We start from the raw sequence: 91,885 nt of genomic DNA, 5'->3' as shown, positions 1-91,885 counted from the left end.
ACCGGCAGGGCCTGGCCGGACAACGAGTCGACGCGCCGAGCGAAGCTCGCGGCGCGGACGGCTCGCGGGCGGGCCGCCGCCCACGGGCACACCAAGCAGCCCGGCCCCACACGCCAACGGGTGGAGCGCGGCGCGGAAGCTGAACAGATTGGCAGAGCGTGCCGCCAGCTAATCTCCAGTCGGGCAATACGGCAACAGGAACCGCCTACTCAACGAACCCTTATGGATGCCGAGTAATTGTGCGCCGGATAAGTCGTATGCGATGTGTCACTAGATTTAGCGATTACTTACCGGCCAATACCTATTTCGCTGGTCATATTTTGATGATGGCTGCGGGGCTGTTCTGATAATTGCTCAGAAATCTCTTGATGCTGCTGGAATGCGCTCACTGACCAAGAGTTCAGAGAGGTTGTTATATGGTCGTTATGCCCGGAATTTCAATGAAATACACCGTTGTAGTTGTGGTTCAGGTGATACCTGTTAAGCATGGTGGCAGCCACTACTCCTTTACTACCCTGGGACACAAGTCCTGTCCATTTTCAGTCAATTGAAGGAGAAGTCGATGTCTCGACTGCGTCCGTTTCGCGCCCGTGTGGGCGTTGCGGGTGCCGCCAGTCTGGCCGCTCTCTCGCTTCTCGTCACGTCGCTGACGCCCCTCGCCATGCGAGCCAGCGCCGCCGACGAAAGCGCACAATCGCCCGACCTAGCAACCTCTCAGGAAGCTGCCACGGCCTCGTCCGAGTCCGAGGCCGCCACCGCGCCCGCCGCCGATACCGATACAGCCGGTGCTGACGCCGCCGACGCCGGTGCCGAGGCTCCCGCCGCGGAGGTCGCGCCCGAAGACCAGCCGCGCACGCGCCGCGCACGCTCAACCTCCGCGAAGCCGGCAACCCTGGCAATGACGGTCACGAACGACAGTCCCACCCTTGCGATTCGCGACAAGCAGATCACGACGATCAACTACGCGTGTTCGTCGGTCACCACTCCCTGTGAAGGTGCTGCCATTGAGGTACTGCTTCCTGCGCCCGTTACCCCTGCCGGTACGGCTCTGACGGACAAGCTCTACACCGCCGTCGCAGTGACAGGCTCGACGGTCCTACGCACCGAACAAACTACCGTTGCGGGAAACCCGAGGATGAAGCGGCTTCTCTTCCCCCTGCGGCAGTCGATTCCTGCCGGCACTTCCGATCGCATCCAGATCACCTGGAACTACGACGGCAACGATGCGCCGAACAACTCGACGACCACCCAACAGGTGAACTTCACGGCTCTCAACGCGGACTCTCTCGAGGACTCGCAGACCACCAAGTGGACCGCGGACACCGATATTGCCATCGAGAAGAGCGGTCCGACAAACCCGAATAACTACCCTGCTGTCGGCGGCGAAACGACCTATAAGCTGCGTTACGGATACCAGCAGATCGACCAAACCAACCCCAACAAGGTCGGTATCCGCTGGAATGGATCCTCACAAAAGAATGGCGTCAACGCCACTGGCTTCGTGCAGGTCCAGGATATTAAGGTCGTCGATCCGCTTCCCGCGCAGGCGGAATTCGTTTCCGCCACTAATGGCGGCGTTTACGATGCCGGGACCCACACTGTTACCTGGTCCTACGACAAGTGGGCGTGGCAAAATCCCATCGAGTCCCTCGTTACCGTCAAGTACCCCGAAGGTTCGGTAACGACGGCCGACACCGTCTCGAATAAGGCCACCATCACAGCTGCAGTCCAGAACGACCCGACGACCATCCTCACCAAGAGCTCTGAAATCACACATGGTTTCGCAGTTCGTAAGCCTGCTGGTCGCGTCTCCAAAGTCGGTAACGACTGGCAGTACCAGGTACGCAAGGGCCTCACGCAATGGCGCCTCGGTGCCGCCAATACGGGTAATACGACGACGCATGTTCACTTCGATGACACGCTGCCGTGCACCTGGTCCACCCAGGATGCAAAGGCTGCAGGTGCCAGCTGCGACCAGCCGACCATGGTGAGTCCCTACCGCTTCAACATTTTCGGCAAATCTGGCTATGAAGACAAGGGTGGCTGGACTTTCGAATACTGGACCAACAAGGGTAACCACGTTGTCGCCAACTACACCGAGACGACTAACATCACCCTTCCCGATGGCGAATGGATCACCCGCTACACCATCGATAGCGACGTTGCTCCTCAGAACACTGCCAGCATCTGGTTCCAAGGCACGATTTCCTCGTCCCTTCCCAAGGAAGAGCCCTCGGACTTCGCCAGCCACTACAACCCGGTCGCGCCCCCTGAGAGATACTACAATTACGTAGCTTCTCCCGACTACGTCCGTTTCCAGAACTGCGCGAGTGGCACGTTGACGGATAAGGACACCGGCGCGGTCCTTGCTTCCAGTGATGACTTGTGCTCCTGGATGCGCGTCCGTGACGACTTCCCCAGCGTGGGAGTGGTGAAGGTCGTCAGGACTAACCCCGTGGTCGTTGGAAAGACGGTATCTTTCGGTGTCAACGGTTCTGTTCGCACGGCTGCCCAAGGCGGTACGCCCACACCTTTTACCATTGCAGATCTTCTTCCTGAAGGTTTCGACATCGATAATGCGTCTCAGGTCAACCTCATCGGCACTTCACCTCTGACCAACCCTGATGGAAGCAAGTACGACCTCAGCAAGGTCCAGATCGAGATCACGAAGAACTACAACGGTACCGGACGCACCCTGCTCCGCATGATTGTTCCCGACCCGGTCGAGGGAGCTTTGTACACGAGCTTCGACACGACTGTGACGAGCATTGCACCTGCTGGACAAACCGTGAACCAGGCAATGACATACATGCCCGGTGACGGCGCCAAGGACGTTGCTGTAGACAAGAGTCTGCGCAACACGAACTACTGCATGAGTGGGCGAGACAAAGACGCCTTCGATGTCAACGGCAATGGCTCCACTGAGGACTACCTGTGCTCGTCCAATGCGACATTCAACGTTGCAACCACCCCTGCAATGAACATCGCTAAGGAAGTCAAGGGTAACAAGGACGCAGACTTCGTCCCGGCCGGCCAGATTGCTGAGATCGACCCGGGTGCGGACGGCGCCTATCGCTTCACGATCTCCAACACCGGTAACGCCGCGCTGACGAATGTCGTGGCCTACGACATCCTGCCGCACCTGGGTGACGTCGGTGTGGGACCCGCCGCGTCCCAGGCCCGTGGCTCCTCGTGGCGGCCCCACCTGAACTCGACCAACTGGACCTTCCAGTCGATCAAGGAGAAGCCGGGTCAGGATCCCGTGGTGAGCGCCGTGCCTGCCTCGGACATCACGGTCGAGTACACGACCGTCGATAATCCTTGCCGAGGTGAAGTGATGAGCGTTGGCGGCGCAATGAACGATGGGCCCGCCGGTTGTACCCCCAATGCCTGGGGCGCCGCTCCTGCGGACCTGTCCACCATCACGGGCTTCCGGATCGTCATGAATCGCGATGTGGAAATTGGTGAGAAGATCCAGTTCGTCGCAACCATGACCTCTCCTGTCAACGCCAACCTCGTTGCGTGGAACTCCGTGGCCATGGCGGGCGGCACAATGGAGAACGGCAGGGTGTCCTACCTGCAGCCCAACGAGGCCCCCAAGGTCGGCATCAACGTCTCCACCGACGTGGAGGTCGCCAAGACCGTGTCGCGCGTCAAGATGAACGGCGATCAGCCCGTCAAGGACGCGAATGGGATCCCGGAAACGATCGAGTCGAGCGATCCGATCATGCCCGGTGATTACATGCTGTACTCGGTGACCCTGAATAACAAGGGTCCGGCTGTGGCCTCGGGCATGACCGTCAAGGATGTGCTCCCCGCAGGTGTCGATTTTGTCTCCGCGGAAACACGCCTGTGCCAGGACGGGGCAACGAACCCATGTGCCGGTGCAGTAAAGACGGATTCGCCCTTTGGTGAACTTTCCACCGACTGGGAAGCGATGACTTCCGGCGTCCTGAACACCAACCTGAGTGTCGGTGGCACCGAGACGCTCTATGTCCTGGTGAAGGTCTCCGATGGGGTCGAAGGCCAGACGATTACGAACACGGCGACCCTGGGTGACTACGATCAGAAGGATTCCAATCCGTCGAACAACACGTCCAGTGCTTCCTTCAAGGTCGGTGGCACCATTTCGGGCACCATCTACAACGACAAGGATGCGACCTGGTTCAACGATTCGCCCACCTTCGACAGCCCCTTCGAAGGCGTGACGGTTCGTCTGCTCGACGCCGACGGCAACCCGGTGAAGGACGCGTCCGGCGCGGACATCACCGCCAAGACCGATGCGAACGGCAACTACACCTTCACCCGTCTGCCGATGGGCTCGTACAAGGTCGAGGTCGTTGCGGGTGACGCGAAGGTTGACGGCGCGGACGTGAACCTGTTCGACTACAAGCAGACCTACGGTTACGGCTCGTCGACCAAGCGCAGCGAGGCCGGTAAGGGCAAGCTCGTCACGCCGAACCCGATCGAGCTGACGACTGCCGCCCCCAACGCCGCGAAGGTCGACTTCGCGTTCGTGAAGCCCGCCTCGGTGGGTAACTTCGTGTGGTTCGACGCGAACAAGAACGGTCTCCAGGACGCGGACGAGGCCGGTGTCCCTGGCGTCACCGTCACCCTGACGGACGGTGCGGGCAACCCGGTTATCGACCTGGACGGCAACCCGGTCAAGCCCGTGACCACGGACGCTAACGGCAAGTACGAGTTCACGAACCTCATGCCGAACGTCGATCGGATCGTTGCGAACGCGGGTGAAGAGAACTACAAGGTTGTCTTCACGGTTCCCGCCGGCTACTCCGCGACCAAGAGCTACGCGGCTGCGGATGGCGAGAAGGACTCCAACGGTGCCGAGAGCGACGTGACGCTCACCGAGGGTCAGAACGACGAGACCGTCGACTTCGGTCTCGTCGCCGACGGCACGATTGGTGACACCCTGTTCTGGGACGTCGACAACAACGGTGGCTCCGCGCCTTCGGGTGCGGACAAGCCGCTGGCCGGCGTGACCGTCACGCTGACCTACACGACCCCGGCGGGCGTGGAGAAGACGCTGACGACGGTCACGGACGCCGACGGACACTACTCGTTCAAGGACCTCGCCCCCGGCGATTACGTGGTCACGGTCGACAAGACCTCCCTGGCCACCGCCTGCCCCGAGTGCACCGCTCAGACTCACGCCCCGTCGGGCAACCTGACGGCCTCGGAGGGTCAGGAGCTCTCCCTCACCTCCAAGGTGACGCTGAGCCCCGGCGCGATGACGAACAACGACCAGGACTGGGCGTTCACCGGCGTCGCCAACACGGCAATCGCCAAGGCGATCGCGGACCCGACCGAGGTTCCGGCGGGTGGCTTCACCCCCGGCACGTCCGTCACCTACACGCTGACCGTCACGAACGAGGGTCCGAGCCCCGCCACCGGCGTCATCGCGCGCGATAAGCTCCCCTCCGGCGTGACCTTCGTGTCGGCCGAGGGCGATGGCACCTACGATGCCGCCTCCGGCAAGTGGGACCTGAGTTCAGAGGTGATCGAGAAGGACGCGACGCGCACCCTGCGCATCACCGTCACCATCGATGCTTCCGCCGCCGGCTCGGTTGTGACCAACACGGCCACGATCGAGAAGCAGGACCAGATCGGCGACAAGAAGCCGGACAACACCTCGTCCGCGGACCTGACCGCCGGCTACACGATCGCTGGCAAGCTCTACAACGATGCCAACGCCTCGTTTAGCTCCGATAACGGCGAGAACCCGTACGCGGGCGTGACTGTTGCCCTCCTCAAGAAGGACGGCAACCCCGTCCTCGACAAGGACGGCAACCCGGTCACGGCCGTCACGGATGCCGATGGCAAGTACTCCTTCCCCGGTCTGGCACTGGGCGAGTACACCGTCAGCGTCGTCGACCCGACCTCCGGTCCTCTGGCGGGCACCAAGCCCACCGAGGCCTACACCGGCCGCTACAAGACCACCGCGGACGTGACCATCGCCGAGGCCACCGGTTCGGTCATCGACGTGAACTTCGGTTTCGTCAAGCCTGCTTCGCTGGGTGACTACACCTGGATGGACGTGGGCCGCGATGGCATCCAGGATGCCGACGAACCGGCTCTGCCCGGCGTGACGGTTACCCTGACCTACGAGGACGGCTCCGCCGTGACCGATGCCTCGGGCAACGTCGTTACAGCGAAGACGAGCGACGCGAATGGCAAGTACTCCTTCGAGAACCTGCTGCCCGGCGGCTACAAGGTGTCCTTCCAGGCACCTGCAGGCTACGAGGCAACAACCTCGGATGCCGGAACCGACCGCGCTCTCGACTCCAACGGAGCTACGGCCTCGGTCACCCTGGCTCAGGGACAGACGGATGACACGATTGACTTCGGTGCTGTTGGTACCGGTGTGATTGGTGATCAGCTGTTCGTGGACGTGAACCAGAATGGTGGTAGTGGCCCGGATGCTGGTGACAAGGTGTTGCCGAATGTGAAGGTCACGCTCACGTGGACGGGTCCGGGTGGTATCACTCGCACGTATGAGACCACAACGGATGCGGATGGTAAGTACCGGTTCGAGAATCTGCTGCCGGGCGAGTACAAGGTGAGTGTTGACCCGCAGACTCTGCTGGCTGCCGAGCCCCTGCTCGATGTGCTCACGCACTCTCCGTCCGGTGACGTGGCGGCCAAGAAGGTCGTGTCCGCGGAGGCGAAGGCCGACAAGGATAAGCTGGCGCAGGCGTTCAAGCTCACCGCTAACCTGACTCTGACGGGTGAGAAGAACCAGAATCTTGATCAGGATTGGGGTTTTGGTATCTCGGCGGATACGGCGATCCGCAAGGCGATCACTACTCCGGATGAGCAGGCTCAGGAGTCCTTCGAGTTCACCCCGGGTCAGTCCGTGACCTACACGCTGACGCTGACCAATAACGGTCCGGGCGTGGCGACGGGAGTGAAGGCCTCTGACAAGCTCCCCGCTGGTGTTGTGTTCGTGTCCGCGCAGGGTGATGGCTCCTACGACTCGGCCACGGGTGTGTGGGATCTGTCCGATCTGACCCTGGCCAAGGGTGATGTCAAGACGATCACGATCACGGTTGCGATTACGGGTGAGGGCGCGGGCCAGCTGGTCACGAACGTTGCTCGTATTACTCACCAGGATCAGGCAGGCGATGACCCGACCAACAACGAGTCCTCGGCCTCGTTCAAGGGCGGATACAACCTGGGTGGCACGATTTACCGTGACTCGGATGCGTCCTACTCCAAGAGTGATTCTGAGCAGCGCTTTAAGGGCGTCACGGTCGCGCTGCTGGGCGAGGACGGAACCCCGGTGCTCGACGCCGAGGGGAAGCCCATGACCGCGACGACCGACGAGAACGGTGTCTACCAGTTCGTGGGCCTGGGTCGAGGCTCGTACCGTGTGGTGATCGTGGATCCCGATAAGGGTGATCTGGCGGGGCTGCTGCCCACGCAGGCCTACACCGGTCGGGGCACCACCCAGGCGTCGGTCACCATCTCTGACGCGTCGGTGCAGGGCGTGGACTTCGGTCTGGTTGCCCCCGCCAGCATCGGTGACCGCGTCTGGAACGACGTCAACGCCAATGGCACTGACGACGGCGAGCCCGGCATCGGAGGCGTGACCGTGATCCTCAAGGACGCCAGTGGCGTGGAGGTGGCTCGCACCACCACTGACGCTAACGGTAATTACCGTTTCACGGGCCTGATCCCGGGCACCTACACCGTCTCCATCGAGGTCCCGTCCGGCTATGCGGCTGCGACCACCTCGATGAGCGTGAGTGTGGGTGAAGGCGAGGAATACGTGGACGCGGACTTCCCGCTCACCCTGATCCCGGCCCCGACCCCCGCGGCGACGGTGGCAAAGGTCCTGGCTCGTACAGGTTCGGATGCGTCCGTGCTTGGTGGTATGGCGGCCATGGCTGCTATCGGCGGCATCCTCGCTCTGGCGGGCAAGCGCCGCCGCGAACGCCACGACGCCTAACAGGCACACGCCCCAACAAGGGGCCCACGCCCCACGGGGGTGACGCTCCACGGGGGTGACGCTCCAACAAGGTGAGGGGGCGCGAGACCAACACATGGTCCCGCGCCCCCTCCCTTGTCATTTCGCTCCCGACCGCTACCTCGCTCCCGACCGTCACCTCGCTCCCGACCCGGCTCCGACCCCGCAACTGAGCCCCGGCCTCGTCGATGAACGAACGACCGACAGCGCGTGTGGAACGCGCGGCGCGGGACGCAGATGAGGGTGGGAGCAACTAGGCTTGGAGGGTGACTACAGCTCTGTATCGCCGGTATCGCCCCGACACCTTTGACCAGGTGATCGGCCAGGAACACGTGACGGAGCCGCTCAAGGCGGCGCTGCGCGCGAATCGCGTGACGCACGCGTACCTGTTCTCCGGGCCGCGCGGATGCGGCAAGACCACGTCGGCGCGCATCCTCGCGCGCTGCCTGAACTGCGCGCAGGGCCCCACGGACACCCCGTGCGGCCGGTGCGAATCCTGCCGCGAGCTGGCCACCGGCGGCCCCGGCTCGCTCGATGTTGTCGAGATCGACGCGGCCTCGCACGGCGGCGTCGACGATGCGCGTGACCTGCGCGAGCGCGCCACCTTCGCGCCGGTGCGTGACCGCTACAAGATCTTCATCATCGACGAGGCCCACATGGTCACGAACCAGGGCTTCAATGCGCTGCTCAAGCTCGTCGAGGAGCCGCCCGAGCATGTCAAGTTTGTTTTCGCGACGACGGAACCCGAGCGCGTCATCGGCACGATCCGCTCGCGCACCCACCACTACCCGTTCCGCCTGGTGCCCCCGGATGTCCTCGGCCCGTACCTGACGACCCTGTGCGCCGAGGAGCACATCGGCGTGGGCGAGGGGGTTCTGACCCTCGTCATGCGCGCGGGCGGCGGCTCGGTGCGTGACACCCTGTCGGTGCTCGACCAGCTGATGGCCGGTGCGATCGACGGCCAGGTCAGCTACCAGACGGCGGTGGCGCTGCTCGGGTACACGGACTCCGCGCTGCTCGATCAGTCCGTCGATGCCCTCGCGGGCGGTGACGGCGCCGCGGCCTTCCGCGTCGTCGAGCGCATGGTCGAGTCCGGCCACGATCCGCGTCGCTTCGTCGAGGACCTCCTCCAACGTCTGCGTGACCTCCTCATCATCGCGGTGGCCGGCGACGGCGCGCGCGACGTCCTGGCCGATACCCCGCAGGACCAGTTCGAGCGCATGCAGCGACAGGCGCAGAACTGGGGTCCGCACGGCCTGTCCCGCGCCGCCGACCTGACCGACGAGGCCCTGCGCGCCATGACGGGCGCGACGTCGCCTCGCCTGCAGGTTGAGCTCCTCGTCGGCCGCATCCTCGTGCCCGCCCCCGCGCCCGCCCAGGCTCCCGTCCAGGGCACGGTCGGCATGACCGGTGGGGGAGCGCCGCGCGAGGCTTCCGCGCCGTCGTCCGAGGCTTCCTCGGGCCGTTTCGGCGCCCGCGAGGCTCGCGAGGCCCTGGCCCGCAAGAAGCAGGAGCGCGCCGAGGCCTCGTCCCCCGCTGCGCCCACGTCGTCTCCCACCCAGGCCCCGCAGGGCGTGCCCGCGTGGGGGAGTGGCCCCGACTGGTCAGCTCAGAAGCCGGCCGCTCAGAAGTCGGCGCCGGAGTCGAGCGCCGTTCCCGTGCAGGCTTCCGCACCCGTGCAGGGGTCCGTGCCCGTGCAGGCGGCACCGCAGGAGGCCCCGCACCGCGAGGCCGTCGAGCGACCTCACATCGATGCCACGCAGGAGCGCGCCCAGGCCGAGCCTCGTGCCGCTGCCCGCGCGCAGCAGCGCCCCGATTCTGCCGCGCCACAGCGTCCGGATACTAACGCTCGTGTCGAGGCCCCCGCCTCCGGCCGCGACGCCGACATGCTGCGCGGCCGCTGGAACGAGGTCGTCGAGCGCCTCTCCTCCATCAGCCGCGTCACGTGGTCCATGGTCGGCGGCAACGCGCAGCTGGGGGCCGTCGATGGCTCCCACGTGATCCTCCTCTTCCCGGTCGAGGCCATGGTCAATGCCTTCTCGCGCGGCCCCCGCGCGGCCGACGTCGAAAAGGCCATCAACGAGGTCACCGGCCTGAACCTCAGCGTGTCCGCGCAGGTCGGGCAGGCCTCGGGCGGCCCGGCGACGACCGGCCCGTCGGCGCAGGCCTCGCACCCCGGTGTCTCCCAGCGCCCCTCCCAGCGTCCGTCCCACGGAGGCTGGGTATCGGAGCCGCCCCCTTTTGATCAGGCCGCCGCGCAGGCGGCACCCGAACCCGAGCCGTGGCCCGAGGCCGCACCCGCCCCGCAGGCGCCCGCGCGCGCTCACGAGGAACACGTCGCGCAGGCGGCCCCCACGCCTGCTCCCGAGCCGGTTGACACCGGCTGGCCGGAGCCCGCGCGTGCACCCGAGCCCGCTCCCGAACCCGAACCCGAGGACGCCGGCTGGCCCGAGCCCGCGACGGTGACGCCGATCCGGCGTGAGCCCGTTGCTTCCGCGCCGACGTCGGCCTCTCAGGCACCCGTCCCGCAGCCCGACCCCGAGCGCCCCGCGCTGCCCGGGCGGGCTGCCCGAGCCCTCGCCGCCGCCTCCGCCGATGCGCCCGAGGGCGCTCCGGCCTCGTCCCCGAACGGCGAGGCGGCCCCGCGCAAGCACTCGTTCACGGTCTTCCGCTACCCGGGCGACCCGGAGCCGGGTGAGGAGAGTGCGCCAGAACCCGCGCAGCCCGCCACGGCCTCGGAACCCGTCTTCGACGATGCCCCCATCGCGCCCGCCGCGCACACGCCGTCGACCCCGACGGGCTGGGGAGACCCTGTGGTCATCCCCGGGGGAGCGTCCGTCAACTTCGACGACGGCACCGACTCGTGGACCCCGCCCGAGCCGGCCGCCCCCGCTGACACGACACCGATCGGTGCCGCGCCGAGCGCCCCCACGCAGGCCCCCGCCTGGCTGGCGGCGGCCCCCGAGCCCACGCATGCCTCGGATTCCGCGCCCAGATTCGGCAACTCGCAACCTCAGCGCGACGCCGCACAAGCGTCCGACGCGCCGCTGACCGGCCGCGCCGCCGCCGAGGCCGCACTGCGCGAGAAGGCCCAGCGCGAGGCCGCCGTCGCCTCGACCCGCACCCACGCGGCCGACGACGACAGTGCCAGCATTGACGATGAAAACATTGAAAACTCGCAGACGATCGGCCTGGCAGCGGTCCTGGAGATCCTCGGCGGACGCGTCATCGAAGAGAAGATGACCGAGGGAGGATACTGACATGTACGACGGCGCCCTGGCCGACCTCATCGACCAGTTTGGGCAGCTGCCCGGCATCGGCCCGAAGTCCGCGCAGCGCATGGCCATGCACGTCCTGGACGCGGAGCCCGAGGACGTCGCTCGCCTCGTTGACGCGATCAACGCCGTGCGCGGGCGCGTGCGCCACTGCGACATCTGCGGCAACCTCACGGAAGAGGACGAGTGCTCCATCTGCCGCGACGTGCGCCGCGACCCCAGCGCGATCTGCGTCGTGCAGGAGCCCAAGGACATCCAGGCGATCGAGGGCGCGCGCGTGTTCCGCGGGCGCTACCACGTCCTCGGCGGCGTCATCGACCCGATCCACGGGGTGGGGCCGGACCAGCTGAACATCGCCTCGCTCATGAGCCGCCTGGCCGACGGGACGGTCACCGAGGTCATCCTGGCGACCAACCCGAACGTCGAGGGCGAGGCGACGGCCGCCTACCTCGCGCGCATGCTCTCCACGATGGGGGTGGAGACCTCGCGCCTGGCGATGGGCCTGCCCATGGGCGGCGACCTGGAGTACGCGGACTCGGTGACGCTGGGGCGCGCGCTCGAGGGGCGCCGCCGCCTCTGAGCCGTCACCGACGAGGCCCGGGCCGCCTCGCGCTCTCGACGCGCAGGCGGGCGGTGACTCGTGTTGTGGTCGCGCGGGTGGGCGTGCGTCTGTGCCGGTACCCTCTGCGGCTGCGACCTGCGGCGTTTGTCGCCTCGTGGGCCGCGCGTCCCGCTGTCCGTGACGCACGTGTGACACAATCGTAGGGACCGCGCTGCGAGAAGACGAGGAGGCCATGATGGCGACCCAGGCGAGTTCAGGCGCGCCCCGAGTGCTGGTTGTTGATGACGAGGCGATGCTGGCGGACTTGCTGTCGCAGGCCCTGCGTCACGAGGGCTGGGAGACGGCCACGGCGAAGGACGGGCTGGACGCGCTGGCGAAGGCGACGAGCTTCCACCCGGACGTCGTGATCCTTGACGTGCAGATGCCGCGCATGGATGGCCTGGAGGCGCTGGAGCGCCTGCGCGCTCGCGACCCGGAGCTGCCGGTCCTCTTCCTCACCGCACGCGACGCGGTCGCGGACCGCGTGCAGGGCTTGCGCGCGGGAGCCGACGACTACGTGACGAAGCCTTTCGATCTGGACGAGGTGGCGGCCCGCGTAGAGGCGCTGCTGCGCCGCGCGGGACGCACCCAGCAGGCGGCGTCGACGGTGCTGCAGGTTGCAGATCTGACCCTCGATGTGGATTCTCACGATGTGCGTCGTGGCGGGGAAGAAATTACGTTAACGAACACTGAGTTCGAATTGCTCCGGTATCTCATGGAAAACGTTGGAATCGTGCTGTCGAAGCAAAAGATTCTGGACGCCGTGTGGAGCTACGATTTCGGTGGCCAGGTGAACGTTGTCGAGCTGTACATCTCGTATCTGCGCAAGAAGATCGACGCGGATCGTCCGGCCCTCATCCGCACGGTGCGCGGTGCCGGTTACATCATGCGGGAGCCGCAGTGACGCGGCGGCCTTCCCTGGCGGGGCGCCTCTCGCGCGCCTTGGCCGCGTGCGTGGCGCTCGCGCTCGTCGTCATGGTGGCGGCGTCCACGCTGGTCATGCGCTCCTGGATGCTCGGCAACACGGATTCCGAGCTGCATCGTCTCTCGCAGCGCGCGGGCGAGCACCTGGACGTTGAGGACGCTCCAGATAATGGGGTGGATGCGGACGATGATTTTGACGACGATTCTGACGATGCTGGTGCCCGCGCGGTCCCGCAGTCGGGCGGGCGGGTGCCTCGTCCCGGTGGGCCCGTCGTCCCCGGCGGACCCAAGGGGCCGGGGTTTGGCGGTTCCGGCATCGCCGAGGGCACCCTCCAGTACGTGAGCGAGGACGGCGAGGCGGCCGGTGCGGTCGTCTCCAACTTCTCGGTGACCTACCTGAATGAGCCTGCATTGGCGATCCTGGCCGCGGTGCCCACGGATGGCGCCCCGCACACTGTGCGTCTCAAAGATCTGGGCGCGTTCCGGGTGACCTCCCAGGTCGTGGGCGACAAGACCGTGCTTGTCGGCGTGCAGATGGATAGCGTCGATGATGTGGTCCTGATGCTCGTCGCGGTTGAGCTTGGTCTGTCCCTCATCGTCGCGATTGCGGCCGGGTTCGCGGGCCGGGCGTGGGTGCGCCGCGAGCTGCGCCCGCTCGGGGTGGTGCGCGCGGCCGCCGCAGACATCGCGAGCCGCGACCTCGCCGATAACGCCAACGACCTCACACGCGTCGGCGAGGAGGCCACCTCCGGCCCCGTCGAGGTCGCCGACGTCGCGGGCGCGCTCAACTCGATGATCGACGCAGTCGAGGACGGCATGGAACGTCGTGCCCGCAGCGAGGCGAAGCTGCGCCAGTTCGTCGCCGACGCCTCGCACGAGCTGCGCACGCCGCTCGCCTCCGTACAGGGGTACGCGCAGCTCGCCCGCCGCGACATTGACGAGGCCTCCCGCACCCAGGCGCTCGAGCGCATCTCCTCGGAGGGTGCGCGCATGGCCTCCCTCGTGGAGGAGATGCTGACGCTGGCGCGCCTGGACGGCAACCGGGCACTCAAACGGGACACTATCGACGTTATCCCGCTGATACTGGACGCCCTGTCAGACGCGCACGTGGTCGCCCCCGACCATGCGTGGGAGCTCGGCGAGGCCTCGGACATCCAGGTCCTGGGTGACGAGGCTGCCCTGCGCCAGATCCTCACGAACCTGCTCGCGAACGCCCGCGTGCACACGCCTGCGGGCACACGCGTCGTCGTCTCGCTGACCCGCAGCGACGACGAGGCCGTGGCCGCTTGCGTGCGCGCCCGCGGCTGCGCGAAGGGGCAGGGGAAAGCGGAGGGTGCCCCGGCCTCGTCGATGGTGAGGATCCGCGTCGCCGACGACGGTCCCGGCATCCCCGCTGAGATCCGCGACCGCGTCTTCGATCGTTTCGTGCGCGGCGACTCCTCGCGTACGCGCGACGGGCGCGGCTCCTCGGGCCTGGGAATGTCGATCGTCGAGTCGCTGGCGCGCGCAATGGGCGGGTCCGTGCGCCTCGCGGACGCCGACAGGGGGACCGTCATCGACGTGACATTGCCCGCCGCCTGAGCGCCCCCGCGCGCTGGCGACCGAGAGGGTGCTGACCAGGAGCGTTGCAATTCCGGGCCTCGTGCGTCCCTGTGTCCTGGGTCGCCCCGGCGCGTCCCATGTCACCTGCGCCCACATGCCGGTCGTTCCCGGCGCGATGCCTGGCGGGCCGTAGGATTGTTGTGGTGGCATGCGCCACCCGAAGGCGTGCGAATCGACACGTACCGATAGAAATGAGGCTCTAGTGGCACTGATCGTGCAAAAGTACGGCGGTTCTTCCGTCGCCGACACCGAAGCCATGAAGCGCGTCGCCCAGCGCATCGTGGACACGCACAACGCGGGACACCGCGTCGTTGTCGTCGTATCGGCGATGGGCGACACGACCGACGACCTGCTCGACTCGGCCGCAGCGCTCACCGACAACCCGCCCGAGCGCGAAATGGACATCCTCCTGTCGGCCGGCGAACGCATCTCGATGGCCCTCCTCGCGATGGCCGTCAACGAACTCGGCGTCGAAGCCCGCGCCTATACCGGCGCGCAGGCCGGCATCAAGACCGACAGCCACTTCGGTGCCGCCCAGATCGTCGGCATGGTGCCCGAGCGCGTCGCCCGCGCCATCAAGGACGGCCAGGTCGCCATCGTCGCCGGCTTCCAGGGCATCTCCAAGGACGACGACGTCACCACGCTAGGCCGCGGCGGCTCCGACACGACCGCCGTCGCCCTCGCCGCCGCCCTCCATGCCGACGTGTGCGAAATCTACACGGACGTCGACGGCCTCTTCTCCGCCGACCCGCGCATCGTCCCCAAGGCCCACCGCCTGCGTACCCTCACCCAGGAAGAAACCCTGGAAATGGCCGCGCACGGCGCCAAGATCCTCCACCTGCGTGCCGTCGAATTCGCGCGCCGCTACGGGGTCCCCCTGCACGTGCGCTCCTCGTTCTCCGAAAAGAACGGCACCTGGATCTCCGACTCCCCCGCAAACCCTGAACTCAAGGGCCTCGTGCCCGACGCAGCCCTGAAGTCTCCCGAGGAAAACGCCATGGAAAAGCCCGTCATCTCCGGTATCGCTCACGACCGCTCCCAGGACAAGATCACCGTCACCGACGTGCCGAACAGCCCCGGCGTCGCCGCCCGCGTCTTCGCCGTCGTCGCCGAAGTCGGCGCCAACATCGACATGATCGTTCAGAACCTGCCGATCTCCGACCCCACGAAGGCCAACATCACCTTCACCCTGCCCGAAGGTGACGCGCAGAAGGCCCTCGACGCCCTCGAGGCGCACCGCGACGAAATCGGCTTCAACGAGCTGCGCTACAACCCCAACATCGGCAAGCTCAGCCTCGTCGGCGTCGGCATGCGCACCAACCCCGGCGTCTCCGCGCGTCTCTTCTCCGCCCTGTCCGACGCGGGCATCAACATCGACCTGATCTCCACCTCCGAGATCCGCATCTCCGTCGTCACCCGCCTCGAAGACCTCGACCGCGCCGTGAAGGCCGTCCACACCGCGTTCGGCCTCGACGCCTCCGAAACCGAAGCCGTCGTCTACGGCGGCACCGGCCGCTGATCGTTCATCGACGAGGCCCGGGCTGCTTTCGCTGTTTCTGCACGGTTCCGGTGATCCCGGTTAGCGAGGCCGGCCTCGTCCCCATAGATTTCACCCAGCGTTCGCCCCGTCGTATGGGCGCGCGCACCAACAAAGGAGAACACCATGAGTGGTTTCAATGTCGCCGTCGTCGGCGCCACCGGCCAGGTCGGCCGAGTCATGCGCACCCTGCTGGAGGAGCGTCAGTTCCCGGTCGAGACGATTCGTTTCTTCTCGTCCGCGCGCTCGGCCGGCACGACCCTGCCCTGGAAGGGACAGGACATCGTCGTCGAGGACGTGGCGACGGCCGACTACTCGGGCATTGATATTGCCGTGTTCTCCGCGGGCGCCACCGCCTCGCGCGAGTACGCCCCCAAGTTCGCGGCCGCCGGCGCGGTCGTCGTCGACAACTCCTCCGCGTGGCGCAAGGACCCCGAGGTGCCGCTCGTCGTCTCCGAGGTCAACCCCGACGACGTCGACAACCGCCCCAAGGGTATTATCGCGAACCCCAACTGCACGACCATGGCCGCCATGCCCGTCCTCAAGCCCCTCGTGGACGCCGCGGGTGGTCTGACGCGTCTCTTCGTCTCCTCCTACCAGGCCGTCTCCGGCTCGGGCCGTGCGGGCGTCGCCGAGCTGACCGGCCAGATCGAGGCCGGTGCTGCGCAGGATCTCGCAGCTCTGGCCCTGGATGGTCGCGCCGTCACCCTGCCCGAGCCCGGCGTGTACGTCGCGCCCATCGCCTTCGACGTCGTGCCGCTCGCCGGCTCCATCGTCGACGACGGCTCCGAAGAGACCGACGAGGAGCAGAAGCTGCGCAACGAGTCGCGCCGCATCCTCCACATTCCCGACCTGGCCGTGTCCGGCACCTGCGTGCGCGTCCCCGTCTACACCGGCCACACCCTCACGATCCACGCCGAGTTCGCAGGCGACATCACGCCCGACCAGGCGCGCGCCCTGCTGGCAGACGCGCCCGGCGTGCGCGTCGTCGACGTCCCGACCCCGCTCGAGGCCGCCGGCCGCGACGAGGTCCTCGTGGGTCGCATCCGCCAGGATCAGGCGGTCGACGGCAAGCGTGGCCTCGTCCTGGTCGTGTCCGGCGACAACCTGCGCAAGGGCGCTGCCCTGAACGCGGTCCAGGTCGCCGAGGTGGTGGCTGCTCGGCTGCGCTGAGTGTTGCACTGACTGCGTGAACGCGCGGCGGCCCGGTGGGCTGCCGCGCGTTTGCGTTGCTCGTGGCGCCGCCTGACGTGCGGCCTTGCTCGTTGCCCCGACAGATCTCCGGCCGCCGCGCGGCCTGCCCGCCCGCTCGCCGTCCGCGCCGCGAGCTTCGCTCGGCGCGTCGACTCGTTGTCCGGCCAGGCCCCGCCGCCGCCCACCGGCACCGCGGCCAGGCCCGCTGGACTTTCCGGCGCCCTCCACACCAGTGGGGCCGGGTCTATGATCGGTGGCTCGGCGCGTCGACTCGTTGTCCGGCCAGGCCCCGCCGCCCACCAGCACTGCGGCCTGTCCCGCCGCCCCTTCCGGTGCTCTCCACTTCTGCCTAGGCAATTTCGCACGTAATTCCCCTGCGGGTACTTCAAATCATGAAGTAGCGTCGTTGCAATTGCAACGTTTCTGGGCGGTCTTCAAAAGTGACCGTAGGAAATTATGTGCGACTTTTGTTTAGTACTGGCCCTGCCGCCGCCTTCTGATCCTGCCGCGCCAATTTCGCATGCAATTCCCTTGTGGCTATTTCAAATTTTGAATTCATATCGTTGGGATTGTAACGTTTCTGGGCATGGTTGAAAGTTTAAGCAATCGAATTGCATGCGAAATTTTGGGAGGGGCGCGTTGGTGGGTGAGGTGGAGTGTTGGTGCGGGACTTTTTTCTCCCTGCTCGACCTGTTGGTGGTGGGAGCGGTATAAAGTTCTCCCTGCATGCTGAAAATGGGCCACAATGGGCGTTCTGGCGCGAGCGGGGAGAGTTTTGTACCGGTATCGCCTGCCAGGGGCGTGAGTGGGGAGAGTTTTGTACCGGCATCGGCCCCGCGTGCGGTACAAAGTTCTCCCTGCTCGACCTGTTGGTGGTGGGAGCGGTATAAAGTTCTCCCTGCATGCTGAAAATGGGCCACAATGGGCGTTTTGGCGCGAGCCGGGAGAGTTTTGTACCGGTATCGCCTGCCAGGGGCGTGAGTGGGGAGAGTTTTGTACCGGTTGGGCCTGCCGAAGTGTGTGCGGCAGGCCAGGCGTGCCTGTCGCGGAGGCATGACAAAACCGCCCGGCGCGCAGCCGGGCGGTGGTGGAGCGGGCGACGGGAATCGAACCCGCCTCTGAAGCTTGGGAAGCTTCCATTCTACCGATGAACTACGCCCGCAATTCATCGTCCCGAAGGAATCGACCCGTCGATCATATCGTTACGCCGGATGGGCGCGCAACCGGCACCGCTGGAGTTTGAAACGGGGTGCTTGGGGGCTGGGTGCTGGTGGAGTGTTGTGGCAGGTCTGGCGTGTGGATAGCCGCGCAACGGCTGCAAGCTGGTGTGGTTGGGGTATGGGGAGGCGAGGAACGGTAGCGGGTGTGTGGATAGCCGCGCAACTGGCGTCACTTGTCGGCTCAAGAAGGTAAAGCAATAGGCGCCGCCAGGTGCACGCCACTAGCGTCTGCCGTCCAGATCCGGTGTGCGCTCTCCCTCCAGATACACTGGGCTCGCCTGATTGATTGGAGTTCCTATGACTCGTCCCGTGGTGGCCGCCGCGATCGTTGATTCCCTGAGCGAGCCCACGATGCTGCTCGCCTGCTCGCGCGCCTACCCGCAGGAGCTGCGCGGCCAGTTCGAGCTGCCCGGCGGCAAGGTCGAGGACAATGAGGATCCAGTACACGCCCTCGAGCGCGAAATCGCCGAGGAGCTCGGCGCGCGCCTCACCATGGGTGAACGCGTGTGCCCCGAAGATGGCCAGTGGTGGCCGATCCTGGGCGGCCGCGTCATGGGCGTGTGGCTCGCCGAGGTCGCGGCTGGTTCGCCCGCCCCGCGCGTGGGTGCGTCGCACCTCGAGGCCCGGTGGGTGCCCCTCGCGGACCTCGCCGCGCTCCCCTGGATCGTCGCAGACTTCCCCATCGTCGAGGCCGTGGTCGCCCGCTGCGCTCGCTGAGGACGGGCAAGCGGCGTGCAGCCACAATTTGACGACACTAAGGGGAAAGATGTCAGAATAAGCGCATGCCGAAGATTATTGGGGAGTCCCTTGCCTCTCACCGCGAGCTGACTCGCGCGCGCCTGTTCGAGGCCCTGGGGTCGCTCATGGGCGAGCAGTCCTTCGAGTCGATCACGATGAGCCAGATTGCGGAGCGCGCGGGTGTTGGCCGCACGGCGGTTTACAACCACTTCGCGGATAAGGAGGTGCTCCTGCTCGCCTACATGCGCGAGGTGACGGGAGAGTTTGCGCGTGTGCTGACTCAGCGCCTCGAAGCCGAGCCGGATCCCCTGATGCGCCTGCGCATTTACATTCGTTCCCACCTGCAGATGATTGGCCGCTACCACGTGAAGGCTGGCATGGGTCTGCGCCGTCACATGTCCGGCCAGGGCGCCTCGCACCTGCATGATCATGCGGGTGTTGTGGGTGAGGTCCTCATCGGCATTCTTGACGAGGCCATGGAGCGTGGGCTGATCGCTCAGCAGAATACGCTCGGCGCGGTTCACCTGATTCACGCGACGCTGCAGGGGCAGCGTCTGCCGCAGGATCCGGAGCATCGCGAGTCCGCGCTGACGCTGGTGGAGACGTTCATTTTGCGAGGCTTGGGCGCCTCGGAGGAGAACGTGTGCCACGTCACGACCGCGGATCTTCCTTCCGGGGAATAGTGGGCGCGCCGCGTCCGTTGAATAAGACAGTTCACGCGTGGGCATCAAGCCTGCGCCTCGACCACCGTCGGGTTAGCCGGCGACAACAGGAGAATCATGGCTACCGTTACTCTCACGCAGGAGAACTTCGAGCAGAACGTGTCCGCCGGCGGCATCGTGCTGGTGGATTTCTGGGCGACTTGGTGCGGCCCGTGCCGCCAGTTCGGCCCGATCTTCGAGGAGGCCTCCGAGAAGTACCCGGACATCGTGTTCGGCAAGATTGACACGGATGACCAGCAGCAGCTGGCGATGGCCGCGCAGATTACGTCGATCCCGACCCTCATGGCGTTCCGCGATGGTATCGCGGTGTTCCGCCAGTCCGGCGCCCTGCCGCTGTCCGCGCTCGAGGATCTGATTTCGCAGATCCAGAACCTGGACATGGACGACGTGCGCAAGAAGATCGCCGAGTCCGAGCAGGCCTGAGCGACGCAACGTGGGGAGGGCCCCGAGGCATGATGCCTCGGGGCCCTTTCGTCTATCAGTGTGGGTGTCTGCGTTGCTCTCGCGCCAAAAACAGCCATAGACGCGCCAAATACAGCCACCCCCGCGCCACCCACGTATCACCCGCGTGCGCCGCTCACGCGCCGCTCACGCAGTGATCGCTCGCGGGAGGCGGCGCGTGATGAGTTCGTGGTCGGCGTGGTCGCCCACCATGAAGGAGTAGTCGCCAACGATTTCGAAGCCGTGGCGCGCGTAGAGGCGTTGCGCCCCGTAGTTTTCACTCCACACGCCGATCCACAGGGTGCGGGGCCCGTCGCGCTCGAGCCACTCGAGCGCCGTGTTGAGGAGGAGCGTGCCGCGGCCACCGCCTTGGTGCCCCTGCAGGATGTAGAGGCGCTGGACCTCGCCGTCGCCGGGCGCGACGTCGGGGTGGGGCAGGTGCGCGGGGGATGCGGTCACGTAGCCAATGGGGGCTTGTGAGACGGACGAGGCCGGGGCCTCGTCTCCGGGTTCGGGCGTGCCCGAGTGGTCGCCGGAGGAGAGCGTCGCCCCAGCCTCGTCAACTGGCTCGTCAAAGAGGAGCCATGTCGCGCGCTCGGGGTCGTTGAGCTCGGCGCGCAGGACGGTGGGGGAGTAGGCCTCGTCGAGGAAGGCCTCGAGGTCGGAGGGTGTGTAGAGGTGCTCGAAGGTCTGCGTGAAGCAGGTGCGTGAGAGGTGGGAGAGTGCCTCGGCGTCTGCGGGCGTGGCGCGGCGGATCATGGCAGCCTTTCGTCGGTTCGATCCCCATCGTAGGGCATGGAAGCACGCTGCCCAGCCACCGGAAAGCACCCTGAGAAAACCCCGAAAAGACGGGGAAACCTTGCTGCTTGAATGAGGCGCACCTTACAATTGAGCAACGCCGTTCATCGAAGGAGACGCACGTGGCACACAAGACCCGCACCGCGCAGGTGCTCGACGTTGTCAAGGTACTGGCCTGGGTAGTTATCGCTATCTCCTTGGTGAAGTTCGCGTTCTTCCCGGCCGCCCAGGAGGACGAGGGGACCGACGGGATGGACCCGGGCGGCAGCTTCGGGCAGATGACGACCGAGGTGGGCCGCGCCGACATCACGAACACCGTGAGCGTCACGGGAACGATCCAGGCGGACGAGCCGGTCGTCGCCCGAGCGACCCTGGACGGCGCCGTCGTGCGGACCTTCGTCAACGATGGCGACAAGGTATCCAAGGGCGACTCCCTCGTCCAGATCCGCAAGGAAATCCCCGGCGAAACCCGTCAGGTGACCGACGAGGAGGGCAACGTGAGCGTTGAGACCGCCGATCCGACGTACAAGTACGAGACGGTCGTGTCCCCCGGTGACGGGACGGTGTCGACGAGTGTGCTGGTCGGCCAGCAGTTCGCGATTGGCGACACGGTTGCGACCGTTGCCCCGGCGACGTTCTCCGCGGTCGCCTCCCTGAGCGCGGACCAGATGTACCGCCTGCAGGACGCGCCCTCGACGGCGACCGTCACCATCAAGAACGGTCCCGCGCCCTTCGAATGCTCGGGTGTCAAGCTGGTGAGTCCGACCGGCAAGCAGCAGGATCCGAAGACGAACGCCGGGTCCGATAACGGGGCCTCGTCCTCGACGGACCTGAAGGCCCGCTGCGCGATCCCCGCAGATCAGACAGTGTTCGCGGGCCTGCAGGTGACCCTCGAAATGACGGCCGGCTCGGCGACGGGCGTCCTCGCGGTGCCGATTTCCGCGGTCGAGGGGCGCTACCAGTCCGGCTACGTCTACCTGCCGACCTCCGACCCCACCAAGCCTGACAAGCGCGCCGTCACCCTGGGCATTACCGACGGCAAGATGGTTGAGGTCAAGGAGGGGCTGACCCAGGGCGAGGAGATCCTCGAGTTCACCCCGACCTCGAACAAGGACGATCAGGACGAGCAGGACGGTCCCTTGGGTGGTGCGGACTCCGGTCGGGCTGGCGGCGCGGGCGGCTCGAACGGCGGGGCGGGCGCGCAATGAGTCTCGTGTGCCTGCGGGACGTGACCCGCACGGTGACCCTGCCTGATGGGGAGGATCTGCACATTCTGCGCGGTGTCAATCTGGATGTCGCCGAGGGCGAGCACGTGTCCATTGTCGGTCGCTCGGGTACCGGCAAGTCCACGATGCTGAACATCATCGGCCTGTTGGATGCCCCGACCTCGGGCACGTACGAGCTGGACGGGGTGGATACGACGCGCCTGGGGGAGGGGCGCCGCGCGCGGATGCGCGGGGAAGACTTCGGCTTCGTGTTCCAGCAGTTCAACATCTTCTCGGCGCGCACGGCCGCCGAGAACGTCGAGGTTCCGCTCCTGTACGCGCCGGGCCCGCAGCTGTTGCGCAGGCGCTCGATCACGCTCGACATGCTGGAGCGCGTAGGGCTGGCCGATCGCGCCGACTCCTACCCGGGCGAGATGAGCGGCGGCGAGCAGCAGCGTATCGCCATCGCGCGCGCCCTCGTGCGCCGCCCGCGCGTGATCCTCGCCGACGAGCCGACGGGCGCCCTCGACCCGGACACGGGCCGCGTCGTCATGGCCCTCCTCGAGGAGGTCGCCCGCGAGTCCAACGCCGCGCTCATCGTTATTACGCACGACATGGCGGTGGCCGCTCGGGCCCAGCGCGCCTACGAGCTCTACGACGGTACGCTGCACGAGGTCGGGGATCCCGACGCTCTCACCCACCGCGTGGAGGCAGGACACTCGGGCGACGAGGCCGGGGCGCGCAATGCGATACCGGAACCCCCGCCGGTGCCCGCCGACGACGAAGCTACGGGGACCGACGAGGGTGTGCGGACTGATGAGGGTACGGGGACCCACGAGGACGAGCGGGCCTCGGACCCGGCGAGGCCGGAGGAGGGGGAGCAGTGAACGCTGTCAGCCAGATTCTGGGTGCGCTCATCGAGGCGTGGGGCGAGGTTAAAGTGCAGAAGGCGCGCGTCGTCCTCTCCCTCGTGGGCGTGGTTGCGGCCGTCGCTGCGATGACGATCGTGATTGCGCTCGGCGACCTGCTCCTGCAGTCCTCGCGCGAGTTGGCGGAGCTGTACGAGGGACGCTCGGTCACCCTGCGCCTGACCCCCGAAAGCTCTTCGGCCTCGCCGGAGGGGCCATCAGCGAACGGCCCGTACCAGGACGTCTCCGGGACGGGAGCCGATGCCTCGCCGAGCGGCGAGCAGACCGCGACGCGCCCCGACGAAAAGGACACGATCGGGGAGGCCATGGCCACCCTGGCCGAGAAGACGAACATCCACTACTGGTCGCGCTTTTCCAGCGGGGGCGGAGAGATCGTCGAAGCCCGCCAGGCCAGGGCTAGTGGACAATTCCGCGGCTATCCCCTGACGAAGATCGGCGACATGGTTGACGGCGTCGCGTTCCAGGGCGTGGACCCCTCCTACGCGGTCATCTACCGCACCCGCATGCTCGCGGGACGCTGGGTCGAGAGCAGCGACGCCGACCAGCGCCTGATTCCCGTCGTCATCTCGCAGACCCTGTGGGATCAGCTCGGGCGCGCCCCCATCGACCAGGTGCCGATCGTCCTGCACACGAGTGACGGCGTCGCGATGCGCGTCGTCGGCGTCACCAAGTCGAAGAGCTCCTACGACATGCCGACCGTGTTCGCGCACTACGACGCGGCGCGCGTGTCCTTCCCGCAGATGACCTCCCCGGCCATGATCGCGTGGGTGGGAACCGAGAACGCCGACCAGGCGCGCGAGACCCTGCCCCGCTCCCTGGCCTCGATCCTCGGCGAGGGCTGGAAGGTCTCTGTCTCGGGCGGCGAGCACGAGGACATCGGCGAGGAGCAGCTGGGCACGATCTCCAACGTCATCATGGTCATCGGCGGCATCATCGTGTTCCTGGGTGCCCTCGGCCTGCTGAACGTCGCCATCGTGACCGTGCGCCAGCGGGTGCGCGAGATCGGCATCCGCCGGGCCGTCGGCGCCTCTGCGGCGCGCGTCTTCTTCGCCGTCTTCATGGAGTCCGTCGTCGCGACCTTCGTCGCCGGCGTCATCGGCGTAGGAATCGCGATCGTGGTCGTGCGATTCCTTCCCCTCGAGGCCCTCGGCGTCACGCTCAGCGACACCCCGGCCTTCCCCGCCGGCGCGGCCATCGCGGGCGTTGCCATCTCCACGAGCATCGGTGCCCTGTGCGGGATCATCCCCGCGCTCGCGGCCGTGCGCGTCAAGCCGATCGACGCGATTCGCTACTGATTCATCGACGAGGCCGTGGCACCTTCCCGGGGCCGCGCGCGGTGGGCGTGGGTGCCCCGGCCTCGTGCTGAGGGTGTTACCGGGGGAGCGTGACGCGCTTCGTGTCCTCGTCGTAGACGATCATGCCGTCTTTGAGGAGGGCGCGGTACACGCGTGAGGGCTGGTAGCGGTCGCCGCCGTCGATGCGGGCTACGTCGAGGACCCGACGCTTGGTGAGGCCTTCCTTGCCTTCGAAGTGTGCGGTACGCAGGGCTTTCATGATGCGGCCGCGCGCCTGTCGGTCGGTGCCGACGTAGGGCTGGGGCGTGGGGCGCTTGTCGTCCTTCGGGTATCCGGCGGCGGCCCACGCGCAATTCGCGTGTATCGCGCACTCGTCGCACGAGGGACTCAGCTGGGTGCACACGAGGGCGCCGAATTCCATGAGCGACAAACTCACCTCGGCCGCGCGGTGCCCGTCTTCGGGCAATAATGCGTCGGCCCGCATTGTTTCCGCTTTTGAGGGCGTCGTGTGGGGAGGAAACTCTCGGCCGTCCAGAAATCTGACCAGCACGCGACGCACGTTCGTGTCCAGGACCGGCACGCGGATTCCGTGGCGGAAGGCGAGCAGCGCGGATGCGGTGTAGGTGCCGACGCCCGGCAGGAGGGTGAGTTCCTTCATGGTGAGTGGGACCTCGCCGTCATGCTTTTCGACGATCGCGGCCGCGCAGGCCTTGAGGCGCAGGGCGCGTGAGGGGTATCCGAGGTTTGCCCAGGCGACGATGATGTCTGCCGAGGATGCGGTGGCAAGATCGGCGGGGGTGGGCCAGCGTTCCATCCACTCAAGCCAGATTGGCTGGACCCGTGAGATGGGGGTCTGCTGGCTCATGATTTCAAAGACGAGGGTCCCCCAGTCGGAGACGCCCTGCGCGCGCATGGGCAGGTTGCGCTGATGTGCGGCGAACCAATGGGGCAGGTCGATCAGGAGTGATCGCGAGGCCTCGGCCGTCGGATTTGTGAACACCCAGTCAGTCTATGGAAGAAAGTCGCACTGCGACGAACGAAAGAAATTAACCTGTGATCCGTAACATAAAAAGGGGAGGATATTGTACAAAAAGCAAATGCTTCGGTAGTCTGACCGTGTTTTTAGAAAACGCCCCTATCCCAGGGGTCATCAACACATAGGAGACAACATGTCCGCTCCTCAGCAGCCTGGTTACAACGCTCCCGTCCAGGGCAAGTCCCGCATGGTCGCTGGCCTGCTCAACCTGCTCCTCGGCGGTATCGCCGCCGGCGACTTCTACCTCGGCCACATGAAGGTCGGCGCGATTCGCGTCGCCGCTCTGATTCTCGGCTACGTCCTCATGGTGATCGGTGGCACGTCGAATAGCGGTGCCCTGCTTGGCATCGGCTACCTGATCGTCCTCGTGGTTGGCATCGCGGGCCTCGCGTGCGCCATCATGACCTTCATGGGCAAGTGGATCTACGCGACGGACTCCAACGGCGTTCCCACCGTCTGAGCACCTGCGCTCCGCGCGTGATGCGCGCGTCAGACTACCCCGTGGGGCCCGGCTTGATGCCGGGCCCCACGCTTTTTCATTGGCGGAGCGTGCTCTCGAGGGTGAGAGTGATCGTTTGTGAGGTGAGGAACCACGGCGCTGCTTCGCGGCCTCCGGGATCAATCAGGGGCGTTTCGGGGTGGACGCGGCTCCCACATTGCTGCCTGTGCACGCTAGGCTATGTCAGTACGGCCGTTCGCGGCCCCCCACGACAACCGAAAGGCTCACCCATGACGACGCCCGACCCGCAGGCCACTCCCTTCTCCCCCGAGGATCCCGCGAAGGATGCCACCCCCGAGGTCCCCTCGGCCGACTTCTCGATTCCCGACGCTCCCGCGGTTGACGCTGCGGGCGAGATTCCCGCCCCCGAGGTTCCGGCATTCGACGCCGCCCCCGATACTGCTGCGGCCCCCGACGCGCCGTCCTTCCCCCAGGCCTCGGCCCCCTCCTTCGACGAGGCGACCGCGACGCCCGGCTCGACCACCTACGGCACCGCCTACGACGCTACCTCCGCCCAGGCGGGCCCCGATGCCGCCGCGAATCAGGCGCCCTACGGTGCACCCGAAGGTGCGCAGCCCGGATATGGTGCGCAGCCCGGATATGCTCAGCAGCCCGGTTTCGAGCAGGCCGCCTACGCCGCGGGCCAGCAGGCCTACGGCCAGCCCGGTTACGCACAGCCCGCGTACGGCCAGCCCGTCGTCGGTGCGCCCAAGCAGTGGATCGTCGCCGTGCTCCTGGCGTTCTTCCTGGGTGCCCTGGGTATCCACAACTTCTACCTCGGCTACACGGGCAAGGGCATCATCCAGCTGATTCTGACGATCACGGTGATCTGTGCGCCCGTTTCAGCCATCTGGGCGCTCATCGAGTTCATCATGATCCTCGCCCGCTCCGGTGACTACGCCACCGACGCTCAGGGCCAGCCCCTGCAGTGACCCCCTGAGGCTGTTGTCGCGGCGCTGAGTATGCGACAATCGAGTCATGCTGCTCAGTGACCGCGACATCAAAGCCTCCCTGGACTCCGGGCGTATCCAGCTCGACCCGATGGACCGCGACTTGGTTCAGCCGGCCAGTATTGACGTGCGCCTGGATCGCCTGTTCCGCCTCTTCGATAACCACCGCTACCCGGTGATCGACCCTGCGGCGGACCAGTCGGACCTCACTCACCTGGTCGACGTGGGCCCCGATCAGCCCTTTGTTCTGCACCCGGGCGAGTTCGTCCTGGGTGTCACCTACGAGCTGGTGACCCTCGGTGATGACATCGCGGCGCGCCTGGAGGGTAAGTCCTCGCTCGGCCGTCTCGGCCTGCTCACGCACTCGACGGCGGGCTTCATTGACCCCGGTTTCTCGGGCCACGTGACCCTCGAGCTGTCGAATACGGCGACGATGCCGATCCTGCTTTACCCCGGTATGAAGATCGGGCAGCTGTGCTTCTTCGACCTGTCCTCCCCGGCCGAGCACCCCTACGGCTCCAGCGGCCTCGGCTCTCATTACCAGGGCCAGCGCGGGCCGACTCCGTCGCGCACGCACGAGCGCTTCACGCGCACCCGCATCGAACGGTGATACCTGATGTCGGCTCTTCCTCCTCCACCGCCCTCTCGGCTTGAACGTATGCGCGCCGAGCGCGCCGAGCGTGCGGCTCGCGAGATGAGCTATCCGCCGGCACCGGACCCCGTCGAGCTGCCGGAGCCGCCCGCTCCCGAGCCTGCGGATCTTCAGGCACCGCCGCTGCCGGAGCCGCCCGCGCCCACGCCCGTCATGGGGGTCCCGCAGGCGACCACCGCCCCGCAGATCAGCGGTGTCCACGAGGCAGGGGTCGGTATCCCCCCGGTCGCGCCCTCCCCGACTCGCACGGGTGTCATTCAGGGCGTCGCGCTGCCCGGCATGACTCCGCGCGGCGAGCAGATCACCAACAGGGACGAGGCACCGCAGGCCTCGCCGGTGAGGCGTTCCCTGAAGGAACGCATGGCTGCTACCGCTCATTCCTTCGCGGACCCGACGCCGATGAGCGCGACGGATAACCCGCTCACGCAGACGAACGTCGGGTTGACGACGATGACCGCGACGGACGCGGCGTTCCAGATTGCCGCCGACGGTGAGGTCACGAGCGCCGAGGCGGCCGTCCCGATCGCCGCAGCCATCGAGGTGAGCGAGCCCGCAGGCGTCATCGACCTGGCGGACGCGCGCGCCCATCATCTCTTCCTCGTCTCTGAAGCGGTTGACCCCGCCGAACTCGAGGCCCTCGCGATTTCCATGTGGGACGAGGCTGGGTGGATCGCCCCGGGTCGCCTCCGCCTGTCCTCCGAGGCCGAGCTGGAGGGGCCGTGGACGCTCGACCAGCCGACGCGCGCCGAGCTGGGCACGCCGGCCTCGCTGACGAATGCGTGGGTCCTGCGCTGTCCGCAGGCGCACGCCCGCCAGCAGAATAACGGCGTCATGGGCGAGTGGGACAAGGCCTTCCCCGAGGGGGTGCCCACGGGCCTGGAGTACCGCGTGCTCGAGGCGCTGCGTCGCATGGCTCGCCGCCTCGCCGGTGGCCTGCGCATCGCGGGCAGCGGCTACGTCATGGTTCCCGACGCCGATTCGGCCGTGAATCTGACGGTTTATTCACCGCGCTGGATCAACCCTGAGGACCTGCTGTCCGCGATGCGCGAGCGCGCCGGGTTCGAACAGATGAAGGACGCGCGCGATATTGCGCCCGAGGCCCCCAAGCCTCCTCCGCTCACGCCCGCGCAGGTCGCGCAGATCGAGAAGCTCAAGGCCGAGCTGGGCCCGGTTCGCAAAGACATTGCGTCCAAGATCGCGAAGGCCCGCGAGGAGCTCGAAGCCCAGCGCGACCAGCCGCAGGTCGTCGACGGGTACGCTCTCATGAGCCCGATCGGGCACCGCTCCGACATGATGATCGAGGTCCACGCCGTGCCCACGCCTCCGCGCGTCCTGCGCTGGGAGCCGTGGACGGCCGGGGCCATCATCGAATACCAGGTGCGCTGGCTGCCCACGTCCGCTCCGACGCCCGGGGCGGGGGCGATGAGCCGCACCGCGCGCCTCGAGCGCCTGCGTTCCACGCAGGACGTGGAGAAGGCCGCCGGCATGATCGCGACCCTCGTGGGCGGCAACGTCGTCGACGAGGACGGCTTCCTCGTCGGCCTCGAAGAGATCTCCACGGAGGACGAGGAGTAGCCTGCCCTACTGACCGCGCTTGACGGACTCGAGCAGCATGACGGCCACGTCCCGCACCTCCGGGAGCTTCGCACCAGACGAGGCCGTGGCGGCGTCGTTGTTCGCGCCGCCCTGGTCGGCGTCGGAGGAGACGAAGCCGGCGGACGTGCCCGAGGCCGAGCCGAGCATCTGGGAGCAGAAGGGGCAGGCCGTCGCGACGACGTCCGCACCCGTGGACGCGGCCTCGACGATGCGGGCGTCCGCGATGCGGGTCCCGCGCGTCTCCTCGAACCAAGCGTGCGCGCCGCCCGCGCCGCAGCACATCGCGCGGTCGCGGTTGCGCGGCATCTCGACGAGCTCCACGTTTGGCAGGGAGCCCACGAGCTCGCGCGGCGGCTCATAGATCTTGTTGTGGCGGCCCAGGAAGCACGCGTCGTGGTAGGTGACCTTCAGGGACGAGGTCGTGGGGGCCACCGGCGTGAGCAGGCCGTCGCGCACGAGGCGGTTGAGGAGCTGCGTGTGGTGGACGACCTCGAAGTGGCCGCCGAGCTCCGGGTACTCGCCCGCGATCGTGTTGAAGCAGTGCGCGCAGGAGACGACGATCTTCTGGGGCTTGGCTTCTGTGAGCGTGTCGATCGCCTGGGCGGCCAGCATCTGGAAGAGCGCCTCGTTGCCGGCGCGGCGGGCCGGGTCGCCCGTGCAGGACTCGCCCGAGCCGAGGACCGCGAAGGACACGCCCGCCGTGTGCAGCAGCTCGGCGACGGCGGCGCTGGTCTTCTTCGCCGTGTCGTCGTAGGCGCCCGCGCAGCCCACCCAGAACAGGTAGTCGACCTGCGAGGCGTCCTCAATGTCCTCGCCGACGACGGGGATGTCGAAGTCGAGTTTCTTCGCCCAGTCCATGCGCTTGCGGGCGGGCTGGTTGTAGGGGTTCGCCTTGGATTCCATGCCGCGGAAGGCGCGGCCCAGCTCGCGGGGGAACGCGCCCTCCATGAGGACCTGGTGGCGGCGCAGGTCGAGGATGTGGTCGATGTGCTCGATGTCGACGGGGCACTGTTCGACGCAGGCGCCGCAGTTCGTGCAGTCCCACAGGACCTCTTCGGAGACGACCTCGGGGACCAGGGGAGCGGTGACCGCGGAAACGCCCTCGGGGCCGGTCGCGCCCGACAAGGACAGGGCGGAGACCAGGTCGAAGGAGTGCGGCGAGGCAGGCACGCCCTTGTCGAGCAGCACCTCGCCATCCTCGAGCTTCTGGTGACCCTCCTCCTGTTCGACGATCTGCACGTTGGAGGCGGACTCCATGTGGTCGCGCAGGCCCATGATGAGCAGCTTGGGGGAGAGGGGCTTCTGGGTGTTCCACGCGGGGCACAGCTCCTGGCAGCGACCGCACTCGGTACACGAGTACAGGTCTAGGCGCGCCTTCCACGAGAAGTCGTCGACCGTGCCCACGCCGAGAACCGTGTCCTCGGGGAGATCATCGAAGTCGTCCTCGCTGGTGACGGGCTTGCCGTCAATGAGCATGTGGTCAGCCGGTCCTAGGGACTTCGTACCGTCGGCGTTGCGGCGCGTGTACAGGTTGAGGATCGCGACGAAGCGGTGCCAGGCGACGCCCATGCCGGTCTGGATGCCGACGACCGTCAGCCAGGTCATGGAGGTGAGGACCTTGAGGGCGCTGACCAGCACGATCGCGTTTGCCAGCGAGGCGGCCGAGGAGGCGGCGGCGGCCGCGAAGAGCGCGCCGAGCCAGGCGGTGAGCGGGAAGTGCAGGGCGGTCGCGTGGGCCTCGAGGCCGGGCGTCACGCTGAAGAGCGCGTATTCGAGGCCGCGCAGGGCCACGACGCACGCGCACACGATGAGAATGACCCACTCGACGAAGAGCGCCTGCCAGCGGGTTGAGCCCAGGAAACGGGAGGCCAGGCCGCGCGGGGAGGAGTCGCGCGGGTGGGGCGTGGCCAGGGACGAGGGCGGGGTGCCTTCCGGGTCGGCCGCGGCGGCAGCGGCGTCGGGATCGTCGTTCGACAGGGCCGCCTCGGCGGCCGTACCGCGCCCGGCGCGCTGGCGCACGACCATCAGAAGGATGATGCCAACCAGGCCGCCCCATGCGAAGACCTCGGTGAGCCACTCCCACGGCGCGAAATGTCCGAGGAGAGGCAGCGTGAAGGTCTGGACGCGCAGCTGGGCGTACCCGGTGATCAGGGTGAGGAAGAGGATCGGGAAGGACACCATCACCAGCCAGTGGGCGGCCTTGATCCACGGGCGCCCCTTGAACTCGCGGTGGGTGAGGGCCGCGGAGATGACGCCCCAGAGGCGCTTGCCCACGGGGGTCAGGCGTCCAGGGTCGGGCGTGCCCGCGCAGATGGTGCGCCACATGTGTGTCAGGCCTCGCGCGAACGACAGGACGGCCACAGCGGTCACCAGCAGGGCGAGTCCCCACATGATGGCGCTCAGCGTCGGATTGGCCACGTTTCCTCCTCATGATTGCTCCACTCCATTGTGGCATCTTGACCCAGAGGAGACCGATTCTGCCTGGCAAAGCGTGCGCAATTACGCGCTGCGCGGTGGGGCTGGCCGAGCTTGCATGTGCTCGCCACAACGTGGATATATGCCACGAGGAGGGGAAAAGTATGGGAGAGTGAGAGCGTGCTTCCCGTCTCGCAGCCAGACATGACACTGTCCGACCAGGAACTCTTCGGAGACGATCACCCGCATGATCACTGCGGGGTCTTCGGAGTATGGGCCCCGGGCGAGGACGTTTCCCGCCTGACCTACTTCTCCCTCTATGCTCTGCAACACCGCGGCCAACAGAGCGCCGGTATTGCGACGTCGAATGGCAAGCAGATCCTTGTGTACAAGGATCAGGGCCTCGTGTCGCAGGTGTTCTCCGAGCAGTCCCTCCAGGGTCTGCGCGGCCACATCGCGCTGGGCCACGTCCGCTACGCGACGACCGGCGCCGACGTGTGGCGCAACGCCCAGCCGACGCTGGGCCCCACCCCGACGGGCACCCTCGCCCTGGCCCACAACGGCAACCTCACCAACACGGTCGAGCTGCGCGAGCTGGCCTCCGAGATCGCCGACGACGGCGAGGACTTCGAACGCGGCGCCTCCACCGACACCTCCCTCGTGACCGCGCTGTTGGGCATGGCCGACCGCATCCCCGGGCCGACTCCCTTCATCGCGTCCCCGTCCGTGACGCCCGGGCACACGAGCGCGGATGAGGCCGCCCCGGCCTCGTCGATGGACGACCTGGAGCCCGCGCCCCTCGTCGGCGCTGCCCTGAAGGTCCTGCCGCGCATCAAGGGCGCGTTCTCCCTGGTCTTCATGGACGAGCACACGCTGTACGCGGCGCGCGACCCGCACGGCTACCGCCCGCTTGTTCTCGGCCGCCTCGCCTCCGGGTGGGTCGTCGCCTCCGAGACCGCCGCCCTGGACCTGTGTGGCGCGACCTTCGTGCGCGAGGTCGAGCCCGGCGAGCTCATCTCGATCGACGCCTCGGGCGTGCACTCGCGCCGCTTCGCCGTGCGCCGCTCCAACACCTGCGTCTTCGAGTACGTGTACCTGGCCCGCCCCGACACGACGATCGGTGGGCGCCGCATCGTGGCCGCGCGCCACGAGATGGGTGCCGCCCTGGCGCGCGAGAACCCCATCGAGGCGGACCTCGTGATCCCCACGCCCGACTCGGGCACGCCCGCCGCGATCGGCTACGCGCAGGAGTCCGGCATCCCCTTCGCCCAGGGCCTGGTCAAGAACGCGTACGTGGGCCGAACCTTCATCCAGCCCACGCAGTCCCTGCGCCAGCTGGGCATCCGCCTCAAGCTCAACCCCCTGCGCGAGGTCATCGAAGGCAAGCGCCTGGTCGTCATCGACGACTCGATCGTGCGCGGTAACACGCAGCGCGCGCTGGTTAAGATGCTGCGCGAGGCCGGGGCCGCCGAGGTGCACGTGCGCATCTCGTCGCCGCCGGTGGTGTGGCCGTGCTTCTTCGGTATCGATTTCCCGACGCGCGCCGAGCTCATCGCCTCGTCCATGAGCGTCGAGCAGGTCCGCGACTCGATCGGTGCCGACTCCCTGGCGTACCTGTCGATCGACGGCATGGTTGCGGCCACCGGACAGGGCACGTCCCTGTGCATCGGCTGCTTCACGGGCGAATACCCCGAGACGATCCCCGCCGGGACGCCCGTGCCCGGAACCCCCGACGCTACCCCCTGCTAACCTCCACGCCCGCGACGCAACCCCTGCGCCGCGGGCATCGTTCTCAACCCGACCACCCAGACACGGCCTCGTCGAGCGCCATCCGCGAAAGGCACCACCCATGACCGATACCCCCCTGGACTACGCGACCGCTGGCGTCGACACCGCTGCGGGCGACCGCGCCGTCGAACTGATGAAGAGCGCCGTCGCCGCCACCCACGACTCCACCGTCCTGGGCGCGACCGGCGGATTCGCCGGCATGGTGGACGCGTCGGCGCTGCTGGGCATGGACAAGCCCCTGCTCGCGACCTCCACGGACGGCGTGGGCACCAAGATCGCGATCGCGCAGGCCATGGACGTGCACGACACGATCGGCCAGGACCTGGTCGGTATGGTCGTCGACGACATCGTCGTGATTGGCGCGCGCCCGGTCCTCATGACCGACTACATCGCCTGCGGGCACGTCGTCCCCGAGCGCATCGCCTCCATCGTCACCGGCATCGCGCGGGCCTGCGAGGCCACGGGCACGCCCCTCATCGGCGGCGAGACCGCCGAGCACCCGGGTGTCATGGAGCCCGATGACTACGACATCGCGGGCGCGGCGACCGGCGTCGTGGACGCCTCGAAGCTGCTGGGCCCCGAGCGCGTGGCCGACGGTGACGTCGTCATCGCGATGGCCTCCTCGGGCCTGCATTCCAACGGCTACTCGCTGGTGCGCTCCGTCGTCTCCCGCGTGGGCGCGTCGCTGGAGTCCCACGTCGCCGAGTTCGGCCGCACCCTCGGCGAGGAGCTCCTCGAGCCCACGCGCCTGTACACGCGCCTGTGCCTGGACCTGGTCGAGCGCTTCGGCGTCGAGGGGATTCACGCCTACTCGCACGTGACCGGCGGCGGCCTGGCCGCGAACCTGTCGCGCGTCCTGCCTGTCGGCGCGGTGGCGACCGTTGATCGCTCCACGTGGACCGTGCCCGCCGTGTTCGACTGGGTGCGCCGCGGCGGCGACGTCACCTGGGTCGGCATGGAGGACTCCCTGAACCTGGGCGTCGGCATGGTCGCCGTCGTCTCCGCGTCCGTGGCCTCCGAGGTCCAATCCGCGATCAACGAGGCCGGGGTGGCCGCGTGGGTCCTGGGCTCCGTCACGTCGGCCGGCACCGACGGGACCGTGGCCGGTTTCGGATCGGTGTCCGAGCTGAGCGCGGACTCCTCCGGCGTGCGCCTCATCTCCGGCACGAAGGGCGTCCAGGCTGGCGCCGTGCTGCTGCACGGCGAGTACCGCGTCGGCTGAGCGTTGCGTGAGCGTGCGAGAGGGGTCGGGGCCTGCGGGCCCCGGCCCCTTGCGTAGGGGCGTCAGAAATAGTGGTGTGGGTACACCAAAGCGGCGGACCGGTTCTCGGTCCGCCGTGTGGCTGAGCCGTTACTTGGTGGAGGATCCACCCGTCCAGAAGGACTCATCGAGCTGCTTCGGGTCGATGTCGTCGTCTTCTGCGGGAATCTCGGCGAAGTCGGCGTATTTCGAGTAGAGGTCGTCGTCGATTGCATCGTCCTCTTCGGGCTCGTCCGCCGGCACGTGTGCCAGGTACGAGTCCTCATCCGCCAGCTCTCGCTGAAGTGCGTTTAGGTCGGTGTCGGGGCTGAAATACTTCAGCTTCCGAGCGACTTTCATCTGCTTAGCCTTTTGACGGCCGCGCCCCATGGCGTCGACCCCCTCCGCGTCGTTCGGGTCCGCGTGGAGCGGTTCCCTGGGTGTTCAAAATGTTTCGTGGGTCCATCATAGCTAATGACGGGCCTTGACCTCACCTTGGATCGTGTTTTGCGCGCTCAGCTGAGCGGCACTCCGCCCGCGAAAGCCCACGAAAACGGGGAAATGTAACCGGCGCAACCCACGGCCGGTGTGGCCGGAGTTACGCCGGTTCGCGTCAGTTGGTGCTTACAGCGCCTCGGTCACGTCGGACTTGAGGGCTGCGAGCGTGTGCGCGGCGGCCTCGCGGGCTGCGCGGCGGGCCTCGCGACGGGAGCGACGCGACGAGCGGGTCGCCAGCAGGACGATCACGCCGATGGTGCCGATCGCGGACAGGGCGACGATGCCGACCTTTTTCAGGGCCTCGGCGTTGCCGCCGGCCGCGTCCTGCAGGGTCAGCGACGCGGACTCCTTGAAGGAAGCGAAACGGGCGCTGGCCTCGTCCTTCGCCTCCTGGGCGAGGGCGGCGGGCTGGACGCGTGCGTACAGCTGGTCGATCGTGGCGGCCAGTTCGGCGCGCTGACGCTCGAGGTCGGCAGTGATCTGGGCCTCCGTGCGCGGCTCAGAGGAGGTGGACGCGGGGGCGGACTCGCCGACCGTCACGTTGCGCGGATCGAGGTTGGTGCTCACTTGCCCAGTCCCTTCTCGATGGCTTCCTTGGTGGCGGCGACCGACGCGGCAGGGTCCGGGCGGTGCGCCTGCGCGCTCTTGAGGGAGCGGGCGCCGACGAGGGCGAGGATCAGGACGATCAAGAGGAGGACGCCGACGATGATCAGCGACGCCGCCCACGCGGGCAGCACGAGCGCGAGCGCGATCTCGGCGGTGTGCAGCGTCCAGCCGAGCAGGTAGAGCGCGAAGACCGCGGCGACCACAAGGAGGGCGACGCCCTTACCGCTCTTGGCTGCGAAGGTGCGCAGCTTCGCCTTGTTGAGCTCGATCTCGCCGCGAATGATCCCGGAGATCTGGCCGGTCACCGACGCGAAGAGGGCGCCGATGCTGGGGCGGGCCTCGCCGGCGGCCTGCGCGGTGTTGACGGGCGGCGGCGGGTACTGCCCGGGCTGGGGGGTGGGCTGAGTCATGGGTGCTCCTGCGCGTGCGGGTGAGCGAGGCGGTGCCTCGCCTGATACGCCTAGTCTCTCATGAAGGAGGTCGGCTCGCAGTGACCGGTCCGTTACTCCTGTGGGGCGATCGAACCGGGCAGATCGGAGAGGATCTTGCGGGCGCGCACGACCAGGTCGGAGACCTCGGGCTCGGCCATGGCCGGGTCCTCGGTGTCGACGACGGGAATGCCTCGCATCGCGGTCTCGGTGCGGGGCTCGGGCGAGGCCTGGGGCACCTGCGTTGCCTGGCTTGCCTGGGTCGCTTGGCTTGCCTGGGCGGGCGCGGTCTCCACGCGGGTGGTCGCCGCGTCGAGGGCCGCCTCGGCGGGGTCCGTTTCCTCGGGTGCGGAGGACTGCTGCGCGTTCGCGGTCTGTGCCCCGGCCTCGTCGGTGGTGCCGAGCGGGTGCCATGCGGGGGCCTGTGCGCCGGTGGGGGAGATGACCTCGTCGAAGGAAGCGGGCAGTGCCGAGGGGATCGGGCCGAGGAGGGCCTTCGGGTCCTCGGGGTTGGCCTCCAGGGAAGCGTTGATGAGCGCGACGGAGGGGCCGGGCGCGTCGAGGGCGACGCGGCCGTTCGTCAGGAGGATCGCGCGGTCGGAGGCGGCGGCGACCTCGGGGTTCGGGGTCGCGAGGACGACCGCGCAGCCCGCGTCCGCGAGGGCGCGCAGGAGGGGGCCGAGTTCCGTGCGGGCGGCGGCGGGCAGGGTGATCGGGTCTTCGACGAGGAAGACCTCCGCGCCGGACACGATCGCGCGGGCGATGAGGGCCTTGAAGCGCTCCCATTCGGAAAGCTCGGAGGGGTGGAGCTCGACGCGCTGGGCGAGGCCCGTGATCTGCAGGGCACCCACGAGGTTGTCCCAGTCGGCGACGGAACCCGTCGCGGACAGGGGAGCCAGGATGTTTTGGCGGATCGTCAGGGATTCGTCGAGCGGGGAGTCGGCGCGGATCAGCGCGACCGAGCCGATACGGCCCGCGAGGCGCGCCGCCAGCGAGCGCGAGGGCGCGGCGACGATGCGGCCCGCCTGCGGCTCCTCGAGGCCAGCGAGGATCAGGAAAAGGGCGCGGGCGCGGCGGCCCGTCGGGTCCAGGATCGCGCTCAGCGAGCGCGCGCGGAAGCCCAAGTCGATGTTTGCCAGGAGGACCGCGCCCGTGACGTGGTCCGTGTACGTGATGCCCAGGCCTGCGACCTGGACGCGGCCACCGCGGCCCTTCGCACAGAAGGAGCGGCGCGAGCGGTACCAGGGGCGCGGCTCGGCGGGCGGCAGGTGTACGGGGGCGGCGACGGCGAGGTCGTTGCCGGTGGCGTTGTGGGCGTTGTTGTGGGCGTTGTTGTGGGCCGCGCTGTTGGTGCTGGTGTCTGCGCTGTTGGCGGGCGTGATGAGGGGGCCGTCGGAGACGAGGGTTTCCTGCGGGTCCAGTGCGCCGTCCTCGGCGAGCGTGGCTGCTGCCTCCTGCTCGGAGGGTGCGCCGACCTCGTCGAGGGCGCTGAGCGTCTCCTCGAACGACGGGGTGGACATCTCGGCGAGCGCGTCCGCCATCGACTGGGCGGGCGTCTGCGAGACTTGCTCAGCGCCAGCTTGCTGGGCGGTTTGCTCGCCAGCTTGCTGGGCGGCGGCCGTCATATCGGCCAGCTCCTGGCCATCCGAACCGTGCAGGTTTTCACGCGGGTCATTCGACATGCCCCCATTGTTTCAGGATCGTGCCACTTGTGTCGCCATGGCACGCGGGAGTAGGTGGGGTGATACGTTTGTGAGGTCCTGCGAGCGCGCGACGCGACCCCGGTCGCGGTGTTCCCCGGCAGGGGATGACCCCGTGTAGTGCATCAGGAGGACGTATTCCCCGCGAAAGCGGGGATTTTTCTCTCTGAGGGCGGGTGAATGACATCTTGTCTGCAATATCGGGAACGTGTATTGTATAAGAAAAGTTCTTCTGTTATGGTTACTGCATCACCTCCGAGGGGGTGATGACAGCGCCGTCGGTGCTGTCGGGCTCAACATTTTCAGAGTAACCGCATGAGCTCATGCTAGCGCGCATGCCGTGCTCGGAGGATGATTTTGACTCAAGGAAGAGGAAATGGCCCGAAAAGACAAGCAGAGAGTTTCGCTGACGACGCCAGCAACTGCGGAACCCCCGATTTTCCCTGCCGCCCAGCCCGGCCTCGGCGCTGCTGATCTCTCCGCATTGGCCAGGAGCTTCTGGGCGAAGAGTGGAGACTCCGGCAGCTGGCTGTCCGTCGTCCAGCACCTGATGGATGCCGCTGACGTTGCGGGGCTCCTCTTCGACGACTACCTGAGCGAGCATCATCGCAGGCTCATGGCCTCGGTCTGGGGAGGAGATCGCGCCAAGGCACGGGCCTCGTTTGTGTTCCTCGCAGGGGTGCACGACGTGGGCAAAGTGAGCCCTCAGTTCGCGTGTCAGCGTCAAGATCTGGCTCAGCTGATCCGCAGCGAGGGGCTGGTCGTCATGCGCAAAGCCGATTACGCTGAACGTGCGTTCCTTCCCCATGGCCTCGTCAGTCAGTTCGCGCTACAGGAGGAAATAGCTGCGGGTGGCGGCGATGGATCACGGGCCCTCCAATGGGCGATTCTCGTCGGTGTCCACCATGGTCGATACCCGGACGCGGGTGCCGTGTACGTCGCACGACAGCAGTACAGGACACAAGAAGGATCGCGCGAGGATGATCCCCGTTGGAGCCAGGCGCGCTCGGAAATTCTTCGGTGGATGGCGGCGCGTAGCGGTTTCCCGCTCATCGCACCTGTCACCGCCCTGCCCGAGCTGCCCATTGCGGTTGCCTCCGCCTATGCCTCGGCCCTCGTGATCGCGGACTGGCTCGCTTCCAACGAGGATTACTTCTCGCTTCGGCCCCGACCGGTCGATGAAGCTGGAAAGCTGTCGATTGAGGGATACCCCGAGCTCACCGCGGATCAGCAGCATGAGCGTGTCGAGCGCGCCTGGAAGCGAGCAGGCTTCCCGGCCCCCCTGTGCATTCCCGCAGCGCCGACCGATGAGGTCGCAGACTTCTACCGTCACCGTTTTGGGTGGCCGGCCTCGTACCGTCCGACCGAGGCCCAGCGCGCCGCCGTCGAGATTGCGACGCGCGAGGATCCGGACCTCATGATTGTCGAGGCGCCGCCGGGGTCTGGGAAGACCGAGCTGGCCTTCGCGGCGGCCGAGGTTCTGATGCGCGCTCGGGGGCTACAGGGAGTGTTTGTTGCGCTGCCCACTCAAGCCACGACTAACGCGATGTTCGAGCGTGTCACCGCATGGCTCACAAGCATTCTGGGCGATGAACCGCAGAAGCTCGGCATCCAGCTCGCGCACGGGAAAAACAGCCTCAACGAGTCCTTTGTCAAGCTCCTCGAACGCGGTAAGAGCCCCCTTGAAGTGCATGACGGCGAGGAGGATCTCGGCCTTCATGCGAGCCGGTGGATGGGCCAGCGTTGGCGATCGACCCTGTCGCCGGTTGTGGTCGGCACAATCGACCAGGTGCTGCTCGCTGCCCTGAAGTCGCGCCACGTGCTGGTGCGTCACCTCGGGCTCATGGGCAAGGTCGTCGTCATCGATGAGGTGCACGCCGCCGACGAATACATGGAGACGTACCTGGAGGCCGCGCTCACGTGGCTTGGTATGTACGGGATCCCCGTTGTGTTGCTGTCGGCGACACTGCCGCCCGCGCGGCGTCTCGCTCTTCTGAGCGCCTATCGCCGAGGTCGTGGGTCGTCGGGCGTGAGCGCTGAGTCGGTCGATGGAATGATCGGCTATCCGGCAATTTCGACGGTGTCCGCCACGGGTGTGTGCGTCCATGAGATTCAGGGTGAGGCTGAGGTCCCCAAGAGGATCATCCCGACCTCGCTCGGCTCGCCGCAGGAAATCGCGGAGCTTTTGGACCGCGAGCTCGCCGAGGATGGATGCGCCGTCGTCATCCGTAATACGGTCCGCGAGGCCCAGGAAACATACGAGGCCGTGAGAAACGTTTTTGGCCGTGAGCAGTCGACACTGCTGCACTCGCGTTTCCTGGCCGCCGAACGTGCCGCCCGCGATCGCCGGATGCTCGAACTTTTCGGAAAACATAGTCAGCAGCGTCCCGTCAGGCACGTCGTCGTCGCAACCCAGGTGATCGAGCAAAGCCTCGACGTCGACTTCGACCTCATGCTCACCGATCCCGCGCCCATGGACCTCGTGCTGCAGCGTATCGGGCGACTTCACAGACATGACAGAGCTGAACGTCCACGCGGCCTGCGCGATGCCAGGTGTCTCGTGATCGTCGAAGATGCAACTCCCTCTCCCTGGGCGTACTCACGCGGAACCGACTACGTGTACGCGCGCTACTCCGTCCTGCGGACCCTGGGAATTGTCGCTGATCGCGGCGAAATACTCGTCCGTGAACCGTTGGACTACGCGGAATTGACGACTCTGGCGTATACCGATGATGTGCCGGTTGGTCCCGCGCAGTGGCGCGAGGCCCTCGATGCCGCGTTGGAAGAGCGCAACAAAGCACGCGCCCAAGCACAAGCGAAAGCAACAACCTGGTGCCTCGGCGAAGCAAATACGCCCTCGTGGCAGGCCCTCGAACTCGAAGAGAAATTCCTCGGCAATGCCGCAACCGGTGACGAATCAAAGGGAATGGGAGTCGCAGTGGCCCGCGCTGCCGTGCGCGACGGAGAAGACCAGATCCCCGTCCTCATCGTCGCCCTCGACCCCGAGCTGGGCAACGTACCAGTGGCTCCCCCTATCAGCGGGGTGCCAGAAGACGACACGCCTCTCGCAGTCGGTGAATACAACGCTCGAGGGCGTATCGCCGACATCTGCTCGTGGAGCGTCTCCCTGCCGCCGTGGGCGTTGCGCGCTCGCGGGCAGAGCATCGACGAGGCGGTGGACGCAGTTGCAGGTGCCATCTGGGATGATCCCATCACGACGGAATGGGCGTGTCGCGAGCACCCGTTCCTGGCAGGAGAACTGATCCTCGCGATGTACAAAACTCCCGACGGGGAGCGCCTCACGCGCGACCTGTGCGGACACACATTCACATACTCCACAGAAAGAGGAATGGAGGTGCAGGGTCAATGAAGAACCCTGAGTACAACCTACTCGACGAGCCGTGGATACCCGTACGGCTCGTCGATGGGACCATCACTGATGTCGGCCTGCTGGAGTTACTCCGGCGCACGACCGACATCGCGGACCTAGCGTGCGAGCTACCCACGCAGAGCATCGCAATTCAGCGATTGATCCTGGCAATCGCGTATCGAGTGGCCACACCGCACGATACGCGCGACTGGGTCAGGCAGTGGGAGGACGGAGCTCCAACGGAGCAGATGATCGAGTACCTCGAACGGTGGCGGGATCGTTTCTACCTGTTCGGGGGTCACTTCCCGTTCATGCAGGTGGCGGATTTGCGTACCGCGAAGGATGCTGTGTCTGGACTGGAGAAACTGATTGCTGATGTTCCTAACGGCGAGCAGTTTTTCACGACCCGTCACGGCCGCGCACTGGCCTGCATTCCTGCCTCGGAGGCTGCACGCTGGTTGGTGCACGCGCAGGCGTACGACCCCTCGGGCATCCGTTCAGGAGCAGTCGGTGATTCCCAGGTCAAGGGCGGAAAAGGCTATCCCATTGGCCCGGCTTGGTGCGGACACCTCGGGCTCGTCTGGCTCAAGGGCCAGGACCTTGACGAGACGCTCGTCCTGAACCTGATCCCCGCGTCCACGGCCGCGTTGCGCGGCGTTGATAGTTCGACCGAATGGGGAGTGTGCAGCTGGGAGGCTTCCGAACCGGAAAGCTCGGTTCGTGGTGACTACTCTCTCCTCGACCCCGCGGGCACTCCCAAGGAGCTGAGCATCCCTCGGCTTCTCACCTGGCACTCCCGTCGCATCAGGCTGGTTGGCGACTCGTCCGGCGTGACGGGCGTCGTCTTGGCGCAGGGCGACAAGCTTGCCCCGCAGGAGATGCGTCTCTATGAGCCTCAGAGCCTGTGGAGGTACTCAACCCCGCAATCCAAGAAGTTCAAGACCGACGTCTACATGCCTCGTAAATTCGAGGCGGGCCGCGCGCTCTGGCGCAACCTCCCCGGCACCCTGCCCACCGTGACAACCGTGCAGGGCGTGGACAAGCAGCCCAAGCGGGAGTTCCTCCCCTCCGCGACGCTGTCCTTCCACTACCAGCTCGACAATGCCTCGATCCAGACCAGCTATCCCAAGGTGATGCGGATTCAGGCTGTTGGTGTCACCTACGGTCCGCAGGAATCGACGTTCGAGGATATCTACTCGGACGAGCTGACGTTGTCAGTTGCCGTCATGCGAGTCGAACGTGAGGATCTGTCCGCCGAGATAGACCGGCAAGTTCGCCTGACAGAAGAGGTTGCCAGAGATGTTGGAACTCTGGCGGCAAACCTCGCACGCGCAGCTGGTGAGAGCGGAGACGGTGCTGGCGATGGGGCTCGAGATCGCGCTAAGGAGCTCTTCTTCTCCGCTGTCGACAACGATTTTCGGTCCTGGCTGACCCAGGTTGATGGGCACGAAAGCGGGCGGGATATCGGGCGTCGGTGGGAGTGTACGTTGCGTCAGCACGCTACGGATATTCAGACCGAACTCGTCAGGGGTGCCTCGTCGTCGGCAATCATCGGTCGGGATACCGGCAGGGGATACATGAACGTCGGTATCGCTGAAAACTACTTCCGGTCGGCGCTCAACAAGCGTCTCCCGGTACGGAACACCAATCAGGAAGGAACGAAATGACCAGCAATGATGCTGCTCCGGAGACCCCTCCGGATGGCGCTGCGAAAGGTTTGTCGACACGGCGCGCAGTGTACGGACGCGTCGGCGGCTTGATCGTGAATCGGCTCTGGAAGGAGACTCCTTCGGCTCGTGCCCTTCGCGCGCAGCTGCGCGGAGCTCTTTCGCGGGAGGCGGGGTCGGTGCCCGAGCTGTGGGACCTGACGCTCGATGATCGCCCAGGCTATCTGGGCGACGAGCCGACCCGAGGTGAGAAGGCCGTCCACGGGGCGCTCACTCTCTGGGCCCTCCACCAGGGATCGAACACGAGACCCATGCACGACACGTCGGACCGTCCGCGCAGTTTCGCGTCCGCGGTCCGAGTCGTGGCCGAGGGACAGAAGGGGCAGAGCGGTGAAAAGCGAGCCGAGGAGACTCCGATCTATCGGCGTTTTTCGGCGGCCGTTCAAGCGCCCACGTTTGAGGGACTTCTCGTGCATCTGCGTTCGCTTATCTCTCAGCTCGAAGCCGCCGAGATTCCCTGCGATTACGGGTGGCTGGGAGCCGACCTCTTCACGTGGCAGGATCCGCGTCACCGCACGTCCGTCATGCGCAACTGGGGGCGGCAGTTCGCTCGTCCCGCTGAAACCATCCAGACCGAAACCGACTCCGACGAGTGACGTCGGGCACCACCATCAACCGCTTCATTTGTGAAAGGAAAGACAATGTCCGTCTTCGTTGATATCCACGTCCTGCAGACCCTCCCTCCCTCGAACCCGAACAGGGACGACACCGGCGCACCCAAGAGTGCGACCTTCGGTGGAGTCCAGCGTATGCGCATTTCGTCGCAGGCCATCAAGCGTGCGACGCGTCAGGACTTTGAGGGCAAGATTGCCGATGGAAATTACGGTGTGCGTACGAAGAAGATCGTCGAGCTGGTCGCACGAACGATCACCGAGAAGCGTCCCGACCTGGAGGCCGAATCGATCAAGCTCGCCGAGATGGGTCTGAAGGCCATCGGTTTCAAGCTCGCTGAGCCGCGTGGGAATAAGAGTGACAAGGAGTTGAAGGAATCTGGATTCCTCGTTTTCCTGTCGGCCAAGCAGATCGAACATGTTGCGGACGCACTGATTTCGGTCGCTCACGAGGATGATCCCGCGGCAGCATTCAAGGAATTGAAGCCGCGTAGCCTCGTGGATACGGATCACTCGATCGATATCGCTCTGTTCGGTCGCATGGTCGCCGAACCGAATGCGCTGAACGTCGATGCCGCATGCCAGGTTGCCCACGCGATTGGTGTCGGCGCGGTTGAGCACGAGTACGACTACTACACGGCCGTTGATGACGAGAAGAAGCGCAACGACGAGGCCGACGAGGGTGCGGGAATGATCGGCACGATCGAGTTCGCGTCCGCGACGGTGTACCGCTACGCGACGATCAACGTAGACCTGCTGCGTGAAAACCTGGGTGACGATGCCGTTGCGGATCGCGCCGTCGAACTCTTCGTGGATAGCTTCGTCCGCTCGATGCCGACCGGAAAGGTCACGACTTTCGCGAACCGCACGCTGCCGGATGCCGTTCTGGTTCAGGTTCGCACTGACCAGCCGATCAACATGAGTGGCGCTTTCGAGGAGCCGATCGTCGCGGGTCAGCACGGCTTCGCAAAACCCGCCATTAAGCGCTTCGTGGAGTTCGAGGCACGACTCCGCGAGCTGACTGGTCTGGAGGCCGTCGAGTCTCTCGTGTCGTGGACGACGCCTCGTGGCGAGAGCTTCTCGGAGCTCGGCAAGCAGGTGCGCCTGGCATCTCTTGGTGAAACCGCAGCGGAAGCGGTGCGAGGCACGCGATGAGTGCGGTGCTCGTCTTGAGGCTGGCGGGTCCCATGCAATCGTGGGGCGCGGACAGCCGATTCACGCGCAGGTCGACGGAGGCTTTTCCCACGAAAAGCGCGCTGGTCGGTCTGCTCGGTGCGGCACAGGGGCGCAGGCGCAGCGATCCCATCGAGGACCTGGCTGAGCTGAGCGTCGCCGTCCGGGTTGATCAACCGGGGCAGTTGCTCTACGACTTCCACACGGCGCATAGGGGTGATACGTCGATGCCTCTCTCTCACCGTTTCTACCGGGCGGATGCTGCGTTCGGAGCTTTCATCGAGGGGCCTGACGACATGATTGATGCACTCGCGCAGGCAATTGTTCGCCCGGTGTTTCCTCTCTACCTCGGCCGCCGCTCGTGCCCTCCGACCCTGCCGTTGCGCCTCGCTGTTCGCGAGGGCAGCGCGTGGGATGCGGTGCGCGAAACTCCATGGATGGCCTCGGCGTACTACCAGAAGAAGCAGCGTCACGATCATTACGTTCGGACGCGAATCGTTGCGGATCTGGGAATTATTCCGCCTCAGGTGGAGAAAACCTCCCAGCAGACGCTTCAGGACATGCCGATCAGTTTCGACTCGGAGAATCGCAAGTACACCCTGCGTACCGTCGAGGAGACATATATCGACCTGGAGAATCCGCAGTACGTGGAGACGAAACCGCAGGCCAGTCCCGTCCTCGTGCATGATCCGATGGAGGTGCTCTGATGTATCTGACACGCATCTACCTCAACCCGCACCGTCGAGGGGCGAAGCAGCTCATGCGCAGCCGACAGACGCTGCACGCGGCTGTGCTGAATTGCTTCCCCCCAGGCGTGCTGGATGATCCCGGCGCCCCGCGGGTTCTCTGGCGGTTGGACCGCCCGCCGGCCGTTCGGGGAGCTGCTCCTCGTCAGGGGAGTCCCTCGTGCGCGCTCTACATTTCGAGCCCGGTTGCTCCGGATCCCTCGCATATCGTCGAGGAGGCCGGCTACGCGACCGAGGGTGGGGTCGTCATCCGCGACATGAGTGCCTTCCTCGAGGGGCTGTCGGCTGGACAGAGGTGGGGTTTCCGCCTGTGCGTCAATCCGACGTTCCGGGAGGGCAGCCAGGTCAATGCACGGGGACGCAAGAAGGTTCTCGCACACGTCACGCAGGATCAGCAGACGCAGTGGGTCTTCGAACGCGCTGAGAAATGCGGGTTCAGGGTGCTCACCTCCGCTGAGCTTGGTGGTGACCTGCCGGTTCTCGAGGACAGCGACGGACAACGCGTCGACGGAGCGAATCTGCTGATTAACGGCGTTGAACGCAGTATCGCTGAGTTTAAACGCGGGGAGCGTCGCGTGACCCTCGGGGTCGCCACCTTCGAGGGGGTCCTTGAGGTGACGGACACCGAGGCTCTACGCCGAGCCCTCACTCACGGAATCGGCCGAGGGAAAGCCTACGGCTGCGGTTTAATGACCTTGGCTCGGCCATGAGACCGATCCCCGGGGCGAAGCCCCCAGACCCGAAAGACCTGGTGCGAGTTCGGGACCGGTTGACGTTCCTCTACGTCGAGCGGTGCACGATCAATCGTGACTCGAACGCGATCACCGTTGCTGATGGTCATGGAATCGCCCACGTCCCAGCGGCAGCGCTGTCGGTGCTGCTGCTGGGACCCGGGGTTCGGATCACTCACTCGGCGGTGTCTGTTCTTTCTGAGAGCGGATCGACTATCGTGTGGGTTGGCGAGAATGGGGTGCGCTACTACGCGCACGGCTCACCGCCCTCGCGTTCTTCGAGGCTGTTGGAGGCGCAGGCTCGCGCGGTGAGTGATCCGTCGATGCGGCTGACTGTCGCGCGCAACATGTACTTGATGCGCTTCGCAGGTGAGGACGTGTCGAAGCTGAGTCTTCAGCAGCTGAGGGGACGCGAGGGTGCTCGGGTGCGTCGCTTGTACCGGGAACACTCGCAGCGTACGGGGGTGCCCTGGGATCGGCGCGAGTACGATCCCGAGAACTATGAGGATGGTTCGGTTGTGAATCAGGCTCTCTCGGCTGCGAATTCGGCGATCTACGGGATCGTTCACGCGGTGATCGTCGCGTTGGGATGCAGTCCTGGGCTGGGGTTTGTGCACAACGGGAACTATCGCTCGTTTGTGTACGACATCGCCGACCTGTACAAGGCCGACCTCACGATTCCGATCGCTTTTGATGTCGCGGCTTCTCCGACTGACGAGGCCGTGGGCAGTGCCGCTCGTAAGGCTGTCCGCGATGCCGTGCGAGAGTTTCATCTGCTTGAGCGGTGTGTCGCGGACATCAAGGGGCTGCTGTCGGTGTCAGGTGCATTGGACGTTGAGGACGAGGACCTGATCGTCGACGACTTGCGACTGTGGGATGACCGCGAGGGCACTGTTGCCGCGGGCGTGGCGTACGAGGAGAGCGGGTCCTGGTGATCGTCCTCGTTTTGTCTGCCGTGCCTGAAGGTTTGCGAGGGCATGTGACTCGGTGGTTGATGGAAATCTCCCCGGGGGTATTCGTGGGGACGCTGTCCGCACGGGTCCGTGAACGCCTGTGGGATATCGTCACTGAAAACATGAAGACAGGGCGTGCCGTCATGGTCTACCGTGCGCGAAACGAACAGGGGCTCGAGTTCCTGACGTGGGGTGATCCCTGGAAGCCCGTCGATTTCGATGGGCTGACGCTCATGATGCGCCCCTACTACTCCGAGGGGCGAGGCCAATACTCCGAACCCGATCCCGCGGCGCGTCAGTTGCGTAAACGTCCTGCGATGAGTAACTTTCAGAAAAGGCGCAAAGCTCAAGGCTTTCCAAGATCTGATCGATCTGCGCGATAAAAGCGCAGGTCAGGAAGTGTTTTCCCCGCGTGAGCGGGGATGAGCCCGTTCCGTTCAATCTCAGGAGGCACCATGCTAGGTTTTCCCCGCGTGAGCGGGGATGAGCCCGCCACGTGCTCATCGGGGTGGACGTGGAAGACGTTTTCCCCGCGTGAGCGGGGATGAGCCCTCGCGGTATACATTCTGTCAGGGGCGGTTGTCGTTTTCCCCGCGTGAGCGGGGATGAGCCGCGATCGACAAGAAGCGCGACCTGTACCTCGAGGTTTTCCCCGCGTGAGCGGGGATGAGCCCTTGAACCAGGGGATGCCCGCATCCTCGCGGGCGTTTTCCCCGCGTGAGCGGGGATGAGCCCTGGAAACCGGGGAAATCAATGCCGCGTGTGCGGTTTTCCCCGCGTGAGCGGGGATGAGCCCGGCGGCAACCCGGCGGTAGAAAACTACCTGACGTTTTCCCCGCGTGAGCGGGGATGAGCCCGTCGCCTTGTCCACGCCACGCAGGAGCAGGCCGTTTTCCCCGCGTGAGCGGGGATGAGCCCAGGTCAGCCCCAATCACGGCTCCAGCCTCGCCGTTTTCCCCGCGTGAGCGGGGATGAGCCCAAGCCTGGCCAAGCATCTCGACGCCCTCACCTGTTTTCCCCGCGTGAGCGGGGATGAGCCCGCAGGTTTTCTGCGCCGCGCGTCCATGCGTCTGTTTTCCCCGCGTGAGCGGGGATGAGCCCCGACGCGCACCATGACTTTGCGCTTGGAGCGGGTTTTCCCCGCGTGAGCGGGGATGAGCCCGCCTGACCACGTGGGCGCGAGATGTCGCCGTGGTTTTCCCCGCGTGAGCGGGGATGAGCCCTGCTTCGATTGCGCCCGTGGACTGTTCGAGGTGTTTTCCCCGCGTGAGCGGGGATGAGCCCGGTGAACCGCACCGCGATCGCGCGCTTACGATGTTTTCCCCGCGTGAGCGGGGATGAGCCCATCCGGTCAGCAATGGACGCCGTCGGCGGGTCGTTTTCCCCGCGTGAGCGGGGATGAGCCCTGGATCCAGTCGATGCGGTAGCGGTTCATGGGGTTTTCCCCGCGTGAGCGGGGATGAGCCTCTGACCTGTTGGACAATGTGCTCAACGCCGCCGTTTTCCCCGCGTGAGCGGGGATGAGCCGCCGGCGTCTTCGATCCCGGCGGCCAGCCTGTGGTTTTCCCCGCGTGAGCGGGGATGAGCCCAGATTAGGCAGCTCCTGCGTATCGCGTCCGACGTTTTCCCCGCGTGAGCGGGGATGAGCCCTCGACACCTGACGCACGTGCATACTCGGCAAGGTTTTCCCCGCGTGAGCGGGGATGAGCCTGGGCGTGCCGTGGCTCATGCCGGTTGTGCGCGGTTTTCCCCGCGTGAGCGGGGATGAGCCCTGCATGTCCCGGGCGCTACACGAATTCCCTTGGTTTTCCCCGCGTGAGCGGGGATGAGCCCATATTGCTGCGCGGTCGCGTTGACGCCCCACAGTTTTCCCCGCGTGAGCGGGGATGAGCCCGGTTATCCCTTCTGTGCTTTGGCGCGTTCCTGGTTTTCCCCGCGTGAGCGGGGATGAGCCCAGGCCGGCGACGACGTTGGGCTTTTCGACCAGGTTTTCCCCGCGTGAGCGGGGATGAGCCGGAGTAACAGACATGCAGTTCACCGGACGATCGGTTTTCCCCGCGTGAGCGGGGATGAGCCCGCCTCGACATTGATCGAGAGACCACGGAAGCCGTTTTCCCCGCGTGAGCGGGGATGAGCCCTGGGTCCAGTCAATTCGATAGCTCATGAGTTAGTTTTCCCCGCGTGAGCGGGGATGAGCCCGTCGAGGAGAACGCCGGTGAGGGCGCGAGCGTGTTTTCCCCGCGTGAGCGGGGATGAGCCCTCTCGACGACTGGCGCGTCGGAGTTGGCGAGGGTTTTCCCCGCGTGAGCGGGGATGAGCCGTTGTTAGCAGTGTCGCCCCAACGGAGGGAAAAGTTTTCCCCGCGTGAGCGGGGATGAGCCCGCGACGCGGACACCGAACCCGCCGCCGCCGAGGTTTTCCCCGCGTGAGCGGGGATGAGCCACGCGCATGTCTTGCCCACCGGGACACGGGCAAAGTTTTCCCCGCGTGAGCGGGGATGAGCCCGCAATGCCCCCCTTCAAGCGCCCCGGCAGATAGTTTTCCCCGCGTGAGCGGGGATGAGCCCTCGCGCAGCGCACCCAGGCCATATAGGCGGAGGTTTTCCCCGCGTGAGCGGGGATGAGCCTGGGACGCCGGATGCGCCGAAATACGCGCCGTGGTTTTCCCCGCGTGAGCGGGGATGAGCCCTTTCAGTACCCTGATCGCTTTCTGACCCCTTAGTTTTCCCCGCGTGAGCGGGGATGAGCCCGCGGCGTGGACGTGACGCCCGCGCCGTCCTTGGTTTTCCCCGCGTGAGCGGGGATGAGCCCTGAACATGCCAGACATCGATGCAGTCGCTTACGTTTTCCCCGCGTGAGCGGGGATGAGCCCGTCTCCCAGCCCCTATTTCCATTCTTATTCACGTTTTCCCCGCGTGAGCGGGGATGAGCCCCAGTTTTCGCTTCCGTCGCCGGTTTCTGCCTTGTTTTCCCCGCGTGAGCGGGGATGAGCCCGCTCGGTCGGATCAAAGCGGGCAAGGTTGCCCGTTTTCCCCGCGTGAGCGGGGATGAGCCTCTCTCGAAAAACCCAATGAAAGCCTGGATTGCGTTTTCCCCGCGTGAGCGGGGATGAGCCCTTAACGCTCACGGGGTGCCTCCTTCCGAAGTCGTTTTCCCCGCGTGAGCGGGGATGAGCCCGCACCGTGCAATGGCGATCGCGCACCTGGAAAGTTTTCCCCGCGTGAGCGGGGATGAGCCCAGCTCCGCGCATGGTGGCAGGCACACCCGGAGGTTTTCCCCGCGTGAGCGGGGATGAGCCCTGGACGAACAGGTGGCGCTGGTGGGGCTACTCGTTTTCCCCGCGTGAGCGGGGATGAGCCGCTGTCCCGCGTTGTCGAAAATCGAGAAAGTGTGTTTTCCCCGCGTGAGCGGGGATGAGCCGGTCCCGCCCGAGGTGGGCGAGGACCTGTCCGCGTTTTCCCCGCGTGAGCGGGGATGAGCCTCGACGTGTATGACCACAGGCCGCGCGATAGGTGTTTTCCCCGCGTGAGCGGGGATGAGCCCGGGGAGGAGACCACGCCGCCCAGGAAGTTCGCGTTTTCCCCGCGTGAGCGGGGATGAGCCCGTCCCATACCGGGGACGCTCGGGCGCGGGCAGGTTTTCCCCGCGTGAGCGGGGATGAGCCGCCCGGCTCTTTCGTGCGCGAGACGGGCATCTGGTTTTCCCCGCGTGAGCGGGGATGAGCCGGCCCTGGGTCTTGTCGCCCTCGTGATCGCCGCGTTTTCCCCGCGTGAGCGGGGATGAGCCCCACCGCTCCGCTCGCATCGTCACACCCGTGGTGTTTTCCCCGCGTGAGCGGGGATGAGCCCATGCCCGTGGCTGGACGACTCGTAGTCCGTCAGTTTTCCCCGCGTGAGCGGGGATGAGCCCTCGCCGTCGAGGGAGCCATCTGTGTAGGCTTTGTTTTCCCCGCGTGAGCGGGGATGAGCCCGGGTGCCCGCTGGATGACGGGCTGGACGATGAGTTTTCCCCGCGTGAGCGGGGATGAGCCTCAAGGGCGGACAGTTCCGTCTTGGACCATGCTGTTTTCCCCGCGTGAGCGGGGATGAGCCGGACGGCGACGCGGTCGGATACGAGGTGACGATGTTTTCCCCGCGTGAGCGGGGATGAGCCCAGGTGGATGTCCACGGCGGTTTCCTCGGCGGCGTTTTCCCCGCGTGAGCGGGGATGAGCCGGTGGGCGGCTCATTCGATAATGAAGCGCAACAGTTTTCCCCGCGTGAGCGGGGATGAGCCCGGGATCAAGAACTTCGCCGATGGCTTCGACGGGTTTTCCCCGCGTGAGCGGGGATGAGCCCCGAACATTGCCGTTAACCTGGATACCATGGCAGTTTTCCCCGCGTGAGCGGGGATGAGCCCGCGGCTAAGGGCAGCGCGTACCGTCTCCGCTTGTTTTCCCCGCGTGAGCGGGGATGAGCCCCGCGCGGTACGTGTGCGGCACCTGCAGGTCGGGTTTTCCCCGCGTGAGCGGGGATGAGCCCATCAAGGCGGGCGCGCAGGCACTCTGGACGGCGTTTTCCCCGCGTGAGCGGGGATGAGCCCGAACGCGTAGGGGACACGCCGCCCGCCCGCCCGTTTTCCCCGCGTGAGCGGGGATGAGCCCTCCGGGGTGACCCCGAGCGCGGTCGTGCTGCCGTTTTCCCCGCGTGAGCGGGGATGAGCCCCGGACCCACGCGACAAGTCGTGCTCGCATGAAGTTTTCCCCGCGTGAGCGGGGATGAGCCGCCGATCGTTTCAGTGTGGTCGGTAAGCCGATCGTTTTCCCCGCGTGAGCGGGGATGAGCCCAGCTCGTTGACCGTGCGGGCGTCCGCCTTCTGGTTTTCCCCGCGTGAGCGGGGATGAGCCCGAAAATGGGGGCACCTCCCCCTCCCTCCCCCGGTTTTCCCCGCGTGAGCGGGGATGAGCCTCGCAGCTAGGTGTGTATCGAGTGACCTCCACTGTTTTCCCCGCGTGAGCGGGGATGAGCCCGGTGTATATTTCTAGTGTGGCCTTCCGCGTAAGTTTTCCCCGCGTGAGCGGGGATGAGCCGCACGCTCTCACGACTGACAGGACCCGGTGGGCGTTTTCCCCGCGTGAGCGGGGATGAGCCCCCGATCGGTCTGATTGTGGTCGCTATTGGCGCGTTTTCCCCGCGTGAGCGGGGATGAGCCGGTCCTCGGGGGTGAGACGGTCGCGCAGATCGTGTTTTCCCCGCGTGAGCGGGGATGAGCCGGCCTCGCTCCTGGAGTCCAAGCTGGAACTCCTGTTTTCCCCGCGTGAGCGGGGATGAGCCCTGCTTGGAGAGATTGACAATGTTCTCGTCCTGGTTTTCCCCGCGTGAGCGGGGATGAGCCCTGTGAGCGTTAGCAGTGTTCACTGTCTGCCCGGTTTTCCCCGCGTGAGCGGGGATGAGCCTACCCCCCTGAATCGATTGCTACAAAGCATAATGTTTTCCCCGCGTGAGCGGGGATGAGCCCGGGAAGCCGTCTACGTCGCGCTAGATATGCTAGTTTTCCCCGCGTGAGCGGGGATGAGCCCTCTTTATGGATAATCTCGGCGGCGCGCATCTGGTTTTCCCCGCGTGAGCGGGGATGAGCCCGCTGATCGGAGGTGTCGCCCGCGCCGTCCTTGGTTTTCCCCGCGTGAGCGGGGATGAGCCCCACAAAGTCATCGGTCAGGGCTATGACAGCTCGTTTTCCCCGCGTGAGCGGGGATGAGCCCCTGGTCCTCAAGCCGGCCCGCGATCTGCTCTCGTTTTCCCCGCGTGAGCGGGGATGAGCCCCAGCCTGTATGACCGACACTCACGAATTCATCGTTTTCCCCGCGTGAGCGGGGATGAGCCCGTAGAGCGTGCCAGCCTTGTAGACGCCTGCCAGTTTTCCCCGCGTGAGCGGGGATGAGCCCCGCTGGTCGATCTTCCCCGCGATAGCCTCCAGGTTTTCCCCGCGTGAGCGGGGATGAGCCCCACCATACTCAACCGTGGCAAGCATCAAGTTAGTTTTCCCCGCGTGAGCGGGGATGAGCCCCAGCCAGGCTCAGGCGGGGCAACAGGCTTGGGGTTTTCCCCGCGTGAGCGGGGATGAGCCCGCCCGTCCCGAGAGGCGCGCACCTGGTGGTAGGTTTTCCCCGCGTGAGCGGGGATGAGCCCATCGCGGACAGATCGACCGCCGATGCTTTCCCGTTTTCCCCGCGTGAGCGGGGATGAGCCCCCGCATATCCTGACCGACTTCCGAAATCTCTCGTTTTCCCCGCGTGAGCGGGGATGAGCCCCCGCCGCCGCCAAGGTTCGTGAACGACTTGACGTTTTCCCCGCGTGAGCGGGGATGAGCCCTTGGGGTCCTGCTCCTGGGAGGCCGCGTAAGGGTTTTCCCCGCGTGAGCGGGGATGAGCCTTCGTCGTATCCAAGGGGCGGGTGGACGAGCTGGTTTTCCCCGCGTGAGCGGGGATGAGCCCATCAATCAGCGCGAGGGAGGCCAGGCATGACCGTTTTCCCCGCGTGAGCGGGGATGAGCCCGCCGGTCGGCTGCCCGGTTCCGTCGAACCACTGTTTTCCCCGCGTGAGCGGGGATGAGCCTGGCCTGACGGCTGGACTGACAGCGGCGATCCCGTTTTCCCCGCGTGAGCGGGGATGAGCCTCCAGTCCTGTTCAACATTGCTGTAGGTCATAGAGTTTTCCCCGCGTGAGCGGGGATGAGCCGTCGAGCGACTCCACACCGACGCGGCTATCCGCGTTTTCCCCGCGTGAGCGGGGATGAGCCCCCCCTGCACACGGCGGTGAAGTGCAGCACTGGGTTTTCCCCGCGTGAGCGGGGATGAGCCCGAGTCCCCGGCCCCCTCCCCGGCGAAGCCGAAGTTTTCCCCGCGTGAGCGGGGATGAGCCCGTCGCTAAGGGCGTGCCCCTGCCCAAGGACGCGTTTTCCCCGCGTGAGCGGGGATGAGCCCGGGAAGTTGGCGCGCCAGTTGAAGCCGCCGTCGTTTTCCCCGCGTGAGCGGGGATGAGCCCCGATCGTGATCAAGGCGGCGGCGAACTGCACCGTTTTCCCCGCGTGAGCGGGGATGAGCCCTCATCAATGCCTAACCACCACCACACGCCGCGGTTTTCCCCGCGTGAGCGGGGATGAGCCCGTCCGTGCCGAGGCGTCGCGACTCGGCTATAAGTTTTCCCCGCGTGAGCGGGGATGAGCCCGCAGCCAGGCCGCCCGCAAGGCAGCCGCCACAGTTTTCCCCGCGTGAGCGGGGATGAGCCCCATCTACCACCTGGCCGCCGCCGCATCCGTCAGTTTTCCCCGCGTGAGCGGGGATGAGCCCACCCCTGGGGGTGTTCTGTACCCGGGGGGCCTGTTTTCCCCGCGTGAGCGGGGATGAGCCCGCGTTTTGGGGCATGAGTCACCTCAGACGACCGTTTTCCCCGCGTGAGCGGGGATGAGCCTGTCTCGCTTCTTGGAGATCTCTTCGCGAGCGAGTTTTCCCCGCGTGAGCGGGGATGAGCCGTGGTCCAGACCGTTGACGGGGAGGGGAACCTGGTTTTCCCCGCGTGAGCGGGGATGAGCCCAGGATCGAGGTCGACATGCCGGCCTCTGCGCGGTTTTCCCCGCGTGAGCGGGGATGAGCCGCCACCGCGACGATCAAGGCCAGCGGCGGCACGGTTTTCCCCGCGTGAGCGGGGATGAGCCCAGGACACGGGCCGGGAGCAGGTCGGGCAGGCAGTTTTCCCCGCGTGAGCGGGGATGAGCCCAGGACACGGGCCGGGAGCAGGTCGGGCAGGCAGTTTTCCCCGCGTGAGCGGGGATGAGCCCAAACTCGTTGGATCTGCACATGCGACCGTTTTGTTTTCCCCGCGTGAGCGGGGATGAGCCCCCGGAATGATTTCGGTCTCGGTGTCGAACGGCGTTTTCCCCGCGTGAGCGGGGATGAGCCTCGCCGTGTACGGCGGTCGGCGTAGGCGCAAACGTTTTCCCCGCGTGAGCGGGGATGAGCCCCAGGACCTCGCCCATCTCGCCGTCCAGGGGCGGTTTTCCCCGCGTGAGCGGGGATGAGCCCCGGCCACGGCTGGCGCGGCATGGCGAACATGGGTTTTCCCCGCGTGAGCGGGGATGAGCCGGTCGCCGTGTGGGTCGTGGTGACCGCTATCGCGTTTTCCCCGCGTGAGCGGGGATGAGCCGCAAGGCACGCGCGATCCCTTGCGCGCCGTCGTGTTTTCCCCGCGTGAGCGGGGATGAGCCCTTCGGCCTGACGGTTCCCCTCCGGTGGGACCCGTTTTCCCCGCGTGAGCGGGGATGAGCCCGGCACATATGAGTATTGGCTGAAGACGTGGGGGTTTTCCCCGCGTGAGCGGGGATGAGCCCGTCCTTGTCACTGGTCTCGGGCGAGAGCTCGTGTTTTCCCCGCGTGAGCGGGGATGAGCCGCCGATCGTCCGCACATTGTTCCCGGCACAGTGGTTTTCCCCGCGTGAGCGGGGATGAGCCCTGCTGGAGGGCGGGCACGGCTACGTCTCGCGCGTTTTCCCCGCGTGAGCGGGGATGAGCCCATGGCAGTCAATAGCGCAGTGACCGACACCAAGTTTTCCCCGCGTGAGCGGGGATGAGCCCCGGGTACAAGCAGGATCGCGGATTGGTGCCGAGTTTTCCCCGCGTGAGCGGGGATGAGCCCGCGACCGACATACATGCTCTGACAAAAGCGACGTTTTCCCCGCGTGAGCGGGGATGAGCCCTCACACGCGACGACCTCCACTGGCTGCGCGGAGTTTTCCCCGCGTGAGCGGGGATGAGCCCTTGTCAAGCAAGCGGAGTCACGTGCCAACGCCGTTTTCCCCGCGTGAGCGGGGATGAGCCCGTTTCCTTGGTGCCGCCCGCGACGGCGTTGACGTTTTCCCCGCGTGAGCGGGGATGAGCCTGCGCCGTAATCCACTCACCCCAGTCGGCTTGCGTTTTCCCCGCGTGAGCGGGGATGAGCCCACCTGCGCAACGACAGCGCAGGGCCACAAACAGTTTTCCCCGCGTGAGCGGGGATGAGCCCCACACGGCGATGACGCCGCCTGCGCCCGCGAGGTTTTCCCCGCGTGAGCGGGGATGAGCCCGACCCCCAGGCAGTCCCCGCCCCCATCTTCCTGTTTTCCCCGCGTGAGCGGGGATGAGCCCCTCACCGCCAAGTGCACGCGCCAATCACTCGAGTTTTCCCCGCGTGAGCGGGGATGAGCCCACCAATGCGATGGGTCCCCTCGCCAACGATTCGTTTTCCCCGCGTGAGCGGGGATGAGCCCATGAAGCACGCGACGATGGTCGCGCCGTAGCAGTTTTCCCCGCGTGAGCGGGGATGAGCCCGCGGCGGATGTCCCCGCGATGTCAACTTCACTGTTTTCCCCGCGTGAGCGGGGATGAGCCGAATCCGCGCCCGGAAACACCCAGCCGGGCCCGGTTTTCCCCGCGTGAGCGGGGATGAGCCTCGGACGCGGCGGTTGTTCGGTCGCTCTTGCGCGTTTTCCCCGCGTGAGCGGGGATGAGCCCCACACCCATGAAGTCCGTCAGGGCGGGCTTGAGTTTTCCCCGCGTGAGCGGGGATGAGCCCTCGCGCTCGGCTACACCTACACCCCCGAAAGGAGTTTTCCCCGCGTGAGCGGGGATGAGCCCGTCTCGCTCTTGTTGTAGGCGACGACGAAGGCGTTTTCCCCGCGTGAGCGGGGATGAGCCCAGGTCTCCGGTGTAGTTGGGCAGATTGTAGGTGTTTTCCCCGCGTGAGCGGGGATGAGCCCGGCTCGAGGATCGTCGCGCCCGGCCTCACCACGTTTTCCCCGCGTGAGCGGGGATGAGCCCGCGCCGCCGGGCGGTTCCATGCCGACCTGGGCGTTTTCCCCGCGTGAGCGGGGATGAGCCCGCGGCTACGACGCCGCAGGCGTCCCCGCCCCAGTTTTCCCCGCGTGAGCGGGGATGAGCCCGCGGCTACGACGCCGCAGGCGTCCCCGCCCCAGTTTTCCCCGCGTGAGCGGGGATGAGCCCAGCGCGCCGGTCACGTGCTGGTCATCGCCGACGTTTTCCCCGCGTGAGCGGGGATGAGCCGTTCTGGAGGCCCGGCCACAGCGTGCCGGAGATGTTTTCCCCGCGTGAGCGGGGATGAGCCCCTACAGCAGTGGGATGTAATCGGCATGGAGTGGGTTTTCCCCGCGTGAGCGGGGATGAGCCCCACCCTTCACCGCGTTCCAGATGCCGCCGGACGTTTTCCCCGCGTGAGCGGGGATGAGCCCGAGTCCGGGCTCTCCGGCGGCGCGGGCCTCGTGTTTTCCCCGCGTGAGCGGGGATGAGCCCCTTATCCACAGAGTCGGACATGCCAAGGCCCAGTTTTCCCCGCGTGAGCGGGGATGAGCCCTCGTTCATGGCCCCGAGGCCATAGAGTCGGAGGTTTTCCCCGCGTGAGCGGGGATGAGCCCTATCGCCGATACTGAGAAGCCTTCGACGTGGGGTTTTCCCCGCGTGAGCGGGGATGAGCCCTATCGCCGATACTGAGAAGCCTTCGACGTGGGGTTTTCCCCGCGTGAGCGGGGATGAGCCCGGACTTCACCGTGCCTGACCTGCGAGGCCGTTGTTTTCCCCGCGTGAGCGGGGATGAGCCCTGTAATAACATCTTATTTACGTAGTTATTTACGTTTTCCCCGCGTGAGCGGGGATGAGCCCCCGAACTACTATCCCGGTTTGCCCCCGATCCGGTTTTCCCCGCGTGAGCGGGGATGAGCCCCCGGCGGCCTCAAGCTGTGCAATCGCGGCCCTGTTTTCCCCGCGTGAGCGGGGATGAGCCCGACTGCACACCGGGGACGAGCGTCCCCGTCACGTTTTCCCCGCGTGAGCGGGGATGAGCCCGGACGCCCGCTTAACGATGGGCTGGACGATGAGTTTTCCCCGCGTGAGCGGGGATGAGCCCGGACGCCCGCTTAACGATGGGCTGGACGATGAGTTTTCCCCGCGTGAGCGGGGATGAGCCCGCGTGCGCTCCTGAACGCAGCGGTCGCCGACGGTTTTCCCCGCGTGAGCGGGGATGAGCCTCCGCGCGATCCTCTCTCGACGGTCAACCGGGGGTTTTCCCCGCGTGAGCGGGGATGAGCCGGGCTCGTCGACAACGATCTCGACCGTGCTCTGGTTTTCCCCGCGTGAGCGGGGATGAGCCCATCCCAAAGTTCACACCATAGAACGGCTTAGGGTTTTCCCCGCGTGAGCGGGGATGAGCCCACGGTCGAGGACACGCCGCGTCGCGGCGGAGCGTTTTCCCCGCGTGAGCGGGGATGAGCCCTCGCGTGTGTTCGTGCGCCATTCCCGCCACATGTTTTCCCCGCGTGAGCGGGGATGAGCCCGCCTCCTCACCCTCGCCGAGGTGGTATCCCCAGTTTTCCCCGCGTGAGCGGGGATGAGCCTCGGGCGTGTTGAATACCTGGCAGATGATCCGCGTTTTCCCCGCGTGAGCGGGGATGAGCCTCCGCGAGCGCGTCGCAGATCACGGCCTCACGCGTTTTCCCCGCGTGAGCGGGGATGAGCCCTCCGAGCCCCTCAGCTGGGCACCGCTGATCCAGTTTTCCCCGCGTGAGCGGGGATGAGCCCGATGGCGAGCGCGACCCCCGGGAAAAACAGCCGTTTTCCCCGCGTGAGCGGGGATGAGCCCCAGCCTTGCCAAGCACCTGGACGCCCTCACGGGTTTTCCCCGCGTGAGCGGGGATGAGCCTTTGACAGATGAACGTGCAAGATCCGCTGGCTGGTTTTCCCCGCGTGAGCGGGGATGAGCCCACTGATCGGGTCGCGCGGCCAGGTCTTGTCAAGTTTTCCCCGCGTGAGCGGGGATGAGCCTTCCTGGTATTCGTTCTTGGTCAGACCGACCGAGTTTTCCCCGCGTGAGCGGGGATGAGTCCATCGCGGGCCCGACGCCTTCCGCGAGCGCCACGTTTTCCCCGCGTGAGCGGGGATGAGCCGGTCGGGGCATCCTCTCGGTCGGTGTCCGATGTGTTTTCCCCGCGTGAGCGGGGATGAGCCCGTCTCCAATACTGGGCCGTCACCTTCGACGGAGTTTTCCCCGCGTGAGCGGGGATGAGCCCCGGGCTTCGATCTCGATACCTTCGGTGGTCTCGTTTTCCCCGCGTGAGCGGGGATGAGCCGCGCTGCGACGCAGCAGCCACGAGAAGCTGCTTGTTTTCCCTGCGTGAGCGGGGATGAGCCCCTGATGGACTTTGCCGGGTGCGAATCGGACTAGTTTTCCCTGCGTGAGCGGGGATGAGCCGGTGACGACGTCCTTGTCAGAGGTTTCGGGCGCGTTTTCCCCGCGTGAGCGGGGATGAGCCAGACCGTTTCTGGTACCGGGTCTATGCGTCGCCGTTTTCCTCGCGTGAGTGGGGATGAGCCCGACGAGGAGCGGGTGAGCGTGGCGCTCTTGTAGTTTTCCCCGCGTGAGCGGGGATGAGCCGCGATGGCGCGGCGAACGCCCCTGGCAACTCGAGTTTTCCCCGCGTGAGCGGTGATGAGCTCCACGCTCGACCTAGCCCCTAACACCCTGACGTTTTCCCCGCGTGAGCGGGGATGAGCCGGGGTGCCAGCGCGACGAGCGGCACCGCAAGGGGTTTCCCCGCGTGAGCGGGGATGAGCCGTTCCTTCTTAAAACGTCGGATGCCCCGGCGTAGTTTTCCTCGCGTGAGCGGGGATGAGCCCGAGAGACAGATCGTCGCGGACCTTGCGGAACAGTTTTCCCCGCTTGAGCGGGGATGAGCCCCCACCTGTGCGAGCCTCCCCGTCGTCGATCACGTTTTCCCCGTGTGAGCGGGGATGAAGCTGCTACGGCGCGACCATTGCCGCGTGCTTCATGGTTTTCCCCGTGTGAGCGGGGATGAAGCCCTACAGGAAGCCGCATAACGGCTACCATATAAAATAAAGCGTCCAAGTTTCGGAGCGCAGTTCAATACGAGGCCGGGGCGTGGCGTGTCCGATGCGTGCCCTCACGCGGAGGGCAGGTCGGTCAGGCCTGGCGTCGGCGAGCCGCCACCGCCAGCGCACCCAGCAGGCCCAGCATGCCGGCACCTGCGAGGATGCCCGCCATGTCGGCGCCCGTGCGAGCCAGCTGCTTCGGCTTGGGAGTTGGAGGCGCGGGAGTCGAAGGCGTCGCTGCGGCCAGGGGAGTGGCCGAGCTCGGTGTCGAAGGAGTCGACGGAGTCGGTGTGGCCGATGGTGTTGGTTCAGCCGAAGGAGTCGACGTGACTGGCGGGGTAAGCATAGGGGTTTGCACTACACGAAGCTTTCTGGCGACGTGTTATCGGCGCGTCGGACCTCCGTGTCGTGCAATTCCCCCGATTGGTAGTGGCGAGGTCGCGCCATAGGGCTGCGGGTGGAGGGGGCTCGTGGTCTCCAGAAATTTCGCATGCAATTCCCGTGAGGGTATTTCAGGGTTTGAAATCTGATTGTTGATATTCTGCGTTTTTTGGGGTTGGGCTGATTCGTGCCGTGGGGGGAATTGCATGCGAAATTTGTCGGGCGCGACCTCGCTGTCGCCTGGGGTCCTTCCTGACGTTACTCGCAGGCGACCCCGTCGTTGTCACGGTCAAGCTTCGGGTTGTAGCCGGGGTCTCCGCGGTAGAGGGGGGCTGCACCTGCTTCGCGGGCCTGCTTGCAGCTTGAGAAGTGGACGCGCGCCGGCGTCGGCTCAGGCGCGGGGGCTGGAGCAGCTGGCTCTTCCGCAGGCTCTGCGGTCGGCTCCTCCGGGGCTGGCTCAGGCTCTTCGGTAGTTGGCTCAGGTTCTTCGGTAGTTGGCTCGGGGTCTGGACTCGGCTCGTCCGAGGCGTCGGATGGAGAATTGGTCGGCGTAGGCACCAGTGACGCAATCTCGCTCTTAGTGACTGTTAGGGTAATTGTCTGTGTCGTTGGGATATCACTGCCCTGCGCGTCCTGCTCGGTCACCTTGTAGCCGTCCTCGTAGTGCGACTCAGTGATCGACATTCCGTGGTCGTCGACGACTGCGAGTTCCTTGTAGCCGCTGTTCTCCAGACGCTCGACCGCCTTCGGGAGAGCGTCGCCGACTACGTTCGGCACATATGGATCACAGGCGCTCAGCGCGCCCATCAGTACAAATGTGCCAACGAGCATAGCGGTGAGACGCTTCCATAGCGACATTGGTACCCCTCCTATTGGGCGAGAAAATATGCGCGACAACACGCATCGTTAGTCGGTATCCTATAGGAGTCGTGGGATTGGCGGGTAATTGTGGGTGTGAGTGTTATTGACCTGCGCGCCCGAGGGGCTTTGCACCTGAGGGCTGTGATTCGCATTTGCGGCAGCCTTGTCGCGCGCACAACAAAAGCCCCGAAGCTTACGCTTCGGGGACTTGCTGGTGGCTCCGACCGGCGTCGATCCGGTGACCTTTCGATTTTCAGTCGAACGCTCTACCAACTGAGCTACAGAGCCAAGACCTGAACCAAAAGGTCTGGTCGGCGACCCCGACGGGACTTGAACCCGCGACCTCCGCCGTGACAGGGCGGCGCGCTAACCAACTGCGCTACGGGGCCTTACAACAGGTAAGACCTATTGAATTATTCCAGTCACGATAGCGACCGGTGGTACCCCCAACGGGATTCGAACCCGTGTCGCCGCCGTGAAAGGGCGGTGTCCTAGGCCGCTAGACGATGGGGGCCTGCTTGGCCGTCGAACTGGCGTCCGAAGACGGGAGATAGTTTAGGCAGAACGCGCTCGGCACGTCAAAACAAAACGGAGTGACAGCTGACACATTACTGGAAAACGTTGCAATTGTGCGGAATTCACAGGATTTCATCAGCTAGGCGACCTACCCTTGATGTATGACTATGACACCAGCACTCGGTGCCCTCGCCCAGGCCTCGGACGCCCTCACGCGGGCGATTGCAGACCCTCAATCCGGGGCGGAGGCCGCCGTCGTCACGACCATTGACTTCACCCTCCTGATTCTCGGCCCAATCGTCGGCGCCTTTGTGGGTGTCGTCATCTCGGTCGTCATGTCCGCGCTCTTGCGTAAGGCTTTCGCGAAGGCCGCCACGGCCTCGTCGATCCTGGCGCGCGTGCGCCGCCCGGGCCACTTCACCTTCGCGGCGTGGGGAGCGTGGGCGGGGCTCGGCATCGCGCTGGTCAACCCGAATCTGTCCGACTGGAACGGCACGTCGATCACGACGTTCCTCATGCACGTGCTCCTCATCGTTGCCCTCGCGTGCCTGACGTGGATGGCCTACGCCGCCGCCTGGGTGTTCGAGGACGCCGCCAAAGCCCGCCAGGATTCTGACCAGGGTCGTTCGCGCCGTTTCGAGACGCAGGCGCAAGTGCTGCGCCGCTTCACCCAAGGGATCGTCGTCGTCGTCGGCGTGGTCGCCATCATCGGCACGTTCGAGGTCGCCCGCCAGGCTATGACGACCGTGCTGGCCTCCGCCGGCGTCCTCTCGGTCATAGCCGGTCTCGCCGCCCAGCAGACCCTCGGTAACGTGTTCGCCGGCCTGCAGCTGGCCTTCACCGACGCGATCCGCGTGGGTGACGTCGTCGTCGCCGGTGACAAGCATGAGACGGGTTCCGTCGAGGAGATCACGCTTTCCTACGTGGTCGTGCGCATCTGGGATGAGCGCCGACTCATCATTCCGTGCCGCTACTTCACGCAGACGCCCTTCGAGAACTGGACGCGTCGCGCCGCCGCCCAGCTCGGCACCGTTGAGCTCAAGCTCGACTGGTCCGCGCCCATGACCCTCATCCGCACGAAGGTCGAGCAGCTCCTGACTTCCACGGACCTGTGGGATGGGCGCACGTGGGGTGTGCAGATCACCGACTCCGACGAGTACACGGTGACCGTGCGCGTCCTGGTCTCCGCGAAGAACTCCGGACACCTGTCCGACCTGCGCGCGTACCTGCGCGAGCAGCTCATCTCGTGGATCGTCACGGAAGAGCCGTGGGCGCGCCCCGCTCAGCGCATCGAGCCACTTGAGACCGTGACCGTTGAAAAAGATATGAGCCGTGAACGCATCGCGCGCCTGGCCGCCGAGCTCGCCGGGATCTCCGGCACGAACGAGGCCGTGGCCGCCACGGGCGTGTCGAGCGCCCACCCCGTCGCAGGGGAGCGCACGCCTGCCGGTAGTGCGACGGGAGGCGCCGCGTACGCCCCTGGCACCATGCCTGCGGGCGTTTCACCCAAGGATCCCGCCCACGCCGCGCGCATGGTCGCCGCCCGCCGTAAGGCCAAGCGTGCCCGCCGCCGCGCGATGGCGGACCGCCAGCGCGAACTCGCCGAGGGCGGACCCGCCGCTTCGCACGACGAGACCCAGGTGATCTCCAAGGCCGCGCTGCGCAAGATCATCGAGGCCGCCGGCAACGCGAACCCGCAGCTCACACAGACCCTCACCGCGACCTCCATCGGGCGAGGAGAACGCTTCTTCTCCGGATCCGCCGACGCCGATGAACGCGCCGCCGCCCTCGAGGGCCCCGGCGAAGAGGCCTACGCCGAGCGCGAGGCCGAGGCTCGTCGCGCCCAGGAGCGCCGCGAAGGCCACAAGAACCGCAGCTCGGACACCCTGGATCCCGAGGCGACCCTCGCCCTGGCCGCCGTCGGCGTTGAGCCGGTCGTTCCCGAGAATGAAGAGGTCCAGCCGGGTCAGGACGCCGCGGACGCTGCCGGTGACGCCGCCGCTTCGGGCGATGCTCAGGGCACTGCCGCGACCGCCGCGTCTGTCGCATCCGTCGCGAACAGCGTCACGCCCGGAGAGATCACCGAGGCCAATGCCGCCGCCGAAAAGGCCGGTGTCCCCGCGCTCGCCGACTCCGAGGCTGGCGAGGCCCCTGCCGGATCCGAGGCTGGGGCTTCCGAGGCTGGTGTGCCCGAGGCCGGTGAGCCCGCGAGTGAATCCGAAGCCACCTCCGAGGAGCCTGCGGTTGACGATGTCTCCGCGGAGAGCGCCGCGACCGATGGCACGGCCGCGAACGAGTCCGCTGCCGATGCTGGTGCATCCGAGGCTGACAGCTCCGACGCTGGCGCATCCGACGACTCCGGCGACTCGCGCGCCGCAGACGCCCAGACCGCCGCGGCACAGGAAGCCGCCGCCCCCGCCGACGCTCCCGAGCGCGAGGACGCGCCCGCCCCCGATGCGCCCGAGGAAACGGGCGGTGAGGAGGAGGCCCAGGCCTCGTCGGACGGCGAGATTTCCCCGGACGAGCAGGAAACCACGCCGATCCCCGCGCGTGAAACATCCGTGAAACATCCCGTGCAGGTGCCACCGCCCGTGCGCACCGGCCGACCCGTCATGACCGACACGGTCCAGGCGGTCGCGCCCGCTCTCGTGCCGCCGCCGGAGCCGACACCCGCTGAGATGGCCGCGTCGCTCGCCGACGAGGAAACCCCCGACGAGCCGACCGTCCACCCCGGCTGGTACGCGGTCGCCGAAGAGGCGCGCCTCGACGCGGAAACCCGCCCCACGCCCACGGTGAAGCCCGCGCGCGTGTCCATCATGGACTTCTTCCCCTCAGTCGCCCCCACGGGCGCCGAGGCCGACGTCCTGCGCGCCGTCACCGGCCAGATCCCGGTCGTCGAACGCCTCGAGCAGGAGTCCGACGAGGGCGAGTCCGCCGCGACGGACGACGAGACCGCGACGGATGAGGAGTCCACGACCCCCGATATCGCGAACCCGGAACCGTCGGAGCGCGAGGAGTCAGTGGCTGAGCCCGCTGCCCAGGCGGAGGGTGAGGAGAGCGCGGAAGAGCCGGGCGACGCGGAAAGCGCCGAGGAATCAGACGCCGACGAGGCGGCTGATGACGACGACGCGTCGACGGATGATACCGAGGCGGATGAGGCTGAGACTTCCGACACCCCTGAGTCTGACGACGTCGAGGCAACCACCGTCATGGATCCCGTGGAGGCTGCCGAGGTCGGCGCGCTCGACTCCGATGCCACGCAGGTTCTGCCCGCGGTCGATGAGCCCGTGGACGAGACCCTCGTGATGCCGACGGCGGCCGTCGCCGAGCCGACTTCTGAGGCCGCGCAGGCTTCTGAGACCGAGGACGCCGCAGCGGAAGAGGAAGCCCCGGCGAAGAAGGGGGCGGCCAAGAAGGCTGCCTCCAAGGCTGGCGCGAAGAAGGCTCCCGCGAAAAAGGCTGCCACGAAGAAGGCAGTGACCGCGAAAAAGGGCGCCAAAAAGTCCTCCACGGCGGCCAAGAAAACCGTGAGCAGCGACAACACCGCCGCCGGTGAGGAAACCGACGCAACCCCCGCCAAGGCCGCGAAGGCTCCCGCCAAGAAGGCTCCTGCGAAGAAGACCGCCGCCAAGAAGGGTGCCGCCAAGAAAGCAGCTCCCAAGAAGGCGGCCGCGAAGAAGGCCTCAGGCGCTGGGCCCGCCACCGATGAGTGATGGGGACAGGTGAACGGGCCACGGCCTCGTGACTGAGGTCGGCGCGAGGAAAGCGGACCGCCCGCGCCCACGCACATATGCGCACGGGTGCGGGCGGTCCGCGACAAGAGAGGCATGACTGCTCCCGACCCCGCTGCCCGCGGCGATTTTTTCGCAAACGCGAGTCCGCAGCGGTGAGCGTGGACTGAGCCCCCGCCTCGTCGATGGAGTCGCGCGAGGAAAGCGTTCGCACGCGTGCGAGGGCGCGGGCCGCGCGGGACAATAGACGTATGAACGCTACCCATCCCGCTGCCCGTACCGACGCCGAGTGGAAGAAGCTCCTGAGCCCCATGCGCTACCACGTGCTGCGCGAGGCGGGCACCGAGCGCCCCTTCACCGGTGAGCTCCTCGACGAGGCCCGTGTCGGCACGTACTCGTGCGCGGCCTGCGGATCCGCTCTCTTCGACTCCGACGCGAAGTTCGACTCCTCCTGCGGGTGGCCCTCGTTCTTTCAGGCCCACGACGGCGCGACCGTCGAGAGCGTCGACACCAGCCACGGCATGATCCGCACCGAAGTGCGCTGCGCGACGTGTGGCTCACACCTCGGCCACGTATTCCCCGATGCGCCCGACCAGCCCACCGGCATGCGCTACTGCATGAACTCGGCGGCCCTCACCTTCGCACCCGCCCAGTGAACGCGCCCGACGAACGCCCCGCCCAGTGAAAGCACCCGACCAGCGCCCGGTCACCGACCGCATCCCGCCCCAGCTCTACATCGTCGGCTCCGGCCTCATCCAGTACGTGGGCGCGGCGCTCGCGGTCATCGCCTTCGCATCCGTCGAACCCGCCTCCGTCGCCTGGTGGCGAGTCCTGACCGGCGCGGTCGTCCTCCTGGCCTGGAAGCGTCCGTGGCGCGGCGGCCTCACGCGCTCCGACCTGGCGATTTCCGCGCTCTTCGGCATCATCATCCTGACGATGAACTCCTCGTTCTACGAGTCCATCGCGCGCATTCCCCTGGGGACCGCCGTGTCCATCGAGTTCATCGGCCCGGTCGCCGTCGCCGTTCTCCGAGGCCGTGGCTGGCGGCCGCGCATCGCCGCCGTCCTCGCGTTCGCGGGGGTGGCGTGCATCGGCGGTCTCGCCCTTGACCTGAGCGTGCCGAGCGTGCGCGTCGGCGTCGCCTGGATCCTCCTCGCGGCCCTCGCCTGGTCGGCCTACATCGTCGTCGGGCAGAAGGCGTCAACCACGCGCGACGGGGTGACGAACCTGGCGCTCGGCTGTGCGTGGGGTACCCTGTTTTTCGCGCCCTTCCTGGGGCCGGGGGCGATGGCGGCCACGGCCTCGTGGAAGCTGATCGCCATCGTCGTCGGTGTGGGCCTGCTGTCCACGGCGATTCCCTACACGTTCGAGGCGCTGGCGATGCGGCGCCTGGCGGCGTCGACCTTCGCGCTGTTTGCCGCGATCCTGCCGGCCACATCCGCCCTGGTCGGGGCCGTCATGCTGCGCCAGATCCCCGGCGTCTTCGAGCTGATCGGCCTGGTGCTGGTGTCGGTCGCGGTGTGGCTGGCCTCGCGCGAGTAAGGGCCGAGTGGTGGGCGTTTTGCGGGTCGGGCAGCGCCATCCCAACTGATAGTCGTGGCCGAGCCATGAAAGATGGTGCCTTCCGCTGAATTCGTCGCGATGAGGTGCCCGATCCGGATAGGTTGTGACGATCCGGATAGGTTGTGACGATCTGGATAGGTTATTAACCTATCCGGATGCGCGTTACCTATCCGGATGTGCGCGATGTATCTGTATCCAGGGCGCGGTGATCCTGTGTCCCGCGCGCTGACGCCTCGTCAGTCGAGGCTGAGCTGGCGGGGCGTGTGCTTGCCGCCTCGAGCGATCACCCAGAACGCGAACCACGCACCGGCCGAGCCGACGATCATGACGAGCACCATCGGCACGGCGCTGTCGCCGCCCGAGGTTGCCAGGGGAGCGGCGATGCCGTTCGCGATCGACTGGAACACGCCCATGACGGACGAGGCCGTGCCCGCGTGCTCGCGCGCCTCGCTCATGGCCTGCGCGCCCGAATTGCCGAAGATAAACGCGTTCGCCGTCATGACCAGCGCGAAGCCCACGCACGTGAGGATCAGCGGCAGGTTGAGGAAGAACGTCGAGATCGCCAGCGTCACCACGCCGGTTGCAGCGATCGTGAGGCCCGTGATGATGAGCGTGCGCGGCGTGAAGTGCGAGATCAGGCGCACGTTGACCAGCGCGAAACCGGTCGACAGCAGCGCGTTAAACGCGAACACCCACGCGAAAGCCATGGGGGACAGGCCCAGCGGGCCCTGCAGCACGTAGGTTGCGTTCGAGATGTAGCCGAACATACAGAAGCTCGAGAAGGCGTTGGTCAGCATGAAGCCCACGAACGGGCGGATGCGCACGACCTGGACGAGGCCGGAGAAGAACCGGGGGATGCCACCGGGGTGGCGGCGATCCTCGGGCAGGGACTCGGGCACGACGAACCACGCGAGGGCCGCCATGAGTAGCGTGAAGGCGGCGAGCGCCCAGAAGACGACCCTCCACGTCGCGTGCGTGATGATGAACGCGCCGAGGACCGGGGCGAGCATCGGCGCGAAGCCAACGATCGCCTGGATGAGGCTCATCGCGCGAGCCAGCGTCTTGCCGTGCGCGACGTCGACGAGGATCGCGCGCGCCACCGAGGAGGCGACGCCGCCGCCGAGGCCCTGGAAGACTCGGCCCACGAGGAACACCCAGATGCCCGGCGTGAACACGCAGATCACGGAGCCGACGAGGGCAATGATGCCGCCCGCGATGATGGGGTGGCGGCGCCCGATCTGGTCCGAGATTGCGCCGCCCAAGACCTGACCGGTCGCGAAGCCCACGAAGAAGGTCGTGAGCGTGAACCCGAGCATCGTCGAGTTCGTCGCCAGGTCCACCGTGATCTGCGGGAAGGCGGCCGAGTACATGTCGGTCGCCATCGGGGGCACGGCGTTCTGCACGGCCAGGGTGATCAGCAGGGCAACTGTGAGCGCCCCGCCGACGACTCCGCCGCGGTCCCGGGTGTCGTTAGTCGTCATGGTGCGATTGTGTACCCTTTGGGACGCTAAATAGATGAATCGGTCGATTATTTGATGCATCTCGCACGTCTGAGCCTCCCCACCTGCATGGATGTGATGCCGATGAGGTCGTTCAGTTGGCGGTCAACCGGGTCTGCGCGGTGCTCACTCCCCGTCTGTGCTCGCCTCCAGTGCATCCGCCGCGGCCTCAATCTGTTCGCGCGTCGGGCACGAGGCCGGTCCGACGGCCGTTGTGGACAGCGCGCCCGCGCAGTTGGCGAGGAGAAGGGCCCTCTCCACGGGAATCCCCCGCGCGAGGGAGGCTGCCAGGACTCCGGAGTGTGCGTCGCCCGCGCCGTTCGTGTCGATCGCCTCGACGAGAGGTGTCGGGATGTGGGTTGTGCCTTCGTCGAGAGTGTCCGGAGCTGCTTCGGGAGGCCAGGCGACGTATGCACCCTCGGCTCCCGCGCGCACGAGAACGGGACGATCCAGCACAGTGAGCATCGCTCGCGCCGCTTCACGAGGCCGGCGGCACCGGTCACGAGCGCTCGCTTCGCCTCTCTGGTGAGCGATCTCCTGAGCCTCCCTGTGGTTCATCGACACGATGACGCCGTCGGAGGGCAGCCCCTCCGGGATACCAATCACGGGGGAGACGTCCAGGACGACGCGCACGCCCGCGGGCAGGACGCGCAGCGCAGCCTCCGCGGCCTCCCTGTTCGCCGGGTGGTCCATGAGGTAGCCGTCGATGTAGAGCACGTCACCCGGGTGCATCATGCGCACGAAGTCAGCCCACGCGCTCGCGGGTGCCATCGTCTCGGCACCCTTGGTGGAGATGAACGTGCGCTCGCCCGTGCGGTCCGTGAACGCGATGCAGAAACCGTTGTCAGTGCCTGTGACGCGAGGACCGAGGTCCGTGATCCCTTCGCGCTCAAGCGCCGCTTGGATGAGCGAGGAGTAGGGACCGTCTCCGATTGGGCTGAGGGAGACGGCCTCGGCCCCCATGCGCCGCGCCGCCACGAGGGCGTTGAAGCCTCCGCCCACGTGCATTCCCTCGTCGATGGCCCACACGTCTCCACCGGGCGAGGGCAGAGCCTCGCCACGAACGGCGAGGTCCACGAGGATCTGGCCCATGAGGACGACGCGGCCGACGGGGTTGTTGCCGTCGGTGGAGCCGTGACGGCTAGGGGGAGGCGGTTCTGTGGTCGGCACCCGATGGGCGGTGTCAAAGAGCGGAATCATGCTGTATTCTCCCTAGTTGGACGCCGTGCCACTGGCGGAGTCGTCGTCCCTCGTTTTCTCAGAGACACATTCCCGCTGCTCAAAGAGCCGCTCGGCCAGGGGTGCCAGAGCCGGGCGGGACACCTTCTCGATTGTGGTGAGGTTGTGCGATGAGAAGTGTGTGACCCCCCATGCCGCACCGACGATGGATCCTGCAATCGCTGAGATAATGCTGGATTCTCCGCCGAGAGAGACGGACAAGAAAGCGGAAAAGCCGTCCGAGTAGTGTGCGACGAGGCCGAAGGCAGCAGGAACCGACTGAGCTGGATCGGCCGAGGTGCCTATCTGATCGCGCAGGCGCTCGAGGGCATCGCTCCGGTAGTTGGTGACGATGTCGATCGCCGCTCGGGCCGCGGCCAGCACATCCGGTCCGGGAGCCGAAGCACCCCGTGCGGGGAGCGCCGACACGTAGGTGATAGCTTCGTCCAGGACATCGCGCATCCCCCTGACCCACAACGCCTTGTGGTCGATGCTCAAGGAGACCGCTGCGGCGACCAGAGCGGCCGCGTGGAACTCCTGCCTGCTGAGGCCGTCGTTTCCACAGACCTGCCACACGGCATCGACGAAGGCTTGTGGATCTGCTGTCGAGTTTGCGATGCCAACCGGGATAGCCCGAAGCGGGTAGCAAGACCCTGCCAGCAGATCCTCGTCCTTAGCCCCGGCCTCGTTCGTGGAGGGGGCGTCGTCCAGCAGGTGAGAGGCCGCCGCCAGAACTTCGCGCGTGACTTCCGTGAGCGTCCCGGCGGGCGCGCCCGGCATCGTGGGGTGCGAGGCATCGGCGTCGATCAGTATCCATTGCGTCTTGTAGTGTCTCTCGATCTGTGTGGGGGACATGCCTTGGACGGGCAGCGCAACCGCGTCACCCGTGGCGACACCGGCCAACGCCCCGTAGGCCCGGCCGCGTCGTTGCCACGATGCGTTTGCGCGGTCCGCGAGGGTATCCGCCGCGGCCTCGACCGCGGCTCGCGTGGGGCACGAGGCGGGGCCAGGCATCGTCGAGGCCAAGGCCCCCGCGCAGTTCGCAAGGAGGATGCTCCGCTCGATGGTGCACCCCAGAACGAATCCGGCTGCCAGGACGCCGGTCGACACGTCCAGCGTCCCGACGGGATCGGTGGAAATAACCGTCGGGGCAGGGAAGAAAATGACCTCGTCCTCCCTCTGTGACTTCGGTCGTGCGAGAAACGACTCGTGCGTCTGTGTCATGACCAGTGCCTGTCGCTTAAACAGCGACAGGACGTACGACGCAGCGTGGTTGGGATTTCTTGTGGAATCGTGGGAAGATCGGTCGCACACGATTTGTAGGCAGAGACGTTCCGCCGCCCCATGGCCCAGAACCATGAGAACGTTGCCGTTGGGAAGGCAACGCGGACCAATGTGCCCTCCCGACACGTCGAGGATGACGCGCACGTGATGGGGGAGGTTGGCCAGCGCGTGCTCGGCCGCCGCTAGAACAGAGGGGTTGTCTTCGATGCTCGCATCGACGTACAGCACGTCGGAGGGACCCAAGGTGCGGATAGCCTCGTCCCACGCGTCTTCGAGCATCCCCGTGATGGCCGCTTTCTTGGTCCCGTCAAAACGCGTCGTGAGGACGGATAGGAAGCCGTTGTCGTATCCCGCGATGCGAGGACCAGCGTCGACGATCCCTTCGCGAGCCAATGCCTCGGTGATGACCGAGGCACGCGAGCCCTTACCGATCGGGCTGAGGGAGACGACCTCGACACCCATTGCGCGGGCAGCGCACATCGCTGTGAAGGGCAGCGAGAGATAGACGCCCTCGCGGGTGGTCCACTCGTTCCCGGCGGGAATGGTGTCTTTCTGGGAGTTTCGGTTGTATCGAAGCGTCAGCTCGGTCATGAAGACGACGCGGCCAGCAGGGGAGGTGGGCGACGAGGCGGTGGCCGGCTCCTCCGGAGACGTGTCGGCATCGGGATCGGCAGCTGGCGAAGCACTCGTGGGAGACTCCTCCTGGCGCCCGACGAGCACCTGATCGCGCAGCTCCAGGAGATCCCTGGCGACGCTGGACAGGCCGAGGTGGGAGACCTCCTCGATCATCGAGAGGCTGTCTGCGGGGAGAACCTCGACACCGAGGACGGCGCCCAGGATGGCACCCGCGATCGCGCCGATCGTGTCGGTGTCGCCGCCCAGGTTGGCGGCGTCCAACAGGGCCTGCGGCGAAGGATCACGCGCGAGCAGCGCGAAGGCCATGGGGATCGCCTGCGCCGAGGCCACGGACGTGCCCACCTGCTCGACGAGGCATTCCAGGGAGGACGAGGCAGGGTTGGCGGCCAGCTGCATCGCCCGGCGCGTCGCCGCGACGACGTCTGGGTCGGGGGTCCACGCGCCGCGCTCGGGGAGGGAATCGACGTAGGTGACGGCCTTCCACAGCAAGCCCCTCAGATTCGGGGTCGTCAAGCGCGCCGCGTCAATGCCCATGGACACGGCCGCCGCCACGAGCGCCGCCGACTGGAAACCCTGGCGCGTCGCGTGCGTGACCTGGCAGGACGACCAGACGGCATCCGCAAAGGCCTCGGGATCGACCGTCGGCATGGCGATTCCGATCGGGGTGACGCGCATCGCCGCGCCATTCGTGGTGCCCTCGCCGCCCACGGTTAGCGGGTCCTCGCCCGCGCGCACGCGCTCAAGCGCCGCCTTCGTGGAGGGACCCAGCAGGTCGAGCGACCCGCGCCGAATCATCGAATCCTCCCAGGCCAGCAGGGCGTGGGAGAACTCGACCGCACCCAGGGCCACGCGTCCCGAGGAGGATCCCCGGCCTCGTACCAGGAGGGACGCAATCAGCAGTGCCTGCTCCGTGTCATCGGTGACGGACCCGGCCGGCATCCCCGGCGCGTAGGGCTGCGAGGCGTCACCGTCCACGAGTCCCGTGATACGCCCGTACACCGCGCGAATCTGCTCCGGCGACATCGCCTGCGTCGGCATGCCCAGCGCGTCGCCGAGCGCCAGGCCAGCCAGGGCGCCGTACGCGCGAGCAAAACGAGGATCCATGCTGCACCTCCAGCGCGGGCGCGCGCCCGCAGATAGCGTGAACGCCCCGGAACATTCCGAGGCGACCAGTAGGCCCAGGGGGACTCGAACCCCCAACCTACGGATTAAAAGTCCGCTGCTCTACCATTGAGCTATAGGCCCATCAGTCCCATTGTAGGAGGAAGAAGTCCCCATGGCCCAATCGAAGATGCCGCGACGCCCCGCCATGCTCGACGCAGCCCGGGCTGAGGCCATCGTCGGCGACGAAGATCCCGCGGCCACCGCCGCCGTTGCGCACACCGCCGCCTGGGCCCTCATGGGCGTGGGAGACGAGACCTTCACCGACGCCGACGTCGCGCGCCTGCGCGAGACCGTGCGCACCCGCGGCGTGGATACGATCGCGCACGTGTGGTCGCGCAGCCCCGAATTCACCCTCCCCGGTGCGCTGTGGCGCGTCTACCTGCTGCACGAGTGGTACCACCGCGACCCGCTTCTCGTGGCCGAGCGCTACGCCGACGGGATGCGCGCGCCCATCATCCAGGGCCTCGAGGCCCCCGTCGAGCTGCGCCCCCTCAGCCTCATCATGGAGGAAATCGACTCGCTGCTGCGCGGCGACCTGACCGACGACGACCTCGAGTACGTGCTAGCCCAGGCGTCGCGGGCGATGCGCGTGCTCGCCGCCGGCGAGGCCGGGGCCCTGTGGATCGAAGACCCCTCGGACCCCCTCGCCCACCGCGTCACCATGCGCCACTGTGCGCTGCTGGTCACCGCCGACGAGCTCGACGTCGCCGCGCGCGAGGCGGCCGTCGGCACCCTCGACTGACCCCTCGCCGCCGAGGCCGGGGTGCCTCACACCGGGCGTGACCCGGGGTGACGTGGCGCGCCCACCAGGGCACGGACGCGCCCGGGCGACTACCCTATTCTCTATGCGCCCGATGCCAGCCCCACGCCCCCAGCGACTCGTTCGCTCCGCGGGCGCACTCGTCTGGCGCTTCACGGACCCCGCGCGCGTCGCCGTCCCCGGCGAGCCCATCGACCCCTCGGACATCGAAGTCCTCATGGTCCACCGGCCGCGCTACCACGACTGGTCCTGGCCCAAGGGCAAGACCGAAAACGGTGAATCCCTCGTCGCCGCCGCCGTGCGCGAAGTTGAGGAGGAGACCGGACAGGTCGTCACGCTCGGCGCGCCCCTGACGACCCAGCGCTACCGCCTGGGCGGCGGGCAGACCAAGGAAGTCCACTACTGGGTGGGCACGCCCGTCCCCACAGGTCACGCCTCCGAGCGCCTGCGCGCCCCCGTCGCGCGCGCCCCGCGCACCGAAATCGACCAGACCGCGTGGACCTCGCCCGAGCGCGCCGCAGACATGCTCACGCGCCGAGGCGACCGCCGCCTCCTCGCCGACATCGTCGCCCGCGCCCGCGAAGGCCGACTCGTGACCACGACGCTTCTCGTCCTGCATCCCGGGCAGGGCGAGCCCCCGCACCTCGACGAGGCCGGGGACGCCCACGCTTCCGCGTCGCCTTCCGCGTCGTCCGGCGGCTCCGCGTCGTCCGGTTCTTCCGTATCTTCCGGCGGTTCCGCCGTGCCCGGGGCGGCCGTGGCACCTGCTCAGCCTCGCCCCGCGCCGACCCCCGCGATGGTCGCGTCCGCCGCGGCCAGGAGGGCCGCCCAGGTGGAGCAGGCCTCGGCGAAGAAGGCCGAGGCTGCGCGCGAACCCGTCGACCCGCCGCTCAGCCGATTCGGCGTGCGCCAGGCGTTCGACCTCATCGACCTGCTCTCGAGCTTCGGCGTCGCCCGCGCGTTCGCCTCTCCTGCCGCCCGCGCGCGCCAGAGCCTCACGCCCTGGGCTTCGATGGGTGGGGGCTCGGTGACGCTCGTCGACTCCCTCGACCTCATCGCCTCCGGCTCGGATGCGCAGATCGACGCCGAGGCACGCCTCGGACGCGTCCGCGCTTTCGCGGCCGAGCGCCTGCGCGAGCACGCGTCCCCCACGGTCCTGTCGGTCGCGGGAACGGCTCGCGACGCCATCATCGAGGAGATCCGCGCCTACGCGTCGGCTCCCGTCGCCGGCAGCGAGGCCCCGTGTCTGAGGCACGGCCAGGTCCTCGTCGCACACGTCGAGCACGGTCCCGATGGGCCGGTCGTCGCAGCCCTCGAAACGCACGGCGTCACCACGAAGAACCCCGCCACCCACGCGCGCAAGGCCTCCAAGAAGCACTGAGGCGACCCGGCACAAGCCGAGCCGCCATCAGAGCGCACGAGCGCAGGTCACATGCCGGAGTCCTTCACGGACTGCGACAGCTTCTCACCGTCATTCGAAATCGCGATGCACACGATGTCGCGGTCGCCCAGCTTCCAGCTCGCCTCCGTCGGGAACATCGTCGTGATCTCCAAGTCGGAGTCGTCGTAGGCGGCGCCCACGTATCCCTCGAAGGTGGCGGTGCAGACCTCGGTCATGCGATCGTTGAGCGCGGAGTCGGAGGGGCGCTCGCCGTCAGTGAGCTTTTCGATGTGGTAGACCTCGCCGTCGTGCTCGGAGGTGCATTCGACGACCTCGACGCGCGAGACGGTGCTGCCGTTCGGCAGCTGCACGCACTGACCGACCTCGACCTTGAACGCCGAGGTATTGCCGCCCAGCAGGGAGCAGGCGGACAGAGTCATGGACAGGGCTGCGACGGACGACGCGAGCGCAAGAGTGCGGGTAGAAATGCGGGACATGATGCTCCTTGGGTGATGGGGCCGTGGCCGATGGGATGTAATGCCCACGGGATGGCGACGCTGACTGTCCGGTAGGACTTCGGTGTCGATGGTGACACTATACAAGGTGCAGGTCGCAGGGATAAAAGCGGTGGCGGCCCGGCACAAGTCGAGCCGCCACGAGCGCGCGTAGAAACCGGGTCACATGCCGGAGTCGCGCACAGACTGAGTCAGCTTTGAATGATCCAGCGGACGAGCCAGACACACGATCGTGCGGTCCTTGTGCGCCCACGAATCCTTCGTCGGGATCATCCACGTCGCATCCAGCGATGACGTCAGGTAGTCCGCACCCACGTACTCGTCAAACGCCGAGATGCACATTGACTCGGCCTGCCTGTTGAGCTCGTCCGCCCCCGGGAAATCCCCGTCGGCAACCGTGTCGATATGGAAGACCTCGGCGTCATGCTCGTGCGTGCAGCCGGTCGTCTCGAGAGTGGTCGCCGTGGTCTCCTCCGAGCCCTCCGGCAGGAGGATGCACTGGCCCACCCGCATGTGCATGACGGACGAATCCGAGCACGCGGCGAGCGGGGCGGCAAGAACACCAATGACGGCGACCAGGCCGACGAGACGACGGGAAGCCACTAGTGAACCCCCAGGGGAAGCGCCACGACGAGGTACACGATGCCAGACACGACGGCCGCGGCCGGCAGCGTGAGGAACCACGCGGTGACGATGCTGCCCGCGACGCCCCAGCGAACCGCGGAGAAACGCTTCGTGCAACCCACGCCCATGATCGCCGTCGACACGACCTGCGTCGTCGAGATGGGGGCGTGGATGACGTAGGAGCACAGGTACAGGATCGAGGCGGACACGGCCTCGGCGGTGAAGCCGCGAGCCGGATCCAGGTCGATGATCTTGCGGCCAATGGTGCGCATGATGCGCCCACCGCCGGCCATGGTACCCAGCGAAATCGCCAGAGCGCTCGAGATCTTCACCCACAGAGGCACGTTCATCTCGCCCGTGATCGGATCGAGGATGTTGTGGTGCTCGCCGTAACCGCCAGCCATCAGCGCCATGACGATGATGCCCATCGTCTTCTGCGCGTCCTGGATGCCGTGGCCCAGGGCCATCGCAGCCGAGGAGATGCGCTGCGCGGCGCGGAAGCGACGCATCGTGCGGTGATACTGCGCCTTGCGCAGCAGCGACAGCACGAACTTCATGACGATGTAGCCGACGATGAAACCGATGATGGGGGAGGCGAACATCGGGATCACGACGTGGCTCATGATGCCCCACCAGTAAACGACCGTGCCGCTCATGAGGCCGGCGCCCGCCATACCACCGATGAGGGCGTGTGAGGAGGACGACGGCAGGCCAAACCACCAGGTGATCAGGTTCCAGATGCAGGCGCCCAGCAGGGCGGCCAGGATGATGACCAGGCCCTTTTGCTGCATCGCTGGCAGTGGAGACTCGGCGTAGTCGCTGATCGAAATGATGCCCTTACCGACCGTCTTGGCGACGGCCGTGCCCATCATGGCGCCGATGATGTTCATCGCCGCGGCCATGAGGAGCGCCGCGCGGGGAGTCCACGCGCGTGTCGACACGGAGGTCGCGATCGCGTTCGCCGCGTCGTGGAAGCCATTCGTGTAGCTGAAGAACAGCGCGACGGCGATGACGACGACGACGAGGATCAGATTCAGATCCACGGCTCAGGATTCCTTCAGTGCGAGGGACTCGATGACGTTGGCCAGCTCCTCGAACGCGTCGGCGCAGGACTCGAGGCCCTGGACGATGTCCTTGAGCTTGATGATCGTGACCGGGTCGAGGCCGGAGTCGAACAGGGCGGTCAGCGTGCGGCGGTAGGCCAGGTCGCCCTCGTTTTCGAGGCGGTTGATCTCGATCCAGTAGTCGCGCATGTCCACGGGCGACTTGAGCTTGGGCATGTTCTCGGCGGTGAGGTCCGCGCAGTGCTTGATGACCTCGATCTGTGTGTTCAGCAAGGAGACCAGGGAGGAGGGGATGTCGGCGATGCCGTAGACGACCAGGAGATCGCCGGCCTCGTCGATGAAGTCGAGGCAATCATCCAGGTGGGACGCCAGCGACTGCAGGTCCTCGCGGTCGAAAGGCGTGATGAACGAGGAGTTGATGCGCTGGACGATCGCGTGGTTCAGCTCGTCGCCGCGGTGCTCGACCTCGTGGAGCTGATCGCGCAGGGCGATGCGCTCCTCCGGGGAGGCGGCGTAGATGTGCGTCAGGAATTCGACGGCCTGCACGAGCTGGCGGGCCTGGGAGGTGAAGTCTTCAAAAAAGTCAGGGCCTTGGGTCTTGTTTCGGAATCCCATGGTGTATTCGGTCCTTCCAATGGTGAACAGCACTGTTGTGCTACCTGCAATCGTCGGTCATGGGGCGGTGAGACTTCAAGTTCAGTGATGGATTTGTGACCCCATATCTGGTGGTCTATCTCACGGAGAGCGGTGGTGGGCTGACTTCCGTCTCATTCACGAGGTCTGGGCTGGGTTGAGCACGAAGCGTGGCGGCCCAGGGGTGGGTTGAAGGTCCCTGTCGGCCGGGCGGTGTGTGACTCGTTCGACTACGATTGTGGTGTGACCGGGACCAAGCGCCCGTAAGCGCGGGCGAGGGGTCCGGCATGATTGATTATGTCAATCGGGGACGCAGACGCGGCCTCGACAATCCAAAATGCCTCAGGAGGCAAAATGTCCGTGACTGAACAGGACGTGCGTGCAGCGGCTCCGGCCAACGCTCCCGAAGATGTCGTCAAGTGGGTTGCTGAAATTGCTGAGCTGACCACCCCTGACGCCATCGAGTTCTGCGACGGCTCCCAGGAGGAGTGGGATCGCCTGACCTCTCAGATGGTCGAGAGCGGCATGTTCACCAAGCTCAACGAGGAGAAGCGCCCGAACTCCTTCCTCGCTCGTTCCAAGCCGTCCGACGTTGCGCGTGTTGAGTCCCGTACCTTCATCTGCTGTGAGAAGGAAGAGGACGCCGGCCCGACGAACCACTGGGCCGACCCCAAGGAAATGAAGGCCACCCTGCACGAGAAGTTCACGGGTGCCATGAAGGGCCGCACCATGTACGTGGTGCCCTTCTCCATGGGTCCCCTCGGCGGCCCCATCTCCCAGCTCGGTGTTGAGATCACCGACTCTCCCTACGTTGTCGTCAACATGCGCATCATGACCCGCATGGGTGCTGCTGCCATGGACCTCATCAACGAGGGTCGCGTGTGGGTTCCCGCCGTTCACTCCGTCGGCGCTCCCCTGGAGCCCGGTCAGGAAGACTCCTCCTGGCCCTGCAACGACGAGAAGTACATCACCCACTTCCCCGAGACCAACGAGATTTGGTCCTTCGGTTCGGGTTACGGCGGCAACGCCCTGCTCGGCAAGAAGTGCTTCGCCCTGCGTATCGCCTCGACGATGGCCCGCCGTGACGGCTGGATGGCCGAGCACATGCTCGTCCTGCGCCTGACCCGCGAGTCCACCGGCCAGCAGTTCCACGTCACCGCCGCCTTCCCGTCGGCCTGTGGCAAGACCAACCTCGCCATGCTCCAGCCCACGATCCCCGGCTACAAGGTCGAGACCGTCGGCGACGACATCGCGTGGATGCGCCCGGGCCCGGATGGCCGCCTGCGCGCCATCAACCCCGAGGCCGGCTTCTTCGGCGTCGCCCCCGGCACCTCCTACAAGACCAACCCCATGGCCATGGAGACCGGCAAGGCCAACTCCATCTTCACGAACGTCGCCCTGACCGACGACGGTGACGTGTGGTGGGAAGGCATCGACGGTGACGTTCCGGCGCACCTGATCGACTGGCACGGCAACGACTGGACCCCCGAGTCCGGCGAGAAGGCTGCTCACCCGAACAGCCGCTTCACCGTCCCCGCCTCGCAGTGCCCGATCATCTGCCCCGACTGGGAAGCCCCCGAGGGCGTCGCGGTTGACGCCGTCCTCTTCGGTGGCCGCCGCGCCACCAACGTCCCGCTGGTCGCCGAGCAGTACGAGCCCGCCCACGGCGTGTTCATCGGTGCCTCCGTGGCCTCCGAGGTCACCGCTGCCGCGACCGACGTCAAGGCCGGTTCGCTGCGCCACGACCCCTTCGCCATGCTGCCCTTCTGCGGCTACAACATGGCCGACTACTGGGGCCACTGGCTGGAGATGCAGGACAAGCTCGGCGAGGGCTTCCCGAAGGTCTACCAGGTCAACTGGTTCCGCAAGGACGAAGACGGCAACTTCATGTGGCCCGGCTACGGCGACAACGCCCGCGTCCTGGACTGGATCGTTCGCCGCGCCGCCGGCGAGGTCGAGGCCATCGACGGCGTGACCGGCCGCTACCCGAAGTTCGAGGACTTCAACCTCGACGGCCTGGACATCGATGAGACCGTCTGGGCGAAGCTCTTCGCGATCGACCCCGACGCCTGGGCCGCCGAGATGGACGACACCGAGGAGTACTTCTCGCAGTTCGGCGACAAGCTCCCCGCCGCCATCACCGAGCAGCTGGCCAAGTTCCGCGAGCGCATCGCCGCCGCGAAGCAGGCCTGATCCGCGCGGATCTGAGGGCGAGCCCCGGAGGAAACTCCGGGGCTCGCCCCTTTTCTTTACACGTTTCTGCGCCTCGTTGATATCTACGCGAAAACTGACCGGATTGCGTGTGCGGGACCCGAGACGGCTACACTGAGATAGCATCCGACCGCGCACGCAAGGAGAGCCCGTGCCCAACTACTTGACCAACGAAGAGCTGGCCCACGCCAAGGGGCTGCTCGATCGTATGAACGATATTTTCCAGCACACCGTCGTCGGCCAGGAAGGTCTGCGCCGCGCGTTGACCGCCGCGCTGCTCGCGGGCGGCCACGTGCTGGTCGAATCCGTCCCCGGCCTCGCGAAGACGACCGCCGCACAGACACTCGCGTCTGCGGTCTCTGGTACCTTCCACCGTATCCAGTGCACGCCCGACCTCATGCCCAACGACATCGTCGGCTCGCAGATCTGGAACCAGGAACGCGGCGAGATGGTCACTCAGCTGGGTCCCGTCCACGCGAACATGGTCCTCATGGACGAGATCAACCGTTCATCGGCGAAGACCCAGTCCGCCATGCTGGAGGCTATGCAGGAACGCCAGACCACGATCGGCGGCGTCAACCACAAGCTGCCCAGCCCCTTCATGGTCATGGCCACGCAGAACCCCATCGAAGAAGAGGGCACCTACGTGCTGCCCGAGGCGCAGATGGACCGTTTCCTCCTCAAGGAGGTCATCACGTATCCGACGCCGGTCGAGGAACTCGAGGTTCTGACGCGTATCGACAATGGCCAGATCGCAGCGAAGTCGTCGGCGACGCCGATCACTTTGCCCGACGTGCTCACCCTGCAGGATGCCTGCCGCCGAGTGTTCGTCCACGAGACCCTCAAGGCCTACATCGTGGACATCGTGAACACGACGCGAGGTGCCGGTCCCAACCCGTTGCCGGGCTGGAACAAGCACGTGCGCGTCGGCGCGTCCCCGCGTGGCAGCATTGCGCTCATGCAGATCTCCCAGGCAATCGCCCTCATGTCCGGCCGCAACCATGTGATGCCCGACGACATTAAGGCGATGCGTTACGGCATCCTGCGCCACCGCATCATCCGTACATTCGACGCGCTCGCCGACAACGTGTCCATTGAGGGCCTCATTGATGCCGTGTTCAACGCGGTTCCCGTTCCGTAAAGAACCCTCGGTCCCACACGCCAGTTGATTGTCTGAAGGAACGTCATGCCTGTACGCTCGCGCGAAATCCACTCGCTCTCGTCGCGCATCCAGCTGCCCGTCATGCGCAAGCTGCTGTCCATCATGGACGGCCAGCACTCTGCGTTGCGGCAGGGACGCGGCTGGGAGTTCATGGACTTGGCTCCCTACCAGGCGGGCGACGATGTTCGTTCCATCGATTGGGCGGCAACCGCGCGCACGGGGTCGCCGGTGATTAAGCGGCGCGAGGCGACGGCTAACCTGCAGGTCATGCTCGTCGTTGACACGGGACGTGAGATGGGTGCGCTGGCACCCTCGGGGGAGACGAAGGAAGAGGTGGCGTTGACGGCGTGCGAGGCGATCGCTTGGCTGAGCGTCGCCCGAGGAGACCAGATTGGCCTCGTCGCCGGGGATTCGCAGCGCGTGCGCTTCATGCCCGCCCGCTCGGGCAACGCCCACGCCGAGACCGTGATGCGCCGCATCGAGGAGGACATCACCCTGTCCTCGCCTCACTCGGACGTGCCCAAGCTCCTGGCGCGCGCCCGCACCGTGACCCAGCGGCGAAGCCTCATGGTGATCATCACGGATGCGACCCAGCCGGAGCCCACGCGCGTGTCCGACGATCTTATTAAATCGCTGTCGGTACGCCACCAGGTCATGCAGATCTGCGTGGCTGACATCGATCCGACATCCCTAGACACGGGCACGAATGTCGTCGATGTGAACGAGGGACCGCTCCCCGACTTCCTGCTGCGCGACAACCAACTGTCGGGTGAAGCCGCCAACGTGATGGCGATGCGACGCGCGGCAGTGACCCAGATGCTTGATAAGAGGGGGGTCATCCACGTGGATGTTTCGTCCAGTGAAGAAGTGCCGCGCGCCCTCATGCGCGCTCTCGAAAGGGGCGCACATGTCCGGTGACATCAAAGATAACCTGCTGGACCCCGTCATCTATCCGAACTGGATGTGGGTCCTCGGCCTGGCGATCGTGGTCGCCGTGCTTGGGTGGATCCTGTACAGCGTGTGGCGCTGGTGGACCTCGCGCATCGGCGAGGTCATGGAACTGCAAACAATTACGGACGCGCGCCGCAAGAAGTACCTGACTTTCATCGATCAGATCGCGGACCGCTACGCCGACGGAGATCTGGATGCGCGCGGCGTGCACCTCGCGCTCGCGGGCCTCATGCGTGCACTCGGCACAGAGCGTACGGGGCGTGACCTCGAGGTGGCGACCGTGTCCGAGGTACGCGAGCTCGTCCCCGTGTGGCCGGGCCTGGCCGACATCCTTCAGGCCTGTGAAGTCCCCAGTTTCACGGGCGACAACATCCCGCAGGGGCAGCCCTCGCACGAGGCTGTCACCCGGGTCCTGACCATGGCTGTGGAGGCGGTGAACGTATGAGGTTCGGGTGGCTTATCCCCGTCGTCCTCCTGGTCGTCGCGGCGGCGACCGTCCTCGGATGGATGCTCGCACGTCGGGCCGGCGAACGCTCGGGCAAGAAAGGCTGGGTGGCCAACACCGGCTTCCTGCGTGGCCTGCCCAAGTATCAGGCACTCGTGCGCCGCACGCGCGCGTCCCTGTCGATGGCTGTCGTCTGCTTCATCATCGCCGTCATCGCGGCGGCGGTCTCCGCGGGTGCGCCCGTCGACCGCTACACCAAGTACGACAAGTCGTCGAGCCGTGACATCATCCTGTGCCTGGACGCCTCCGGATCGATGCTCCCCTACGACTCGGAGATCGGTGACGCGTTCAAGCAGATCATTTCCCACTTCGAGGGTGAGCGAATCTCGCTGCAGCTGTGGAATGCCTACTCGATGACGATGTTCCCTCTGACAGACGACTACGAGATGGCCGACGACGTGCTTACGGAGATGGCCGATCAGATCGACCGTGGATACAGTCAAATCGGCCAGAACATTTACGTCACCAAGGAACTCGAGGCCTACCTCAAGCCGACGCTCGCCAACGACGACGAGCGTCGTGCCTCGCTGGTCGGTGATGGCCTGGCCTCCTGCGTGCTCGGTTTCGACCACACCGACAAGGAACGTTCGCGTACGATCCTGCTCGCGACCGACAACGAGGTGTTCGGCGAGGGTATCTACAACCTGTCCGAGGCCATCGAATTCGCGAAGAGCCAGGGAGTGACCGTCTCGGTCCTGTACCCGGGGTCAAAGTACGGGATGAAGGATGAGGGCGTGGAGCTGCGCGACCAGGTCAAGTCCACCGGCGGCGAGTTCTACGACGCATCCTCCCCCTCTGCCGTCGATGACGTCGTTCGGCAGATCGAATCCGAGCAGAAGGAAGAACTCGATTCCGCGGGCAAGCTCGTGGAAACCGACCGCCCGGGCGCCGCCCTCGGCTGGACCATCGTCGGTGTCCTGTCCCTGCTCGGTCTGCTCGCTTTCGGGAGGCTCTGACATGATTTTTCGCCCTGTTATCCACCCGGTGTTGTTGGTTCTGATCCTGGCGATTGGCGTGACTTTCGTATTCCTGTCCGCCAAGCGCGCAGCCCGCAAGCGCGTCATGGACGTGATCCGCCGCTCGCTGATCGTCCTGATCGTCATCGTCATGGGTGCCGGTCCGTCGATTCCTGGTGAGGCAGTCGAAGTTTCGTCGGCCCTCGAGGTCTACCTCGTCATCGACCGTACCGGCTCGATGGCTGCAGAGGACTGGGACGGATCCAAGCCGCGCATCGACGGCGTGCGCAATGACGTCGCCATCCTCATGAACTCCATGGCGGGTTCCCGCTTCTCGATCCTCACGTGGGACTCCTCGGTGCACATCGACATGCCGCTGACGACCGACTCGTCGGCCGTTGCCTCGTACATGGAGAGCTTCAACCGAGAGCTGTCCTCATCCTCCCAGGGATCGTCGATCAACCGCCCCGCCGCGGACCTGGCAGACCTTCTCGCCAAGAACAAGGAACGCCACCCCCAGAATCTGCGCGTCGTCTTCGTCTTCTCCGACGGCGAGACCTCGAACCAGGATCACTGGTCGAGCGCGCCGAGCGGGTCCGAGGAGGACTGGGACCGCGTCAAGGAGTACGCCGACGGTGGCCTCGTCATCGGCTACGGCACTGAAACGGGCGGGCCGATGAAGGCGCTGCGCCTAGGCAACAGCGAATCGCAGAGCGCGGGTGACGACGGCTACATCCACGACCTGTCCAAGCCCGGTAATCCGGTTGCGATCTCAAAGATCGACGAGGCGGCCCTGCAATCGGTCGCATCGCGCATCGGCGTCGACTACGTGCACTCGCCCGACAAGTCGGCGATCGAGTCCCACGCGCGCACCATCATGGACAGCGCGTCGGAGATCTCCGAGCAGCGCAACATGAAAGACACGTACCGTTACATCATCTGGCCGTTCGCGCTCCTGCTGGGGGGACTCCTCGCGTGGGAGGGCGCCACCCTGGCGCTGCGCGCTCAACAGCTGAGGAATTCGCATGCCCTCTAAAAACAACCTGCCCGAAGAGGACCTCCTGCCTTTCGGTGCCCTCACGGGCAGCCCGGTCGATTCCTCGGTCCGCGAGCAGCTCGGCCAGGCCACCAACGGCAAACAGAAAGTACAGCGCTCCCCGCGCGCGCTGCGCCCACTGTGGTACTCCATCCCGATTCTCGTGATCGCCCTGGCGATCGCCGGGTACCTGATCGGTCTGACGCTCTGGTCGCAGTCGTCGTTGAAGCACTGGAAAGCTCAGGACTACGAGGCTGCGCAGGCTGGCTACGAGGGACAGCGAACGTGGACCGGTATCGGTATCGAGGCCTGGGTGGCCCACTACAACCTCGGCACCACGCTCGTGCGCCAGGATCGCGTGGACGAGGGCGTGGCGGAACTGCGTACTGCCTTCGACCTCGTCCCCAAGGCCACCGAGGTTCAGCCCGGTCGCCTCGAACCCTTCTCCTACGAGTGTCGCGTGCGCGTCAATCTCGGCATCGGACTGGAGATCCAGGGCGACCAGCTGCGCGCCGCGGGCTCGACCGCGGACGCGGTGAGCGTCTACCAGGAAGCCGAAGATACGATCGCCCCCTGCCAGACCGCCTCCGGTGGAGGCGGCCAGTCCGGCGACCAGAACCAGTCCGGCGGACAGTCCGATCAGCAGTCCGGCGGTGAATCCAACAACCCCGCCGACGAAAACAAGGAACGCGTCGGGGACAAGAAGCAGCAGACCGAGGAAGAGTCTCAGGGACAGAGCGGATCGCAGGACCAGCAGCAACAGCAGGGCCAGCAGGGCCAGCAGGAGAATCCGACGCCCAGCCCCAGCCCCTCCGAGAACCCCTATGAGGGCGAAACCCAGGACCAAAAGGAACGCAGGGAACAGCTCGAAAACCAGAACAAAGACAGACAGCAGAATCAGCGTGACACACAGGACGGCAAACGCGACGGCAACCCGAACGGCGCGTGGTGAGGGGCGCGAACCCGTCTCACTTTCGCTGTGACGTGCACCCATAAAACCCAACGACGGCCCAGGTGGTCGTCAAACACCGATAGGCTGGTAACGTGAAGGTTCTTCTCGTTGGTAACGGAGGTCGCGAACACGCGATCGCCCGTGCGCTTGTTCGAACGTCCACCCCTGAGCATCCCGTGTCGCTTGTCGTCCAGGCGGGTAACCCCGCGCTGGAGCAGCTGGGTCGCTCCCTGACCATGGATCCGCTGGACCCGAAGGACGTCGTGCGCCGCGCCACGTCCGAGAAAGTCGACCTCGTGGTCGTCGGCCCCGAGGCTCCGCTCGTCGCGGGCGTCGCGGACGCGGTCCTGGACTACGGGATTCCCGTCTTTGGCCCCACGAAGGACGCCGCGCGCCTCGAGGCCTCCAAGTCGTTCGCGAAGCAGGTCATGGCCGACGCCGGCGTGGCGACGGCTCGCGCTTTCACGTGCACCACGATGGACCAGGTCGAGGCCGCGTTCGACGAACTGGGTGCTCCCTACGTCGTGAAGGATGACGCGCTCGCCGCCGGCAAGGGCGTCGTCGTGACCACCGACCGCGCCCAGGCCTCGGACCATGCGCGCGCCTGCCTGTCGCGCGACGGGGGAGCGGTCGTCATCGAGGACTACCTCGACGGCCCCGAGGTCTCCCTCTTCTGTTTCGCCGACGGCGCGACCGTCGTGCCCCTGCAGCCCGCCCAGGACTTTAAGCGCGTGGGCGATGGCAACGAGGGCCCGAACACGGGCGGCATGGGCGCCTATAGCCCGCTCCCGTGGTTGCCTGAGGAAGCCACCCAGCGCATCGTCGACGAGGTCGCCCAGCCCGTCATCACCGAGATGGCGCGTCGTGGCACCCCCTTCCGCGGGCTCCTGTACTGCGGCCTCGCGATGACCTCCAAGGGCATCCGCGTCGTCGAATTCAACGTGCGTTTCGGTGACCCGGAGACCCAGGTTGTCCTCGAGCGTCTCGACTCCCCGCTGGCCCCCATCCTGTACGCGGCCGCGACCGGCACCCTCGCGAAGGTCCCCGCGCCCGTGTGGAGCCAGGACGCCGCCGTCACGGTAGTCATGGCCTCGGGCGGCTACCCGGGTCCCACTGATACCGGACACCAGATCACGGGTATCGATGCGGCCGAGGCGCTGGACGGCGTCCACGTCATCCACGCCGGCACCTCCGAGGAGATCACCGACGACCCGGCCGACGTCGCCGCCGGATGCTGCGGCTTCGAGCCGACCTACGCGCTCGTGAACTCCGGCGGCCGCGTCCTCGACGTCACCGCCCGCGCGGCCACGCTCGACGAGGCACGCGCGCTCGCCTACCGCGGCGTCGACCTCATCCACTTCGACGGGGAGCACCATCGCAGCGACATTGCGACGTGGCCCGCAGACCTCGCCGTCACCCTTGACTGACAATCCACTGAGGAGCACTATGACCGTCACCCTTCACGGCTGGACCCCGCTGAGCGCGGGCAAGGTCCGCGACATCTACGCTCCCGACGAGGCCGTGGTCGGCCCCGCGCCGCAGACCCCCACCCCGGCGGGACGCCCCCGCCACGCGAAGGCGGGCCCCGAGGCGCTGCTCATGGTGACGTCGGATCGCATCAGCGCCTACGACTACGTGCTGCCGACGCTGATCCCCGGCAAGGGCGCGGTCCTCAACCAGCTCGCCATCTGGTGGATGGGCCAGCTGCGTCCCCTCACGGAAAACCACCTGCTGGCCGTCGGCACGAAGGCCCCGGCCGAGGCCTCGCGCGCCCTGGAGGGCGCACAGCCCACGCGCTTCACGGTTCCCGCCGAGGTGGACGGACGCGCGGTCGTGTGCCGCAGCCTGCACATGATCCCCATCGAGTGCGTCGTGCGCGGCTACCTGACCGGCTCCGGCCTGGTCGAGTACCGCCAGTCCGGTTCCGTGTGTGGCATCGCTCTGCCCGAGGGCCTGACCGAGGCCTCGCGCCTCGAGGAGCCGATCTTCACGCCCGCCGCGAAGGCCGAGCTGGGCGAGCACGACGAGAACATCACCTTCGGGCAGACCGCCGAGCGCATCGGCGATGAGCTCGCGGTCGCTATCCGCGACCTGTCCATCGCGCTGTACAAGGCTGCCCGCGACATCGCCGCGCAGCGCGGCATCATCATCGCGGACACCAAGTTCGAGTTCGGCATCGACGTGACCACGGGAGCCCTCGTGCTCGCGGACGAGATCCTCACGCCCGACTCCTCGCGCTTCTGGCCCGCAGACCAGTGGGTGGAGGGTCAGGTGACCCCCAGCTTCGACAAGCAGTACGTGCGTGATTGGCTGGTCTCTGCCGAGTCCGGCTGGGACCGTGCCTCGGGCGCCAACCCGCCCGCGCTGCCCGACTCCGTCGCCGCTGCGACCGCCGCGCGCTACGTCGAGGCCTACCGCCGACTCACCGGGTCGGACCCCATCCTGTAAACAGACTTGCCCGCCGGGCAAGATGCGCGGCGGGATCCTCACCAACAACACAAGGAGGAACGCCGTGGGGCGAATCATCGTGGAAGTGATGCCGAAGCCGGAAATCCTGGATCCCCAGGGTAAGGCTGTCGGTTCGGCGCTGCCCAGGCTCGGAATCACGAGCTTTGAGGCCGTGCGCCAGGGTAAGTGCTTCCACCTGAGCGTGGACGGTCCCGTCACCGACGAGCTCCTGGAGCAGGCCCGCAAGGCCGCCGAAGAGGTCCTGTCTAACCCGATCATCGAGGATGTCGTGCGCGTCGATGCTATCGACGAGGCCGACGCCCGTTACGCGGGAGGCGTGCAGTGACCCGCGTCGGAGTCGTCACCTTCCCCGGCACCCTCGACGACCGCGACGCCGCCCGCGCGGTGGAAATCGCTGGCGCGCAGGCCGTGTCCCTGTGGCACAAGGACGCCGACCTGCGCGGCGTCGACGCGGTCGTGATCCCCGGCGGCTTCTCCTACGGCGACTACCTGCGCTGCGGCGCGATCGCCGCGACCGCCCCCGTCATGAGCGAAATCGTGCGCGAGGCCGGACGAGGCCTGCCCGTCCTGGGCATCTGCAACGGCTTCCAGGTCCTGTGCGAGTCCCACCTGCTGCCCGGCGCGCTCATCCGCAACGACCACCAGAAGTTCCTGTGCCGCGACCAGGTGCTGCGCATCGAAAACGCGGACACCGCGTGGACGCGCGCCTACAGCGCCGGCGACACCATCACCGTGCCCCTCAAGAACGGTGAAGGCAACTTCCAGGCATCCCCCGCCGAGCTCGAACGACTCGAGGGCGAAGGCCGCGTCGTGTTCCGCTACGTCGACTTCAACCCCAACGGAAGCGCCAACGACATCGCGGGCGTCACCAACGCCTCGGGCAACGTCGTCGGCCTCATGCCCCACCCCGAGCACGCGACCGAAGCAGGCTTCGGCCCGCTCTCCCTCGGCCCCGATGGTGCCAGCCACCACGGCGGCACCGACGGCCTGGGCATCTTCCACTCCGTCCTCGCATCCCTCGTCGGCTGACGACGCCACCGCGCCCTCACCCGTGAGGGAACCCCGGCCTCGTCCCAGACCTTTCGAATGGAAACACGAATGACCTCCGAAAACACCCGCGAGCTGCCCGACACCGTCGAAAACGCCGCCGCGACCCCCGACCAGGACATGGCCTGGAAGGAACTCGGCCTCAAAGAGGACGAATACCAGCGCATCTGCGACATCCTCGGACGCCGACCCACCAACGCCGAGCTCGCCATGTACTCCGTCATGTGGTCCGAGCACTGCTCCTACAAGTCCTCCAAGAAGCACCTCGCCGAACAGTTCGGCGCGCGCACGACCGACGCCATGAGGAAGAACCTCCTCGTCGGCATGGGCCAGAACGCCGGCGTGGTCGACATCGGCGGCGGCTGGGCCGTCACCTTCAAGGTGGAGTCCCACAACCACCCGTCCTTCGTCGAGCCCTACCAGGGTGCGGCCACCGGCGTGGGCGGCATCGTCCGCGACATCATCTCCATGGGTGCCCGCCCGATCGCCGTCATGGACCAGCTGCGCTTCGGCACCGTCGACCACCCCGACACGGCGCGCGTCGTCCACGGCGTCGTCTCCGGCGTCGGCGGCTACGGCAACTGCCTGGGCCTGCCCAACATCGGCGGCGAAACCGAGTTCGACCCCTCCTACCAGGGCAACCCCCTCGTCAACGCGCTGTGCATCGGCAAGCTGCGCCACGACGACATCCACCTGGCCAACGCGACCGGCGAAGGCAACCTCGTCGTCCTCTTCGGCGCGCGCACCGGCGGCGACGGCATCGGTGGCGCGTCCATCCTCGCCTCCGAGACCTTCGAAGACGGCATGCCCGCCAAGCGCCCCTCCGTCCAGGTGGGCGACCCCTTCATGGAGAAGGTTCTCATCGAATGCTGCCTCGACCTGTTCGAGGCCGGCGTCGTCCAGGGCATCCAGGACCTCGGTGCCGCGGGCATCTCGTGCGCCACCTCCGAGCTGGCCTCGAACGGCGACTCCGGCATGCACGTCGACCTCGAGAACGTGCTCCTGCGCGACCCCACGCTCACCGCGGGCGAGATCCTCATGAGCGAGTCCCAGGAACGCATGATGGCGATCGTGACCCCGCAGGATCGCGAGCGCTTCTTCGAGATCATCGACAAGTGGGACGTCGAGGCAGCGGTCATCGGCCACCTGACCGGCGACGGCCGCCTCACGATCGACCACCACGGCCACCGCATCGTCGACGTCGACCCGAAGACCGTCGCTCACGAGGGGCCCGTCTACGACCGCCCCTACGCGCGCCCCGCGTGGCAGGACGAGCTGCAGGCCGCCACCTCCGAGGACCTTGCGCGCCCCGCCACGCGCGAGGAACTCATCGCCGACGTGCGCGCCGTGCTCTCCGACGTCAACCAGGCCTCCAAGGCGTGGGTCACCGACCAGTACGACCGCTACGTGCAAGGCAACACCGCTCTGGCCCAGCCCGACGACGCGGGCGTCATCCGCATCGACGAGGCCACTGGGCTGGGTGTCGCGCTCTCCACGGACGCGAACGGCTGGTACACCAAGCTCGACCCGGCAGCGGGAGCCCGCCAGGCCCTCGCCGAGTCCTACCGTAACGTCGCCGTCGTCGGCGCCGAACCCGTCGCCATCACGGACTGCCTAAACTTCGGCAACCCCGAAGACACGGACGCCATGTGGCAGCTGGTGACCGCCATGACCGCGCTCGCGGACGGCTGCATCGAGCTCGAGATCCCCGTGACCGGCGGCAACGTGTCCCTGTACAACTCCTCCGGCACCGAGAAGGGCCTGCCGAACTCGTCGATCAACCCGACTCCCGTCATCGGCATGCTCGGCATCCTCCCCGACGTCACGCGCGCCAACCCCTCCGGCTTCACCGAAGAGGGCCTCGCCGTCATCCTCCTGGGCACCACCCGTGAGGAGTTCGACGGGTCCGCGTGGGCGCGCATCGCCCGCTCGCACCTCGGCGGCCTGCCGCCCGAGGTCGACCTGAAGGCCGAGGTCGCCCTCGGTAACGTCGTGCGCGCGCTGAGCGCCGCCGATGGCCCTGACGGCCGGCCCCTCGTGCGCGCCGCGCACGACCTGTCCAACGGTGGCCTCGTGCAGTCCCTCGTGGACTCCGCGCTGCGCTTCGGCATCGGCGGCGTCTTCGACGTTGCCGGGGCCGCCCGCCGCGACTGCGTCGGCGACCACGAGATGCTCCTGTCTGAGTCCCAGGCGCGCGCCTTCGTCGCGGTGCCCGAGGCGGCCGTTAAGGCCGTGTTCGCGGCCGCCGAGGCCGAGGGCGTGGACGCCGTGCGCATCGGCACCACGGGCGGCGACATGCTCGCGATCAGCGGCGTGGATCTGCTCGCCGCCGAGGGCGAGGGCTGCGGCTGGATCGCCTCGATCGACGAGCTGCGCGAGCTGAGCGAGACCGGACGCAAGTACTTCTGAGTAGTCGCGTCTGAGTTGTAGCGTCAGGGGGGCGCGGGCCTGCGGGCTCGCGCCCCCGTGCTGTGCTTTGTCTGTTGTCCGTCGGCGCCTGCGTGTTTTTGCTTGTGGTCCCACGGGTGTTCCGGGTGCCGCCTGAGCTCCGGTGTTGCTTCACCCGCCTGATTACCGGCGTTGCTTCACCCGCCTGATTTCCGGCCGCCGCGTGGCCTGCCCGCCCGCTCGCCGTCCGCGCTGCGAGCTTTCAGCTCGGCGCGTCGGCTCGTTG

Annotated in this window: 58 protein-coding genes, 5 tRNA genes, 1 pseudogene and 1 CRISPR repeat array; of the genes and pseudogenes, 44 read left to right on the top strand and 20 right to left on the bottom strand. The window is 66.6% G+C overall.

Annotated features, from left to right (window positions below; genetic code table 11):
- The first annotated feature begins 562 nt into the window (after window positions 1–562).
- The 7 genes from O3684_RS06645 (at window position 563) to O3684_RS06615 (ending at window position 17,099) form a co-directional block, all read left to right on the top strand.
- Window positions 563–7,969: an SdrD B-like domain-containing protein gene (locus O3684_RS06645; RefSeq protein WP_500065832.1), complete on the top strand. Its 7,407-nt coding sequence runs from the start codon at window positions 563–565 to the stop codon at window positions 7,967–7,969.
- Window positions 7,970–8,253: 284 nt separating this feature from the next.
- On the top strand, window positions 8,254–11,247 hold the full coding sequence (locus O3684_RS06640; RefSeq protein ID WP_500065831.1) for a DNA polymerase III subunit gamma and tau: 2,994 nt from the start codon (window positions 8,254–8,256) through the stop codon (window positions 11,245–11,247).
- Between the two features lies 1 nt (window position 11,248).
- Window positions 11,249–11,842, top strand: coding sequence for a recombination mediator RecR (gene recR / locus O3684_RS06635; protein ID WP_007588661.1), 594 nt, complete (start codon window positions 11,249–11,251; stop codon window positions 11,840–11,842).
- A gap of 217 nt (window positions 11,843–12,059) precedes the next feature.
- Window positions 12,060–12,767 carry a response regulator transcription factor gene (locus O3684_RS06630; protein WP_500065837.1) on the top strand — a complete coding sequence of 236 codons (708 nt, stop codon included), beginning with the start codon at window positions 12,060–12,062 and terminating at the stop codon, window positions 12,765–12,767.
- Entirely contained in the window at window positions 12,764–14,368 is a 1,605-nt protein-coding gene (locus tag O3684_RS06625) for a sensor histidine kinase (RefSeq protein ID WP_500065829.1), read from the top strand. The genes O3684_RS06630 and O3684_RS06625 overlap by 4 nt, the downstream gene beginning before the upstream one ends.
- 223 nt (window positions 14,369–14,591) lie before the next feature.
- Window positions 14,592–15,908 (top strand): aspartate kinase, encoded by a 1,317-nt coding sequence (locus O3684_RS06620; protein WP_500065828.1) that lies wholly within the window; start codon window positions 14,592–14,594, stop codon window positions 15,906–15,908.
- A 144-nt stretch (window positions 15,909–16,052) separates the two neighbouring features.
- Window positions 16,053–17,099, top strand: coding sequence for an aspartate-semialdehyde dehydrogenase (locus O3684_RS06615; protein ID WP_500063496.1), 1,047 nt, complete (start codon window positions 16,053–16,055; stop codon window positions 17,097–17,099).
- Between the two features lie 1,109 nt (window positions 17,100–18,208).
- On the opposite strand, the gene O3684_RS06610 is transcribed toward O3684_RS06615, so the two are convergent.
- Window positions 18,209–18,282 (bottom strand) — tRNA-Gly (locus tag O3684_RS06610).
- 355 nt (window positions 18,283–18,637) lie between these two features.
- On the opposite strand from O3684_RS06610, the gene O3684_RS06605 reads away from it, so the two are divergent.
- The 3 genes from O3684_RS06605 to trxA all read left to right on the top strand — a co-directional run bounded on the left by O3684_RS06605 (window position 18,638) and on the right by trxA (window position 20,223).
- Window positions 18,638–19,057 carry an NUDIX domain-containing protein gene (locus O3684_RS06605; protein ID WP_500065826.1) on the top strand — a complete coding sequence of 140 codons (420 nt, stop codon included), beginning with the start codon at window positions 18,638–18,640 and terminating at the stop codon, window positions 19,055–19,057.
- A gap of 65 nt (window positions 19,058–19,122) precedes the next feature.
- Window positions 19,123–19,761: a TetR/AcrR family transcriptional regulator gene (locus O3684_RS06600; protein WP_500065824.1), complete on the top strand. Its 639-nt coding sequence runs from the start codon at window positions 19,123–19,125 to the stop codon at window positions 19,759–19,761.
- A 96-nt stretch (window positions 19,762–19,857) separates the two neighbouring features.
- Window positions 19,858–20,223 (top strand): thioredoxin, encoded by a 366-nt coding sequence (gene trxA / locus O3684_RS06595; protein WP_500065822.1) that lies wholly within the window; start codon window positions 19,858–19,860, stop codon window positions 20,221–20,223.
- Between the two features lie 165 nt (window positions 20,224–20,388).
- On the opposite strand, the gene O3684_RS06590 is transcribed toward trxA, so the two are convergent.
- Window positions 20,389–21,000, bottom strand: a complete 612-nt coding sequence (locus tag O3684_RS06590; protein WP_500065820.1) for a GNAT family N-acetyltransferase — start codon at window positions 20,998–21,000, stop codon at window positions 20,389–20,391.
- Window positions 21,001–21,161: 161 nt separating this feature from the next.
- Here O3684_RS06590 and O3684_RS06585 point away from each other — a divergent pair, with 161 nt between their 5' ends.
- Genes O3684_RS06585 through O3684_RS06575 form a run of 3 tightly spaced genes read left to right on the top strand, consistent with a single transcriptional unit; the run spans window position 21,162 to window position 24,468 of the window.
- The gene (locus O3684_RS06585) at window positions 21,162–22,247 is read left to right on the top strand and encodes an efflux RND transporter periplasmic adaptor subunit (protein WP_500065818.1); all 1,086 of its coding nucleotides are present in this window, start codon (window positions 21,162–21,164) and stop codon (window positions 22,245–22,247) included.
- A complete protein-coding gene (locus O3684_RS06580) occupies window positions 22,244–23,131 on the top strand; it encodes an ABC transporter ATP-binding protein (protein ID WP_500065816.1) in 888 nt (295 codons plus the stop codon). Before O3684_RS06585 ends, O3684_RS06580 begins: the two co-directional genes overlap by 4 nt.
- Window positions 23,128–24,468, top strand: coding sequence for an ABC transporter permease (locus tag O3684_RS06575; RefSeq protein ID WP_500065814.1), 1,341 nt, complete (start codon window positions 23,128–23,130; stop codon window positions 24,466–24,468). The genes O3684_RS06580 and O3684_RS06575 overlap by 4 nt, the downstream gene beginning before the upstream one ends.
- A 76-nt stretch (window positions 24,469–24,544) precedes the next feature.
- On the opposite strand, the gene O3684_RS06570 is transcribed toward O3684_RS06575, so the two are convergent.
- Complete coding sequence (locus tag O3684_RS06570) at window positions 24,545–25,381, bottom strand: HhH-GPD family protein (protein ID WP_500065836.1); 837 nt, start codon at window positions 25,379–25,381, stop codon at window positions 24,545–24,547.
- Between the two features lie 256 nt (window positions 25,382–25,637).
- On the opposite strand from O3684_RS06570, the gene O3684_RS06565 reads away from it, so the two are divergent.
- From O3684_RS06565 to O3684_RS06550, 4 genes are all read left to right on the top strand, one after another.
- On the top strand, window positions 25,638–25,964 hold the full coding sequence (locus O3684_RS06565; protein WP_500065813.1) for a TM2 domain-containing protein: 327 nt from the start codon (window positions 25,638–25,640) through the stop codon (window positions 25,962–25,964).
- Window positions 25,965–26,233: 269 nt separating this feature from the next.
- Window positions 26,234–26,935 carry a TM2 domain-containing protein gene (locus O3684_RS06560; RefSeq protein ID WP_500065812.1) on the top strand — a complete coding sequence of 234 codons (702 nt, stop codon included), beginning with the start codon at window positions 26,234–26,236 and terminating at the stop codon, window positions 26,933–26,935.
- A 46-nt stretch (window positions 26,936–26,981) separates the two neighbouring features.
- On the top strand, window positions 26,982–27,563 hold the full coding sequence (gene dcd / locus O3684_RS06555; protein ID WP_500065810.1) for a dCTP deaminase: 582 nt from the start codon (window positions 26,982–26,984) through the stop codon (window positions 27,561–27,563).
- Window positions 27,564–27,611: 48 nt separating this feature from the next.
- Entirely contained in the window at window positions 27,612–29,180 is a 1,569-nt protein-coding gene (locus O3684_RS06550) for a hypothetical protein (RefSeq protein ID WP_500065809.1), read from the top strand.
- Window positions 29,181–29,186: 6 nt separating this feature from the next.
- Here the strand turns inward: O3684_RS06550 and O3684_RS06545 are convergent, their stop codons facing one another.
- A complete protein-coding gene (locus O3684_RS06545) occupies window positions 29,187–31,619 on the bottom strand; it encodes a (Fe-S)-binding protein (RefSeq protein ID WP_500065807.1) in 2,433 nt (810 codons plus the stop codon).
- Between the two features lie 177 nt (window positions 31,620–31,796).
- Between O3684_RS06545 and purF the strand changes: the two genes are divergently transcribed.
- Both purF and purM read left to right on the top strand, forming a co-directional pair.
- Window positions 31,797–33,365 (top strand): amidophosphoribosyltransferase, encoded by a 1,569-nt coding sequence (gene purF / locus O3684_RS06540; RefSeq protein WP_500065806.1) that lies wholly within the window; start codon window positions 31,797–31,799, stop codon window positions 33,363–33,365.
- Between the two features lie 100 nt (window positions 33,366–33,465).
- Complete coding sequence (gene purM / locus O3684_RS06535) at window positions 33,466–34,626, top strand: phosphoribosylformylglycinamidine cyclo-ligase (RefSeq protein ID WP_500065804.1); 1,161 nt, start codon at window positions 33,466–33,468, stop codon at window positions 34,624–34,626.
- Between the two features lie 129 nt (window positions 34,627–34,755).
- Here the strand turns inward: purM and O3684_RS06530 are convergent, their stop codons facing one another.
- The 4 genes from O3684_RS06530 to O3684_RS06515 all read right to left on the bottom strand — a co-directional run bounded on the left by O3684_RS06530 (window position 34,756) and on the right by O3684_RS06515 (window position 37,858).
- Complete coding sequence (locus O3684_RS06530) at window positions 34,756–35,034, bottom strand: DUF3073 domain-containing protein (protein ID WP_016460513.1); 279 nt, start codon at window positions 35,032–35,034, stop codon at window positions 34,756–34,758.
- 234 nt (window positions 35,035–35,268) lie between these two features.
- The gene (locus O3684_RS06525; protein ID WP_500065802.1) at window positions 35,269–35,709 is read right to left on the bottom strand and encodes a DUF3618 domain-containing protein; all 441 of its coding nucleotides are present in this window, start codon (window positions 35,707–35,709) and stop codon (window positions 35,269–35,271) included.
- Window positions 35,706–36,158 carry a phage holin family protein gene (locus tag O3684_RS06520; protein WP_500063786.1) on the bottom strand — a complete coding sequence of 151 codons (453 nt, stop codon included), beginning with the start codon at window positions 36,156–36,158 and terminating at the stop codon, window positions 35,706–35,708. The genes O3684_RS06525 and O3684_RS06520 overlap by 4 nt, the downstream gene beginning before the upstream one ends.
- A 92-nt stretch (window positions 36,159–36,250) precedes the next feature.
- Window positions 36,251–37,858 carry an ATP-binding cassette domain-containing protein gene (locus O3684_RS06515; RefSeq protein ID WP_500065800.1) on the bottom strand — a complete coding sequence of 536 codons (1,608 nt, stop codon included), beginning with the start codon at window positions 37,856–37,858 and terminating at the stop codon, window positions 36,251–36,253.
- Window positions 37,859–38,252: 394 nt separating this feature from the next.
- Between O3684_RS06515 and cas3 the strand changes: the two genes are divergently transcribed.
- Genes cas3 through cas2e form a run of 8 tightly spaced genes read left to right on the top strand, consistent with a single transcriptional unit; the run spans window position 38,253 to window position 47,570 of the window.
- The gene (gene cas3, locus O3684_RS06510) at window positions 38,253–41,246 is read left to right on the top strand and encodes a CRISPR-associated helicase Cas3' (RefSeq protein WP_500065798.1); all 2,994 of its coding nucleotides are present in this window, start codon (window positions 38,253–38,255) and stop codon (window positions 41,244–41,246) included.
- On the top strand, window positions 41,243–42,913 hold the full coding sequence (gene casA / locus O3684_RS06505; protein WP_500065796.1) for a type I-E CRISPR-associated protein Cse1/CasA: 1,671 nt from the start codon (window positions 41,243–41,245) through the stop codon (window positions 42,911–42,913). Before cas3 ends, casA begins: the two co-directional genes overlap by 4 nt.
- Entirely contained in the window at window positions 42,910–43,569 is a 660-nt protein-coding gene (gene casB / locus O3684_RS06500; protein WP_500065794.1) for a type I-E CRISPR-associated protein Cse2/CasB, read from the top strand. The genes casA and casB overlap by 4 nt, the downstream gene beginning before the upstream one ends.
- A 45-nt stretch (window positions 43,570–43,614) precedes the next feature.
- Window positions 43,615–44,739, top strand: coding sequence for a type I-E CRISPR-associated protein Cas7/Cse4/CasC (cas7e, locus tag O3684_RS06495; RefSeq protein WP_500065792.1), 1,125 nt, complete (start codon window positions 43,615–43,617; stop codon window positions 44,737–44,739).
- Complete coding sequence (gene cas5e / locus O3684_RS06490; RefSeq protein ID WP_500065770.1) at window positions 44,736–45,464, top strand: type I-E CRISPR-associated protein Cas5/CasD; 729 nt, start codon at window positions 44,736–44,738, stop codon at window positions 45,462–45,464. Before cas7e ends, cas5e begins: the two co-directional genes overlap by 4 nt.
- Window positions 45,464–46,213 (top strand): type I-E CRISPR-associated protein Cas6/Cse3/CasE, encoded by a 750-nt coding sequence (gene cas6e, locus O3684_RS06485; RefSeq protein ID WP_500065763.1) that lies wholly within the window; start codon window positions 45,464–45,466, stop codon window positions 46,211–46,213. Before cas5e ends, cas6e begins: the two co-directional genes overlap by 1 nt.
- Window positions 46,210–47,169, top strand: coding sequence for a type I-E CRISPR-associated endonuclease Cas1 (gene cas1e / locus O3684_RS06480; RefSeq protein ID WP_500063797.1), 960 nt, complete (start codon window positions 46,210–46,212; stop codon window positions 47,167–47,169). Before cas6e ends, cas1e begins: the two co-directional genes overlap by 4 nt.
- Window positions 47,166–47,570, top strand: a complete 405-nt coding sequence (cas2e, locus tag O3684_RS06475) for a type I-E CRISPR-associated endoribonuclease Cas2e (protein WP_039929646.1) — start codon at window positions 47,166–47,168, stop codon at window positions 47,568–47,570. The genes cas1e and cas2e overlap by 4 nt, the downstream gene beginning before the upstream one ends.
- An 18-nt stretch (window positions 47,571–47,588) precedes the next feature.
- Window positions 47,589–60,062: direct repeats of the CRISPR family, unit length 29 nt; unit sequence GTTTTCCCCGCGTGAGCGGGGATGAGCCC.
- 121 nt (window positions 60,063–60,183) lie between these two features.
- On the opposite strand, the gene O3684_RS06470 is transcribed toward cas2e, so the two are convergent.
- From O3684_RS06470 to O3684_RS06450, 5 genes are all read right to left on the bottom strand, one after another.
- Window positions 60,184–60,438 carry an LPXTG cell wall anchor domain-containing protein gene (locus O3684_RS06470; protein ID WP_500065761.1) on the bottom strand — a complete coding sequence of 85 codons (255 nt, stop codon included), beginning with the start codon at window positions 60,436–60,438 and terminating at the stop codon, window positions 60,184–60,186.
- Between the two features lie 293 nt (window positions 60,439–60,731).
- A complete protein-coding gene (locus tag O3684_RS06465; RefSeq protein ID WP_500065759.1) occupies window positions 60,732–61,331 on the bottom strand; it encodes an excalibur calcium-binding domain-containing protein in 600 nt (199 codons plus the stop codon).
- A 215-nt stretch (window positions 61,332–61,546) separates the two neighbouring features.
- Window positions 61,547–61,622, bottom strand: a tRNA-Phe gene (locus tag O3684_RS06460).
- A gap of 27 nt (window positions 61,623–61,649) precedes the next feature.
- Window positions 61,650–61,723 (bottom strand) — tRNA-Asp (locus tag O3684_RS06455).
- Window positions 61,724–61,772: 49 nt separating this feature from the next.
- Window positions 61,773–61,848, bottom strand: a tRNA-Glu gene (locus O3684_RS06450).
- A 163-nt stretch (window positions 61,849–62,011) separates the two neighbouring features.
- On the opposite strand from O3684_RS06450, the gene O3684_RS06445 reads away from it, so the two are divergent.
- The 3 genes from O3684_RS06445 (at window position 62,012) to O3684_RS06435 (ending at window position 67,123) form a co-directional block, all read left to right on the top strand.
- Window positions 62,012–65,563, top strand: a complete 3,552-nt coding sequence (locus tag O3684_RS06445) for a mechanosensitive ion channel family protein (RefSeq protein WP_500065756.1) — start codon at window positions 62,012–62,014, stop codon at window positions 65,561–65,563.
- A gap of 269 nt (window positions 65,564–65,832) precedes the next feature.
- Window positions 65,833–66,237: a peptide-methionine (R)-S-oxide reductase MsrB gene (msrB, locus tag O3684_RS06440; RefSeq protein ID WP_500065754.1), complete on the top strand. Its 405-nt coding sequence runs from the start codon at window positions 65,833–65,835 to the stop codon at window positions 66,235–66,237.
- A gap of 25 nt (window positions 66,238–66,262) precedes the next feature.
- Window positions 66,263–67,123: an EamA family transporter gene (locus O3684_RS06435; RefSeq protein ID WP_500065752.1), complete on the top strand. Its 861-nt coding sequence runs from the start codon at window positions 66,263–66,265 to the stop codon at window positions 67,121–67,123.
- 257 nt (window positions 67,124–67,380) lie between these two features.
- Here O3684_RS06435 and O3684_RS06430 read toward each other — a convergent pair whose 3' ends face one another.
- The 3 genes and pseudogenes from O3684_RS06430 to O3684_RS06420 form a co-directional block, all read right to left on the bottom strand.
- Complete coding sequence (locus tag O3684_RS06430; RefSeq protein ID WP_500065750.1) at window positions 67,381–68,625, bottom strand: multidrug effflux MFS transporter; 1,245 nt, start codon at window positions 68,623–68,625, stop codon at window positions 67,381–67,383.
- Window positions 68,626–68,769: 144 nt separating this feature from the next.
- Window positions 68,770–72,885, bottom strand: a pseudogene (locus tag O3684_RS06425) (PfkB family carbohydrate kinase).
- A 69-nt stretch (window positions 72,886–72,954) separates the two neighbouring features.
- Window positions 72,955–73,026 (bottom strand) — tRNA-Lys (locus tag O3684_RS06420).
- A gap of 31 nt (window positions 73,027–73,057) precedes the next feature.
- On the opposite strand from O3684_RS06420, the gene O3684_RS06415 reads away from it, so the two are divergent.
- A complete protein-coding gene (locus O3684_RS06415) occupies window positions 73,058–73,687 on the top strand; it encodes a hypothetical protein (RefSeq protein WP_500065748.1) in 630 nt (209 codons plus the stop codon).
- Between the two features lie 112 nt (window positions 73,688–73,799).
- Entirely contained in the window at window positions 73,800–75,086 is a 1,287-nt protein-coding gene (locus O3684_RS06410) for an NUDIX hydrolase (RefSeq protein ID WP_500065834.1), read from the top strand.
- 47 nt (window positions 75,087–75,133) lie between these two features.
- On the opposite strand, the gene O3684_RS06405 is transcribed toward O3684_RS06410, so the two are convergent.
- The 4 genes from O3684_RS06405 to O3684_RS06390 form a co-directional block, all read right to left on the bottom strand.
- Entirely contained in the window at window positions 75,134–75,583 is a 450-nt protein-coding gene (locus O3684_RS06405; RefSeq protein WP_500065747.1) for a septum formation family protein, read from the bottom strand.
- 180 nt (window positions 75,584–75,763) lie between these two features.
- Window positions 75,764–76,204 (bottom strand): septum formation family protein, encoded by a 441-nt coding sequence (locus O3684_RS06400; protein WP_500065746.1) that lies wholly within the window; start codon window positions 76,202–76,204, stop codon window positions 75,764–75,766.
- Complete coding sequence (locus tag O3684_RS06395) at window positions 76,204–77,268, bottom strand: inorganic phosphate transporter (RefSeq protein ID WP_500063446.1); 1,065 nt, start codon at window positions 77,266–77,268, stop codon at window positions 76,204–76,206. The genes O3684_RS06400 and O3684_RS06395 overlap by 1 nt, the downstream gene beginning before the upstream one ends.
- Window positions 77,269–77,271: 3 nt before the next feature.
- Entirely contained in the window at window positions 77,272–77,904 is a 633-nt protein-coding gene (locus tag O3684_RS06390; RefSeq protein WP_500063445.1) for a DUF47 domain-containing protein, read from the bottom strand.
- 372 nt (window positions 77,905–78,276) lie between these two features.
- Here O3684_RS06390 and O3684_RS06385 point away from each other — a divergent pair, with 372 nt between their 5' ends.
- From O3684_RS06385 to purL, 12 genes are all read left to right on the top strand, one after another.
- Complete coding sequence (locus tag O3684_RS06385; RefSeq protein WP_500065744.1) at window positions 78,277–80,115, top strand: phosphoenolpyruvate carboxykinase (GTP); 1,839 nt, start codon at window positions 78,277–78,279, stop codon at window positions 80,113–80,115.
- Window positions 80,116–80,284: 169 nt separating this feature from the next.
- Window positions 80,285–81,274 carry an AAA family ATPase gene (locus O3684_RS06380; protein WP_500063442.1) on the top strand — a complete coding sequence of 330 codons (990 nt, stop codon included), beginning with the start codon at window positions 80,285–80,287 and terminating at the stop codon, window positions 81,272–81,274.
- A 45-nt stretch (window positions 81,275–81,319) separates the two neighbouring features.
- On the top strand, window positions 81,320–82,213 hold the full coding sequence (locus O3684_RS06375; protein WP_500063441.1) for a DUF58 domain-containing protein: 894 nt from the start codon (window positions 81,320–81,322) through the stop codon (window positions 82,211–82,213).
- Window positions 82,203–82,691 (top strand): hypothetical protein, encoded by a 489-nt coding sequence (locus O3684_RS06370; RefSeq protein ID WP_500063440.1) that lies wholly within the window; start codon window positions 82,203–82,205, stop codon window positions 82,689–82,691. Before O3684_RS06375 ends, O3684_RS06370 begins: the two co-directional genes overlap by 11 nt.
- Window positions 82,688–83,707 carry a vWA domain-containing protein gene (locus tag O3684_RS06365; RefSeq protein ID WP_500065743.1) on the top strand — a complete coding sequence of 340 codons (1,020 nt, stop codon included), beginning with the start codon at window positions 82,688–82,690 and terminating at the stop codon, window positions 83,705–83,707. Before O3684_RS06370 ends, O3684_RS06365 begins: the two co-directional genes overlap by 4 nt.
- A gap of 1 nt (window position 83,708) precedes the next feature.
- Complete coding sequence (locus O3684_RS06360) at window positions 83,709–84,743, top strand: VWA domain-containing protein (RefSeq protein ID WP_500065741.1); 1,035 nt, start codon at window positions 83,709–83,711, stop codon at window positions 84,741–84,743.
- Window positions 84,733–85,695, top strand: coding sequence for a hypothetical protein (locus O3684_RS06355; protein ID WP_500065739.1), 963 nt, complete (start codon window positions 84,733–84,735; stop codon window positions 85,693–85,695). Before O3684_RS06360 ends, O3684_RS06355 begins: the two co-directional genes overlap by 11 nt.
- A gap of 92 nt (window positions 85,696–85,787) precedes the next feature.
- Entirely contained in the window at window positions 85,788–87,122 is a 1,335-nt protein-coding gene (gene purD, locus O3684_RS06350) for a phosphoribosylamine--glycine ligase (RefSeq protein ID WP_500065738.1), read from the top strand.
- Between the two features lie 19 nt (window positions 87,123–87,141).
- Window positions 87,142–88,143 carry a phosphoribosylaminoimidazolesuccinocarboxamide synthase gene (locus tag O3684_RS06345; protein WP_500065736.1) on the top strand — a complete coding sequence of 334 codons (1,002 nt, stop codon included), beginning with the start codon at window positions 87,142–87,144 and terminating at the stop codon, window positions 88,141–88,143.
- A gap of 64 nt (window positions 88,144–88,207) precedes the next feature.
- A complete protein-coding gene (purS, locus tag O3684_RS06340) occupies window positions 88,208–88,489 on the top strand; it encodes a phosphoribosylformylglycinamidine synthase subunit PurS (RefSeq protein WP_500065734.1) in 282 nt (93 codons plus the stop codon).
- Window positions 88,486–89,193: a phosphoribosylformylglycinamidine synthase subunit PurQ gene (gene purQ, locus O3684_RS06335; RefSeq protein WP_500063433.1), complete on the top strand. Its 708-nt coding sequence runs from the start codon at window positions 88,486–88,488 to the stop codon at window positions 89,191–89,193. The genes purS and purQ overlap by 4 nt, the downstream gene beginning before the upstream one ends.
- A gap of 69 nt (window positions 89,194–89,262) precedes the next feature.
- Window positions 89,263–91,620 (top strand): phosphoribosylformylglycinamidine synthase subunit PurL, encoded by a 2,358-nt coding sequence (gene purL, locus O3684_RS06330; RefSeq protein ID WP_500065732.1) that lies wholly within the window; start codon window positions 89,263–89,265, stop codon window positions 91,618–91,620.
- Window positions 91,621–91,885: the final 265 nt, after the last annotated feature.

Origin of the sequence: Pauljensenia sp. 20925_1_27 (assembly GCF_041432835.1) — a bacterium.
Lineage (GTDB): Bacteria > Actinomycetota > Actinomycetes > Actinomycetales > Actinomycetaceae > Pauljensenia.
The sequence above is the reverse complement of the archived record's forward strand: the minus strand, read 5'-3'. Positions and strand labels throughout refer to the sequence as shown.

What these genes read in the sequence shown, in the direction of transcription:
- O3684_RS06645 (WP_500065832.1), top strand. Translation starts at nt 563, where the DNA reads ATGTCTCGACTGCGTCCGTTTCGCGCCCGTGTGGGCGTTGCGGGTGCC.
- recR (WP_007588661.1), top strand. Translation starts at nt 11,249, where the DNA reads ATGTACGACGGCGCCCTGGCCGACCTCATCGACCAGTTTGGGCAGCTG.
- O3684_RS06630 (WP_500065837.1), top strand. Translation starts at nt 12,060, where the DNA reads ATGGCGACCCAGGCGAGTTCAGGCGCGCCCCGAGTGCTGGTTGTTGAT.
- O3684_RS06615 (WP_500063496.1), top strand. Translation starts at nt 16,053, where the DNA reads ATGAGTGGTTTCAATGTCGCCGTCGTCGGCGCCACCGGCCAGGTCGGC.
- O3684_RS06605 (WP_500065826.1), top strand. Translation starts at nt 18,638, where the DNA reads ATGACTCGTCCCGTGGTGGCCGCCGCGATCGTTGATTCCCTGAGCGAG.
- O3684_RS06600 (WP_500065824.1), top strand. Translation starts at nt 19,123, where the DNA reads ATGCCGAAGATTATTGGGGAGTCCCTTGCCTCTCACCGCGAGCTGACT.
- trxA (WP_500065822.1), top strand. Translation starts at nt 19,858, where the DNA reads ATGGCTACCGTTACTCTCACGCAGGAGAACTTCGAGCAGAACGTGTCC.
- O3684_RS06590 (WP_500065820.1), bottom strand. Translation starts at nt 21,000, where the DNA reads ATGATCCGCCGCGCCACGCCCGCAGACGCCGAGGCACTCTCCCACCTC.
- O3684_RS06580 (WP_500065816.1), top strand. Translation starts at nt 22,244, where the DNA reads ATGAGTCTCGTGTGCCTGCGGGACGTGACCCGCACGGTGACCCTGCCT.
- O3684_RS06570 (WP_500065836.1), bottom strand. Translation starts at nt 25,381, where the DNA reads ATGCGCGCGCAGGGCGTCTCCGACTGGGGGACCCTCGTCTTTGAAATC.
- O3684_RS06565 (WP_500065813.1), top strand. Translation starts at nt 25,638, where the DNA reads ATGTCCGCTCCTCAGCAGCCTGGTTACAACGCTCCCGTCCAGGGCAAG.
- O3684_RS06560 (WP_500065812.1), top strand. Translation starts at nt 26,234, where the DNA reads ATGACGACGCCCGACCCGCAGGCCACTCCCTTCTCCCCCGAGGATCCC.
- dcd (WP_500065810.1), top strand. Translation starts at nt 26,982, where the DNA reads ATGCTGCTCAGTGACCGCGACATCAAAGCCTCCCTGGACTCCGGGCGT.
- O3684_RS06550 (WP_500065809.1), top strand. Translation starts at nt 27,612, where the DNA reads ATGCGCGCCGAGCGCGCCGAGCGTGCGGCTCGCGAGATGAGCTATCCG.
- purM (WP_500065804.1), top strand. Translation starts at nt 33,466, where the DNA reads ATGACCGATACCCCCCTGGACTACGCGACCGCTGGCGTCGACACCGCT.
- O3684_RS06530 (WP_016460513.1), bottom strand. Translation starts at nt 35,034, where the DNA reads ATGGGGCGCGGCCGTCAAAAGGCTAAGCAGATGAAAGTCGCTCGGAAG.
- O3684_RS06520 (WP_500063786.1), bottom strand. Translation starts at nt 36,158, where the DNA reads ATGACTCAGCCCACCCCCCAGCCCGGGCAGTACCCGCCGCCGCCCGTC.
- O3684_RS06515 (WP_500065800.1), bottom strand. Translation starts at nt 37,858, where the DNA reads ATGTCGAATGACCCGCGTGAAAACCTGCACGGTTCGGATGGCCAGGAG.
- cas3 (WP_500065798.1), top strand. Translation starts at nt 38,253, where the DNA reads ATGGCCCGAAAAGACAAGCAGAGAGTTTCGCTGACGACGCCAGCAACT.
- casA (WP_500065796.1), top strand. Translation starts at nt 41,243, where the DNA reads ATGAAGAACCCTGAGTACAACCTACTCGACGAGCCGTGGATACCCGTA.
- casB (WP_500065794.1), top strand. Translation starts at nt 42,910, where the DNA reads ATGACCAGCAATGATGCTGCTCCGGAGACCCCTCCGGATGGCGCTGCG.
- cas7e (WP_500065792.1), top strand. Translation starts at nt 43,615, where the DNA reads ATGTCCGTCTTCGTTGATATCCACGTCCTGCAGACCCTCCCTCCCTCG.
- cas5e (WP_500065770.1), top strand. Translation starts at nt 44,736, where the DNA reads ATGAGTGCGGTGCTCGTCTTGAGGCTGGCGGGTCCCATGCAATCGTGG.
- cas6e (WP_500065763.1), top strand. Translation starts at nt 45,464, where the DNA reads ATGTATCTGACACGCATCTACCTCAACCCGCACCGTCGAGGGGCGAAG.
- cas1e (WP_500063797.1), top strand. Translation starts at nt 46,210, where the DNA reads ATGAGACCGATCCCCGGGGCGAAGCCCCCAGACCCGAAAGACCTGGTG.
- O3684_RS06470 (WP_500065761.1), bottom strand. Translation starts at nt 60,438, where the DNA reads ATGCTTACCCCGCCAGTCACGTCGACTCCTTCGGCTGAACCAACACCA.
- O3684_RS06465 (WP_500065759.1), bottom strand. Translation starts at nt 61,331, where the DNA reads ATGTCGCTATGGAAGCGTCTCACCGCTATGCTCGTTGGCACATTTGTA.
- O3684_RS06445 (WP_500065756.1), top strand. Translation starts at nt 62,012, where the DNA reads ATGACTATGACACCAGCACTCGGTGCCCTCGCCCAGGCCTCGGACGCC.
- msrB (WP_500065754.1), top strand. Translation starts at nt 65,833, where the DNA reads ATGAACGCTACCCATCCCGCTGCCCGTACCGACGCCGAGTGGAAGAAG.
- O3684_RS06430 (WP_500065750.1), bottom strand. Translation starts at nt 68,625, where the DNA reads ATGACGACTAACGACACCCGGGACCGCGGCGGAGTCGTCGGCGGGGCG.
- O3684_RS06415 (WP_500065748.1), top strand. Translation starts at nt 73,058, where the DNA reads ATGGCCCAATCGAAGATGCCGCGACGCCCCGCCATGCTCGACGCAGCC.
- O3684_RS06410 (WP_500065834.1), top strand. Translation starts at nt 73,800, where the DNA reads ATGCCAGCCCCACGCCCCCAGCGACTCGTTCGCTCCGCGGGCGCACTC.
- O3684_RS06405 (WP_500065747.1), bottom strand. Translation starts at nt 75,583, where the DNA reads ATGTCCCGCATTTCTACCCGCACTCTTGCGCTCGCGTCGTCCGTCGCA.
- O3684_RS06390 (WP_500063445.1), bottom strand. Translation starts at nt 77,904, where the DNA reads ATGGGATTCCGAAACAAGACCCAAGGCCCTGACTTTTTTGAAGACTTC.
- O3684_RS06385 (WP_500065744.1), top strand. Translation starts at nt 78,277, where the DNA reads ATGTCCGTGACTGAACAGGACGTGCGTGCAGCGGCTCCGGCCAACGCT.
- O3684_RS06375 (WP_500063441.1), top strand. Translation starts at nt 81,320, where the DNA reads ATGCCTGTACGCTCGCGCGAAATCCACTCGCTCTCGTCGCGCATCCAG.
- O3684_RS06370 (WP_500063440.1), top strand. Translation starts at nt 82,203, where the DNA reads ATGTCCGGTGACATCAAAGATAACCTGCTGGACCCCGTCATCTATCCG.
- O3684_RS06365 (WP_500065743.1), top strand. Translation starts at nt 82,688, where the DNA reads ATGAGGTTCGGGTGGCTTATCCCCGTCGTCCTCCTGGTCGTCGCGGCG.
- O3684_RS06360 (WP_500065741.1), top strand. Translation starts at nt 83,709, where the DNA reads ATGATTTTTCGCCCTGTTATCCACCCGGTGTTGTTGGTTCTGATCCTG.
- O3684_RS06355 (WP_500065739.1), top strand. Translation starts at nt 84,733, where the DNA reads ATGCCCTCTAAAAACAACCTGCCCGAAGAGGACCTCCTGCCTTTCGGT.
- O3684_RS06345 (WP_500065736.1), top strand. Translation starts at nt 87,142, where the DNA reads ATGACCGTCACCCTTCACGGCTGGACCCCGCTGAGCGCGGGCAAGGTC.
- purL (WP_500065732.1), top strand. Translation starts at nt 89,263, where the DNA reads ATGACCTCCGAAAACACCCGCGAGCTGCCCGACACCGTCGAAAACGCC.